Genomic DNA, 115,343 nt, shown 5'->3' on the forward strand with positions numbered 1-115,343 from the left:
ATGTAAGGATACGACAGAGTCGAATGGTATTTATCCCGTCAAGATCCCTCAGTAATGACAGTCAAGATCCCTCAGTAATGACATCTGGCAGTTGATCAATTGTCCAGTTTGCGATGCCCCAATCAATGATCTCACTCACACTACTTTGTTTAATTTCTTTATTTAATTCAAAACCTAAAAATTGCATGGCATCAATCAAAATCGGTTTAGGCTGGTTTATATCTATCGCTGGTGCGTGATTTTGTTTGGACAGTTTTTGACCTAATTTGTCTAAGGCTAATGGAAGATGCACGTAGTGAACGGGTGGATGATTGAGAATATGATACAAACTGATCTGTCTGCCTGTTGGCTCAATTAAATCAGCACCGCGAACTATTTCGGTCACACCCTGATCGATATCATCAACTACGACAGCCAAATTATAAGCAAATAGGCCATCTCTGCGTTTAACAATAAAGTCTTCTTTGGCAAGATCTGATGGTACTCGAAACTGGCCATGTTTTTTGTCGTTAAAACATTCTACGGGATGAGTCATGCGCAGCCTAATGGCACAATTGTCGCTCGTTTCTATCATCTTCTCTCGGCAAGTTCCGTTATAGTATCCGCCCATTGCCTTGACTTGTTTACGTGTACATTGGCAATAGTAAGCTTGCCCAGAGTTTAGCCAAAAGTCCAGTTGCGCTTGATACACAGAGTGACGTTGACTTTGATAAACAACTTCTCCATCCCAGTGAAGGTGATAGGCCTCCAGAGTTCGTAAAATGAGATCTGCCGCTCCCGCTACTTCTCTTGGGGGATCGAGGTCTTCAATGCGCACTAACCATTTCCCTTGCAAAGATTTTGCTTGAAAGTAGCTGCCTAGCGCTGCAATAAGAGACCCAAAGTGCAGCGGACCTGAGGGAGAGGGTGCAAAGCGGCCAATGTAAGTCATCTCAATTGTCTCGTCTCGCTAAATTAAAAAGGGAGCCATAGCTCCCTCTAGTGCCAGTGTTATTTTCACACTTAGCCTTGCATTTGCTTCTCTTTGATCTCCGCCAGCGTTTTACAGTCGATACACAAATCAGCTGTTGGGCGAGCCTCCAATCGGCGAATACCGATTTCTACACCGCAAGATTCGCAGAAACCAAAATCATCTTCCTCAATCTTATTCAGGGTTTTTTCAATTTTTTTAATCAGACGACGCTCGCGATCCCGGTTGCGGAGCTCCAAGCTAAATTCTTCTTCTTGAGATGCACGATCCACTGGATCTGGGAAATTTGCAGCTTCATCCTGCATGTGGTGAACGGTGCGATCAACTTCTTCCCTAAGTTGGTTACGCCACGCGGTCAAGATTTTAGTGAAATGAGCCATTTGCTCTGATGACATATATTCTTCACCAGCTTTCTCTGTATATGGCTCAACCCCTGCAATGGCTAGGATGCCTAGCGCTTTTTTCTTTGATTCTGGCATGCAGCATCTCCTACTAACACCTAATCTACTGCCCTCGCAGTTAGATTTTAAGGCGGCTATCTATAGCAAAAAGAACAATGTGAGGCAAACACTCTAGAGTAAACTTACTGTCAATGTGAAGATGACATCATTTTTTCTCTTAACCAATGAAACGAATAGGTTTTACTAGTTTCATTTCCGTATTTGATAGCTGTGCCAAGTAACACAGTATTTCAACGCCTTGTTCTTGCGCGTTCTTCAATAATTTTGAATATTGTGGGTCTATATGGTGTGCAGGAGAGACTTTTTCAATACCAGAATGCAAAACTGTGAATAAAAGTACTGCTCTGTATCCATTTTGGACCATTTTTGTGAGCTCTCTCAGGTGCTTCTGTCCACGAGTCGTTACAGCATCGGGAAAGTAGCCCTGACCTTGATGTACTTCATCAAGTAATGTCACGCTTTTCACCTCTATATAGCAGTTAGGTTGTTGAGATGATATGAGCAGTATATCAATTCGACTATTTTCTTCTCCATATCTCACTTCGGTCTTCAGTTGTTCATATCCAACCAACTCCGATATTATTCCGGCGTCGATTGCTTCTACCGCGAGTTGGTTTGCCCTTGCAGTATTAACACAGATGGTGTCGCCATGCTCAGTATGTGTTAGTTCCCAGCTATGGGGATATTTTCGTTTAGGGTTGTCTGATGTCGAATACCAAATAGTGTCTCCGACATTGGCGCAGCCAGTCATTGACCCAGTATTGGCGCAGTGAATAGTCATTTCTGATTCATTGGCTAAGCGGACATCGGCAAGAAAGCGTTTGTAGCGCTTAATCAAGGTTGCAGATTGTAGCTGAGGTTCAAACTTCATTTGAGAGCGAATTTATGTACAATATTTGCATTATTACATCATAAGGTTTCCCCATTGTCACAGCTACCTATAGAGAGCGTGATGCCAGAGTTGCTCTCTGCTGTCCAAGTTCATTCTCAAGTGATTCTCAAAGCGGCACCAGGTGCTGGTAAATCGACCCATTTTCCACTGCAATTATTGCTTCAGGCCGCAGTTGACGGAAAGATAATCATGCTAGAGCCAAGGCGTCTGGCAGCGCGAAATATTGCTCACTATTTAGCTCATCAGCTTGGGGAAAGCGTCGGGCAACGCGTTGGCTATCGAGTGAAAGGTGAAGTAAAAGTCAGCACCGATACTAAGTTAGAGATCGTGACTGAGGGGATCTTAACCCGAATGATCCAAACTGATCCGGAACTTTCCGATATATCACTACTGATTTTTGATGAATTTCACGAGCGGAGTATTCATGCTGATACTGCTTTGGCGCTGTCTCTTGAAGTTCAGGATGTGTTTCGACGTGATTTGAAGCTCGTGATAATGTCAGCAACATTAGATCAAGATGCGCTTGGTCAATTGATGCCAGACGCGGCATATATCGAATCACAAGGACGAAGCTTTCCTGTTGATTATCGATACCCCCCTATCAAACCCAACCAAGGGTTTGAACACGTTATGGTGGCACAGATCCATACCTTGTTGGAAAGAGAAACCGGCTCACTATTAGCGTTTTTGCCCGGTGTCACGGCCATAAAACGTGTGGCTGAGAATCTATCTGGTTTACCAGAGTCTATAGATATTTGTCCATTATACGGGCAGTTGAGTTTTCAGCAGCAACAGGCAGCCATTCAGGCTTCTACTGAAGGACGGCGAAAAGTTGTGCTGGCCACTAATATTGCCGAAACATCTTTAACGATAGAAGGCATACGTATTGTAATAGATTCAGGCTTACAGCGTATTGCTAAGTTTGATGTGAAAAATGGCGTCACTAAGCTTGAACAAACTCGTATTGCGCAATCATCGGCAGAGCAAAGGGCTGGTCGGGCTGGGCGATTAGAACCCGGTATTTGTGTCAGGTTATATTCAAAAAATCAGCTTGATCAACAACCAGAGGTTCCTCTAGCCGAGATTTTGTCGGCAGATTTGTCGGCTTTAGTGCTCGAATTAGCGCAGTGGGGAGCCGCTGAACCATCGGACTTAAAGTGGCTTGATCTTCCTCCCAAGAGTGCGATTGAACAATCAAAGCAGCTTCTTATGAGACTTGGCCTCATTGACAATACATATCAATTAACAGTGCGGGGAAAGCTCGCTGGTGAATTGGGGGTAGAGCCTAGAATTGCGGCGATGCTAACTTATTCAAATGCAGCTAGTTGGCAAGCTACTGGGCCTGTGGTTGCCGCATTACTCGAATCACCGGAGCGAAATTGCATCAATTTTTTACACTCCTTTGATCGTTTTAAACAAGGGAAACACGCTCAGCAGAAAGAGGTGTATCAACGAAGCTTAGCATTGGCACGCAAACTCAAAGCAGACTTTTCACTTCGACATCTTGATGAATCCATAGTGGCTGTTATGTTAGCAACGGCTTTTCCTGATCGAATCGCACAGTTACGTGACAGACAAATCGGAAAGTTTTTGCTCGCGAACGGCCATGGAGCGGAAATGGCGAGTGAGGAAAGGCTTTCTACTGCAGATTATTTAGTTGTTGCTGATCTTATACGTAGCCACTCAGGATCATCACGTATTTTTTTAGCTGCGGAACTGGAATTGTCTTCAATTGAGCAATGGTGTCCTGAGCTGGTTCAGAGTCATGACCATGTTGATTGGGATGATGCGAAAGGGCGCTTGTTAGCAGAAGCTCAAAAGCGTATCGGACGTTTGGTTATTGAACGAACAGCGTTACCTAGCCCTGAACCTGAAAAAATGACCCAAGCTTTACTCAGCTATGTAAGACGTAAAGGGTTAGTTGTATTAAACTGGTCTGAGAAAAGTAAGCAGCTACTTGAAAGAATTCGCTGTGCTAAGGATTGGCTACCTGAGCAACCATGGCCCAACTCGTCTGATCAAGCGTTGCTGGACAATCTCGAACTTTGGTTAGAGCCTTATTTAGTTGGGGTCAGTTCTCTTAAAACAATGCAGAAAATGGATATTGAACCCGCGTTAATGTCCTATCTTTCTTGGCCTCTAAACCAGAAAATAGACCAATGGCTACCGATAGATTACATGCTTCCAACAGGGACGAAAAAAAAGATTCGTTACCAACAAGGTCAAGAGCCTGTGCTGTCTGTGCGAATGCAGGAAATGTTTGGTGAACAAGTGTCGCCCAAAATAGCGCAAGGGCGTAAAACTTTAATAGTCGAATTGTTATCACCTGCTCAGCGTCCATTGCAAGTCACAGGAGATTTGGCAAGCTTTTGGGCAGGAGCCTACAAAGAAGTACAAAAAGAAATGAAGGGGCGTTATCCCAAGCACATTTGGCCTGATGACCCAGCGAATCATGTGGCGACAACAAAAACGAAGCGACAACTGAACTCATGAGCAAAAAAACAACCTCAAACAATAGCAAGGCGGCAAATAGCAAGAGGCCAGCACGAAAACCTTCATCACCGAAACGTAAAGGAACAACCAATCACCGCAGCTGGTTGCAAGTCGTGTGGAGTGTCTCGTGGAAGGTGTGTCTCGCTGGTTTAGTACTAATCCTCTTTGTTGGTGTTTATCTAGACAGTGTAGTGAGGCAACGTTTTGAAGGACAATTGTTTGATTTACCTACTGTAGTTTATGCTCGAATTTTAAATCTTGCGCCTGGAGATAGTATTTCAATACAAGAAGTGCGTAACGAGTTGGATGTCCTTAACTACCGTAAAGTTCGCCACCCTCGTTACCCCGGTGAATACTCTTCTTCTGCGACTAAAATTGAATTATTTCGTCGTCCATTTGAGTTTACGAACGGACCGGAGCCCGATCGTCATGTGATGCTATATTTTGACTCTTCAGGCTTGAAGCGGATTGAATCACGAGAGACTTCTGGCGATCTTGGCTACTTGCGTATTGAGCCGAAAATGCTGGGTATGTTAGAAAAAGATCATGATGAGCAACGTTTATTTCTCAGGCGAGATCAGTTTCCTGAAATCATGGTTGATGCGCTACTTGTGACCGAAGATAGGGATTTTTATCAGCATGATGGTGTCTCACCACTTGCGATTGCTCGTGCTATGGTTGCTAACTTGAAAGCAGGACGGACGGTTCAGGGGGGAAGTACCCTGACTCAGCAGTTAGCGAAGAATATTTTTCTTTCTAGCGACAGAACGCTGTGGCGCAAGCTTCGAGAAGCTTATATGGCGCTCATTATTGATTACAGATACAGCAAAGATCGTATTTTGGAAGGTTACCTTAATGAGGTTTATCTTGGCCAAAGTCGGGGCGAGGCCATTCATGGTTTTGGATTAGCCTCTCGCTTGTATTTTGGTCAACCTATTCAGGAGCTCAGAATTGATCAGTTGGCCTTACTTGTCGGAATGGTAAAAGGGCCCTCTTATTACAATCCAATCCGTTACCCCGATAGGGCTAAAGAACGTCGAGATCTCGTGTTGCGTTTGATGATGCAACAAGACGTCCTAACTGCCAGCCAATATGAAATGGCTGTTAATCGCCCTCTTGATATTCAAGCGAACCCAAGCATAGCTAGCCGCCAGCCAGCCTACTTTCAGCAACTAAACATTGAGTTAAAAGAAAAGCTCGGAGGTGCGTTCCAGTCTGACGTTGGCTTGAAGGTATTTACATCGCTTGACCCTGTGTCACAACATGAGCTTGAACAGGCAATTGCAAGGAAAATCCCACAATTGAGCCAAGTTGCAGGCAAGTCTTTGGAAGGCGCGGCAATTGCCGTTGATCGTCATACTGGTGAAATTCGCGCCATGGTTGGTGGAAAGCGTACCGGTTATGATGGCTTTAATCGAGCACTGAATGCTAGCCGTCAAATTGGTTCTTTGGTTAAACCAGCGGTCTATTTAACGGCCTTGGAGCAACCACAAAAATATAACCTTGCCACCACTTTGCATGATAAGCCGATTAGTTTAAAAGGCTCAAAAGGAAGCGTTTGGTCGCCGCGTAATTATGATAGAAAATTTCGCGGAGATGTTCCCTTATACTTGGCATTGGCCAAATCTCTCAATGTACCGACTGTCGAGCTGGGTATGAAGCTGGGGATTCCCAATGTGATCAATACACTGGAAAAATTGGGCGTGGATCCTAAAGAAATTCGGCCTGTCCCTTCAATGTTCCTCGGTTCTTTTACGTTGACCCCTTTTCAGGTCGCGCAGATGTACCAAACTTTAACCAATTCAGGTAAGCGTTCTCCCTTATCTGCCCTGCGTTCAGTGGTTGATAAAGAAGGGAATGTGCTATTTCAATCTTTGCCTCGAACATCTCAAGCCATTGATCAGCAAGCCGCTTGGCTCACCACCTACGCCATGAAACGAGGTGTGATGGAGGGGACGGGTCGTTATCTCAATAGTCAATTTGGTTGGGCTGCACTAGCGGGTAAAACGGGAACCAGTAATGACACTCGAGACAGTTGGTTTGTTGGTGTTGATGGCCGTGAAGTGACGACCATATGGCTTGGGCGCGATGACAATCAACCCACTAAACTGACAGGTTCTAGTGGTGCGCTAAGAGTTTATGCAGACTATTTAAATCATCGTATTCCAGAGACTCTATCCTTACCTTGGCCTCAAGGTATCAGCACTCTCGGTTTTGCTCATACGGGTAATGGAAGTCTTGAGTTAGATTGTGGCAATACTTTTAAACTTCCTATGTGGGATGTGGATAATCGATTGAAAGCCAAATGTGATAGCCAGCCTACTCAATGGCTTAAGAAGTTATTTAGTTGGTAGCTATCAATCTATCCATCAATTAAGCTTTACTGTGTGTTGCCAAAAAGGGAATGGAAGAGTGAATAAGGTATTCTTTTTTCTCATCAGTGCGTTTGCGCTGTCAAGTGTGTTTGCGAAAGAATCCCTGCAACCGGATGAATTGAAGCGGCCTAAAATTGCTGTCGTACTCGCTGGAGGAGGCGCAAAAGGAGCGGCGCATATTGGTGTACTTAAGGCTTTGGAAGAGCTCAAGATTCCAGTGGATTATATTACCGGAACCAGTATGGGAGCTTATGTGGGCGGCTTATACTCAACCGGTATGAGTGCAGATGAAATAGAGAGTTTTATAACAACGGTTGATTGGAATAGTGGCTACCGTGACAGGGTTGATCGCAGTGAACGTCGCGTGCGTGATAAAGAATATGAGGATAGATATCAACTGACAACCGATCTAGGACTACGCTGGGGAGAGATATATGCTGCTCGAGGCATTGTTCAGGGGCAGGGGATGTTGAAAATTCTGCGAGAGACTTCTGGTAATCTCCCCCCCTTTATATCGTTTGATGATCTGGCTATTCCTTATCGCTCTGTTGCCACTGACATTCTAGAACTCAAACCTGTGGTGATTGGTGATGGCTATTTAGTTGATGCCATGATGGCAAGTATGTCTGTGCCGGGCGCTTTGCCACCTTATGAACTTAATGATCAATTGTTAGTCGATGGCGGGGTGACTAACAACATGCCTGTTGATGTGGCAAGAGAACTTGGAGCGGACATTGTTATTGCCGTGGATATCAGCACGGACTATAAAGAAAAAGAGGAATTTACAACCTTATTCACAGTTGCTGATCAACTCTCCAATTACTTAGTTAAGAGCACCACTAGCCGCCAAGCTAGTACTCTGACAGATAAAGATGTTTTTCTTCAACCTAAGGTTGGGGATATGGATACTGCAGAATTCGACAAAATGCCGTTTGCCTACCAGCAAGGCTATCAAGCCGCTATTGCTAGCAAAACATTGCTTGAGCGATACAGTGTATCGTCATCTGAGTACCAAGATTATATCGATCGCAAGGAAGATGCTAGGCGAAAGCTAAGATATGGCGATCAGGTTGTTGTTGATGATATTGTTATTCATAACCACAGCCATTTCAGTGAAGAGGCGATAAAGAAGTATCTTAAATTAAAGCCTGGACAACGCTACACCACAACGGACATTGAAAATAGTGTTCAAAGTCTCTATGCGTTGGACCGATTTGAGCTTATTACTTACCGTTATGAAGAAATTGATAACCAAAATGCACTGGTTGTGAATGTTAGAGAGAAGTCGTGGGGGCCTAACTATGTTAACTTTCGCTTCTTTTTAGAAGATGATTTTCAAACAGATAGTCAGTACTCTATCGGGGTATCCACCAACTTTACCGACTTAAATTCACTGGGTGCTGAGTTTAGGCTCAATGTTGAAATGGGCTCGGATAAACTTATTTTGGGCGAGTTGTATAGCCCACTTCTGTTTCAAACAGACTTATTCACGACAGTGAGTGGCTCATACACCAGTGAGAAAGTGAATCTTCCCAGCGGAGGAATGACAGATACGTCATTAAGTGCGACTCGAGATTACATTCCTCTGGCATTCAATAAATGGGGCGCAGAATGGGCTGTCGGTTACCAAAATGCACTATGGAGTCGAGTTAAGCTGGGTGTTCGATATACAGATGGCACTGGAAAATTGGCCTCTTTCCCCTCTTTGGGAGATGTGGCATATAAAAGAGTCGGAGGGTTTGTCAATTTTAGTATCGATACCTTAGATAACTACAGCTTACCAAATAAAGGTTGGTATCTGGACCTGGATTATTTGGTATCACATGATGATAGTGTGGGAACCAGCGGCAGTGTGTTCGAGGGATATGATGAGGACACGGCTTTTGAGTATGGAGCTAAAGCTATCTATGCTCAGAGCTTTTCTCGTCACACTTTAGTAGCAAATCTAGATATCGGTGTGGTTGAGAGTAAAAACTCGGCATTGATCATAGATCCCAAAGAATTGGGCGGTTTTTTAAATTTATCTGGCATACCAAGAAATAGCCTTATTGGTCAGAATAAAATTTTTGGCAGTTTAGTGTATCGCTATCGATGGTTTGACAATGATTTTGGTCTATTTTCATCGCCTTTTTATCTCGGGGCATCCATAGAATATGGAGGAGTGTGGTCAGACCCTAGTATCAGCGCAGATAAAGCCCCCCTCTATGGCGCTGGCTCTATATTCGCAGGTGTTGACTCACCTATAGGGCCTATAATGTTAGCTTATGGTCGAACAGAGCAAAATTACGATTCTTTTTATCTTATTATTGGAACCAGTTTTAAATAATTACTCCATAATTAATAGTATGAATCATTGAGTAACAGGGTGTGTAAATGGGCGAACAAAGTAAAGAAAATCATGGGACTTTAGTTATAACTTGCTATGTTGGTCAAGGTGATGAGATTTTAATTTATCGTTAAATTTGCTATCCTGACGCCCAAAGTTTGGTCTCTTTAATGCAAGTTCTGCATAAGAGCATGATTACTGAGAACCAAGTTTCCAAGGATGTTTACTTCGTTAATTTTGAATAATAGTAATAATAACGAAGAAACCGCAATGAGAGGAAAAAGTCGTGCTTGAAGCCTACCGTAAACACGTCGCAGAGCGTGCTGCTGAAGGAGTCGTTCCAAAACCACTAGACGCTGAACAAGTCGCTGGTCTTGTTGAACTACTGAAAAATCCCCCTCAAGGTGAAGAAGCCGTACTTCTTGACTTACTTGAGAATCGCATCCCTCCGGGTGTCGATGAGGCCGCTTATGTAAAAGCGGGTTTTCTAACTGCAGTGACTAAAGGTGAGGTTCAATCTCCTCTAGTGAGCCGCGAAAAAGCAGCACAGTTGCTTGGAACAATGCAAGGTGGCTACAACATAGCTCCCCTTGTTGAACTTCTTGAAGACAAAGCGTTAGCTCCGATCTCGGCGAAAGCGTTGTCTCATACTTTGCTCATGTTTGATGCTTTCTACGATGTAGAAGAAAAAGCGAAAGCGGGAAATGCATACGCTCAACAAGTGATGCAGTCTTGGGCAGACGCTGAATGGTTTTTATCCAAGCCTGAACTTGAGAAAAAAATCACCTTAACTGTGTTTAAGGTGACCGGTGAAACTAACACAGATGATCTTTCCCCTGCTCCTGATGCTTGGTCTCGTCCTGATATCCCTGTTCATGCTCTTGCTATGTTGAAAAACGAACGTGATGGCATTAACCCAGATCAATCTGGCAGCATAGGCCCAATTACTCAGATAGAAGATCTTAAGAAAAAAGGTCATCAGTTGGTGTATGTGGGAGATGTTGTTGGTACGGGTTCATCAAGGAAATCAGCGACCAACTCTGTGCTTTGGTTTATGGGTGATGATATTCCTTACGTACCGAATAAGCGTGCTGGTGGTTATGTTCTTGGTGGAAAAATTGCCCCTATCTTTTTCAACACAATGGAAGATGCCGGTGCTCTACCCATTGAAGTCGATGTATCTAAGCTCAATATGGGTGATGTCATTGATGTCTATCCGTATGAAGGCAAAGTGTGTAACCATGCTACAGGTGAAACGCTGGCTGAATTTGGCTTGAAAACCGAGGTGTTGATTGATGAAGTTCGTGCTGGTGGGCGTATTCCGCTCATTATTGGTCGTGGTTTGACCGAAAAGGCGCGTCAGTCACTGGGTCTTGAAGCGTCAGATATTTTCCGCAAACCCGGCACAGTCGCCGATTCGGGCAAGGGTTATTCTCTAGCCCAAAAGATGGTTGGTAAAGCCTGTGGGGTAGAAGGTATTCGCCCAGGGACTTACTGTGAACCCAAAATGACGACGGTAGGGTCTCAAGATACCACAGGCCCAATGACGCGAGATGAATTAAAAGATCTTGCTTGCTTGGGCTTCTCTGCTGATTTGGTTATGCAGTCATTCTGTCATACTTCAGCATACCCTAAACCGGTTGATGTGAATACTCACCACACACTGCCTGATTTTATCATGAATCGTGGTGGTGTGTCTCTACGCCCCGGTGATGGTGTAATTCACTCTTGGCTGAACAGAATGCTTCTACCTGATACTGTGGGAACGGGGGGTGATTCTCATACCCGTTTTCCACTCGGTATTTCTTTCCCAGCAGGTTCGGGCTTAGTGGCCTTTGCTGCCGCGACAGGCGTGATGCCACTGGATATGCCTGAGTCTATCTTGGTTCGCTTCAAAGGTAAGATGCAGCCAGGTATTACCCTCAGAGATCTTGTTCACGCTATTCCTTACTATGGTATTAAGCAAGGCCTACTTACGGTTGAAAAAGCTGGTAAGATCAATGAGTTCTCTGGACGAGTACTTGAAATCGAAGGGGTTGAGCATCTTACAGTAGAACAAGCATTCGAATTGTCTGATGCGTCGGCAGAGCGTTCTGCTGCAGGCTGTACGGTTAAGCTTTCGCAAGCATCAATTGAAGAGTACCTCAACTCGAATATTGTCATGCTGAAGTGGATGATCTCTGAAGGTTATGGCGATCGCCGTACTATCGAACGCCGTATCACTGCGATGGAAGAGTGGCTTGCCAATCCAGAGTTAATGGAAGCGGATGCAGATGCAGAGTATGCGCATGTGATTGACATTGATTTAGCCGAAATTACAGAGCCGATTCTTTGTGCGCCAAATGATCCCGATGATGCTCGTCTTCTATCTGATGTTCAAGGTACACAGATCGATGAAGTCTTTATTGGCTCATGTATGACGAATATTGGTCACTTCCGAGCGGCAGGTAAGCTGCTAGAGCAGTATGGTGGTCAGCTCGATACTCGCCTTTGGGTGGCTCCTCCAACGAAAATGGATAGAGATCAACTCACTGCCGAGGGCTATTACGGAATATATGGTCGTGCTGGTGTGCGTATTGAAACTCCAGGGTGCTCTTTGTGTATGGGTAACCAAGCTAGGGTTGCAGATAAAGCGACGGTAATGTCAACGTCTACCCGTAATTTCCCTAACCGTCTTGGTAATGGAGCCAATGTCTATTTGTCCTCTGCTGAATTAGCGGCTGTAGGTGCGATTCTAGGTAGAATTCCAACCAAGGATGAATACCTAAAATATGCTAAGCAGATAGATGCAACAGCAGCCGATACGTATCGCTATTTGAATTTCCACAAAATGGAAGAGTATACCAAAAAAGCGGATACGGTTATTTTCCAAGAGCCAGCATAACGGTCTAAGGACAATATCATTAATTCGAGCGCCTGTTACTGACAGGCGCTTTTCTTTTTGAGCTTTGTAAATCGTCCTTATATACTCTGCATCCTTCTCAAATAAGGTAGATACGATGGAATTTGAATTTATTCGCAACACACTTATGGGCGAATACTATGTAAAGCCCAGTATGGGGCATGAAATTCTAGGTCGCTGGCTGGAAGAAGAAATTGGTAAAGATAGGCAGAAAATACAGCAAGTTGAAGCTTTGCTGGAGAGAGCTACGCAATCTCCATTGCTAGAGCACAAGCTACTAGGATGTGAAATATCCTTGGTTATTCAGGGCGATGAAGTGATAGTTCAAGAAAATGTGCTAGACCATGGTGAAATACTGCCAGAGGATAGTGAATTGAATTATTACGATAGTGAAAGTAAATCCTGCTGCGGGTTAGAGGACTTCTTATCTTTATTTGAACAATGGAAAGCATTTTTGCAATCTAGATAAAGGCGACAGTTTAGAAATTTGCCTCATTATTGTGAAAGGGCGCACCATGGTGGTGCGCCCTTTGCTTTTTATTCTGTTCCATAAAGGATAAATCATCTAAATATCAATCTCTTAATAAGTTGGCATGATGCTTGGATTGAAGGCTTTAAAGTCTATAAGCCTTGAGAGGGTAAGATGAAAATCATTAATGCGATTATTAAACCATTCAAATTGGATGATGTTAGAGAAGCTCTTGCAGATATTGGGGTGGAAGGTATGACTGTTTCAGAAGTCAAAGGATTTGGGCGCCAAAAGGGCCATACTGAACTTTATCGTGGGGCTGAATATCAAGTCGACTTTTTACCTAAGGTTAAGCTTGAAATTGCAACACATGCGGAAAATATCGATAGAGTTGTTGAGGCTATATCTCAGGCCGCTCATACCGGAAAAATAGGTGACGGGAAAATATTTGTCTATGACTTAACCCAAGCAGTGCGTATACGCACCGGTGAAATGGACGCGGAAGCATTATGAGAACCTTAGGACTGGAGAGAATATAATGGAACTTACCACAACAGTAACTGAACTGCGTTACGCACTGGACACGTTTTTCTTCCTAATCTCAGGCGCACTTGTCATGTGGATGGCTGCGGGTTTTGCCATGCTGGAAGCGGGTTTGGTGCGTTCAAAGAATACAACTGAAATATTAACCAAGAACGTATGCCTTTATGCCATTGCTTGTACCACTTATCTTGTTGTTGGCTACAACATTATGTATGTCGGCAATATAGAAGGAGATTGGTTGCCCTCAATAGGCGCTTTGATTGGAACGCAGAGTGAAGGAGCCGATCATTCTCTAGAGTCCGATTTTTTCTTTCAGGTTGTGTTTGTGGCTACCGCTATGTCTGTGGTTTCAGGTGCCGTCGCTGAACGAATGAAACTATGGTCATTTCTCATCTTCTCTGCTGTATTGACATCGTTGATCTACCCTATAGAAGGTTATTGGACATGGGGAGGTGGCTTCTTATCTCAGGCTGGGTTTAGTGATTTTGCTGGTTCAGGCATTGTCCATATGGCTGGGGCGGCGGCAGCGCTTGCGGGTGTGTTATTACTGGGAGCTCGTCGTGGCAAATATGGCAAAAATGGTGAAATCTATCCAATTCCAGGCTCAAATATGCCACTGGCAACATTAGGCACTTTTATTCTGTGGTTTGGCTGGTTTGGGTTTAATGGTGGTTCTCAGCTGATGTTATCAGACTTTTCCAATGCGACGGCGGTTGGAAAAATCTTTGTCAATACAAATGCAGCGGCAGCTGCGGGTGCTTTTGCCGCGCTACTCGTCTGTAAAACAACCTGGGGCAAGGCTGATCTCACCATGGTACTGAACGGTGCCTTGGCTGGCTTAGTTGCCATCACGGCAGATCCTTTATCACCATCTCCAATCTATTCGGTTGCAATTGGCTCAGTATCAGGTGTTTTAGTTGTGTTTAGCATTATAGCGTTGGATAAATTAAAGATAGACGATCCGGTCGGAGCCATCTCTGTACATGGGGTTTGTGGCTTTTTTGGTTTGATGGTTGTCCCCCTTAGTAATGCTGAAGCCAGTTTTTCAGCTCAGTTGCTTGGTGCGATGACTATTTTTGCTTGGGTATTTATCAGCAGTCTGATCGTGTGGTCTTTACTCAAGGCTACTCTTGGTATTCGCGTGGCTGAAGAGGAAGAACTCGAGGGAATGGATATGCATGATTGTGGTGTTGGAGCATACCCTGAGTTTGTCACCGTCAAATAAGTCACAATCACTTACAAATAAAAACATCAAAAACCTGCCGACCATGGCAGGTTTTCTCATTTCAACGATTGAGTTCTAAGTCGTGATACATATAATAACGCAACTGATAAACGTTATCATTACTAAAGGACTTGAACCAATGAAAAAAGTGCTGACTCTTTCGGCTTTGGCTTGTATCACTTTGGCACCGACGCTAATGGCAAGTGAAATTGAGGAAGTAAATGTCTACTCCTACCGTCAACCTTTTTTGGTTGAGCCTATGTTTAATGAGTTTACTAAGGAAACGGGTATCAAAGTTAACGTTAAGTTTGCAAAAACTGGCTTAGCAGAGAAACTCGCTCAGGAAGGAGAGTATAGTCCTGCCGATGTAATTTTAACGGTTGATATTAGCCGTTTATCTGAATTGACAGACAAAGGCTTGGTTCAGCCAGTCGCAAGTGATGTGCTTGAGATGAATATTCCGCCGCAATATCAGGATCAGAATAACGAGTGGTTTGCGTTAACGACGCGAACTCGCAGTGTGTATTCTTCTCGTGAGCGTGTAGGTAAACTTGGTGAAGACTTTACGTACCAAGATCTTGCTAAGCCAGAGTTTAAAGGAAAAATTTGTACTCGCAGTGGTAAACACCCTTATAACGTCTCGCTTGTCTCTTCCATGATTGCTCACCAAGGTGAAGCTGAGACGAAAAAGTGGTTAGAAGGCGTTAAATCAAATTTAGCTCGTAAGCCTCAAGGCAATGATCGCGCTCAGGTAAAAGCAATTAAAGAAGGTCTGTGTGATGTTTCTTTAGGTAACAGCTACTACCTAGGTAAAATGTACAACGACAAAGAGCAAAAAGCTTGGGCAGATGCTGTGTATATTAACTTCCCATCGCAAAAAACCACGGGGACTCATGTCAATGTCTCTGGTATGGCCATGGCTAAGTATTCACTCAATAAAGATAATGCACTCAAGCTGATGGAATTTTTGTCTGGCGACAAAGCGCAGAGCATGTATGCAGAAGTGAATTATGAATATCCAGTTAAAGATGGAGTTAAGCGTTCCGAGCTTGTTGCCTCTTGGGGAGATTTCAAAGCAGATACAATTTCTTTAGATGAAATTGCTGATCATCATGCCGCTGCGATAAAGTTGCTCGATGAAGTGAAATTCGATCTGTAATTGTTCAACACTGCGTTTGTAAAGCCTCGTGTCGTTCAGAATATCTGAGCAACTTGAGGTTACTAGGATATGAAGGTATAAACTATCCTTTAGCGTGTTAAAGGTGCATAGTGTGCATGCACCTATGATTATTAGACGATGAAAGAAAAACTACATATATGGAAAACCAGTAGTGGGATGCTAGCCTTACTGCTGGTTTTACCGATCTTGGCAATATTTTTGACGGCGATTGGTGAGACAGACGAGCTATTTTCTCATCTTCTGTCAACCGTCATGCCGACCTATACCTTAAATACCGTTCTTTTGGCTGTCGGAACCATGCTATTGTCTGCATTGTTTGGCATTCCTTCGGCTTGGATAATGGCGATGTGTCGAATCCCAACGGAAAGTATCCTCCAGTGGGCTCTGGTACTACCTTTGGCGATGCCGAGTTATATTGTGGGATATATTTTTACTGACTGGCTAGATTTTGCGGGGCCAGTGCAGATATTTCTTCGAGATATTATGGGGTGGGGGGCTGGTGATTATTGGTTTCCGGATATCCGAACCTTGTCTGGCGCTATTTTTGTGTTGTCGCTGGTTTTATATCCTTATGTGTATTTGCTTTGCCGAGCTTCTTTTATGGAGCAAAATGCCTCTTTATTGCAATCGGCACGCCTGTTGAAATGTTCACCATGGGAAAGTTTTCACCGCATCTCTTTACCACTAGCGAGGCCTTCTATTGCCGTTGGACTATCGCTTGTTGCGATGGAAACGATTGGTGATTTTGGTACTGTAAGTTACTTTGCGGTCAATACGTTAACTACCGCTGTGTATGATACTTGGTTAGGCTATTCAAGCCTTACTGCCGCCGCTAAAATTTCGGCGATCATGCTGATTTTTGTTGTCTTACTGCTTAGTACAGAGCGCTACAGTCGTCGCCGACAAAAGTTATTTCAGAATCAATTCAACAGCAGTGAAGATTTTCGCTATCAGTTACAAGGTTGGAGAAAATGGTTGGCCTTGATTTGGTGCTGGGGGTTGGTGATAGTCGCTTTTGCCTTTCCTCTTTGGCAATTGTTAACCTACGCGTATCAGTATTTTTATCAAAGCTGGACCCCAGAGTTTCGTCAATATGCTTTAAATAGCTTTTATGTTTCGCTCACAGCGGCATTAATTGGCGTTGTTGTTGCCCTTGTGGTGAATTTTTACCATCGAGTGGTAACTAATGGTCAGAGTCTAGCCTTTATGCGTTTATCGTCTTTAGGGTATGCGGTGCCCGGTACTGTATTGGCGATTGGGGTTATGGCACCTGTGTTATTTATGGATCACTTGGTGAATGATCTGGCAAAAATGATCAACATCAGCCAGCCCGGTCTGATCTTTTCTGGTTCTATGTTTGCTTTGATTTTTGCCTTAATAGTGAGGTTTTCTGCTGTGGCGATCGGTAGTGTTGAGAGCAGTTTAAATAAGATCTCTCCTTCACTTGATATGGCCTCTCGCACCATGGGCTGCAATTCCAATCAAATGCTGTGGCGTGTTCACTTTCCGCTCATTCGACGTGGAGCATTGATCGCGGGGTTACTGGTGTTTATCGAATCGATGAAAGAGCTCAATGCAGCCCTCTTGCTTCGACCTTTCAATTTTGAAACCTTGGCAACGTATGTGTATAACTTTGCCTCTGATGAACAACTAGAGTTGGCTGCTTTGCCGGCAGTATTGTTGGTATTAGTTGGATTGATCCCACTTGTTTTGGTTAACCGTTCGCTGGAGCATACCCACTGATGAAAAGTGCCTTATCTATCAAAAATTTGACATGCAAATATGATTTGCAGACCACGGTATTGGAATCCCTATCTTTGGATGTAAGCCAAGGAGAGATTGTGTGTTTGCTTGGTGCCAGTGGCTGTGGGAAAACGACTTTACTAAAAGCGATTGCGGGTTTGCTGCCACTGAGTTCTGGGACCATGAATCTCAACGGAAAATTGATAGATAATGGTTCTAGCTGGCTACCGCCTGAGCAACGCAATATTGGGATGATATTTCAAGATTATGCTTTATTTCCTCATTTGACGGTGGAGGAGAATGTGGCATTTGGTCTAAAAACTCTCAGCAAAAAAGAAAAGTCAGTAAAAGTCTCAGAGATGCTGGCACTGGTTCATCTTACTGGATATGAAAAACGCTATCCACACCAGTTATCTGGCGGGCAGCAGCAGCGCGTTGCTATTGCCCGTTCATTGGCTTACAACCCTGACTTGTTATTGTTGGATGAGCCATTTTCTAATATAGATACTCAAGTACGTCATGAACTGATCGGTGAAATACGTAAGATCTTTAAACAGCAAGGAGTGACGGCTATTTTTGTTACACATAGCCGTGAAGAGGCATTTGCTTTTGCCGATAAAATGGCAGTGATGAACCATGGCGTTATTGAACAATATGGAACAGCCAGTGAATTGTATTTTCAGCCATCAAGCAAGTTTGTTGCAGACTTTCTCGGTGGAGGCAGCTATCTGCTTGCAAAGCGTATTTCTGAGCGCGAATTTGAAACTGAGCTTGGTCTTGTGGAAGCTAAGGCGCAGCAAGATATTCTTATTGATGCCGAATGTGAATTATTATTGCGCCCACAGCATATCCAGATTAGTGCTATTGAACAGAGTAGTGTAACGGTTCTTGAGCAGCAGTTTATGGGTGATCATTGCCGTTATGTTATTGATGCCAGTGGCAGTAGATTAATCGCCAGTTCAGCAGAACCTTTAGCCATTGGGCAGCCAGTCTCGGTTAAAGTTGAAACTCAAGGAGTACTGGCATTCTGACTTCTTAGTGATGTTATTCACTATCGCTGTGCCATGGTTGACGGTATTGGATTTTTTGTTTGTCCATCAACAATAAGTGTTGTTTTAAACGTGCTAGATAATTTGGCCAATTACGCTGTTGCTCGGATGTCCAGCAGACTTCAGCCAATGCCGTCAATCTTGGGAACAACATGTAATCTATTTTAGCTTGATCGTCTATGTGTTCACACCAGAGTGCGCACTGGATGCCCCATATCCGTTGAAAAGTTGGACTATATTGAGGAATTTGCGCGATAGGTTGGTAATGGTAGGTTTTTTCCAAAGTAAGTATGCCTGCCCAATTTGAGCCGGGTTCATCGGGATTTGAGCTTTGTACGAGATCAAAATAGGTCGTTTGGGCTGGTTGGAGTACCACGTCAAAGCCTTGTTCTGCACTCGCGAGGGCCGCATTCTCATTGACCCACGAAAAAACTACCGTATCGTTACTGACTTTATTACCTTGTCGGACTTCTTCCCAGCCTAGCATACGCTTTCCAAGCATTTTAAGTTTGTTTTCAGCATAACTTAAGATATGACCTTGAAGCTCACTAATACTTTTATAATGGTTTTCTAGCATTAAATGCCGGCAAGCTTGGCTGTCTTTCCACACACCATTAGGCACTTCATCTCCCCCTATATGAATCCAAGGAGAAGGGAAAAGTAGTGCCACTTCTTCGAGCACTTTGTCGATAAATACATAGGTACCGTCGAGACTCGGAGATAGGGTGTTATCGCGGTAATTCTGGATACTGAGATAAGCAGATGAATCTTCGCTATCATGCAATAGATGAGGGAGAGATTTTATCGCAGCTCTACAATGACCGGGAATATCGATCTCTGGGATCACGGTAATGGAGCGCTCTGCTGCATAAGCAATAACGTCTCGCACTTCTTGCTTAGTGTAATAGCCTTCATGGATCGAAGTAAGGTGACTCAATTGAGGTTCAAGTTGGCTGTCTGGCCCACGTTTAGCGCCAATTTGAGTGAGCTGAGGAAATGCATCGATCTCCAGTCTCCATCCTTCATCATCGGTTAAATGCCAGTGAAAATAGTTAAATTTGTAATATGCTAGCTGATTAATCAACCTTTTGATGACGTTGATGCTATGGAAATGTCGTGCGCAGTCTAGCATCAAGCCACGATAGCTAAATCTCGGACAATCGAAGATTTTAACTCTAGGAACGGCGAAAATACCGTGCGAATCTTTAATGAGTTGTAACAAGGTTGCACTAGCATGAACAAAGCCACTTGGCGAATTAGCTTCTAATTGAATACCACCACTATCCACCACTAGTTTGTAGTGTTCATCTTCTAGGTTGGGGTTAAGAGTAAAGACAATGTCACTGTGCTCTTTGTTTTGAGATTGAATGCCAAAAACGGCATTTATTTCTTGTTCTAACCAAGTTAGTGCCTTTTCCGCCATGGGGGTGCACATTGATATATGGACTGGATTAGGTAGATGGATATCCCCTTCAAGGTGTTGGATAATATCAGGTTGTGGAATGAGACCCACACTCATTGCTTGGGGAGGCGTCAAATTTGCTTGCTTGGTATGGCAATTAAACAGAGTGATCGGAGCTAGAGTGATAGGCAGTGTTTGATTGGTATTTAGGTTTGTAATCAGCGCTTCTTTGATGCCATGATCGTAAAAACGAAGCGGAGGTGATAAAACAATAAATTCACAATAATAGGGGGTATTTTTATCTATTTCGTGGTTATTAGGCGTGATTGTGCAAAAACTACCAACTTGTTTTATCTGACCATGGGTCAGACTAGCCAGCTTAATTCTACGCTCAAAAAGAAATTGTAGTGACCAATTTGAAAGAGAATGCTCGCAGTCGCTGTAAAGTGTTAAGCGAAGTAGGCTTTGTTCAGGGTTTTCTGAGACGACCGTAAGCTCAAGATGATAATTCATAATTTCCCTTTATGTAAAATCTATGCTCTGGATTTAATCAAGATGATGGTCTGAATTGAGACAGTTATTCTTGCCTTCCATTCTTGTTATCAAGGCTCGCTATTAATGAATCAGAATGATTACCTTCTGGATGGTGAAAATGGCATGACTGAGTGATGATCGCCAATAAATACCATGCGCCATGAGGTAGCCATTGTTCTCGCCATCGCCAGTTGTTTAACATGTCATCTTTGTAAGTTTCAGGGTTAAATGCGATATCCGAAGGCGTGCCTACCCCTGCAGTAATGCCATTACATATGCCACCTTTGGCGTTGCAAAAACCAAGCTGTGGCAGATAGTCTGGATTGTTTCGTCCATGCCCATCAAGCATGCACATATCATAGGGATTTAGACCTAGAATCCAATCTAAAGCATTCTGAGCGTATTGTGTTAAGTGATTTTTTAACTCGATATCTGCAATAAATGGCTGGGCTAAATAGGCCATTACTGCCAGTGATGCCAAACGTGCATTTTCACCTTGCCACCAATAGCCTGTTTCATTATGTTGTGCGATGAAAAAGGCATCTCTTTTGTCTTTGTGTAGATCTTGGACGTATTGTCTTGGGTAACCAAAGGGATTGAATACTTTGTCAGTGATCGCAAGTTCGAATTGACAGGCCTGAATCAGTGTTGTGATGGTCGATTTAGTGAGTTGTTGGTCGTGCTCAATGCTCAAATATTCACAAAGTGCAATCGCGGGAAGGCCTGCTTCTGCTGCATGATAATACGGACGAGAACCATCGTTATTTGCTGACCAAAAGTGACGAATGTTGCTATCGGATTGCTGCCGTTTGGTGAGTTTAGCTCGCCAAGCTCGCGCTTCTTCTAAATAGCAAGGTTGATGAGTTGATTTGTATAATTCCACACTGGCTATGAGCGCACAATACTCATCAATAATATTTTCTTGCCCATCGTTGAGATAATCATGGTTATATTCTTTTAGATGTTGATAACCTAAAATGGCTGCGCTGAGATAGTGGTGGGTTTGACAGTCTCTTTCCCTTTTTATTCGTCCAACGGCGGCGAGAGCGGCAATGGCAATGCCTCCTCCTTGGCGAAAGCCTGCTTGATAATCATCGGACTTATGCCCCTGTTGGGTGGAATAGCTGCATATTTCTCGGTCGTGAACTTGTTTGGACCATGTGTCAAAAACATTGGTGTAAAAATATCCGCTGCTATGTTGCATCCTGACTAAGAAATCTGCACCAAACAAGGCTTCATCAAGCATTCTTTGCTGGATAAAATCGGGCAAACTTTGGGCTTTTTGGCTAAGCTCAAAACCTTTGATTAAATTCCACACAAGGATTGGTGTTTGCTGTGGATTGAGAAAGTTAGCGTAATTTAGGTGAGACAGATATTTGCTGACATCGCCCGATGCGTCATACCAGCCGCCATGTACGTCAACGTAGGTTTGGCTATTGAACACATGAATATGTTTGTCTTGCTCATCGTAAATACCAGTGCAGCGCTGAGATTTAAAGTAATGAAGAACATCTGAAAGAGTAGAGTTACACAATAGGTTGTTTGAGATTTGAAACGTCGAAGAGTTATGGTGATCTAGGCGTAAATAATATCGGCCCTCACCTTGGTATGAAGAAAAATCGAGATGACAAAAGCCCCCTTGATGCCAGCTTTCCACATGACCTTTTTCTCCGAGTGAGAAACAATAGACACAGTTTTCATCGTCTGCGTTGATGAGTTTAATCATACCGTCTGGAAGGTAAGAGAGATCACCAAGCATTAAAATAGCCTTTTTGGGTCCAAATCTTTCATAGCCAATCTGGTTTGTGAGTATTTGCATGAATCCCTCTGACTTTTCCTTTGTGATTATTCAAAAATCTGACATTTGACTCACTACTAACTCTGATATAAGTAACACCGTACATAGTGATTATCTGCCAGTTGTGTCACTTCAGGCAGTTTTTCTGTGCATCTGCTCGTTGCGTGTTGGCACCGAGTTGCAAAGGGGCAACCTGTAGATTCTGGGGTCCAAAGTGGGATTTCTCCTTTGCTGCTTTTTAACGCTTCGTGAAAAGATTTACTTGGGTCTGGTACCGCTGAAATCAGCAGTTGAGTATAGGGATGTTGAGGGTAGTGGATGATTTCTTCTGTATCACCCCATTCAACCATATGGCCAACGTACATAACGGCGATATCCTCGGCAATGTAGCGAGAGGTTGCTATGTCATGGGTGATGTAGAGTAGCGACATGTTTTTTTCAAACTTCATTTCTTCCATCAGGTTAAGCACGCCAGCGCGGATAGAAACATCGAGCATAGAAGTGGGTTCGTCGGCTAAAACAACCTCAGCATCAACGGCTATATTACGCGCTAAGTTGACTCTTTGGCGTTGCCCACCAGAAAGCTGATGAGGAAATTTTTGCGCGGTTTCTTTTACAGGGATTAAGCCAACTTGCTGCAAAATGGTATATACCCGAGCTTTGAGTTGCTCTTTGTCATTCTTGGCAACCTTGTTATGAATCAGCAGAGGACGAGCTAGGTGATGGAAAATATTATGAGTTGGGTTAAGTGAGCTAAATGGGTCTTGCCATACCATTTGAACGCCTTTTCGGTAGTTCAGAAGCTCTGAACGTGAGCGAATGGACTCAATATCTTTACCTCGATACTGGATCGAACCTGCAGTTGGCGTATACATCTTAGCGATCATTTTTGCGATGGTGGATTTACCAGACCCTGATTCCCCTACTATTGAAAGTCCACGACTTTTGTACATTTTAAAAGAGACATCTTGAACTGCTCGCATTACTGGTTGCTTTAAGGTGTTGCTATTAATCGGAAAATCTTTGATAAGACTTCTTCCTTCTATCAGTAATTGTCCATATTGGTCGCTCATCTAGCTCTCCATATTTTGTGTGAATAGTTACAAACTAGCATTTGATTTGGACTATTGGGTCACCATATAGGTGGCAGCTTGATAAATGATTGGGTTCAATTTGTCTGAGTTTCGGGTTCTTCTTGAAGCAAATGTCGTGAACTTGTTGACAACGTGCTTGAAAACGACAACCACAGGGGATGTCTAAAAGGTTAAGTGGATTGCCAGCTATTCCAGTCAGTTTTTTCTTTGGACCTGTCAATGAAGGAAATGACTGTCCTAGCCCTTGAGTGTATGGATGATAAGGGGCGTTTAGAATCTTATTTGATGGGGCAACTTCTACTAATTCTCCCGAATACATGATGCCAATTCGATGTGAAAACTCGACCATAAGAGAAAGGTCATGAGTAATAAATAAAATAGCAAAGCCGAATTCCTGTTTCAGAGCATAGATTTTTTGCAGTATTTCTCTTTGTACCACCACGTCCAATGCAGTGGTAGGTTCATCCATAATGATCATTTTGGGGTTGAGAGCGAGGGCGATAGCAATCACAAGGCGCTGGCGCATGCCTCCCGAAAATTGGTGAGGATAGTCATTGAGACGACTGGGATGGATGTCCACGATCTCCAGCAAGTCCTGAGCTCTTTTTCGAGCTTGGCTGCGTGTCATATTGGTATGGCACATGATGACATCACAAAATTGTTCTTCCATGGTCAGTACAGGATTTAAGGCATTCATTGCGCTTTGAAAGACCATTGATATTTCACGCCAGCGAAATTTCTGCATTCGTTCACTGGTGTAGTTGAGAATGTTTTCACCGTTAAAGAGTATTTCCCCTTCAGTGATAAAGGCAGGTGGTTTGTGCAACCGCATTAGAGAAAAGGCAAGGGTTGATTTTCCACAGCCAGATTCCCCAGCTAAGCCCAAAATTTCTCCAGCAGAAATATCAAAGCTAACCTTGCTTAAAGCACGTGCATCACCTGCATCAGTTAGATAGTCAACACAAAGGTTACGGACAGAAATCAGAGGGGTAGTCATAGTCATTTATCTCCGCTCCAAAGTACATTTTTGGGCTCTGTATCGGGGCTTTGCTGTGACTTTTGTTGAGATATCTTCCGCCAGCGCTTCAGCCCTTTGTACGCTCGCAATTGGGGGTTGGCCATTTCGTCAATAGCAAAATTCAGTAGAGCCAAACCAGTGACAAGAAGAATGAGTGCGGTACAAGGAACGAGAAGCTCCCACCAAGCACCAACAAGCATAGATGATGAGGTTTGTACGTTGTAGAGCATAATGCCCCAACTCACAGTGTTTGGGTCACCTAGACCCAGAAAGGAGATCGTGGCTTCCATCATAATCGCATACATAACAGAACCAATGAAACTTGCCCCAACAATTGGGACTAAATTAGGTAAGATTTCAACGAAGATAATTCGCCATGAAGACTCCCCCAAGACTTCAGCAGCTTTAACAAATTCTTTTTCACGCAGTGCGAGCGTTTGAGCGCGAATCACTCTTGCTCCCCATGCCCAAGCGGTAACCGCGATGATAAGAGCAATCGTCAGTGATCCCGCTTCTCCAATAAATGCCGCTAAGACAAACAAAAGAGGATATTGGGGGATCACCAGCATGATATTCATGGCTGCGGTAAGCAGATCATCGATACGACCGCCAAAATATCCAGCGGATATACCAATTACAGTGGCTAAGAAGCAGACGCTGATACCAGCTCCAAAGCCGACACCAAGGGAGACTCTAGCGCCGTGTACGAATTGAGACCATACATCTCGCCCCATACGCGTTGTACCTAGTATGTGCTCTGCTTTACGAGACATGAGCAAGGTTCGTTTGTCTGTAGCAAGATTTTTGGCTATCCACCCATCAGGAAAATATTGGGCTGATTTGACGATGATAGATGGATATTCGTGTGGATTGCCGGTGCGTTTGTGAGGGGCATGTTTACTCAGTAAAGGAGCGGTGAAAGCAATAATAACAAAGCCGGCGATAATTAAGCTGCCAACTAGTGCTAGGGGATTGCCCCAGATAAGTTTGAGTAAGCCTTTTACCATTATTGTTCTCCTTGACGTAGGCGCGGGTCAAGGGTGACATATAAGATGTCAGCCAAGAGATTAAAAAACAGCATAAACAGAGTCATGATGAGAAGCTGTCCTTGCAAAACTTGATAGTCACGAGCTTTTATCGCATTAAACAAAACTGACCCTAAACCAGGGTAGTTAAAGATGATTTCTATGATCAATTGTCCACCAATCGCCATGCCAAGAGACATAGATAAAGCCGTCACACTTGGCAGTAACGCATTACGTGCGGCATAGTTAAATACCACTCGTTGCTCATTTAGGCCTTTACCTTTGGCCATAGTGATATAGTCTTCGGCGAGTAAATTGATCATGTTATTGCGCATATTGACCAAGAAGCCTCCGATCTGAACTATCGAAGCGCAGACTAGGGGGAGTACAGCGTGATAGGCGACATCTTTTATAAATTCCCAGTTTGTCCATTCGGGAGCTTTGCCTGCAGTATAGGCATAGCCAGTAGGAAACCATTTCAAACCAATAGCAAATACAAACATGGCTATCATGGCAATGACAACTTGGGGCACGGCTTGAATTATCAGCATTCCAGGTGTAATGAAGGCATCGTATTTACTGCCTCGCTTCCACGCTGCATAAATGCCAAGGATTGACCCTATACAAAAAGAAATAATGACAGCACTACCAGATAGAAATAAAGACCAGCCGAATGCCCTACCAAGCAACTCACTGACTGACAATGGATAAAATTGAATAGATGTACCCAATTGCCAACTCAGGATGTTTTTCATATAAGTGAGGTATTGGATAAAGAGTCCACCGTCGACAAACCCTAGAAGCTCTTTCATCGCAGCAATTCGTTCTGGAGTGACTTGAACAGAAACATTAGCAAACATCATGGTCACAGGATCGCCCGGCATTGCTCGGGGGATGATAAAATTTAAAGTTGCTGCCACTAAAAGTGCCACGCAATAAAACCACAATCGTCTTAAAAAATATCCCATTACCCTTATTCCTTATTGGCTTGTGGTGGCTAATACTGCTCTCCTATTGACATACATCCAGACGAAGCTTGCCCTGATGACATGCACCATACACGGATAACAGAAGAATTGTGTGGAAACGAAAGCAGTGTCTAAAGGTAAGTCACTGCTTAGCTGTTTCTTTATTGGACTGGTTTTAAATCCAGTACGTGGAGAAGACGCTCAGGAATACCTGCCCAAATATTAGGGCGACCTTTAGGGTTGTCTTGGTGCCACCAGCCCGAAAAACGAGTGGTATTGTATTGATACATGTATGCGCCAGATAAAACAGGAATCGTTACTTGATCATTGGCTATGATCTCTTGTATTCCGTGGGCGATATCCAATTGCTCTTGTTTGCTTGCGGTTTTGTAAAAACTGTTAAGTAGTTGATCTAACTTTTTATTTTTGTAAAAGTGCATGGCGAATCGAGGCATGCCCTCACCAGATTGAAGTGCTGAATTGTATGCACTGTTCCAATAAGTATAAGGATCGGCACCATGAAAATAATTGGTATAGGCGACGTCATATGTCCCTTCTAGCATGGCTTGATTGTAGACAGAGAAATCAGGGGTTCGCGCTTTGGCTTTTATACCAACCTCTGCCAACTGCTCAACCGTCAACTGAACAGTATTGTTAAAATCTGTCCATCCATTAGGAGATTGAATCAGTAGCTCGAATGGCCTACCTGAGGGGGTTTCAACAAAACCATCTTTATTGATATCGATAAACCCGGCTTGCAAGAGGAGTTTTTTTGCTCCTTCAAGATTGTATGTGTTGTAGGCTTTGTACTTATTGTGGATATTTTCGTCAGACCAAGATTCGAAGGCATAACCCAGACCAGAGGCAAAATCATTGACCGTCCCCCCACCATAGAAGGCGATATCGATAATGGTTTGTCTGTCTATGGCCATAGAAAATGCTCGGCGAAAGTCAACATTGGTTAACGCCTCACGTTTGGCTGGATCGGTATGTTTGAAATTCATGACGAAAGCTTGAGTACCAGACGGCGGGTACCAATAGTGGTGATTGGGGTTTGACGCTGCATAAGTACGATCAATGTCGGGAATGAAAGAAGATGTCCAGTCCAATTCGCTGTTAATCACCTTACCCAAGAATTGATCGTTGTTGGCGATTTGTGGCACCCTCAGACAATCCACATCAAGATTTTTGGAGTCCCAATAATAAGGATTGCGGCACTGGATATAAAGTTGTGGCGTGAAAGTGTCTATTTCTGTAAACGGGCCTGTCCCTACCGGATTTTCATTGGTAAAGGTTGAGGGACTTTTGACATTTTTCCAGATGTGTTCTGGCACTATAGGCACCTTCACTATCTCATAAGGCGCGTTAGAGTTTGGCTCTGTTAGCTGGAATCTCACTCGGTAGTCGTTAATTTTCTTAGTACTAATAACCCGAGAGTTAATGCCACTTTGGTCTAGTTCAGGATTGTTTTTAACTAAATTGAACGAATACACGATATCATTGGCATCAAATACTTGCCCATCTGACCATTTGACGTCTTTGCGTATGTCAAAGGTAACATTGGTCAGATCTTTTGAAAGTGAGTAGTTGCTCGCTAAACGAAAAACGGGCGTGTTTTCATGCATTTCATTGAACACAACCAACGGCTCGTAAATAAAGTCCCATGTTGTATGTAGGTGGGTAGCACCCAAATATGGATTAAAGTTGCGCACGAAGGTGGTAAATTCTTTTGGGTGTATTGTGAGCTCACTACGCTCAGTTGCTACAGTCATGGGACAGAATCCCATGACTGTAGCAATCCCAGCGGTTACTAGCACCGTTTTAATGACATTGGCAAGCATAGCTGTTCCTTACTCTTTGATTCGACGTCATAAAAGTTCGCCGATGAAATCGAGTGTTATCAACGATTAGCATTCCCTAGAACTACCTCAGTATTTCTGACTTAAAAATGTCATTTGACTAACTAGAGTGGCCTGTAGACACTAGGTGAGTTAAGCAAACACCCTCTTGTCAAATAAGGCAATTGCGTTTCTCGTTAAAAGCGTTAAAACTTTTTTAGTTACCGTCATTAACGTCAAATATGATTGCCGTGATCTTTTTTCCAAATACTCAAAAGTAGCTTTAGTTAGCCGATCTTTAAGCGCTAGAGTAACTTTATGTCAGTGCCTACTTACACTATGGTCTAAGCTAAGTGCATGTTTTTGAATATACTCACATTTTGTGAGATCATTGTCACTAGCCTATTTCTAAGCTGTTGTTCACGGCTAAAGGGATTCTGCCGTCTTGTTGTGAGTGTGTTCGCAAAGTGACGACTTTATGTCAGAGCACTGCTGTGAGAGTACTAATTTAATCCAAATTCAGCGTTAGTGTTTTGCTCATATATCCAACCATTTCTTGCCTTCAGACGATGGAGCAACCTCGTTTTTTGTTATTGAAATTTAGTTTGTCAGTAAATGTTGAAGTTTGTCATGTAAGTTTTCAATATGGCTCCTTTCTGGAGTCATTTCTTTGCAGTGGTCGAGAATATATTCCAGTGAATTCAATACTGTTCGCCAGCGGGGAGTTTTAGGCAATGTTTCCACCCGCAAATATTTATCCAGCGTTCGGGTTTGCAATGTACTGCGATCTAAGTAGACTCGCCACAAGCCACTTTGCTCAGCAAAATCAAACTTACTCTGACCAGTAACATGTTCCCAGTATGCAAGACCGCTAGTCATGGAATCCACGAGTATTTCACGCATAATTTCTTGTTTTGACTTCTCTCTATGGGTCCCTTTTTCTACTATGTGGCTAAATTCTTCGCCGAGATCTTTTAGTTCGAGAAGCTTGGAAGTATCACCTTCAAACGCATAACTTGAAAGAGCCTCAACTGCCGTTTCTAAGTGGTTTAGACGGGTAGCGTTCACATTTCCTCCAACGTCGAAGATATACATGGACTTAAGTCCCGAGTCGGTAGGAAGGCAAACAATATCGGCAGAGAGAGATTGGCGAACTTCATTTACGTAGACATCAATAGGTCCACAATAGTGAGGTCGTTTTATCTCAAGGAATTTGCTAGATATCAGCTCATCGGCCCTTGAGCGTCTTAGTTGTTCCGAAGTACGTTTAAATAACCTTGAGGCAGCATCATTGGTGAAACGGATTTTGTTGTCCTCTCTGACACATATAATCGCTTCTGGCGCTGACTCGAGTTGTTCTAAAAGGCGTCCCTGGGTTTCAAGCAGACTCGCCTCGACTTTTGCTCTTTGCTTTATTTCCCCTTTAAGCTCTTGATTTTCAAGGTGGCGTTGTTCTGCCTTGCTTGCGGTTAAATGGGCTGTAATTCTAGCTGCAAGTTCATGTTTATTAAAAGGCTTGGACAAATAGTCATTTGCTCCAGCTTCAAAACCCCTCACTTTATCTTCTGGCTGATTTAAAGCTGTTAACATAATAATGGGCAGCTGTGAGTGATCATATTGCCTACGTATTGTTTCACAAACTTGGTAGCCACTCATTCCGGGCATCATGATATCTAGGAGAACAAGTGCTGGTTTTTCCTTCTGAATAGTTGTTATTGCATCGGCGCCATTTTGAGCGGTGCGTATCTGATAACCTTCGATGCGTAAAAAACTGTCTAAAATTCGTAAATTTACCGGTTCATCATCCACAACTAAAAGTAGGGGACCCTCTGAGTTTTCAGTGGTCTGTGAACTTTCAAAAGGTTCCATGTCGATAACGTCAGGAACTTTAAAGTGTGCGCTTTCTATATGGTGTGCTTGCTCTATCTGTTCTTTAGACGGAATCGGGAGAGTAAAACTAAAGGTTGTGCCTACCATAGGTTGGCTACTGACATACAAATGACCATTCATCAAATCGATCAACTGACGACAAATGGACAAACCAAGTCCGGCGCCTTGTTGATAGCGTCCATTGTCGCTATTTACTTGGGTGAGTGGTTCAAAAATATGTTCTAACTGATCTGAAGGAATCCCCTGACCCGTATCCACAATCTGGACTCGGATATTGTCGTCGATCTGGCAGGCTGAAATAACAATTTTACCTTCATTGGTATATTTAATCGCATTACCAATAAGATTATAAAGCACTTGCTCAAGCCTTTGTGGATCAGCACAAGCCCATAAAGGCTCCTCAGGAATTTGGTTGATGACTCGAATCGGCTTATTACCGACTAAGTGTGAGGAAAGTTCCATAACCAGACGTGCTGCACCAGAAATGTCAACTGCACTTATATCAATGTCCAGTTTCCCGTAGCGCATTTTGTGATAATCAAGTAAATCATCGACTAAATTTGCTAAACGCTGACCGCTATTGATGATTATGTCGAGTTGATATTTGTGATCGGCTGTTATGGGGCCATTTGCGCCTGAGATAAGTGCTTGAGCTATCCCTACCATTCCATGTAGTGGTGTTCTTAATTCATGGGATGTAGTTGCAAGAAATTCATCTTTGAGCCGGTTAGCAAGTTGCAGTTCATCATTTTGCTTTTGGATAAGATCGAGGCTTTTTTCTAATTTGTTGTTTTGATCCTCAATAAGCAGTATTTTGTCGCGTATTGAACGTTGCATGCGCTCGAAGCTAAGAGCAAGCCGGCCAATTTCGTCTTTTCTTTGCGTATTTACTATATCGGTATCGAGATTACCTGCGGATACTTTTTCTGCTGCCCAAGTGAGCTTTAATAACGGTGCTGTGATAAACAGAGAGAGATAGTGAGAAGCAAGAATCACCAACACGATGGCAAACAGCATGGCTGCAATAAAAATAGTTGTGAGTTGATGGACTCGTGCAAAGGCTACTTTTTCTGGTACTTCAACGACAATAGCCCAATTTACACCACTAAAAGAGACTGGCCCAAAGGCTGCAATCATCTCGTCATCTAATTTGTTTGTGTAGATGCCGACCGATGTTTTTCCACTTAATGCTTGTTCAACGACCTGATAGCTATTGTCTATATCTTGCTGCTGTATTGCGAGCGTTTTAGGCAAATTATCCTGTCCTACAAGCAAAGTTCGCATCTCATCTGCATCTTTTTGATCGGAGATAAGCTTTGTTATCCCATTGTTAGGCAGGCGGAACATGGCATAACTATGGAGGTATCCTTGCTGAATGATAGGCGCTCCTAACCAAGCGACTTGTTTGTTACCTTCGGTTTTGAAGTCGGATACAAGAATGGGCGTATATTCATCATTGGTCTGCCGCTCTCTAGTCACTTCATTCATCAGTCTAAGGAAAGTGTTACCAAGGTGCGTATTTTTATAGCGTCCTGTGAGTAGGTTTGTACCAAAATTATCATATTTATATGTGGAATAAGTTACATTACCTTCTAAATCCACCAGTAACACATCGTCAAAATCAGAACGCTTGAGAAGTTCAATGTATGCTCTGTGGTAGCGTTTATGAAGTAAGCGATACCTTTCGGTTCCGTTGTACAAACTTGATTGGGGAAGGATAGAGGTTTTTATTTTATCCCCAGAGCCCTTTATATAGCGCTGCTGTGCGTTATTTCGAGCCTGCTCTATATCTAGCCCTAAGCTTTGAAAGGCATTAACCAATCCGTAGAAACGCCCGCCACTGGCATAGGCTAATTCAGATCGTACAAAGCCCATAACCTCTGATTGTTTCGCAGCCATATAATCTATGATTTGCTGCTGCTTGTTGTCGCGTACCGAAACGAGATGTGAAGTACTTTGTTCTTGAAGATCCTTACTATGAGAGTTTAGGAAAAACAAGGCGATAGCAGTAAGAGGGGTAATGCTCAGCACCAAAAAGGCGAGCATTAGAGTATGCTTTAATCGTTTAAATTTTTGGTTTTTATATAACTTAAACATGAGCTTGGCTTAACTTTCCGTAGTATAGGCTGGCATTTAACTGCTCAAGCAAAAACGTAAATTGTCTAGAATGACAAAATTAACGAGTTTTTTTACTTTGACAAGTAAGTTTGTTGTAAAGCGTGGAATTCGGCGAAAATTTTTGCCTTGTACCCTACTTACGCTCAATAAATGATTGTTATTTAGCTCATTAGTTACTTTTTGGCATGGTAAATTGCGAATTTGTTAGTCTTATTTATCGTCTCACAATTTGCAAAAGCATTTTGAATAATCGGCTGATATTTAAGGAAACTGTTGGCAACTATGAACAATTGACCACGAGTGTTTAGATAGTCAGGCGCGTTGGCTAACAGAGTTTCTGTTGCCATGTAATGGGTATCTAAACCTGCGTGAAAAGGAGGGTTACTGATTATAAATTGATAGTCTTTACTGGTATTGGAATAAATATCTGAGGCAAATACTGCTCCTTTGAGGTTATTTGCAGCCAGTGTTGCCATACTTGACTCAACAGCCAGAGCATTAATATCACACATTTCTAACTCAATACTTGGATTGATACTGGCGAGCACACAGCCAATCACTCCTGCTCCACAGCCAAAGTCGAGCACTTTACCACTGAGAGAGGGTAAAGAATCAAGCAGTAAGTGGCTACCAACATCAAATTGACCATGGCTAAATACGCCAGGTAAGCTCTTTATTATGAGTTGTTGGTTTTTATAGTTGACCGTATATTCTTTGAACCAATCTTGAATGGAAAAGTTAAGAGGTGGTTCTGTGCATTTTCCCCAATAGAAAGAGCAACGTCTGGCTGAATCGAACTTGTTTATTGGGCCAAAAGGTTTAAACATTTTTTCAATGCTTTTAATCCCTGAGCGATTTTCTCCTACTGCTATGATTTCTGTGTTTATTCCTAGTTTGCACAGAAGCATGGTTAGCAAAAACTCAGCTTCAGCTTTGGCTTTGGGCCAGTAGAGAAGGATCATATCTGCTTGAACTGGTTGATTAAACTCAGCACCAAACACAGTAGTAATTTGGTCATATGACGCAAGCTGACGGTGGTAACCATAGTTGGTAGTAAACACAGTGACAGACTCACAGTGTTTCGCAAGTTCTACAGGAAATAAATCTTCAATTTCACCCGCGACGACAACATGTTTTCCTGAGAAATAATCAAGTTGTCTCTGGGCAATTTGGCTTGGTGCAATATAGGCAGACATAATAGGCTCAAGAAAAAAAGACGGGGGATTTTCTCACAATCCCCCACATTCTTGAAGCTTAGTCTTTGGCTAGATACTAATTTTGATCTTGTTCATCGAGGAAATCTTTGAATTCCTCCTCATAAATATTGAACAACACCATAGCGATTGCAAAGATGAGAGGGCCGTATATAAGTCCTATCAAACCAAATAAGTGGAGTCCGCCAAGCAAGGAGAAAAAAATCATCAAAGTGTTCATTCCAGCGCTGCCTTGCATTAAAAAAGGTCTGAGTAAGTTGTCAATTGAACCGACAATGGCAATACTCCACACGGTAAGAAAAATTCCCCATGCTGTATCGCCCGTCAAAAACAGATATATGGCTGCGGGTATCCAAATTAAAGCGGTGCCAACAACTGGAATAAAAGAAGCGAATCCCATCATGGTTCCCCAGAAAAGCCCCTGAAACCCAGCCAACCACATTCCAATACCACCTGCCAAGCCTTGTGCTATGGCGGTTAGAAACGATCCCATTACGGCAGACTTGGAGACCTTTTCTACTTCTTCAAGCAACTTATCTTCTTGACTTCTAGATAGTGGAAGGATGTGACGAAGAGCTGAAATAATCGGGTCGTGGTCACGCAGTAAGAAGAAGAGTACAAACAACATTAGAAAAAAATTAAGCAGGAAGCTCGTGGCATCGCCGAGGATTTTTGCGCTAATTCCAACTAGGTTGGAACCAAAGGAGGTCGCAAACTGCGCAACTTTTTGGCCAATTTCCTGTGGCTTGATTTCGTCAAAAGGAAGGTATGTATTGACTACCGCAAGTACCTTTACAATCCACGGGTGGTCAAATAGAGCTTGAATGCCTCCTTGCGTGACCCATTGATAAACGTTTTGCGAGAAGGTTGAGCCTTGTTGAACTATAGCCGCAAACACAAATAGAAGTGGTAGTACGATTATGACAGTAAGTAGTGTACAAGACAGTAATGAGGCCAGATTTCTATGATTGGTTAAACGAGTTTCGATCTTGTCATGAATAGGAAACATCAGAAGAGATATGATGAAGGCCATGACAATCGAGTTTATATAGGGCTCGACTAACAAGAAACAGGCAAAGCCAGCGGCTAGCAGAGCGATGATAAGAACCCAGTGACTTGACGTAATTTTAAGTTTTTCTGACACGTTACTGCCCATTTATTCACTATGATGTAGGTATAATGGCTATAAAGAGCTGAATCTTCAACGTAAAATCAAAATCTTATTATCGAATGAGGCCTTTTATGGGATGTTGTAGTGAGGAAAAGTCGTGTTGTAATAGTCACAGTAATAGCGCTAGGCGAAAAATACCTTGGTTTTGGTTAACGGTGTCTTTGTTGGCTATTTTGGTGGCGATTTACTGGAATTAACATGGTAAGAAACGACTAAGCTTAAAAGGTAAACTTAGCCGTTTCTGAATACGTCGAATATTAATTTGCTTCACTGGCTAAAATAGCAAAACATCGATCAGCCGCTTCTAAGGTAGCCTCAATTTCCCTGCTGCTATGAGCTAAAGACGTGAAACTAGCCTCGAATGCCGAAGGTGCTAGGTAAACGCCGTGTTCAAGCATTAAGTGAAAGAAACGTTTGAATCTTTCGATATCGCATTTTGCTACATCTTCATAGCGAGTTATTTGTGCTTGCTCTGTGAAGAAAAAGCCAAACATGCCGCCTACCTGATTAACAACTAGAGGAATGCCATGTTCCTCTGCTCTCGCTTTAAAGCCCATTGCTAGCTGTTTGGTTCTGCTCTCAAGTGCTTCTTCATTACCTTCTTCTCTGAGTACGTTGAGGCATGCGTAGCCAGCGGCCATTGCAATTGGATTACCAGAGAGAGTGCCAGCTTGGTAAACCGGACCCGTTGGAGCTATGTGTTGCATGATTTCTTTTTTGCCACCAAATGCACCGACAGGCATTCCACCACCAATAACTTTTCCTAGCGTTGTGATATCAGGCGTTATCTTGTAATAGCCTTGAGCACCACCTAGAGCCACACGAAACCCTGTCATCACTTCATCGAATATAAGTAGTGCGCCTTCTTGATCGCAAATTTCACGTAATCCTTCATGAAAGCCGTCGACAGGAGGAATACAATTCATATTCCCAGCAACGGGTTCGACAATAATACAGGCAATGCTGTCTTTATTAGCGGCAAAAAGTTCGCGCACCGAATCTAGATCGTTGAAGGTGGCCGTCAATGTATGTTTGGCAAAGTCGGCTGGGACACCAGGTGAGCTTGGTTGGCCAAGTGTTAAAGCCCCTGATCCTGCTTTGACTAGCAAGCTGTCAGCATGGCCATGGTAGCAGCCTTCAAATTTAATGATTTTGTCTCTGCCTGTGTATCCGCGAGCTAAGCGAATGGCACTCATGGTGGCTTCAGTCCCAGAGCTCACCATTCGAACTTGTTCCATTGATGGAACCAATTCAGAGACAAGTTCCGCCATTTGGATTTCCATTTCCGTTGGCGCTCCAAAACTAAGACCTTTTTGAGCGGCTTCAATGACCGCTTCACGTATAGCAGTATGGTTATGACCAAGAATCATAGGTCCCCAAGAGCCAACATAATCGATATAAGCCTTTCCGTCAGCATCGAAAATCAGTGGGCCGTCTGCTCGCTCAATAAAAATTGGTGCGCCGCCAACACCGTTAAAAGCCCGAACAGGAGAGTTGACGCCACCAGGAATGGCTTTTTGCGCTTTTTCGTAAAGTTCCGCTGATTTGGTCATGATATATCCTCATTTGATTTCTTCGGACCAAGTTGGATTGGCATTGTACATCCCCATTTTGATTCTTGAAACATTTTGCAAGCCTTAATATGAATGCTTTTTCATTATTAAAGCGGTGATTTAGAGAAAAAAGCAGACGTAGGTGATGAATACTTGAACGAATAACTCAGGTATTAGATAATAAAGAGACAATGAATAATGATGTATCCGACAGAGAGTGTAGTTGTTGGATCTAAGTGTGAGAGGTCATCGTGAGTGAAGTCAATATTCCACTAACTTTTTCAGATGCTGCTGCCAAAAGGGTTGGAGTATTAATTGCGGAAGAAGAGAACCCAAACTTAAAGCTGCGAGTCTATATTACAGGTGGCGGTTGTAGCGGTTTTCAGTACGGATTCACATTTGATGAGAACGTGAATGAAGGGGACACGACGATTGTTAATAGTGGTGTGACTCTGGTTGTTGACCCTATGAGTTTGCAGTATTTAATTGGTGGTGAAGTGGATTATACGGAAGGTTTAGAAGGCTCACGTTTTTTTGTTAGTAACCCGAATGCAACAACGACTTGTGGTTGTGGCGCCTCTTTTAGTGTCTAAACAACGAGTTCTGAATAAGCCGCGTTTCACCGCGGCTTTTTAGTTGTTTAAATTTGAACTTTTTGCTGTGTGGTTTTGGAAACTTTGGCAGTAGCACAATCTCTAGTTTACGTCGCAAATCTATTCAACTCTTGCCTATATGAATCAATAACTGGGATCTTGGCTAAATTACTGGTTATATGAGTTTTAATTTTAACTGATTCATTTATATCCTCAAATATCGAAAGTGAGTGCATATACTCAGCAAAGGACGGTTATGGGCAGAGTGTCATTTTTTCAATTTCTTTCAGCTAGACCTTATATTATTTCGTTAGTCACTATTTTCGTTTTATTTTTGTGGTTAGGGGTTGGCAGCATTATCGCTGAAGAGCAGTCAATATCTACGGATGTCAATGAAAAGCCGAAAGCCAAGGTTGTTTTTCAAACCTTTATTGCTCAGAAAACTCAAAAATCGATCGATCTGTACGGAAGAACCGCACCGGACAAGCAGGCTAAATTAGGTGCAGAGATCGCTGGTAAAATTATCGAGCTTGCGGTGAATAAAGGAGAAAAAGTCAATAAAGGTCAAGTTGTTGCGCGTATTGATAAAGGTGACTTAGATATTCAAGTCGAACGTGCTGGTGCTCTACTCAACGTTCGAGAGAAGGAATACAAAGCAGCACAGGCTCTGAAAAATAAGGGATTACAAGGTGAAGTTGCCTTTAGTAAGGCGCAGGCTGATCTGATAGAAGCAAAAGCTGGATTACGCAATGCAAAAATTGCGCTTGAAAACACATCAGTAAGAGCGCCATTTAGTGGTGTTGTGGAACGTTTATACATAGAACTTGGAGACTTTGTCGGTGTTGGCGATCCTGTTGCCACCTTAATTGATCTTCGCCAAATAGTGATCGAGGCTGATGTAAGTGAGCGGCACATTCAGGATTTGGTACTTCAGCAAGCTGCATCGATTACCTTTATTGATGGTCAGACTGTTGAAGGCAAAATCAGTTACATTTCAAGGGTGTCATCTCCTGCAACCAATACCTTCCCGATTGAAATCCTGATCCCCAACCCACAACAAAAAATCCCTGCAGGCGTTAGCGCTGAAGTCCAATTAAATTTACGCGAGCAATTGGCGATTAAGGTTACACCCGCAATGCTAGCGTTAGATGAGTCTGGCAACTTAGGGGTAAAAACTTTAAATGAAGACCAAGTTGATTTTGTTCCTATCCAGTTGGTGAAAGCAGAACAAGATGGTGTCTGGATAACTGGGCTTGGCGAGCAAGTTCGCATTATTACTACTGGGCAGGGTTTTGTCCGAGATGGCGATAAAGTGATTGCTATTGAGAATAACCAGTAAGGGCTCGCTATGTATTCCTTAATTGATGCTGCATTATCTCGAGTAAGGACAATGCTTGTCTTACTTGCTTTTGTTTTAATTGCCGGCATTGTCACTTATTTTACAGTACCCAAGGAATCTAGTCCTGATATTACCATTCCTATCATTTATGTCTCAGTAGGCCATCAAGGTATTTCCCCTGCCGATTCAGAGCGTTTACTCGTAAGGCCAGTCGAGCAGGAACTTCGCTCGATAGAGGGAGTAAAAGAAATGACTTCTACAGCATCAGAGGGACATGCGTCTGTGATGCTCGAATTTAGTGTCGGAATTGATCTGAATAAGGCTATGGCAGATGTTCGTGAAGCGGTGGATTTAGCCAAACCTAAACTACCAGAAGGTAGTGATGAGCCGACAGTGAATGAAGTCACTTTCGCTTCTAGAGAACCCGCTTTAACTGTGGTTTTGTATGGTAGTGTGCCAGAAAGAACGGTGGTGAAGATAGCTCGGCAGCTACGGGATAAGCTTGAAAGTTTTCGCCAAGTTCTTGAAGTAGATATTACAGGTGACAGGGACGATATTGTTGAGATCATCGTTGATCCTCTACTGATGGAAAGCTATGGGCTGGATCAGGCGGATATCTATAACTTAATTGCTTTAAACAATAGGGTGGTTGCTGCAGGTTTTGTTGATACCGGTTATGGGCGATTTTCGGTAAAAGTCCCTTCAGTGTTTGATTCAATCAAAGATGTACTTGAACTGCCTGTAAAAGTTGATGGGAAGCAAGTGATCACCTTTGGCGATGTGGCGACCGTTCGTCGCGCATTTCGAGATCCAGAAAGCTACGCTCGTTTGGATGGACAGTCAGCGATTGTTTTAGATGTGAAGAAACGAGCAGGAGAAAACATAATTGAAACGGTAGCGCTTATCAAACAGGTTCTGATAGAAGCGCAAAAATTACAAACTTGGCCAAATAACCTACAGGTGAAATATACTTGGGATCAGTCGAATGATGTCAAAATGATGCTCAATGATCTGCAGAATAATATCTTATCTGCCATTATTCTCGTTGTTGTGGTGATCATTGCAATTCTTGGGGTTCGGACTGCGCTTTTGGTTGGGATTTCTATTCCTGGTTCTTTTCTTACCGGTTTATTAGTACTTGCGGTATTTGGTTTGACTATCAATATTGTTGTCCTGTTTTCGCTGATCATGGCAGTCGGCATGCTGGTTGATGGCGCTATTGTGGTGACGGAATTTGCCGATCGACGTATGCAAGAAGGCATAGATAGAAAAGATGCATACCGAGAGGCGGCGAAACGTATGGCATGGCCTATTACCGCTTCGACTGCGACGACTTTAGCTGCTTTTGCTCCTTTGCTTTTTTGGCCTGATATAACAGGGGAGTTTATGCAATACCTTCCTTTGACCTTGATTGCTACTTTGTCCGCTTCGCTAGCAATGGCATTGCTGTTCGTACCCGTGATGGGGAGTTTATTTGGTAAGCCACAACAGATAACAGCAAAACAAGGCCAAATCCTACTCGCGCTCGAACATGGCGACTTTTCTAAAGCGACGGGTTTGACAAAACACTACTACCAGCTTCTTGATAAACTTCTCTATCATCCATTGAAAATTTTGTTTAGTGCTATTTTATTGGCAATGATTGTTGGTTGGGGATATTCGAAGTCGGGGCTGGGAGCTGAGTTTTTTCCTGAAGTCGATCCACCGTTTTTTACTGTTAAAGTACGCTCTCATGGCGATCTGTCTCTTGATGAAAAAGACACGATTATGCGTGATATTGAATCCACGATACTTGGACATGAAGAATTTGAAAGTGTCTATACCAAAACGGGAGGAGAGGATGAAATAGGGCAAATTCAAATCATCCCAGTTGATTGGCAGTATCGGCGCAAGATTAAATTGATTATTGAAGAATTGAAGCAATCAACGGATCAATATGCAGGGGTTGAGATTGAATATAGATTCCCAGAAGCTGGGCCTCCTGTAGAACATGATCTGGTTATCGAGCTTACTTCTCGAGATCTTGAAGAACTTGAGTCCGGAGCAAAAATGGTACGTGAGTGGGTTGATGGAGAGCCAGCTTTTAATAATGTGAGTGATACGTTGAGTAAAGGCGGAATTGATTGGCAAATAGATATACGTCGAGACGATGCATCTCGTTTTTTAGCCGATGCTACATTGGTAGGAAACACGGTTCAATTTGTCACTAATGGCCTTAAATTGGGGGATTATTTGCCTGATGATGCAACGGAAGAAGTCGATATTCTCGTCCGTTATCCTAAAGAAAAAAGAGATATTGGTCGCTTTGAACAGTTGAGAGTTAAAACAGCGGCTGGCATGGTGCCGATTACTAATTTTGCCAGCATTATTCCAAGCCCCAAGCAAAGTAGCATTCGTCGTGTTGATGGTAATAGGGTAATCAGTGTCTTCGCGGACATTGGAGAAGGTTATAACTTAACATTGGAGTTACCTAGGATAGAGCAGGCACTCACAGAGCTGTCGTTACCTGATGGAGTAGGATTTAAAATCCGTGGGAAGAATGAGAAGCAAGAGAACTCATCTAAATTTTTACAAAAGGCATTTTTGATTGCTCTAGTTTCAATGGCGTTAATTTTGCTGACTCAGTTTAACAGTTTTTATCAAGCTTTCTTAATACTGAGTGCAGTGCTCTTTTCAACGGTGGGGGTTCTGATTGGATTGCTAGTTTTTCAAAAGCCGTTTGGTGTGATTATGTCAGGAATTGGTGTAATTGCATTGGCAGGTATAGTGGTAAATAACAATATTGTATTGATTGATACGTATAATCAGTTAGTTAGACACGGAGTGGAAAAGCGCGATGCGATTTTACGTACGGGGGTTCAGCGCTTAAGACCGGTTTTGCTGACGACCATCACTACCATCCTTGGCTTACTTCCCATGGTAATGGAAATGAACATTGACTTAATTAATCAAAGAGTGGAATTTGGCGCACCTAGCACTCAGTGGTGGTCACAGTTAGCCACTGCGGTTGCTGGTGGTTTAACCTTTGCGACATTGCTGACGCTGATTTTGACTCCGTGTTTATTGATGCTAAGTCGTGAACCCAAAGTGGAAATTAACCCTAGTATGGACGCTGAAATTCCCCCCAAAAAAGTTAGACCATTGAGTCTACGCTCGGGGAAGGGGGGAGATTAAAACTATCGAGTAGCGAGTAGCTCACCATAACGGTTGAGTTTGGCTAATTTGATCTTTGCATTGGCAATAAAAGTAGTTTTTTCCTTTCCTTTTAATGAGTTGGCTTGAGGTAGTTGTACGGTTCTCGGGTTTTTATGAATGCCATTAACTAAAAACTCATAATGCAAATGTGGTCCAGTGACTCGACCTGTTCCTCCTAGAGTACCAATAGTCTGACCTTGCTTAACGCGCTGACCCGTTTTGACTTTACGTTTAGTCAAGTGAAGATATTTGGTGATATAGGTATTACTGTGTCTTATGAAAACATAGTTACCATTGAATTTGTTATAGCTAGACTGTTGCACAACACCGTCGCCGGCAGCCCAGATAGGTGTGCCTACCGGTGCAACATAATCTGTCCCTCTATGTGCCTTAATCCTCCCTGTTACTGGATGAAGGCGTCGAGGGTTAAAGTTGGAAGAAACGCGCCGAAAATCCACAGGTGAGCGCAAAAATGCTTTGCGCATTGCTCTACCATTTTCATCATAGTAGTTTCCGTCTTTGTCATTTAAGATAGCTTTAAAGGTATCGCCTTGGTTGGTAAAGATAGCCGCGATGATTTTTCCCTGGCCTACGACTTCACCTTCCACAATCTGATCTTGATAGAGAATTTCGAAGTGGTCACCTTTTCGTATGTCAAGGGCAAAGTCAATATCCCAACCAAAAATACCAGCAAGCTCCATGATCTGGTTTGCTGTGAGTCCCGCGCCAACCCCCGCATTCCAAAAATTTGATGTAATGTCAGCATCAGCATAATTGTATTGATAATTCACTTCCTTTTTTTCTAATCTGGAGCTAAAACCAGTGTCTGAACGTGTGATTAAAAAGGTTTCATAGGCACTTAACTTACGAGAGATCTGCACCAGTTGATTGTCTGTGTCAAAACCAAAGAAGAAAGTATCTCCTGGACGTATACGAGTCAGGTGCTGTTTAATGTCTTTATTGGTTGTGGTGAGATCATAAAGGAGTCGAGGGGAAAGCCCTGCTCTTTGGAACAGTAGAGCCATGCTATCACCAGAGCCAATGGTATGTTTTTCCCAGCGTAGTGTGGCGCTACTACTGGTGGAGGTCGACGTTGCTAATGAGTCTACATCTATATTGATAGGGTAGTATTGACCTACCTGATAAATTTTTTTCTCTGATCTTAAATCGCTGGGAGAAGGAAGCAGTAGTGCGATCACAATGAGTGCACTAAATAAGACAATAAAAGCTCTGTGTATCACGGGTAGCTGATTGAAAATAGGCAGCATATTTCTTTCGTTTTCAAAAATCAGTAAAATATAGTTACCTGTTTAGTCTAACTGGTTTCAAAAATCCTCGCTATTCAAGTAATATGGTAAATTACTAAATTTTTGCCAAATCTGTGGGAGTGAACAAGAATGGCGAGTATTGAAGCGGCTCTAGCCGAGATTAAGCGCGGCGTTGAAGAGCTTATCCCTGAAGAAGAGTTGATAGCAAAGCTAAAAGAAAAGCGCCCTTTGCGTATTAAATTGGGCGCGGACCCTACCGCTCCAGATATTCACCTTGGTCATACGGTTATTTTCAATAAACTCCGTTTGTTCCAAGAGCTTGGTCATGATGTCACTTTCCTTATCGGTGATTTTACCGCGATGGTGGGTGATCCAACCGGTAAAAATGCCACACGTCCTCCTTTAAGTCGTGAGGATGTTATTCGTAATGCAGAAACCTATAAAGAGCAGGTTTTTAAAATTCTTGATCCGGCGAAAACTAAGATTCAATTCAATTCAGAATGGCTTTCTGAGCTTGGCGCTGAGGGTATGATTCGTCTTGCAGCTAACCAGACGGTGGCAAGAATGCTTGAACGTGATGATTTTAAAAAACGTTACGCAGGCGGCCAACCGATCGCAATTCACGAATTTATGTACCCGTTGCTTCAGGGGTGGGATTCTGTTGCGATGGAAACGGATGTTGAACTTGGGGGAACCGATCAGAAGTTTAACTTGTTAATGGGACGTGAACTACAAAAAGCGAATGGACAGAAACCACAAGTTGTTTTGATGATGCCGCTGCTCGTTGGTCTTGATGGCGAGAAGAAGATGTCTAAATCTGCCAACAACTACATTGGTATTAGTGAAGCGCCAAGTGAAATGTTTGGTAAGATCATGTCTATATCGGATGAGTTGATGTGGAGTTACTATGATTTACTGTCTTTCCGTCCGTTAGAAGAAATTGCTCAGTTTAAGGCAAGTATTGCTGAAGGAGAAAACCCTCGCAATATTAAAGTCCTACTTGCTAAAGAAATTATTGCGCGTTTCCATAGTGAAGCTGATGCAGAAGCCGCAGAGCAAGAGTTTGTCAATCGATTTGCAAAGAATCAAGTTCCAGATGAAATGCCTGAATTTACTTTTGATGCAGGGCTACCAGTGAGTAATTTGCTAAAAGAAGCAGGCTTGTGTGCTTCGACTTCAGAGGCGATGCGAATGGTGAAACAAGGCGCGGCTAAGGTTGATAGTGAAAAAATATCAGATGCTAAGTTTACCCCTGCTGCTGGAACGTATGTTTTCCAAGTTGGTAAGCGCAAATTTGCTCGTATCACAATTAACTAGTTGTTAGATGGTATAAAAAAGCGTCGATAGGCGCTTTTTACTCAGTTAGCTCATCAATACTGTGATTATTTTCATAGATTTGACTGGAATAAATACCGTTCTTTGATATTATCCTGCTGCTGTCATCTTGGCAGTTCTTTTGGAGATTTTTATGAACAATACCGACCATCCTCCTAGTATGGAGGGAGAAAACTAAGCCTGCATCGGTGTTGACTGTTCATGTCTCTGCCATGTGGCGGAGTACTTCTTTTCTAAAGAAAAACTCACGTTTTTCTCCTTCCTCTCTAGAATTTTAGTTGCTACACGTCTGTGATTGCTACTTTCACGGTCGTCGTGACTTGATGGTCGTTACCTATGCCAATCGGGAGATTCGCCATGAAGGTAATGAACAATGCATATATTGAAAATACCCACTACTTTTCAGATCAAGAAATAGGGGCTGCTCGCAATGCTTTTTTGCAATATGAGCAAGATAAACAGGTTTACCTACTCACGGTCATGCAGCTTGAAGAGGCTGTTGCGATTTTGCAGCACTGTTCAGTTGGATACGTGCAGCAGCTCATTGCTATGCTGGAAAATGATGGATACGACAAACTGGCACGTCACTACGCACACAGATTGGGCTTTATCCATTCAGAAGTTGAAACGACAGGTGGTTATCTTAACACATCCGTTTTGGAGCACGTGAAGCAGCGTATTGGCTGGATTATTTCATTGGCCCTACTAGGCATTGTTTCTGGGCTGATCATCTCTCAGTATGAAGACACGCTTAGTCAGCTTGTTTTGTTAGCGGTTTATATGCCTGTTATAGCGGCAGCTGGTGGAAATACGGGCACCCAGGCAGCAACCTTAGTTATTCGGGCCTTGGCTACTGGTGAACTTAGAAAACGACAGTGGTTTGCTGTTTTTTGGAAAGAGAGTCGAGTAGCGGTCTGCTTAGCGCTGGCGATCGCAATAGTAATCGTTGCTCGAGTCATGTTGTTTAGCGATCCTACCTCAACCGGAGGGTTTAGTCTCAATGTCATTGCTAGCGCTATTGCTGTTGCACTGTTTATCCAAGTGACGTTGTCGACAACTTTGGGAGGACTATTGCCTATCTTAGCAAGGGGGTGCAAATTGGACCCAGCCGTTTTAGTGAGTCCAGTATTAGCATCGATAGTTGATATTTCAGGGATGTGGATCTTCTTTAATGTCGTCAATCATTTTTTGGGCATTAGCTGACTAAATTTGACGACATCTTTATAAAAAGTTTCTTCAAATAGAGTAATTGGAGCGACGGTTGGAGGACTGTCGCTGCTTTTCTTTTCAGGGTAATAATCAGCGACATATTGCACAAATAATGTTGAAGGTTCCCCTGAAAGATCCAATCCAAATCCGGTCATATTATGACTACCATAAAGCGATCCACTTTTGGCGATAATACGACTTTTTATCGGATCTTTTCTCATGCTACGCCGATATTTGAGCGTTCCTGATTCCCCTGATTTTGGCATTAAGTCGATTAGATTGAGCTGTTCATCGTTTAACCATATATGACGTAGAATCTGGGCCATGGTGTGACTTGAGAAACGGTTGTTACGAGAAAGTCCAGAACCATCAGCCATAGGTATATTACGTAGGTCTATTCCTGTGTGAGCAAAAATGATTTGTTTGATAGCTTTAGTACCATTGCTAAAACTGCCCGGTTGAATATAGAACTTGGCACCAAGCGTTTTGGTTAAATTATCAGCAATTAAGTTGTCGGACTCTTTGAGCATAGTTGTAAGCAAGCTGGTTAACGGTAATGAATAATGAGTCGCTAGGGTGGAAGTCATCACTGATGTATCGGTGGGATTACCTACATTGACTGAACCAGAGAAAGATACATTTATTTGATTCAATACGTTACTTAACATGCGCTGAGTATAAAGTTCAGGGTCTTGAACGGCGAATTTAAGCGGTAAAGGCTTGGTTCTTTCAATCAAGCAGCCTTGCAACTGGTAATGATTATTGGAAGCGGTAATTAGCTCGAGGTCACATTGTGTGCTTTCTTGATAATCTTTGCTAACACTTGTTGCTTTTGTGGTGACGTATACAGGAAAGTGTTCTGGTACATAAACCCTAGTGCGTCCGTTGTCCTCGGTATAAATTGAGGCTTGAACACAGTTTCCATCTAAAGTGACCGCGGTTGCTGGGGCACTGTAGCAGACGCCAAGAATATCCCATGGCCAACCTACCGCACGATCGTAACCAGTGAAGGCGCTATTGTTGAGCCAGATATCACCATGTATTTGCGTTAACCCGTTTTTTTTGGCAATTAAAAACAGTTGTATTAGATCCTCTGTGGTTAATGTTGGATCACCAGAGAAGTCGATAACAATGTCCTGACCTCTCTGTTCCAGTCGCGTTTCATAACGAAAATCGTTACCAAGCTCGAGCTTTGCAGCTAAAGCTGTCACCAGCTTTAAAGTGCTTGCGGGGGGGAAAAGAAGGTCACCATTTTGTGTATCAAGTAGGGTACTACGTTGGTTTAGCGACTCAACGATAAGGCTGGCTCGACTTCCTTGTGGTAATTGAGCCATAGGGGTATAGGCGAAAGTTGACAGGGAAAAGAGCAGAACTAAAAACGGCAAAAATAATCTGGACAGCTGCATAGAATAAAGTCACATAACCAAAGGCAAAAAACCAACCCAGTATAGCCAGTAAAAAAAACGCCCGCTATAAGCGGGCGTGATAACACGGTAATATTTACTCGTAAATTAGAAGTCGTAACGTAGACCCAGTGCTAGTTCGTCTTCTGCATCAGCTTTAGTGATGCCTTTCGTTGCATCTTCATCAAGCAGATTGAAGTTGTATGAGATGTAACCGCGGAAGTTTGGTTTGAAGTAGTAAGTCGCATCGATTGCTACGTTATCTGCTTCGTCTTTAGTAGTGCCGGATGTGTCACTTTCAAGATAGTTGTAAGTAGTGGTAAATACAGTTTGACCCATAGTGTAGGCAGCTGCAAATTCATAACCAGTTAGGTCTGTGGTATCTGTTTGACCTTTGATTTGGTCTTCGCCATCAACGAAAGTACCTGCGAAATAAAGGTCATTGATTGTGTAAGATGCCGCTAGCATATATTGGCTACGTTCATTCAACTGACCAGTAGCATTTCCGTTGTTATCCAGTTCAGCTTCATTACCATCTGCATAACCCGCACCTAGCTTAATGCCAGTCTCACCGATTGCGTAGATAGCTGATAGAGAGTAACCATCCGCATCATTATCAGTATAGCCATTGTTACCGTCGGCCTCAGCATCAGCAAAACGGTAGCTGCCTTTTAGGCCCAGATTTTGGAACTGACCTTTGTAAGAGACCATGTTGTCTGAACGGTCAGCTATTGCAATTTTGTATGCCGCAGAGTTACCGTGATAAGCCATGATATCGGTAAAGTCAGTGATAACACCTAAAGCGCCGTCATTTTTACCATAAGTTACTTCACCAAATGTACCACCGATACCACCATACAAGTAACGGTTGGTCAGATCTGATGAACTATTGTTGCCATCGGTCGCACCACCATTATCATTGGTTGTAAATTCACCTTCGTAGAAACCCACACCATATAGGCCGTCAGTGATTTGTGCTTTACCTAGGAAGTTTAGGCGCACGCGAGAGTTGTCTTCCGCTTTGCCATCTTTGAGTGCTAGACGTGCCTCAGCGCGGCCACCCAACTCGATGGAGTTGCCATCTTGGTTGTAGATTTCTGCTGCATTTACACCAGTAGCAACAGCGGCAGCCGAAACGGCTAGAGCGATCAGAGTTTTGTTCATCTTATTGGTCCTAATTTACTGTCCATACATCGTTTTTGGGAAAAGAGTCGCTATTTTGTCTTTTCCATTTTCTTCCGTTCTACAGCTCTACGTGCACAGTTTTAGTGACAACTTAAGCACGCAACTTGAGCCATAGAGGCCTTGCTGGCTTCTGTTGTACCGCCAAAGTTCCCCGATAGGTTAGTAAAAAGATATAAATGCAAATTTTGAACGATGTTTTATTTTTGGTAAAAAATGCTCAATATATTGTTTTTAAATGATAAATTTAAGTTTTTAGTATGCTTATTATGGGGGTTTTCCTTTAGTTTTTTTTATTTATCAGAGCGGATGTAAATAAATTTAAATTGATGATTTAGCTCACATAATTGCTTTGTTTACAATGCAGTAAGATCTGAAGATGAATTCAGGTGATTTAGTCGCTAACTTTGTTTACACTAGAGAAAATAGAGTTAACTAATGTGCTACCCAGTCGATTCGATTGGGTGGCTTCGTTTTGTCCAAAGATAGCTTTGGCAATGAGGTAAAACATGGAAAAAGTCCCAATGACAGTACGCGGTGAACAAATGCTGCGTGAAGAACTAGATCGTTTACTCAAGCTTCGTCCTCAAATTTCCGAAGCTATTGCAGAAGCCCGCGAACTTGGCGATCTAAAAGAAAACGCAGAATATCATGCAGCTAGAGAGGAGCAGGGTATTTGTGAGGCTCAGATTAGAGACATCGAATACAAATTGTCGGTAGCTCAAGTGATTGATGTGTCGAAGATGGAGAACTCTGGTAAAGTTATTTTTGGTTCGACAGTAACCCTCATCGATTGTGATACCGAAGATGAAAAAACGTATCAGATTGTTGGTGAAGATGAAGCTGATATTAAAGCTGGGCGTATTTCAGTGAGCTCGCCTATCGCCAGAGGTTTGATTGGTAAAATGGAAGGCGATGAAGTGGTGATTTCAACTCCTGGTGGTGATCGCGACTTTGAAATTGATAGTGTTGAGTATCGATAATCACTATCTGTGTGCGCTAAGTAGCTAGTGTGGTGCTTTGCAACTTATTTTCAGTCGATATAGTTTAAATCGAAAGGTCGCTCTAGGCGACCTTTGTGCTAAACCTGACGGTCATTTACTTACGTGGCAAGTCGATTTTTGCGTCATCGCTTTGCTTATACAGGACAAGAGTCTTACCTATTACCTGTACATTTTCAGCGCCAGTTTCACGAACAATCGCCTCTACGATTAGGTTTTTTGTCTCGCGATCTTCGCTGGCTATTTTAACTTTTATCAGTTCATGATGGTTAAGAGCGATCTCAATTTCCGCTAGAACAGCTTCAGTAAGTCCATTTGCGCCCATAAGCACGACAGGTTTTAAACTGTGCGCTAGGCCTTTGAGGTGCTGCTTTTGTTTGGTGCTTAAGTTCATCGTGCGGCCAATTTTATTTACTTTAAGGGTTGAAAAATACCATTTTAACGCCATCTATCCTTGAAGACTATAATTTATTGGGTGAAGACCCCTGCTAGTATATTAGGATTTGGATGAGCAAACAGAAACATTCAGCGAGTTCAGGCCGTTGGTTGAAAGAGCACTTCGACGATAAATTTGCCAACGAAGCTCGCAAGAAGGGCTATCGTTCTCGGGCTTATTTCAAGATAGAAGAGATTCAGAATAAAGATAAGCTTCTTAAATCTGGCATGGTCGTAGTGGATTTAGGTGCAGCACCAGGTGGATGGTCTCAATATGCTGCTAAGATAGTAGGTGAAGAGGGTAAAATCATTGCGTGTGATTTGCTTCCTATGGATCCTATTGCTGGGGTGAGCTTTCTGCAAGGTGATTTTAGAGAGGAAGCGGTGCTGGATGCTTTGTTGGACAAAATTCAGCCATCTCTGGTGAATGTAGTTATGTCTGATATGGCGCCTAATATTGCTGGAAATAATTCTGTAGACCAACCAAGAGCTATGTATTTGGTTGAGCTGGCTTTAGATATGTGTCGACAAGTTCTAGCACCCAATGGTAGCTTTGTTGTGAAAGTCTTTCAGGGTGAAGGTTTCGACCAATATGTTAAGGATGTTCGCGATATGTTTAAAGTCGTGAAAATCCGCAAACCTGATTCTTCGAGGGCTCGTTCCCGAGAAGTATTTATAGTAGCCACTGGTTACAAAGGTTAACGATTTGCTTAGTAGAGCATAAGTTAACACTGTAGCTACAGTTTACAAACTGTAGTACCCTACCTTTAATTACAACTATTTATCGCGAGGCTTACACCTTGAGTGATATGGCAAAAAATTTAATTTTATGGCTTGTAATCGCCGTCGTATTGATGTCGGTTTTCCAGAGTTTTGGCCCTGGAGACAGCAGTGGCAGAGCGGTTGATTACACCACATTTGTAAAAGAAGTTGGTCAAGGCCAAATTCAAGATGCAACGTTTAAAGGCGAGGAGATTACCTTTACTCGCCGTGGTGGTGGTTCGCGTTATGTGACTTATATGCCTGTGTACGATCAGAAGCTTTTGGACGACATGATCACCCAGAATGTGAAAGTACAAGGTACACCACCAGAAGAACAAAGTTTGCTGGGAACCATATTCATTTCTTGGTTCCCAATGATCTTGCTGATCGGAGTATGGATATTCTTCATGCGCCAAATGCAAGGTGGCGGGGGCAAAGGCGCCATGTCTTTCGGTAAGAGCAAAGCTCGGATGATGAGTGAAGAGCAAATCAAAACCACATTTGGTGATGTTGCGGGTTGTGATGAAGCGAAAGAAGACGTTAAAGAGCTGGTTGACTACCTACGGGATCCGAGCCGATTCCAGAAGTTAGGGGGTAAAATTCCTACTGGTGTCTTGATGGTTGGTCCCCCTGGAACAGGTAAAACGCTGCTTGCTAAAGCGATTGCTGGTGAAGCCAAAGTTCCTTTCTTTACGATTTCAGGTTCTGATTTTGTTGAGATGTTTGTTGGTGTTGGTGCATCGCGTGTTCGTGATATGTTTGAACAGGCCAAGAAAGCAGCGCCGTGTATCATTTTTATCGATGAAATTGATGCTGTTGGTCGTCAACGAGGCGCTGGAGTTGGTGGGGGTCACGATGAGCGTGAGCAAACATTAAACCAAATGTTGGTTGAGATGGATGGCTTTGAGGGCAACGAGGGCATCATCGTCATTGCTGCTACAAACCGACCAGATGTGCTTGATCCCGCATTGCTTCGTCCAGGGCGATTTGACCGCCAGGTTGTCGTGGGTTTACCGGATGTTCGTGGCCGTGAACAAATCCTCAATGTCCACATGCGTAAGGTCCCTTTAGCTGGAGATGTAGAGCCTTCTTTGATCGCCCGAGGTACGCCCGGTTTCTCTGGAGCCGATCTTGCCAACTTGGTCAACGAAGCGGCGCTGTTTGCTGCTCGTGGTAACAAGCGTAATGTGTCCATGGTTGAATTTGAGTTAGCCAAAGACAAAATTATGATGGGCGCTGAACGTCGCTCTATGGTGATGTCTGAAGAAACCAAAGAATCGACAGCTTATCATGAGGCTGGCCATGCTATTGTTGGTCGTTTGGTACCTGAGCATGATCCTGTGTATAAAGTTTCTATCATTCCCCGAGGGCGAGCTCTTGGGGTGACTATGTACCTTCCAGAACAAGATCGCGTTAGTATGTCGCGTCAGCATCTTGAGTCTATGGTTTCTAGTCTCTATGGTGGTAGGTTGGCTGAAGAGTTGATTTATGGTCCAGAAAAAGTTTCTACTGGTGCCTCGAATGACATTGAACGTGCAACGGATATTGCTCGTAAGATGGTGACTCAATGGGGATTCTCTGAGAAACTTGGTCCATTACTTTATGCCGAAGAAGAAGGAGAGGTCTTCCTTGGCCGAAGTGTGACACAGACCAAACACATGTCAGATGATACCGCAAAGCTCATCGACAACGAAGTCCGCAAAATTATTGATCGAAACTATGCCCGTGCAAAACAGATCCTTGAAGATAACATGGATATCATGCACGCGATGAAAGATGCATTGATGAAGTATGAAACAATTGATGCTGGTCAGATTGATGATTTAATGGAGCGTAAAACGGACATTAGAGAGCCTGCAGGTTGGGGAGATAATGCCAATAAACCAGCAGCCAAAGATGACGTTCAAGCTGAAGCTAAATCCGGCTCTAACCAAGAAGAAACGGTGCCTTCAGCTGAGATTGTTGAAGAGCAAGCACCTGAAAAAAAAGATACTGAATAAAATAACTCCATCAACTAAACCCCGATCAGCTCGGGGTTTTTGTATTTTTTATGATAATCAAAGCAAACAATAAATCTTTAGATTTGTCCTCACCTCAGGTGATGGGGATTTTAAATGTTACGCCTGATTCTTTTTCTGATGGCGGTCAATACGACTCGCTTGAACTCGCTCTGCGGCACGCTAAAAAAATGATAGCCGCGGGCGTGAGTATTATTGATATTGGAGGGGAGTCGACAAGACCTGGCGCTCCAGATGTCAAATTGGAAGAAGAATTGGCACGAGTTATACCGATTATTAAGGCAATTCGTTCTCAATTTGATGTATGGATCTCTATTGATACCAGTAAAGCGGAAGTGATGCGCCAAGCTGTAGCGGCTGGAGCTGACATGATAAATGATATTCGTGCTTTGCAAGAGCCTGGCGCAATCGAGGTTGCCGCTGCGTCTAATGTACCGATATGTCTTATGCACATGCAAGGGCAGCCGCGCACCATGCAAACCAATCCTCACTACCAAAACTTACTCGAAGAGATAAGTGAATTTCTTCAGGAAAGAATACAAGCTTGTGAGGCGTTGGGTATGAATAGAAATCAATTAATTCTCGATCCAGGTTTTGGTTTTGGCAAAACTCTAGAGCACAACTATCATATTTTGTCGCATCTTGAAGATTTTCATCGATTTGGGCTTCCGATATTGGCCGGAATGTCTCGAAAGTCTATGCTGTTTAAGTTGCTTGATAAGGCGCCTAGTGAGTGTGTAGCAGCCAGTGTAAGCTGCGCAACTTTAGCGGCAATGAAAGGAGCGCAAATCATTAGAGTCCATGACTTTGAGCAAACACTTGATGCGATGAAGATCGTTTCAATGGTGAAAAGCCAATATTGATAAAAATTTCTAAAGGAATAAATATGTCTGATAAAAGACGCTATTTTGGCACCGATGGCGTTCGTGGCCACGTAGGGCAGTACCCTATTACCCCTGATTTTGTGCTCAAGCTGGGCTGGGCTGCTGGTCGAGTTCTCGCTAAGCAAGGAACCAAAAAGGTTATCATAGGTAAAGATACTCGAATTTCAGGTTATATGCTTGAGTCAGCACTTGAAGCGGGTCTTGCTGCCGCAGGTTTGAATGCCACTTTAACCGGACCTATGCCAACTCCAGCCGTTGCTTATCTTACGCAAACGTTTCGAGCTGAGGCAGGAATCGTTATTTCGGCTTCACATAATCCATACTACGATAACGGGATTAAGTTTTTTTCTTCCGAAGGCACCAAACTACCGGATGATATTGAACTTGCGATAGAAGCTGAATTGGATAAAGAGATTGAGTGTGTAGAGTCAGCAGTGCTTGGTAAAGCGAGCCGACTTAATGATGCTGCAGGGCGCTACATAGAATTTTGTAAAAGTACTTTTCCATCGAAACTCAGTCTTGCAGGATTAAAAATAGTTATCGATTGTGCACATGGTGCAACCTACCATATTGCGCCATCAGTATTTCGTGAGTTGGGTGCCGAAATTGTGGCCATCGGTGTTGAGCCTAATGGCACCAATATTAATCATCAAGTTGGCGCGACAGATGTTAATACACTGCAAAGAAAGGTCGTCGAAGAGCAAGCTGATTTGGGATTGGCATTTGATGGTGACGGTGATCGCATTATTATGGTTGATCATTTAGGCAACAAGGTCGATGGTGATCAAATCGCTTACATTATTGCTCGGGATATGCTGCAACGCGGTGAGCTAAAAGGTGGTGTTGTGGGCACACTTATGACCAACCTAGGCATGGAAAATGGTCTTAAAGAGCTCGGTATTCCTTTCGTACGTGCTGCTGTAGGTGATCGATATGTTATGGAGCAGCTTTTAGAGAAAGGCTGGAAGATTGGTGCTGAAAACTCGGGTCATATTATCCTGTTGGATAAGGTAACAACAGGAGATGCTATTGTAGCTGCATTGCAAGTGTTGGCCGCGGTAGTCGGCAATACAATGTCTCTTAATCAATTGACTCAAGGAATGATGTTATATCCTCAAGTTTTAGAGAATGTTCGTTTTAGTGGTGATTCAAATCCACTTGAGTCTATTGACGTCAAAGCATCGGTCGATGCTGTGGAAGCAGAATTGGGTGATAAAGGAAGAGTGCTGCTGCGCAAATCAGGCACAGAACCTTTGATTCGCGTTATGGTTGAAGGACAAGATGCAGATATGGTAAAAAATTCAGCGCTTAGAATTGCCGAGGCGGTAAAAGCAAGCGTATAGATCATTTGACCCTTTAGCTGAAGGGGCAAAGTCTTTCTGTTGGTGATCGTTTGTTACGATAAAATGTGATCATCACGACTAGTTTTCATGACAAGTTTATGCTGAGCAAACAAGATTCTTATTTACACGAAATGGGTATTTCCTTGTACGATGTGCGAGATATAGAGAGATTTAAGGGCTATAGCCCTGACTCGATACAAGTACCGGAAACCTGTAAGTTGGTGTTTGTATCTTCAATTTATCCTGTTGGTGATGATGCGAAGTTATTTGAAAAAGTCTTAAGCAGCATGTCTCTTTCTTTAGAAGAGGCATTGCATATTTATCCACAGTATATAAGCCTTGTTTCTAATCAAAATCAAGATTGGGTGTGGTTTTCCGGATCTCCAGTTGATGCAAGAATGCAGGGGAGAGTTTTGCATTCTCCTGAATTGTCCAGTGTTAAAGGTAATGCCAAGAATAGGCGTGATTTATGGCAGCAAATTTGTGAAAATCGATAATTCTATGTCCCTGCACATTTTGCCTCTTGAACAGGCTCATGTTAAAGACGTTTTTTCTATTGAACTACAGGCGCATACTCACCCTTGGTCCTTGAGTCTGATTGAAAGTATTGATGGAAGGGGCGCTTGTCACCGAGTTTTGTTAGATAAAAATAATAAAGTCGTTGGGTACTTTTACGCGCAGAATATTCTTGGAGAAGTGACTTTACTCAACATCGCTGTCGATCCAAAATATCATGGTAGTGGTTATGGTAAAGTGCTGTTAAACGCTTTTCTTGATATGTGTTCAAACCATGATGCTGAAAGTGCATGGTTAGAGGTGAGAGAGAGTAACCACAGAGCTTATACCCTGTATGAGGCCGCTGGATTTAATGAGGTGGATAGAAGAAAAAGCTATTACCCCACAAGTAATGGCAAAGAAGATGCCATTATAATGAGTTACCTTTTCTTCTAGACATCATTTTTGTACAGCTTTGATAGGCGTTGAACCTTCAATAGCATAGAAGTTCTTTTCAAAACGAGAAGGTAGCTCTGATGCTGGTAGTGGTTTATCAAATAAATAACCTTGGAATTGATCGCAACCTAACTCTCTAAGAATGTTGAGTTCCGCAGCTTCTTCTACCCCTTCTGCAATAACTTCTAGTTTTAATCTTTGTGCTGTCATTATAATGGTGTCAACGATGGCTTGATCGCTTTCATCTAAGTGAACTTGAGTGACAAATGAACGGTCGATCTTGAGAACATCTGCAGCCAAATGTTTTAAGTACCTCAGTGATGAATAACCAGTACCAAAATCGTCAATGGAAATCTTAAGGTTGAATTCCTTCAACTTACTCATTTTCTCTATCGCATCTTCTACGTTTTCAAGCAGTAGGTTTTCGGTAATCTCTAATTCGATATGATCGCCTTTCACACCAGCCTGAGCCAATGCATCATGGATATATTCGACGAAACTATTTTGTGCAAATTGAAGTGGGCTGATATTGATAGCAAGCCGTTTAAAAGTATCAGGAAGAACGCCCTGTTTGAGCCAAGCGGAATATTGGTGTAAGGCTTGTTCAATGATCCAGTTACCTATTTGCAAAATTTGTCCGGTCTCTTCTGCAATAGGCATGAAAACTCCCGGAGGTAGCAAGCCTTTTTCCGGATGGTTCCAGCGAATTAAGGCCTCCACACCAACAATTTGCTGCTTTCCACTGACTTGAGGCTGATAATAGAGCTCGAGTTGACCTTTATTGATCGCTTCATGAAGGCCTTTTTCAATTTCTAAGAATGACTCGACCTGAGCTTGCATTTCAGGTTCATAGAACATGTACTTGTTGCGCCCAGCGACTTTGGCTCTATATAAAGCTGTGTCTGCTTGACGCAAAACGTCAATGTTGGTGCTGCTAACTGAGGGAAATACAGATATGCCCACACTAGTTGTGCAATAGAGCAAATGATCATCAATTGAGTAAGGGTTTGAGATGAGCGCAAGAAGTTGCTGAGCGGTCTCGTGAGCTTTATCAGGGTGTACTGAAGGCATAAGAATAGCAAACTCGTCTCCACCGATACGTGCGGCGGTATAATCATCAGCAAGCCAAGCTTCCATTCGTTTTGCAATTGCTTTAATCAGATGGTCACCTATCGTATGTCCTAACGAGTCGTTGATAGTCTTAAACCTGTCTAGATCTAAATAAAACAATACACCAGCCGTTTTATCTCTTTTGGCTTTTTCTATCACATCTTCCAAAGTCTTAAGTAGCAAGCTCCGGTTAGCGAGTCCTGTGAGTGAATCGTAGTAAGCCAGCTGATTAAGTTTTGCTTCTGCCGCTTCTCTGTCTTTCCACAAATTGTGAAATGTCGTTGCGAGTTGTCCCAATTCATCATCTCTGTTGAGGTTTGGCATAGAGACTTCTTTGTGGTTTTGGAGAGATTTTACCCATTCAATGAGTGTCACAAGTGGTTTTGATAGTTTTTGATAGAAAAACAACAGCAATATGGTTGTCAGCAGGATATTTCTAAACAGATCAAACAGAAGTATATGACTTGTTTTGGCGATAAAGTTTTTCGCAATATTCGCGCCATTCACAGAAAAACTTAGTTTACCCACAACGACGTGTGAATTAGGTTGATGAAGCTCGGTTTCATAGACTGGTATGTTAGGAGTGAGATACTCCGATAGTGCCTCGGTAAATGAGCTTTCCATCACAACTTTACGTTCTTCTTCTGTCAACACATCGCCAAAGTCATCAACAATAGCGACACGGTAAATTGCACTATCCATGAGTAAGCTTGAAGCGACTTGCTCTGCTAAAAGTTGATTTAAATGGTATGCGGCTTGACTCGCGTTACTGTAATTTTGCAGTAACTTGAACTGATAGTGTTCTTCAATCCGTTTGTGTTCCTGATGGAGATCCACCAAGATTTGATAAAGACTAAAGATAATCCCCAGTATCACAGACACTAGGAAAACGGTTTTTGCTTGTCGGAATGCTAATGAGTTTATTTTTTTGCTCGCAGGCATAATCGTAACTGGTTCCCTCTACTCCTTTAGTTATAGACTAAATTTATTGATATTTTAATTTGTAGTGCATTTGAAGCAGATTTATTTGTCTTTGTTGCTCCTAAAGCCAATATAAGCCAAAATACGGCGCAAAATAGAATCAATAAGCTAGTGTGCAAATCATGACTTGTTTCGACAGTTACTAGCTCGTTCAATTTAAGAAGAATCTTTGATGTCAAATTCAGTATTTAAGGGCGAAGTCTCCAAGCGCAGAACATTCGCTATCATCTCTCACCCTGATGCGGGTAAAACCACAATAACAGAAAAAGTATTACTTTTTGGTCGTGCAATTCAAACTGCAGGCACGGTTAAAGGAAGAGGCTCTGCACAACATGCCAAGTCAGATTGGATGGAAATGGAAAAGGAGCGTGGTATCTCTGTAACCACATCGGTAATGCAGTTTCCGTACAATGAGTGTCTTGTCAACCTTTTGGATACCCCAGGACACGAAGACTTTTCTGAAGATACATACCGTACCCTGACTGCCGTTGACTCATGTCTAATGGTGATCGATGCCGCTAAAGGTGTCGAAGATCGTACTCGTAAATTGATGGAAGTGACACGATTACGTGATACGCCCATTGTCACTTTTATGAATAAGCTCGACCGAGATATTCGCGATCCTATGGAATTGTTGGATGAAGTGGAAAGTGAATTGAGTATTGCATGCTCACCTATTACTTGGCCCATAGGTTGTGGGAAAGAGTTTAAAGGAGTCTACCATATACACCGTGATGAAACGGTTCTCTATACCACAGGTCATGGCCATACGATTCAAGAAACACGTATTGTCAAAGGTCTAGACAACCCTGAACTTGATGAGGCCGTGGGAGATGAGTTGGCGCAGCAATTGCGAGAAGAGCTAGAGCTAGTTATCGGTGCCTGCCCTGAGTTTGACAACGCGCTTTTCCTTGCTGGTGAACTGACCCCGGTTTATTTTGGGACCGCATTAGGCAACTTTGGTGTAGACCATATGCTAGACGGGTTGACTGAATGGGCTCCTGCTCCGATGCCGCGTCAGGCTAATGAGCGTGAAGTTGAAGCCTATGAAGACAAATTTTCTGGTTTTGTATTTAAGATTCAGGCCAATATGGATCCTAAGCATAGAGATCGTATTGCTTTCATGCGTATTGTTTCTGGTACCTACAAACAAGGCATGAAAATGAATCATGTTCGTCTTGGGAAACAAGTCAATATTTCCGATGCTGTGACTTTTATGGCAGGAGACCGATCAAGAGCAGAAGAAGCCTATGCCGGTGATATTATAGGTCTACACAATCATGGCACCATCCAGATTGGTGATACCTTTACTCAAGGTGAGCTTCTGAAGTTTTCGGGTATCCCCAATTTTGCCCCTGAACTATTTCGTCGTATTCGCCTTAAGGACCCACTAAAGCAAAAGCAATTATTAAAAGGCTTAGTTCAGCTTTCTGAGGAAGGTGCAGTGCAAGTGTTTCGTCCACTGCAAAACAATGACCTTATTGTAGGCGCGGTTGGTGTGCTTCAGTTTGACGTTGTGGTTGCGAGGTTAAAAGCAGAATACAACGTGGAAGCTATATATGAAAGTGTCAATGTGGCGACTGCGCGCTGGGTTGATTGTAGTGACGGTAAAAAGCTCGATGAATTCCAGCGTAAAAACCAAGCAAATTTGGCTCTCGATGGTGGAGACAACCTAACGTATATTGCGCCAACAATGGTTAATCTCAATTTGGCTAAAGAGCGTTTCCCAGATGTTGATTTTCGTGCAACTCGCGAGCATTAACACTCAGGTGCCTACAATAAAAGGGCTAGCGCTTTGTCGCTAGCCCTTTTGTGTATTTAAGACGGTTATTTTTTCTTTTTAGTGGTTTTCTTTTTGTTTTTGACGGGTGGTTTTTTCTTATCGTCTTTTTTCTTTTTCTTGAACACAGGCTTCTTATGCTTGGGTCGAAGCTCTTTAATAAATCTTTCTTTAATCTCTTCTTTAACGTAACGCGTCACGCGTTCCATCATAGGTTGATCATGGGCTTCGATCAGTGAAATCGCATTGCCCTTTTTTCCTGCACGAGCTGTACGGCCAATGCGATGTAGATATACGTCGGCACTACGGGGCATATCATAGTTGATGACATGACTTATATCGGGCAAATCAATTCCACGAGCCGCAACATCGGTTGCAATTAGTATATTGACGCTAGCATCTCTAAAACGTGAAATGGCATTATTACGTCTGTCTTGTGGCATTTCGCCTTGAATCCAAGCACATGGGATTTGATCTTTTTCAAGCTCAGAACGCAGCTCTGCTAAACGTTCACGAGTTTTGACGAAAATAATAGTACGTTCCGCTTGCTCGGTTAGAATATGTTTAAGCAGGGCTAACTTATGCGGTAGATCGTCGGCCCTATGATACCATTGCGCGATTTTCTTGCGTTCTCTTCGTGAAGGTTCGGCGTCTATATGGGCAGGATCTTTTAGTAAGTCAGCACTAAAACCCTCCACACCCTTACCTTCCAATGTCGCTGAAAAGAGTAAGGTTTGCTTACGCCAGCGGCACTCTGAGGACAAACGATCGACAGTTGGCCCAAAACCCATATCGAGCATGCGATCGGCTTCGTCTAAAATGAGCCATTCTATCGCTCGGCAATCAAAACGCTCCGCTTCAATGTACTCCATCAACCGGCCTGGTGTCGCAACAACGATATCTTGGGTTGTCGATAGAATCTCTGCATGTTCCTGGTATTGGACACCACCAGTAATCGTAAAAATATTTAAATTGGTGTGTTTGGCAAAATCACGGGCTTGATCTGCCACTTGCATTGCCAATTCACGAGTTGGAGTGAGAATTAAAATTCGTGCAGGTCCCGGTTTTCGACGAGGAAAGTCTAGTAAATATTGCAATGCTGGGAGTGCAAAAGCGGCGGTCTTACCTGTGCCTGTCGGGGCAGATGCAAGAATATCTTTGCCATCTAAAGCTTGTGGAATTGACTCTGCTTGAATCTGAGTTGGGCGACTAAAGCCCATTTCTTCTATTGCGATGAGCAGGTTTGGATCGAGCTCTAGTTCAGCAAAATTTTTGATCACTCTGGTATCTCCACACGCTGGTAAGTGAGAACTATAAAATTGAGGAAACGTATTATAGAGGCTTCGGTGATACGGGTCACACCTTAATTTTTACATCTTGAGATAAAAGTCTTGAGTAAGAGCGATAAAGTCTTCAGTGTAAGCATTATTTGTTTGAATAATGAGTTGCTGACTTTCAAGCCCAGTGTCTATTTGAGCGAGTTGTATCAAGAGTCGATGAGGCGGTTTTCTATCGGTTGATTGGACCTCACACAATTTGGTTAGATTCCATCCGATAGATAGTGCTAGTTCGATGAATTTTCGTCCTTCAGCTTCTGGTAGTACAAACCAAGCTTTCCCTTCTTCGGTGACCAGAGTGAGTACTTTTGTTAGTAGGGCCTGATGATTGAGGGTTAACGTATGTCTTGCTATGGCTCGCTGTTTTTTCGAAGAGGTTTCTCCTGTGTCAAAATAAGGCGGATTGCAGATGATAGCGTCATATTTGCTTTGAAATGGAAAAGTTAACACATCCCCCGACAACAGATTTATACGCGTGTGCCATGGTGAATTGTCAAAGTTAGTCTTAGCGGCCGAGCAAGCTTGATCATCAATTTCAATAGCATCAATAGTGCAATTTGGATTTCGCTGAGCACAGATCAAAGCGAGCAATCCAGTTCCTGTGCCTATATCAAGAACTTTTGTTGCCCTATGTAAGTCACACCAAGTGCCAAGTAACACGCTATCGGTACTGACTGGCATACCTGAATAGCCACCGGTCACTTTAAATTGTTTGAATGTAAAGTCTTTGGTTTTGGCGTTGTTGTTTTTCATTGTTGTTTACAGTTATGCTCGGAGTTGATTTGGTAGGTTTGTTTAAAACTTGTTGTTGTTGTGTTAAGTTTAAAGTTGCTTTTTGCCAATATTATCATCTTAATTTAATTCTCAATTTAGTCAATAATGCTGCATATTGGCCTTATTTATAAATTTATATGATGTTCTCAGGCTTAGGCTTGCAGATAAGAGAGTGTTTCGTCATTATTCGCGTCCAAATTTATAGACTGGGCAACCTATTGGATAGCTCAGCATACACAACATCAATCACATATAGTTAAAGGGTCTCTTGTGAATCAGACTTTAAAATTAACAGATATTATTGCGTTAGGCTTTATGCTTTTCGCGTTCTTTTTGGGTGCTGGCAATATTATTTTTCCACCGTTAGCGGGTCAGTTGGCTGGTGAAAATATGATACCAGCAATGATAGGTTTTCTTGGCACGGCTGTTGGTCTTCCCCTTGCTACGATTATTGCAATTGCAGTGGCTGGTGGCTCATGGGAGCACTTAACTCAAGATTTACCTAAGCGTGCAGCAATGCTGATGGCAGTGTTAATCTTTATCATCATCGGGCCTGCTTTTGCTGCGCCTCGAACTGGGTTAGTTGCCTATGAGATGGCGGTTAAGCCAATTTTTATCGAGGCTACTCAATCACATCTGACTTTATTTTCAGTACTATTTTTTGCCGTCGCAATCTTTTTCTCTTGGTCTCAGGGAAAGCTAATTGACGTGATAGGCAAAGTTCTCACGCCTGTTCTGTTTATCGGTTTAATTATTTTGGCTTTTGCAGTATTTGTGGATCCACAGGGATCTATGCAGTTTGCTCAAGGTGAATACTTGAAGCAACCTCTGCAAAAAGGTTTCCTTGAAGGGTATAACACTATGGACACCTTTGGAGCATTAATGTTTGGTGTCTTGATTGTTGACGCGTTGCGTCAGAGAGGGATCACAGAACAAAAAGCAACAGCTCGATACTTGATTAGTGCTGCATGTATTGCTGCTATTGGCCTTGCGTTTGTTTATATCTCTCTGTTCTACTTAGGAGCGACGAGCTCTGCAGTCGCATCGGGCGCCGATAATGGTGGTATCATCCTCAGTCTGTATGTCCAATCTTTATTTGGTCCATATGGACAAATTGTGTTGTCAGTCATTGTATTACTTGCTTGTTTGACAACCGCGATAGGCCTTATTTCTGCCTGTTCTGACTACTTTAGTTCTTTGACTCCTGTTTCATACAAACAATGGGTTATCATAAATGGTGTGGCTTGCGCTGTAGTGGCGAATGTTGGTCTATCTCAGCTAATTACTCTATCCATACCCGTGCTATTTGCTTTATATCCGGTTGCTATTGCCCTTGTGGTGTTGACGTTCATACGCAAGTTTCTCCCAAGTCCTAAACTTGCCTACCGAGTTGTACTTGCAGTATCACTTCTTTTTGCTCTTATTGATGCATTGAAAGTGGCGGGTTTTGACGTCTCTGCTTTCAGTGTGCTGCCTATGTTTGATTTTGGCATGGGTTGGTTGCTACCAACTTTCGCCACTATGATAGGTATGCTTTTTGTCGGCAAATCTGAGCAGCCATCTCTAAATAAAGAAGTCGCATAAATTAATCAAAGATTGATAGGCAAAATCCACCTAGCTGATGCAGTTCAGCAGGTGGATTTTTGTGTGCAAAATTCGCTGTCACTTCCAAAATAAATCTGTATCTTCATCACACTTTTCAGTACAATCCTTCGGTTAAATTCTACTCATAAATGTTGAGCGAGTATGTTTGAAATTAATCCAATTAAAAATCGCCTGAAGGACGTGTCTGAGCGCACCAATGTCCTGAGGGGGTACCTTTGACTATGACGCGAAGCAAGAGCGTCTAGAAGAAGTCAATGCAGAATTAGAGCAGCCAGATGTTTGGAACGAACCTGAGCGTGCACAGGCATTAGGAAAAGAACGAGCGTCTCTTGAGGCGGTTGTAGAAACTATCGATCAGCTTATTCAAGGTGTTGAAGATGTTGATGGCCTGCTTGAGTTAGCCGTAGAAGAAGAAGATCAAGAAACGTTTGATGAAATTGAGCCTGAATTGGCTGAGCTAGAAAGCAAGCTGGAAAAGCTTGAATTTCGTCGTATGTTCTCTGGCGATCATGATGGATCAGATTGTTATATTGATTTGCAATCTGGCTCAGGTGGCACTGAGGCTCAAGATTGGACATCTATGATGTTACGTATGTATCTACGCTGGGCTGAAGCGAAAGGTTTTAAAACTGAAGTTATTGAAGTATCTGAAGGAGAGGTGGCTGGTCTTAAAGGTGCGACAGTTAAGATTTCAGGTGAATACGCCTATGGGTGGTTGAGAACGGAAACCGGTGTTCATCGTTTGGTACGTAAATCTCCCTTTGATTCAAGTGGACGTCGCCATACTTCGTTTGCTTCTGCTTTTATCTACCCAGAAATTGACGACAATATTCAGATAGACATTAATCCAGCGGATCTTCGTATTGATGTGTACCGCGCTTCTGGTGCAGGTGGACAACACGTAAACACCACCGAATCTGCGGTACGTATTACGCACGTTCCGACAAATACCGTGGTTCAGTGTCAGAATGATCGCTCTCAGCACAAGAATAAAGATCAGGCAATGAAGCAGCTGCGTGCCAAATTATTTGAGCTAGAAATTCAAAAGCAGAATGCTGAAAAGCAAGCGAATGAAGATGCGAAATCTGACATCGGTTGGGGTAGTCAGATCCGTTCATACGTACTGGATGACTCACGCATAAAAGATTTGCGCACTGGCGTTGAAAATCGCAATACACAAGCGGTTCTTGACGGTGATTTAGACAAATTCATTGAAGCTAGCCTGAAATCAGGTCTGTAAGCTTTTATCGACATTCAAGCGAAACAGGATATATCGAACAATGACTGACGCTGTTCAAAACGAAAACCTACAAGAAGAAAACAAGCTGATTGCTGAGCGCCGTGCTAAATTGGATGAAATCCGCAAAAGCTGCAAGGCGAATGGTCACCCTAACGATTTTCGCCGTGACGTGTTGGCTGGTGATTTGCAAAAAGAGTTCGGTGAAAAGACTAAGGAAGAACTGGAAGAACTCAATCATATTGTGGCAATTGCTGGTCGAATCATGGCTAAGCGAGGACCTTTTCTCGTGATTCAAGAGACTTCTGGACGAATTCAAGCCTACGCCGCAAAAGAGGTTCAAACAGAACTAAAAACCAAATATCAAGGCCTAGATATTGGTGACATAATCGGCGTAAAAGGTGCCTTGCATAAATCAGGTAAAGGTGATTTGTACGTAAACATGGAAGAGTATGAGTTACTGACTAAGGCACTTCGACCACTACCTGAGAAATTTCATGGTCTAACGGATCAAGAAATGCGTTATCGCCAGCGTTATGTGGACTTGATTGTTAACGAAGATTCTCGCCAAGCATTTATCATCCGCTCTAAGCTTGTTTCGTCTATTCGTAACTTTATGAGTCAAAAAGGTTACCTAGAAGTTGAAACGCCGATGATGCATGTCATTCCTGGCGGTGCTACAGCACGTCCATTTGTTACCCACCACAATGCGTTGGATATTGATATGTATCTACGTGTTGCTCCTGAGCTGTATCTAAAGCGTTTAGTGGTAGGTGGCTTTGATCGAGTTTTCGAGATCAACAGAAACTTTCGCAATGAGGGGCTTTCGCCTCGCCACAACCCAGAGTTTACCATGATGGAATTCTATCAAGCGTACTCTGATTACAAAGATCTTATGGATCTAACGGAAGAAATGTTGAGTACTGTGGCCATGGATGTTTTGGGTTCAACCTCTATGCCATATGGAGATGAAATCGTTGAGTTTGGCGGTACATATGCTCGTATGAGTATGTTTGAAGCAATCAAGCATTATAATCCAGAGCACGTCGAGATTCAGGCCCTCACTGAAGATGATCTGCAATATCGCGACAAGATGGTTGCCATAGCGAAGTCAGTCCATGTTGAGGTCGAGCCTTTCTGGACCTGTGGTCAATTGTTGGAAGAAATCTTTGGTGAAACGGCTGAGCCACAGCTAATCCAACCAACATTTATTACTGGATATCCAGCAGATATCTCACCTTTGGCTCGTCGCAGTGATGATAATCCGTTCTTTACCGACCGTTTTGAATTCTTTATTGGTGGACGTGAAGTGGCCAATGGTTTCTCTGAGCTAAATGACGCTGAAGATCAAGACGCACGTTTTAAAGCACAAGTGAATGCGAAAGATGCGGGTGATGATGAAGCTATGTATTATGATGCTGATTATATTACTGCGCTAGAGCATGGTTTACCACCTACCGCTGGGCAAGGTATTGGTATTGATCGTCTAGCCATGTTGTTTACCAATACTCATACAATCCGCGATGTCATTTTGTTTCCAGCAATGCGTCCTCAATCCTAGTCGATATATTATGCTTTGCTCTAAGCAGAACTATTAGGCCGATCTTGTATCGGCCTTTTTACATTTTTGAGTGAGTTACCCGACATGGTCACTGCTGGCATAGCTTGATAGTGATTATTGAGTTAAGCAGTGGCTACTTTGAGAAAAAAGGAGCTCAACTTCATGTTTTGGGTGAGGGTGGAAAAAGTGAAAACCTTGAATAGAGTGACAATTAAGGCTTGAAAGTAGAGCGGCTTGTTGTTTGGTTTCAACTCCTTCTGCCACCACACTAAGGTTAAGTGAATTCCCAAGATTAATGATGTTTTCAATGACAGTAATTTGCTTGGGTAGGGTGTCTATGTCGGAAATAAATGTTCTATCTATTTTGAGTTCATCGACTGGAAAGCGCGCAAGATAAGACAATGAAGAATAGCCGGTGCCAAAGTCATCAATAGATAGACTAAAGCCTAAGCTTTTTATCGCATTAAGCATCTTGAGTGTGTGTTTACTATCACTCATTACCGCACTTTCAGTTAATTCAAAGGTAATACAGCTCGGATCGAGTTCTGTGCGCCGTAAAAGCTTCTCCACATAGGTGACAAGTGTAGGGTTGCCAAATTGCTCAGGAGACAGATTGATGGCAATTCGTCCGGGCAAAATACCTTGCCGTTCCCACTGCCTCACTGTGTTAAAAACTTCACGTATCACCACTCGGCCTAAACGCTCAATTAACCCTGCGCGTTCGGCGATAGGAATGAAGGAGCTTGGGCTAATATACCCTTTTATAGGATGTTTCCAGCGTATTAAGGCCTCTGCACCATTGATACTAAAGTTTTGTGCATTGACCTTGGGTTGATACCAGACCTCTAAGCCGTTCTGTTTTAAAGCTTTCTGCAATTCAATTTCTAGCCAAAGACGCGTGCGCGCCTCTTTGTTCATTTTTTTGTTGAATTTTATTAAACGGTTTCTGCCCCGATTTTTGGCTTCATACATGGCAGTGTCAGCGTTTTGCAGCAGGAGTCGTGCATTTGTGCCATTTTCTGGGTAGGAGACGCTACCAATAGAACAAGATAATCCTTTGCTGAAATGCTGTAAATCGAAGGGCTTATTGATCAGCGAAATAATTTGATCGGCCAAAATGTCAGCGGTGGTAGAATCGTTGGGTTTGGGGATGATGACGCCAAATTCATCGCCGCCTAAATGCCCGATAATGGTGTTTTTGGGCAAAAATTTTGCGAGGCGATGAGAAACTTCTACTAAGACTTTATCGCCAATATGATGTCCTAAAGAGTCATTGATGTTTTTAAAATTGTCAATGTCTAGGTAGAGGAGGAGCAATGGTACTTCATCTTCAACCAGCTGATTTAAATATTGAGTGAATCCGAGGCGAGTTAAAGTGTCGCTGTGGTGGCGATCTGAAATGGTAAGCTTAAGTAAATTATCTGACGCTAGCTTTTTCAGCCAATACTGTAATTGTTGCGACAACATCAAGGGTATTACCAACTCTCTCGAGACTAATGCAGATAACAGAAAGGATCGATAATGATAACGCCGTAACTGCTATGACAATTTGATTAAATAGAATAAAAATGGAAACTAATTCCCTGACAAGTGGTAGGGATTTTGCCGTTATCGTTAATAAAACACATTTTACTTTCTACAAACTAACGGATCGTCGATATGATTAACAAGATTTGACGCCTATGATGTGCCATGTTGTGTCAATTTTGAGATATTCAATCCAGTTATTTTTGTTCAATGTACGAAAATTCATCAAACACATTTTGTGTGTGGATTGATATATTTGCGATTTGGATTGCTTATGGGGTGAGCCATTGTAAGGAGATTCAAAGAAAACAGATCAAAACTTTTCAAGACGTTGCAAATTTTTTTGATTAGTATGGCGAATTGTATTTGTTGAGAGTTACAATTTCTTATCCGTATAGTGAGGTGGTTAATGCTTATTCGAACAGAAGCTCCGGCAGATATTTTGGCGGTTGATAAATTACTTAAAGCAACCTTTGACACAGAGTCTGAAGCGAATTTGGTCATGAAACTCAGAGAAAATGGCCGTAGAACGTTGGCTCTTGTTGCGAGTAATGATGACGGTGAGATTATAGGGTATGTGATGTTTAGCCCTGTGACGTTAAATGGTGACGATCTTAACTGGCAAGGACTTGCTCCACTGGCTATCCAAGATAACTATCGACGTCAAGGTTTAGCGGCCGAACTCGTTAATGAAGCGTTGGATACCCTTAAAGAATTTGGTTATCCCGCCTGTGTTGTTCTTGGCGAACCGAGCTATTATTCACGTTTTGGCTTTGAAGCTAGTGAGAGATATGGTTTTTCGTGTCAATGGGATGTGCCAGATGGCGTGTTTCAAGTGTTGGAACTTGATGAAAATGCATTGGCTAATCGTACAGGCATGATTGAGTACAGCTCCGAGTTTTCAGAACTTTAAGCCAAAATCTAGGATGAACAAATGATTAACGCTCAGTTTTGTCCTTTTTTTGAACGTTTGGCGTCGCTGAGGTCATTTTTTTTTAAATTCTGCTTGTCAGCGTAATCACCTTTCGTTAGTATTGCTCGGCCTTCGATAAGGGGGTCGCTAGCCTTGTTCAGAAAGTCATTTCGAGCGGCGCTGGCTCAACAATTTGGAACATAGGTGGAAACAATGTTTACAGTTCTACTTGTGATTTACCTGTTGGCAGCGATTGGTGTAATCGGACTAGTGTTGATTCAACAAGGTAAAGGCGCAGATATGGGAGCCTCATTCGGTGCTGGCGCATCAAACACAGTGTTTGGCGCAAGTGGCTCAGGAAATTTCCTAACCCGAATGACTGCAATTTTTGCAACAGTATTCTTTGCTCTCAGCTTAGTACTAGGTAACATGTCAACACACAAAACTGAATCTCAGTGGGTTGACCCGACTCAAGGTCAAGTTATCCAACAAGTTGATGAAGCAGCGAGTGAAGTTCCAGCACCTACAGGTGATGAAATTCCTCAATAGCTAAAGAATTTAGCTGCCGAGATGGTGAAATTGGTAGACACGCTAGCATGAGGTGCTAGTGCCTTAGGTGTGAGGGTTCGAGTCCCTCTCTCGGCACCATGTTTACGAACTTGTAAAACAACTTAGAGAGCGTATAATGCTCGACAAGTCGGACGCGGGGTGGAGCAGCTTGGTAGCTCGTCGGGCTCATAACCCGAAGGTCGTCGGTTCAAATCCGGCCCCCGCAACCAATCCTTACGGAGTGGGCAAGTTTACACAGTAGCTATATAAGCGCTGTGAGTTAGGTAAGTCTGATTACCTAACGTATAAGGGTCCAGCATAAAAAACCCCGACTAATCGGGGTTTTTTGTTATCTAAATATTTCGTTTTGGAATAGTTAGAATTTGCTTGGAATTTAAATTGGGCTATAAGCCCTTTTTTTGTTTCTGGAGTGGTTTAAATGACTGGTTTAGAAAGACAACTTACTGAAATGCTTGAAGCTCCGGTGGTTGCATTGGGCTATGAGTTAGTTGGATTAGAGTTTATTCGTGCAGGTGAGCATTCAACGTTACGTATCTTTATTGACCATGAGAATGGCATTACAGTGGACGATTGTGCCGAAGTGAGCCGTCAGGTCAGCGCGGTCATGGACGTTGAAGACCCGATCACAGTGGCTTACAACCTTGAAGTGTCTTCTCCCGGTTTAGAAAGACCACTTTTCAAAGCAGAACATTATGAACAATTTATTGGTCACGAGGTCAGCATTGTTTTGAAAATGGCTGTAGGCAACCGTCGCAAATGGAAAGGTATTATCCAATCTGTTGATGGTGAGACAGTTGCAGTTAATATTGACGGCAATGAAGAAGAGTTTGCTTTGAGCAATATTTCAAAAGCTAACCTGATCCCTAAATTTTAATTAAGGTCTTAGAGGCTATTTAAAATGAGTAAAGAAATTTTAGCGGTAGCAGAAGCGGTATCGAATGAAAAAGGGGTACCTCGTGAACGGATTTTTGAAGCATTAGAGATTGCTTTAGCAACATCGACGAAGAAAAAACACGATATTGAGATTGATGTGCGTGTTTCTATAGATCGTAAAACGGGCGAGTTTGATACGTATCGTCGTTGGTTAGTCGTTGAAAATGTAGAACATCCAACCAAAGAGATTTCTTTGGAAGCGGCTCAGTTTGACGACGATTCTATTGAGCTTGGTGATTTTGTAGAAGATGAAATTGAATCAGTCACATTTGACCGAATCACCACTCAGACTGCAAAGCAAGTCATTGTGCAGAAGGTACGTGAAGCTGAACGTGCACAAATTGTTGAACAGTTCATTGATAATGAAGGTGAACTTGTTACGGGTGTTGTTAAAAAAGTAAACCGAGACACGATTATTCTTGATTTGGGTAACAATGCAGAAGCTGTCATTTTACGCGATGACCAATTGCCCCGAGAAAACCATCGCCCGGGTGACCGTGTTCGCGGATTATTATACCGCGTTGCTCCAGATGCTCGTGGATTCCAGCTGTTTATTACTCGTTCTAAACCAGAGATGCTTGCTGAGCTTTTCCGTGTAGAAGTGCCAGAGATTGCTGAAGAAATCATCGAGCTTAAAGGTGCGGCTCGTGATCCTGGTTCACGCGCCAAAATTGCGGTTAAGACTAACGATAAACGTATTGATCCTGTTGGAGCGTGTGTGGGTATGCGTGGTGCTCGTGTTCAAGCTGTATCTGGTGAACTCGGTGGCGAGCGTATCGACATTGTGCTGTGGGATGATAACCCAGCGCAATTCGTTATCAATGCCATGGCACCTGCAGATGTTGCCTCTATCATCGTCGATGAAGATGCCCATGCTATGGACATTGCAGTAGAAGCCGATAATTTGGCCCAAGCCATTGGTCGCAATGGTCAGAACGTTCGTCTTGCTTCCCAACTGACGGGATGGGAGCTGAATGTAATGACGGTTGCAGATTTACATAAGAAACATACAGAAGAGTCACAAGCGGCAATTGAAAGCTTCATGAAATATCTTGATATTGAAGAAGATTTTGCCCAGCTTCTCGTAGAAGAAGGGTTCTCTTCTCTGGAAGAAGTTGCTTATGTTCCTGTCAATGAGTTATTGGAAGTTGACGGTTTGGATGAAGACTTGGTTGAAGAACTCCGTAATCGAGCTAAAGATGCGTTGACGACACTGGCACTTGCTCAAGAAGAGACGTTTGATGGCTTGGAGCCTGCGGAAGATTTGTTAGCTTTAGAAGGTTTGGAACGTGAATTGGCCTTTAAGCTAGCAGCAAAAGGCGTGGTAACACTTGAAGATCTTGCAGACCAAGGTATTGACGACTTAGAAGGTATTGAAGGCCTTACTGAAGAGCGTGCGGGTGAGCTTATTATGGCAGCGCGTAACATTTGTTGGTTCGGTGAAGAAGAATAATTTCAGCAAGGAGGAAGCGGCATGACACAAATTACTGTTAAGGCTCTAAGTGAAGAGATCGGCACTCCGGTCGATCGCTTATTGGAGCAACTTGCTGATGCTGGTATGGCAAAGGCAAGCGCAGACCGAGTGAGTGAAGAAGAGAAACAGAAACTTCTTACCCACTTAAAAAAAGAGCATGGTGATACTTCTGGTGAAGCTGAACCAACTCGTTTGACTCTACAGAGAAAAACTCGCAGCACTCTTAGTGTGAATGCTGGTGGAGGCAAGAGTAAAGATGTTCAAATCGAAGTTCGCAAGAAACGAACTTATGTGAAGCGCAGCATTATCGAAGACGAAGCAAATCGTGAAGCTGAGGAAGCAGCAAAGCGTGAAGCCGAAGAGCTTGCGAAGCGTGAGGCTGAAGAAGCAGCAAAACGTGAAGCTGCAGAGAAAGCACAACGCGAGGCTGAAGAAAAGGCAAAACGAGAAGCGGATGCAAAACGTGAAGCCGAAGAAAAAGCCAAACGCGTACAAGCTGATAAGGCTAAAAAAGACATGAATGCAAAAAGTGCCGAATTGACCGCGCAAGCGAAAAAAGAAGCAGACGATCTCAAACGTCGTCAAGAAGAAGAAGCTCAGCGTAAAGCTGAGCAAGAGGCGGCAAAGCTGGTTGAAGAAGCTCGTAAACTCGCTGAAGAAAATGAAGCTCGTTGGAGCGAAGAAGAGCAGAAGAAAAAAGAACTCGAGAACTCTGATTACCATGTCACAACATCATCTTATGCACGTGAAGCAGAAGATGCTGCTGATCGCAATGAAGAAGGTGGGCGTCGTAAGAAGAAAAGATCTAAGCCTTCAACTAAAGACGAAGAATCAGGACGTGGTAACGGGCGAGCGCCTCGCCTTGGAAAAGGTCGTAACAAAGGTAAGCTTGCCAAGCCTGCTTCTATGCAGCAAGGTTTTGATAAAACAGCCGTTGTAGCGAAAGCGGATGTGGTTATTGGTGAAACTATCGTTGTCTCTGAACTGGCTAGTAAAATGTCAGTGAAGGGTACTGAAGTCATCAAAGTGATGATGAAAATGGGTGCAATGGCAACGATTAACCAAGTGATCGATCAGGAAACGGCTCAGCTTGTGGCTGAAGAAATGGGTCACAAAGTGATTCTGCGTAAAGAAAACGAGCTTGAAGAAGCGGTATTATCAGATCGAGATAACGACGCGGAAGCAGTGCCTCGTGCTCCTGTTGTTACTATCATGGGCCACGTAGACCATGGTAAAACCTCAACGCTTGACTACATTCGTAAAGCACACGTTGCGTCAGGTGAAGCTGGGGGGATTACTCAGCATATTGGTGCATACCACGTTGAAACTGATAACGGTATGATTACTTTTCTTGATACACCGGGACACGCAGCGTTTACGGCGATGCGTGCACGTGGTGCTCAAGCGACAGATATTGTTGTACTGGTTGTTGCAGCTGATGATGGCGTAATGCCGCAAACAATCGAAGCTATCCAGCACGCGAAAGCAGCTGGCGTGCCACTTATTGTTGCGGTTAACAAAATCGATAAAGAAGATGCAAATCCAGACAATGTTAAGAACGAACTTGCTCAATATGACGTCATTCCAGAAGAGTGGGGCGGCGAGAATATGTTTGTACATATCTCAGCTAAGCAAGGTACAAATATTGAAGGACTACTAGAAACGATTCTTCTGCAATCTGAAGTTCTTGAACTTACAGCAGTAGAAGAAGGCATGGCATCTGGCGTTGTGGTTGAATCTCGTCTTGATAAAGGACGTGGTCCAGTTGCGACCGTTCTCGTTCAGTCTGGTACTCTGAATAAGGGTGACATCGTTCTATGTGGTCAAGAATATGGCCGCGTTCGTGCAATGCGCGATGAAAACGGTCAAGAAGTGACGAGCGCAGGCCCTTCTATTCCTGTTGAAATTCTTGGTCTTTCCGGTGTTCCAGCATCTGGTGATGAAGCAACGGTTGTACGTGATGAACGTAAAGCGCGTGAAGTCGCAAACTATCGTCAAGGTAAGTTCCGCGAAGTGAAGCTTGCACGTCAGCAGAAAGCGAAACTAGAGAATATGTTCTCGAACATGGCTGCTGGTGAGGTTGCTGAGCTGAACGTTGTTCTTAAAGCGGATGTTCAGGGCTCTGTTGAAGCCATTTCTGACTCGCTTGTGAAGCTTTCTACTGATGAAGTAAAAGTGAATATTGTCGGCTCAGGTGTGGGTGGTATTACTGAAACTGATGCTGTATTGGCAGCGGCTTCAAATGCTATCATTCTTGGCTTTAACGTGCGTGCGGACGCGACTGCTCGCCGTACCGTTGAGAATGAAAACCTAGATTTGCGTTACTACTCAATCATTTACCAACTAATTGATGAAGTGAAACAAGCGATGGGCGGAATGCTGGCTCCGGAATTCAAGCAAGAAATTATCGGTCTTGCTGAAGTTCGTGATGTATTTAAGTCGCCTAAGCTTGGTGCTATTGCAGGTTGTATGGTGACTGAAGGCTTGATTAAGCGTAACAATCCTATCCGCGTACTACGCGATAACGTTGTTATTTATGAAGGTGAACTGGAGTCACTTCGTCGCTTTAAAGATGATGTTCAAGAAGTTAAGAATGGCTACGAATGTGGTATCGGCGTGAAGAACTACAATGATGTTCGCGTGGGTGACCAAATTGAAGTATTTGAAGTCGTTGAAATACAACGTACTCTTGATTAATTGACTAAACCAGCTTTGAAAATTAAGCGGTAATTGGTTGTTGAATACGCCATGGGGGGCTGGTTATGACCATCCCCCCATTCTTTCTAATAAGAGAAAAGATATGTCAAAAGAATTTAGCCGTACGCAGCGCGTTTCACAGCAGCTGCAAAAAGAATTGGCCATGATCTTACAAAGAGAAGTTCGTGACTCACGTTTGGGCATGGTGACCATTTCTGATGTTGAAGTGTCACGAGACCTCGCTTATGCAAAAGTGTTTGTCACTTTTTTGTGTGTTGGTGAGCAAACACCAGAGTCGTGTCTTACTGCATTGCGTGAGCATGAAGTCCATATTCGTATGATGTTGGGTAAGCGAATTCGGTTGCGCCTAACGCCAGAGATTCGTTTCCATTATGATAATACTCTGGTTGAAGGGATGCGTATGTCGAATTTGGTGAGTGAAGTCATTAGTGAAGACAAACGCAAGCAAAAAGACGCCGGTCGTGAAGACGGTAATCCAGAAGAGGGTAAGGCTTGATGGCTCGTCGTCGTAAGGGTCGTCCAGTCAATGGTGTAGTCCTGTTGGATAAACCAACGGGCATTTCATCGAATGACGCTCTGCAAAAAGTAAAACGCCTATATTTTGCAGAGAAAGCAGGCCACACGGGGGCTTTAGATCCTCTTGCTACGGGCATGTTACCTATCTGTTTGGGCGAGGCGACTAAGTTTTCTCAATTTCTGTTGGATTCAGATAAGCGCTATCGAGTAATTGCGAAGCTTGGCCAGCGCACTGATACTTCTGATTCTGATGGTCAAGTTGTTGAGACGCGTCCAGTCAATGTTTCTCTCGAACACCTAGAAAACTGTATTGATAGATTTCGTGGTGAATCTGAGCAGATTCCTTCGATGTTTTCGGCGTTAAAATATCAAGGTAAGCCACTTTACGAGTATGCGCGTCAAGGGATAGAAGTACCTCGTGAAGCTCGCAAGATAAAGGTATATGAAATTTTACTTCATCGTTTTGAAGCCGATGAAGTTGAGATGGAAGTGCATTGCTCTAAAGGTACTTATATTCGTACCATAGTTGATGATCTTGGTGAAATGCTTGGTTGTGGGGCGCACGTTACTATGCTTCGTCGTACAGGTGTTGCTAACTACCCATACGAAAAAATGGTCACGCTAGAGCAGCTCAATGAGCTACTGGAACAAGCACACCGTGATGAAGTTGCTCCTAAAGAACTTCTCGACCCTTTACTTTTGCCTATGGATACGGCGGTTGAAGATTTGCCAGAAGTTAATTTAAACGCTGAGCTGACAGAGTTGGTGCAGCATGGTATGCCTGTTCAAGTTTTTGGGGTTCCGGATGCAGCTGTGCTGCGAATGACCTCCGGTGACCAACGTACTTTTATTGGTGTGGCTGAGTTAAATGACGATGGTAAAGTTGCACCGAAGCGGTTGGTTGTATTTCGTAGCGAAACCGATTAACCAAGGCTTTAAAGCCGAAGTGTGATGTTTCGGCTTTTGTATAATCCTATTTATTTATTGAATCAGATTATCTGCTTTGAGTAATTCTCGTAATTGGTCGGCTCGTTTTCTATTTACGCCGAAATCAGAATACCCGAGTCGAGACTCAGATCTTACGATCAAACTATTTCCCTCAATTCTCAGCTCAAGATCATCAACGAAACGCATGATTTTTGAGGTACATTCTATACGTAAGTAATGGTCTTGCTGTTCGGCGAGTTTTGCTCCTGGTAAACGGAGTGCAGCTTGTTCAACCAAATTCAAGTTAGCCCGTTCAGTCAATCTAAATGGCTCGATATTGTAGGCATCCCGGTTATCTTGCGTTGAGACACAATTTGGCTTGTTACCACAAGGCAACAAACTGCGATCTGTCATTTTCTGAACTCCTTGGCTACAAGCGGTTAAGATTGAGAGTGACAAACACGTTAAGATGGTTTTTATCATTTAAAATGTCCCTGTTGAGTAGAGCATTTAAGCCATCATTATAAAAAAGGGTCGACGCGAATACGTCAACCCTTTTTGTGTGTTTATGCTGGCTTACACCTGTAGATAATCAAGAATACCCTCTGCTGCCTTACGTCCTTCATCAATCGCTGTAACGACCAAATCTGAGCCTCGAACGGCATCACCGCCTGCAAAAATTTTTGCGTTGGTCGTTTGATATTGAAAGGGCTGATCTTGAGCTGCTTTAATGCGTCCCCATTGATCGAGTTCGACTTTGAACGGTGTTAGCCAGTCCATAGTGTGAGGCTGAAAACCAAAGGCCATGATAACGGCATCAGCCGGTAATATGTGTTCTGATCCTTCAACAGGTTCAGGTTTGCGCCTACCTGCATTATCCGGTGCGCCTAACTGTGTTTTGACTACTTTCACACCAGTCACTGCACCTAAAGCATCAACTTCGATTCCAAGTGGTTGAAGGTTAAACTGGAATTTGACACCTTCTTCCCTAGCGTTTTTTACTTCTCGTCTTGAGCCTGGCATGTTTTCTTCATCTCGACGGTAAGCACAAGTAACACTGGAAGCACCTTGGCGAATGGATGTACGTACGCAGTCCATCGCAGTGTCTCCACCTCCAAGCACCACAACCTTTTTACCAACCATGTCGATAAAAGGTTGGCTATTTTTTAGGTCCATCACTTTATAAGTATTGGAAATTAGGAAAGGCAGTGCGTCATAGACACCTTGGGCATCTTCATTGCCAAGCCCAGCTCTGATACTTTTGTATGTGCCAACACCTAGGAATACGGCATCAAAATCAGCCAGCAGTTGGTCCATTTGGATGTCTCGTCCAACTTCTGTGTTGAGGCGAAATTCAACTCCCATGTCAGAAAAAATTCGCCGACGGTTTTCCATCACACCTTTTTCCAATTTGAAAGAAGGAATACCAAAGGTGAGTAGACCACCAATTTCTGGGTAGCGGTCAAACACGACAGGTTTAACGCCGTTGCGCACAAGTATATCCGCTGCAGCTAGGCCTGCTGGACCTGCGCCTATGATCGCCACTTTCTTATCTGTCCATTCGACTTGTGACATATCAGGCTTCCAGCCCATTTCAAAAGCCTTGTCTGTAATGTATTTTTCGATATTTCCTATTGTGACTGCCCCAAAGTCATCATTTAACGTGCAAGAGCCCTCACACAGTCGATCTTGAGGACAGACACGGCCACACACTTCTGGCAGGCTATTGGTTTGGTGTGAAAGTTCCGCAGCTTCTACAATTCGTCCTTCATTGGCAAGTTTAAGCCATTGAGGAATATAATTGTGTACAGGGCATTTCCATTCACAATAGGGGTTTCCACAATCTAAACAACGATCAGCTTGAGCGGTTGCTTGTTGTTTAGTAAACGGCTCATAGATTTCAACAAATTCAATTTTACGCACTTTAAGTGGTTTTTTCGCAGGGTCTACGCGGTTTACGTCAATAAATTGATATACGTTCTGGCTCATGATTCAGATATCCTCCTTGATTACTGTGCTTGAACGCGCAGCTCGGCTGCACTGCGACTTTGATGACCCAGCAGAGTGCGAAGATCCGCTGCCTTAGGCTTTACAAGGTAGAATTTAGGAATCCATTCATCAAAGTTGGCGAGAATATCTTCAGCATGCACTGAAGCGGTTTCTTCTAAGTGTTCGGCAATCAATCCGCGTAGATGTTCTTGGTGGATATAAAGATCTGAAAGTGCCAATGCATCAACGGATTCGTCATTTACTCGCCCTTTAAAATCTTGGTTTTGATCCAACACATAGGCAAAACCACCAGTCATACCCGCGCCGAAGTTGACGCCTGTGGCACCAAGTATTGCGACTATTCCACCGGTCATGTATTCACAAGCGTTATCTCCCGCACCTTCAATGACGGCTATAGTGCCTGAGTTTCGAACCCCGAAACGCTCGCCAGCTTTACCTGCCGCAAAGAGTTTACCTCCAGTTGCACCATACAGACAGGTATTGCCTATGATGGTTGCTTGGTTAGATCGAAACGCGGTGCCAAGGTGTGGTTTGATGACAAGTTTACCGCCAGCCATTCCTTTACCCACATAGTCGTTAGCATCACCGGTGAGATACTGCTCAACACCACCAGCGTTCCATACACCAAAAGATTGTCCAGCGGTCCCATCTAGATACAGTTTAATAGGAGAGGCGGCCATGCCTTGATTGCCATAACGTTTGGCTATTTCACCTGAAATTCGAGCGCCAATTGAGCGGTCGGTATTGATGACGTTATAGAAAAAGTTTGCCGATTTACGTCCCTCAATCGCAGAGAGCGCATCATCGAGGATTTTTTGGTTAAGTTCACCCTTGTCAAATGGTGTATTTGGCTCTGTCCAAAACAATGGGTGTTGCTCTGGTGAGACTGGAGCCTCCAGTATGTGACTTAAATCTAGCTTGGCTTGTTTCGCCGTTATGCCCTCGATAACTTCTAACAGATCGGTACGGCCAATTAGGTCGGTTAGTTTTTCAACCCCCAGCTCAGAGAGTAGTGTGCGGACTTCATCAGCGAGACCGACAAAGTAGTTCATGACCTGCTCTGGCAAGCCTTTGAAATACTCCTTGCGTAAGGTTTCGTCTTGAGTCGCAACACCTGTTGCACAGTTATTTAGGTGACAGATACGCAAGAATTTACATCCCATGGCGACCATAGGCGCAGTGCCAAAGCCAAAGCTTTCTGCCCCTAATATCGCTGCCTTAACGACATCTAAACCGGTTTTCAGACCACCGTCGACTTGCAGACGAATTTTATGCCGCAATCCGTTTGTCACTAATGCTTGTTGAGTTTCCGCCAGTCCTAGTTCCCAAGGACATCCCGCATATTTCACTGAAGTAAGAGGGCTAGCCGCAGTACCACCATCATAGCCAGATATAGTGATAAGGTCGGCATAGGCTTTGGCGACACCGGTTGCAATCGTCCCTACGCCGGGTTCGCTAACCAGTTTGACGGAAACCAAAGCTTTGGGGTTAACCTGTTTTAAATCAAAGATCAATTGAGCAAGATCTTCGATGGAATAAATATCGTGATGTGGTGGAGGCGAGATAAGTGTTACGCCTTGCACAGAATAACGAAGCTTGGCGATTTCAGCGGTCACTTTGTGGCCAGGGAGTTGTCCGCCTTCTCCTGGCTTTGCACCTTGAGCCACTTTTATTTGCAGTACGTCTGCGTTTGTCAGGTAGTGAGGTGTTACTCCAAAGCGTCCTGAAGCAATCTGCTTAATACGAGAGTTACGCTCGGTCCCAAAACGGCGAGGATCTTCACCGCCTTCACCCGAATTCGAATACCCTCCCAAGCGATTCATTGCTGTGGCTAATGCTTCATGAGCTTCTGGGCTCAATGCACCAATTGACATGGCCGCTGAATCAAAGCGTTTGAAAAGCTCGGTATTTGGCTCAATTCGCTCGAGTGGCAGAGGGTTTTGGGATTTCTTTAGCTTCATTAAGTCGCGCAGTGTGGCAACGGGTCTTTGATTGACTTGTTGAGAAAAGCTTATGTAATCAGTTGCATCCCCAGATCTTACCGCTTGCTGTAAGGTACCGACGACATCTGGGTTATACGCATGGTATTCACCGCCATGAACGTATTTAAGCAAACCACCATGATCAATGGCTTTTCTTTTCGCCCAAGCTTTTTGAGATAAATTGAATAAATCCTGCTGGAAATCCTCAAAGCTTGCCCCTTGGATACGTGTCGATACACCATGAAAACATAGGTCAACGACCTCACAATTTAATCCTACCGCCTCGAATAATTGTGAACAGCGATAGGAAGCAATGGTCGAAATACCCATTTTCGACATGATTTTGTATAGGCCCTTATTGATACCATTTTGGTAGTTCTGCATCACGTCGCGATAATTTTTGTCTAACACCCCATCATCGATTAATTTTCCTAGGGATTCATAGGCTAAGTATGGATAGATGGCGGTTGCTCCAAAGCCCAACAGCACCGCGAATTGGTGTGGATCTCGAGCGGTTGCCGTTTCTACGATTATATTGGCGTCGCAGCGCAGATTTTCTTCTATCAATCGGCGTTGAACCGCTCCTACTGCCATAGCCGCTGGGATCGGGAGTTTTCCTTTGACCAAAGTTTTATCCGATAGAACAACCAATACGGTTCCATCTTTGACTCGCTTCACCGCTTGTTCGCACACGTCATGTATGGCTTGTTTTAGGTTTTTGGTATTCGGGTCGTAATTGATATCAATGATGGTGTTACGATAGTGAGCATCAGAGAGTTCAAGCAGCTGCTGCATGTCCGAATATAGCAACACAGGAGAATCAAATGTCACTCTGTGGGCATGACCATCAGTTTCACAGAATACATTCATTTCTTGACCAACACTGGTTGCCAGAGACATGACATGCTTTTCACGTAATGGGTCTATTGGCGGGTTAGTGACTTGGGCAAATTTCTGTCTGAAGTAATCGGTGAGCAAACATTCTTTTGAAGAGAGTACGGCCATTGGTGTGTCATCGCCCATCGACCCTACAGCCTCTTGGCCCATATCCCCCAGAACTCTTAGAACCTGGTCGATTTCTTCATTGCTCATCGCAAATTGCTTTTGATAAGTTTGAAGAAGGCTATTGTCAAAGTCGCGTGCGCCGACTTGGTTATCTGGTAATTGAGAAAATGGCGTAAGCTTATGAACATTATTATCCATCCACTCTTTATATGGATGGCGGTTCTTCAGATCATTGTCGATATCACTGGATTGCCATAGTTTACCGCGGCGAGTATCGACGACGAGTAACTCACCTGGACCGACTCGACCTTTTTGCGCCACTTCATCTGGCGCATAATCCCAGATACCCACCTCTGAGGCTAAAGTAATAAGCTGATCTTTGGTGATTACATAGCGGGCAGGGCGCAAACCATTGCGGTCAAGGTTACACGCTGCATAGCGACCATCAGATAGAACAATGCCTGCTGGACCATCCCAAGGTTCCATATGTTTTGAGTTAAAGTCGTAAAATGCGCGTAACTCTGGATCCATATCTGGGTGATTTTGCCAAGCGGGTGGAACGAGCATTCGCATGGCTCGAAACACATCCATACCACCAGCCAAAAATAGATCGAGCATATTGTCTAAACTGGATGAGTCTGAGCCTGTTTCATTGACAAAAGGTGCAGCGGTTTGTAAATCTGGAAGTAAGGGGGAAGCAAATTTATAAGCACGTGCTCTAGCCCATTGTCGGTTCCCTTCAATGGTATTGATTTCACCATTATGGGCAAGGTAACGAAAAGGTTGGGCGAGAGGCCATCGTGGTTGAGTATTGGTCGAAAACCGTTGGTGGAATAAGCAGATAGCAGACTCCATACGCAAATCAGCAAGATCGAGATAAAAGCGAGGTAAATCTGCTGGCATACAAAGGCCTTTGTACACCAGTACTTGAGTTGACAAGCTGCATATGTAGAAATCGTTATCGCTCACTATTTGTTTTTCTATGCGTCTTCGAGCAATGTAAAGACGACGTTCTATGTCTCGCTCACGCCAACCTGCAGGGGCTGAAATAAAAACCTGTTGGATATCGGGTAGTGAATCGTAAGCGATAGACCCGAGCACATCTGGATTTGTGGGCAGTTTTCGCCAGCCTGCTACCGTTAAGGTTTCTTGGGCTAATTCTTTGTTGATAATCTCTTTAGCTGATTGAGCTTTTATGGGATCTTGGCTGAAAAATACCATGCCAATAGCATACTGTTTGCCAAGTTTAAAACCGTGTTCTTCTGCGATGAGACGGAGGTAAGAGTCGGGCTTTTGCAATAGCAGGCCACAGCCGTCACCTGTTTTACCATCTGCAGCAATGCCACCACGATGCGTCATTCGATCAAGTGCTGAAATTGCAGTACGAACCAATTTGTGACTAGGTTGCCCCTCCATGTGTGCGATCAAACCAAATCCACAGTTGTCTTTTTCAAGGCTTGGATCATATAAAGCCATTGCAATTCTCCCTTTGCTTCTCTGTCTTCCAGACAGTGTTATCCACACAATGAAAGTTTATTTTGGTGGTTATTTATGCGCGGTTTTGAGTTTAATTCACATAAATATGTGAGAAAAACCTCTTATTATTTTTCTGTAACATGATGAAATCATTTTCATCAATGCAATCAACCTAAATCTTATGATGTAAAAGGTCAAGCTTTTGATTAAATATAGCGCAAAAGGTCTATTTAATGATTAAAGTATTTTAAATTGCAATATAAACAATGGGTTATGGTTTTTATTGTTACATTTTAATAACATTTTGCTAGGCGGTGAATTGGAAAAAATCAGCAGAATATGTGGGCGTTAAGATAAATTCCGGTAGAATTGAGTGGTTATTTACCTTGTTGTTAGAATCATTCAATATTATTTATAAAAATACAGAGAATCGAGAGAAAAAAACTGAGTCAAGCACAGAAAAATCGGCAGTTGAGTGATATTTTTTGTAGTCTTATATGAGTGGTAGCTGAAGGCAGAGAAGTACGAATGGATCAAGTATTATACTGGTTGTGGGATACGTCTCATGGGCATGGTTTTGACCTCGTAGTGATACTGCTGTTCACTTTTCTTTCAGTTACGCTTTATTATCGTGTGCAGCGGCATATTGAACTTCTTATCCAAGATGCACCATCAGCCCTAATTCTGGTAGAGGCTAAGTCAGGCAGATTGTTGCTTTCAAATAAGAACGCTATGCAGTTACTGGGCATCCGACGAGTCGGTAAATCATTTTTCTTCCCCGATTCGGTTTCCCGAGACTTTCTCATGTCAACGGTAGGACTTTTTGCTGGGGAAGGCTTCAAATGCTTTCCTATTGAATGGAAGGTATCGAAAAATAGCCGGATTAAGGTGGAGATCACTGGTCGGAGAACGATTTATCGTGGCCGTATTGCTTGGCTTTTATACCTATCATCGCATCAAGCATCACATGCAGAATTAGTGCGTGAAATTGAGTCGTTATCTATAGTGCGAAGTGCGCTCGACAACTTAACCGAGTTAGTGTTTATTAAAAACAACGAAGGTGAATTGATATCGACGAACAAAGCGTTTGAACGCTTTTGGGGAGATCGTCAACACGAAGGGTGTGCTGACATTAAAGGGGTTGTTAAAGGCAGAGCCAACAAGCGTCGCTGGACCACCGATGCTGAAGGACGAAGTTGTTTATTAGAAACATATCAAAATATTCTTATTGCTTCGTCTGGTGAGAGAATAGGTACTATAGGTATCAGCCATGATGTTACGGATTGGTATAACGTCCAAAAAAGCTTGCGTGATGAAATGGAACGGCGCCGAGATACTGAAGTTGCCTTGGCACAACGTGACACTATTTTGCAAAATATACTTGAGTCTAGTCCAGATGCTATTGGAATCTTCAATGAAAATATGGTGTATCAGGCTTGTAATAAACCTTTCATAAGAGCATTAGGGATTTCAGATGTTAACGAGTTAATTGGTCGGCGTCTTCAAGATCTGATACCCAATGATGTATACAGTCGTTTATCGGAAACGGATCAGAAAGTATTGTATGAAGGTAAATCGCTTCGTTACATCGATACATTGGTGGACAGTAAGGGCAATTCGACATGGTACGATGTCGTTAAGTCTCCATTTCGTGATCCTGGCTCAGGCACAAATGGTGTGTTAATTATGGCAAGGGATGTCTCAGAGCGTTATTTAGCCGCACAAAAACTCGAGCAAGCTAACCAAGAACTGGAGAGATTAAGTTTGGTCGATAGCTTGACCCAGATAGGTAATCGTCGCTATTTTGATGATCAATTGACTACTTTGTGGTCGTTGCACACTCGAGAGAAAAAACCTCTCACGGTAATGCTTTGTGATATTGATTACTTTAAGGGATTTAATGATCATTATGGACACCAAGCTGGTGATGAGGCTTTAGTTAAAGTGGCTCAGGCGTTTCGAGCTGTGTTGAATCGCAGTAGCGATTGTGTGTCTCGTTATGGTGGTGAGGAATTTGCGTTTATTTTGCCTAATTCGACAGCCGAAGGGGCATATCAAGTCGCCGAAGCTATTCACCTCAAAGTGAGGCAGTTGAAACTGGAGCATAATGCGTCAAAGGTTTGTCCGATCCTTACCGTCAGTATTGGTATTGCGAGTTTAATTCCAGAACCTTCGGATAAGAGTGAAGGTATAGTAGCACTTGCTGATAGTGCTTTGTATCAAGCCAAAGCAAATGGCCGCAATCAGACTTGTATTCATCACACATCCGAAGATTAGAGCGCAGTTGGAATTAGAATTCTTAGCCGTGTGAAGTCAAAAAAGGTAGAATTTCACTATCTTATCGCACGGAGCGCCTAATGAAACCTATAAAAAACCTCGCTCAATATTACGTCGATCTTTTGGTTAAGCTCGGTATTTTACGTTTTTCTATTCTTCTTGCTTTGGCCATTGTTGCTTTGGCTGTGGTTGTTCAAGTTGGTATTACCTTAGTTCTTAGCGGGCGTGTTGATGATATTGACATAGTTCGGTCGGTATTTTTTGGATTGTTAATTACTCCTTGGGCTGTCTACTTTCTCTCTGTTGTTGTCGATCAGCTTGAAGAATCAAGACAACGCCTATCAAAGTTAGTGTCAAAGCTCAGAGACATGCGCTCTCGCGATCAGGATTTGAACCACAAGTTACATCAAAATATTTCCAAGTTGAATTTGGAAATCGAAGAAAGAATTAAAGCCGAAGAAGCCAGAGAAGAAGCAATGAAAGATCTTGAAAATGAGGTCTATCAGCGAGAGCGTACTCAACTTGAATTGGCAGAAAGAACGGCACTTTTAAGATCGTTCATTGATGCTTCACCTGACCTTATCTATTACCGCAATGCCGATGGTGTGTTTTCAGGGTGTAACCGTGCAATGGAGGAACTAACAGGGAAGAAGGAGAACCAATTGGTGGGCCTAACTCCTTGGGATGTGTATCGTAAAGAAGTGGCGCAACAAATTGTAGATACCGACCAAAAAGTATTTTCTGATAATAAAGCGCTTACATACGAACAGTGGTTGGAGTATCCAGACGGACGCAAAAGTTTTTTTGAGTTACGTAAGGTGCCTTTTTACAGTAAAGATGGTCGCCATTTGGGGCTGGTTGGTTTTGGGCGTGATATCACGGAGCGAAAGAAACATGAAGAATCGCTAGAAAAAGCCAGCCGTGATAAGACAACATTTATTTCCACCATCAGTCATGAATTACGAACGCCACTAAATGGCATTGTTGGCTTGAGTCGAATGCTACTTGATACCCAACTCACTGATGAGCAGCGTCATCAAATGCAAACGATCAATGTCAGTGCGATTACTTTGGGCAATATATTTAATGACATTATTGATATGGATAAGTTTGATCGTCGCAAACTTGAATTATTTCCTGCCCCCTTGAATTTTGAGGAATTTGTTGCGGAAATGGAGAGTATTTCTGCATTGATGGCGTCGCAAAAAAACTTGCGTTTCGATTTGGAACGTCTTACTGACCTACCTGCGGCAATTGAGGTTGATGCTACTCGACTTCGACAGGTTTTGTGGAATTTGATCAGTAATGCCATGAAATTCACCAAAGAAGGTGGCGTCGTAATGACTGTCGAGGCTGAGACTCGAGATGCGTTGGCTTACATTACTATTGAAATTGAAGATAGTGGTGTGGGCATACCGGAAGCAGAATTAGATAAAATTTTTGCTATGTATTACCAAGTTAAGTCGAGCAAGGACAACCTTCATGCTGTTGGAACTGGTATTGGTTTAGCCGTCTCCAAGCAATTAATTAAGATGATGGGTGGGGACATTCAAGTAAACAGCGAAGAAGGGTTTGGTAGTACTTTTACTGTGACTCTTTGCGTGCCCTTGGTGACGGCAGACACGACTTTTGACCAAGTGGAGGAAAGGGACCAAAGAGAGCTCAATATTTTTATGGTTGAAGATATTGAACTCAATATTACAGTCGCCCGCTCCCTTTTCGAGAGTATGGGACATGAGGTTACGGTTGCAATGACAGGGCAAGATGCTATCGAAATGTTTGATCCAGAGCTCTATGACCTTGTCTTTTTAGATATTCAACTGCCTGATATGACAGGTTTTGATGTCGCGAGCTTCTATCGAAAAACGTATAAGGAATTGCCACCTTTAGTCGCTTTAACAGCAAACGTGCTCAAAAATAAAGATGAATATTTGGCTAAAGGAATGGATGAAGCAATAAGTAAACCTCTGTCAGTCAAAGCAGTACAAGACATTATCGCAAAATTTACATCCAGTGGTTGCCCAACACTTCCTGAGAGTATCAAATTAGAAGAACTAGGAGAGGTCAGTGAGCTTTATTATCGGGTACTCGATATTGAGATGCTGGAGTCTTATGTTTCCATTGTTGGCACTCAACCTGTGCTCGATAGTATAACCATGTTTGAAAATATGATGCCGGATTATATCAAGGTACTCGACTCGAATATGATAGCGAAAGACCAGCAAGGTATTGTTGAGGAAGCGCATAAAATAAAAGGTGCCGCGGGTTCTATAGGCCTAAAGCATATTCAAATGGTGGCCCAAAAAGCTCAGTCTCCAGAGCGCCCTGCTTGGTGGGAAAATATTGATGATTGGGTCGAAGAAATCAAAAATGAATATCAGAACGACATATTAACGCTAAAAGAGTGGCTTGGCAGAAAGAACAAATAATGGTCTGTGAGAGCCCATACGGTTTTAAAAATGAAGGATGAAATACTTTTCATCCTTCAGATCAATCATGATTTATTTTTGCTTTGCGACTTTTAATCCTGAATTAATGTCAAGAACGTCCTGTTCACTTAGAGTGCCTACCGCTTGACGTAGTTGAAGTACGCTCAATATATAGTCGTAGCGAGCGTTTGATAGGTTCTTATTGGCATCATAAAGATTTCTAGTTGAATCAAGAACATCAACAATAGTACGAGTACCTACATCAAAACCCGCTTCGGTGGCTTCTAGCGCAGATTTTGCAGAAACGACCGTTTGCTCATACGCACGCAGTGCGCCAATTGAGGCGTTAATGTTGTTGTTAAAGGCACGTACATCTTTAACAACACTTCGATAAGAGGCTTCAAGATCTTGGCTGGCGGCGACAAAATCAAATTCAGCTTGTTTGGTTAATGATGACGTTGCACCACCGCTGTATATGGGAACTGAGAGATTGAGGCCAATATTGAAATTATCAGAGTCGTAATCACTACCTGTAATGTCACTGTTCTTCTGCTCAGCAAGTGTATAGCCACCATCTAAAGTCAGTGATGGTAGATGCCCCGAGCTTTGTAATGAAATATTGTCTTTTGCAATATCTTTGGTAATTCGTGATGAAAGCAGAGTTAAGTTTTTCTGCTCAGCTTCTTTGAGTAGGCTGTCGACAGGCGCTTTGGTTTTGCTTGCAGAAAAGCGTTCAATATCAAGGATATTGAGGTCCGCATGCTCTAATCCTGTTATCTCCCGTAGACCTTCGTAGCTATTGACAAGGCTGTTTTCTGCTAACACTTCGTCGGCTAAAACGGAATCATATTGAGCTTGTGCATCATGAACATCAGTGATTGCAGATAAACCGACTTCAAAACGCTGTTTTGTCTGCTCTAATTGACGACCAACCGCGGCTTTTTCAGCTTGGACAAATTCCAAATTATCTTGTGCTCTTAATACATCGAAGTAGGCAGTTGAAACACGCAAAATAAGTGCTTGTTGAGCAGCGGCGTACGCGGCATCAGCTTTGCGAGCAGTCTTTTCTGCTGTGTCTAAAGTAAGCCAACTTGAACGCTTATACAGTTCTTGTGAAAAACCCAGAGTTGTATTCCAAACATCGAAATCATTGCTAGCATCTCTCAACTCTCCCTGATTGATGTCGTATGATGCCGTTAGATTGATTTGAGGGAGTAAGGTAGCACGACTTGAATTAATGGCTTCAAAAGCAGAGTCTCTTGATGCTTTAGCGCTTAAGAGTGTAGGGTCGTTTGTTTTTGCTTGATTATATATTTCCGTCAGTGTATCCGCGAAAACATTGGCACTTAAGCTGCCTAGTGTTGCACTGATAACAAGTGGAAGCAGTCTTCTCATCGGTTTTATTCCTGCCAAAATATGAAAAAGGTAACTCATCGAGAGTGTACCTCAAGTCTGATGCAAATTTACGCAAAATTTTGTAAATTTTTACACTGAGTTATCTAAAAAACGCATTAAAAGAGCGCGTTATTTAACTCAGAATATAAAAATTGTATAAAAAGTTGAACTACACCCTTGGAAGTTAAGCTTTTGTCTGAGTAAACTGTAAAATTAACTTATGAGGTAGCCAATGTCACATAATGATGACCAACAGCACGAATTTACTTCTCAAGATGTAGAGATACTCTCAAAAGAAACGCTATTTTCAGGCTTTTTTAACATGGTCAAGTATCGCTTTAGACACAAATTGTTCCAAGGCGGCTGGAGTGATGTGATTGAAAGAGAGATGTTCGAAAGAGGTAACGCTGCTGCCGTGCTTCCCTACGACCCAGTCAATGATAAAGTGGTTTTAGTCGAACAAATTCGAGTCGGAGCTTTGACAGATTCCAACCCTTGGCAGTTTGAAATTGTGGCCGGAATGATTGATTGTGGAGAATGTTCTGAAACGGTTGTCCGTCGTGAAGCCATAGAGGAAGCTAATGTTTCTATTAGTGATCTTTTAAAAGTCACCTCATATTATCCTTCTTCCGGTGGCTGCAGTGAAAGGTTGGATATCTATATTGGTAAGATTGATGCATCAAACGCAAATGGCATTCATGGTTTAGACTATGAAGGAGAGGACATCAAAGTTCATGTAGTAAGTCGAGAAACTGCTTACCAATGGGTGGTTGATGGGAAATTTGAAAATGGTGCTTCAATTATTGCATTGCAATGGTTGCAGCTGAATTACCAGTCCGTAAGAGAACAATGGCAAGACTAGCAGTAAAAAAGCCGTATCATGTAGACTTGGCAGATCTGATGCGAACTTATGAAACCAACTATGCCAAGTTAAATGCCCTGTTACCCAGCAAGGCTAAAGTGGGTGATGTGCGCTGTTACCAAGCGGCTAATATGACCTACCAAATTCAAGTGGCAGAAGTCACAAAGTACACAACTTTGGTCGATATCTGTCAAAGCGATGACGTTCCGGTGTTTCCTTTGCCCCAAATGTCTGTCAGGCTCTATCATGATGCTCGCGTAGCAGAGGTGTGTGAATGTGCACATCTGAAACGAGTTAGGGCTCGCTACGACTATCCTAATGATAAAATGGTTCAACAAGACGAAAAATTACAGCGCAACCGTTTTTTAGGAGATTGGTTATCTTTTTGTTTAAGGCATGGTATTAGCCGCACGCCACTCAATATTTAGGTTTATATTTTGAAAGTAACGTCTAATTCTGCAGATGGTAGTATCAGGCTGCTACAGATTACAGATACCCATCTATTCGAAGCTAAAGATGGCAGCCTTCTGAGTGTTAATACAAGTGATAGTTTTGATGCCGTTGTCAATGCGATTGTCGAGCAAAACACAAGTTACGAAGTGATTGTTGCTACGGGGGATATCTCACAAGACCATAGCGAGGTCTCGTATCAGCGTTTCGAAGCAGGCATCTCCAAGCTGAATAAGATGTGTTTTTGGCTACCGGGGAATCATGATTATAGGCCCAGTATGGACGCTGTACTGCCTTCGCCCCAGATTCAATATCTTGAACACCTCCTGCTTGGAGACCATTGGCAAATGATAGTGCTAGACTCTCAGGTTGTGGGGGTTCCTCATGGGCGCTTAAGTGAACAACAACTAGCCCTACTTGAAGATAAACTCAGTTTTTATTCAGATCGCCATACTCTGGTTTTATTGCACCATCACCCAGTATTAATTGGTAGTGCTTGGCTAGATCAGCATAGCCTTAAAGATGCTGAAAGCTTCTGGCATATCGTTGAACAACATCACAATGTCAAAGCGGTTCTGTGTGGTCATGTACATCAGGATATGGATAGATATCGCAACAATGTTAGAGTCATGGCGACACCATCTACATGTGTACAGTTTAAGCCTCTTAGTGATGATTTTGCCGTTGATGATCAGTCTCCCGGGTGGCGTGAACTTTTGTTAAGCCCAGATGGAAATCTAACAACCGAAGTGAAGCGCTTGCCTGCTGGGAGTTTTATGCCCGATTTTAGTTCATCAGGCTATTAAATGCTGAACTGCTGCCTTTGAGAATAACTATGAAGCCATCTTTACTCTTATATATTCATGGATTTAACAGCTCTCCTTTATCACAAAAAGCGACAATGATGAGCGAATATTGTGCTCAGCAAAGGCCTGACATTAAAGTTGTTGTGCCGCAACTTCCCTGTTTTCCGCAACAAGCTGCTGATGACTTATTAAACATAATTGAGCAGTACAAGGATGATTATCGTATTGGATTAATCGGCAGCTCTCTCGGAGGGTACATGTGTCTGTGGCTCAATGCTCAATTTGGTTTTAAGGCCGTGGTCATTAACCCAGCCGTTAGACCTTATGAGTTATTGGAAGATTACTTAGGGGAGCAAGAAAACCCGTATACAGGTCAGCGTTATGTGCTGGATAAAACTCATATCGAAGAATTGAAATCTTTAGATATCTCTAACATAACACATCCAGAAGATTTTTGGCTGTTGCAACAAACCCAAGATGAGGTGCTTGATTTTCGTCAAGCTGTTGAGCGGTTCGCATTGTCTAAACAGACAATAGAAGAGGGGGGGAATCACAGTTTTGTTGGTTTTGAACGTCATCTAAAGTCAATCATTGAATTCCTTCAGCTATAGTTTTCATTGAGGGAAAAGTCATAAATTTAGTTGTTAGTTAGTTATCCCACTTGACATAGTTCCCTCTCTTCCAGACTATGTTTCTCCTGTACTGAGCTGGATACAAAACGATGAGCGTTTGATCGTTTTTTTAGTCCATATGCAATCAAATGGGCTCTAAAGGCTGATTGGCTCAGTTAACCATTTTATTTTCTAAAAACGATATTCCGTATTATGACTGAACAATATAATGCTGGGGCCATTGAGGTTCTTAATGGCTTGGAGCCGGTACGACGCCGACCTGGGATGTATACGGATACTGCGCGCCCTAATCATTTAGGACAAGAAGTCATCGATAACAGTGTTGATGAGGCGCTAGCCGGACACGCGACCAAGGTTCAAGTAATTTTACATGCCGATCAATCGCTTGAAGTGATTGATGATGGACGAGGCATGCCTGTTGATATACATCCAGAAGAAAAAGTCTCTGGCGTTGAGCTGATTCTATGTAAGCTTCACGCTGGTGGTAAGTTTTCAAATAAAAACTATCAATTCTCCGGCGGTTTACATGGCGTTGGTATTTCCGTGGTCAATGCCTTATCAAAACGCGTCGAAGTGACGGTAAAACGTGATGGTCAAGTGTATGAAATTGCCTTTGAAAATGGGGACAAAGTTTCCGAATTAACCGTTACTGGAACATGTGGCCGACGCAATAAAGGAACCAGTGTTCACTTTTGGCCTGATGCCAAGTATTTTGATTCTGCCAATTTTTCTGTTGCTCGCTTAGTCAACAACCTTCGTGCCAAAGCGCTATTGTGCCCTGGCCTTGAAATCACTTTTTCAGACAAGGTAAATGGCAATGACTATCAGTGGATGTACGAAGATGGTTTGAAAGATTACCTTATTGAGGGAGTTAAAGGTTATACCGTATTGCCTGAATCGCCCTTTACTGGTGAGTTTTCAGCTGAAACTGAAGCGGCGACGTGGGCTGTGATTTGGCAGCCAGAAGGTGGTGAAATGATCACCGAAAGTTACGTGAACTTGATCCCTACTGCACAGGGTGGAACTCATGTAAATGGTTTGCGTCAGGGCTTGCTTGATGCCATGCGAGAGTTTTGTGAATTTCGCAATCTGCTTCCTCGTGGCGTCAAGTTAACTGGGGATGATGTGTTTGATCGGTGCAGCTATGTGCTGTCGGTTAAAATGCAGGACCCTCAGTTTGCAGGACAAACGAAAGAGCGCCTTTCGTCTCGACAAACGGCCGCTTTTGTCTCTGGAGTTGTCAAAGATGCATTCAGCTTGTGGTTAAATGAAAAGCCTCAATTAGCTGAGCAATTAGCCGAAGTCTGTATCGCCAATGCTCACCGTCGCATGCGTGCGAGTAAGAAAGTGGTGCGCAAGAAAGTCGCCTCTGGACCTGCGCTACCGGGAAAACTAACCGATTGCTCATTGCAAGATTTAAGTCGTACGGAAATCTTTTTTGTCGAAGGTGACTCGGCTGGTGGTTCGGCCAAACAAGCCAGAGATCGAGAATTTCAAGCCGTTATGCCACTTCGAGGAAAGATCCTTAATACTTGGGAAGTGTCTGCTGATCAGGTACTTGCTTCTCAGGAAGTGCATGATATTTCGGTCGCGTTAGGTATTGATCCTGATAGCGATAATTTGGAAGGTTTAAGATATGGAAAGGTTTGTATCTTAGCCGATGCTGATTCAGATGGTTTGCATATCGCGACGCTGTTGTGCGCTCTTTTTACACGTCATTTCCGGGCCTTGGTAGAAGCAGGGCATATCTATGTGGCTAAGCCGCCTCTCTATCGAATCGATTGCGGAAAAGAAGTATTTTATGCCTTAGATGATGATGAGAAAGAAGGGGTCTTGGAGCGATTATCGAAAAAGAAAGCCAAGATCAATGTGCAGCGATTTAAAGGACTTGGTGAAATGAATCCATTGCAACTGCGCGAAACAACCATGGATCCAAATACTCGTCGCCTCGTTCAATTAACCATTGATGATTCAGACGCGACGATGGAAATGATGGATATGCTGCTTGGCAAGAAACGCGCGGATGACCGCCGCTCTTGGCTGCAAAGTAATGGTGATTTGGCAGAGGTTTAACGAATGTCTACAGAAATTATATTTGATGGCGTTGAACAAATGCCAATGCGTAAATTCACCGAAGAAGCCTATTTAAATTATTCCATGTATGTCATCACGGATCGTGCTTTGCCGTATATTGGGGATGGTTTAAAGCCAGTCCAGAGACGTATCATTTATGCAATGTCAGAGCTGGGACTATCGGCTGCGGCGAAATATAAGAAGTCCGCTCGTACGGTTGGTGATGTCTTGGGTAAGTATCACCCCCATGGTGACTCTGCCTGTTATGAAGCCATGGTGTTAATGGCGCAGCCATTTTCGTATCGCTATCCTTTGGTTGATGGTCAAGGGAACTGGGGAGCTCCTGATGATCCTAAGTCATTTGCGGCCATGCGTTATACCGAGGCAAAACTGTCTAAATTTGCAGAAATCCTATTAGGTGAGCTAGGGCAAGGAACGGTTGAATGGCAGCCCAATTTTGATGGCACAATGAAAGAGCCACAAATGTTGCCTGCCCGTTTACCTCATATTTTGCTCAATGGTATAACCGGAATTGCCGTGGGTATGGCTACGGATATTCCGCCTCATAATGTGCGTGAAGTGGCCGAGGCAGCCATTCATCTGATTGACAACCCTAAGTCAGATTTGGCCGATGTAATGAATTTTGTACAAGGGCCCGATTATCCGACAGAAGCAGAAATCATTTCTCCTAAAGCTGACATAGAGAAGATCTATCGCACTGGACGTGGCAGCATAAAAATGCGTGCCGTTTGGCACAAAGATGGTGGTGAGATAGTCATTACGTCCTTACCTCATCAAGTTTCCGGAGCCAAGCTACTTGAGCAAATTGCTAACCAAATGAGGGCAAAGAAATTGCCAATGGTTGACGATTTGCGTGACGAATCTGATCATGAGAATCCTACACGTATTGTTATCGTTCCTCGCTCTAATCGCATTGATTGCGAGCAGCTTATGGACCATCTGTTTGCATCGACCGATCTTGAGAAAAGCTTCCGTGTTAATTTAAACATGATAGGCCTTGATAATCGTCCTCAAGTCAAGGGGTTGGTTCAGATTCTAGCGGAATGGATTGAATTTCGCCGCACCACAGTACGTCGCCGTTTACAGCATCGTCTTGATAAGGTTCTAGCGCGTTTACATATTCTAGAAGGCTTGTTGGTTGCCTATCTGAATTTGGATGAAGTGATAGAAATTATTCGTACAGAAGATGATCCGAAAGCGGTGCTGATGGCAAGATTCGGCATTACGGATATTCAAGCCGATGCGATATTGGACACCAAACTTCGTCATCTTGCCAAATTGGAAGAGATGAAGATCCGTGGTGAACAACAAGAACTTGAAAAAGAAAGAGAAAAACTAGAGCAGTTACTAGGATCAGAGCGTCGTCTAAATACTTTGATCAAAAAAGAAATCAAAGACGATGCGGAGAAGTATGGTGATGATAGGCGCTCACCACTGGTTGAGCGAGCAGAAGCCAAAGCATTGACTGAGCGCGATCTTGTGCCAAGTGAGCCTATTACGGTTGTCCTTTCAGACAAGGGGTGGATCCGCCATGCTAAAGGCCACGATGTCGATCCGGAAAGTTTGAGTTACAAGTCTGGTGATAAGTACCTAGCACATGCTCGAGGTAAGAGCAGTCAGCAATCGGTGTTTATTGGTAGCGATGGCCGGAGTTATTCCCTTGAGTCACATTCTCTTCCATCTGCACGAAGTCAAGGAGAGCCGATTACGGGAAGATTAAACGTAAATGCCGGGACTAATATTCGTCATGTCGTGATGGGAGAAGAAGAACAGCTTTGGTTGGTGGGTTCTGATGCAGGTTATGGTTTTGTCTGTAAAGGAAGTGATTTACTGTCTAAAAATCGCAGTGGAAAAGCGTTAGTTACTTTACCTCAAAATTCAGAGGTGATGACGCCTTATAGTATTAGTAATTTAGATCTAGACGAAATTGTTGCAATTACCAATCAAGGACGGATGTTACTATTCCCAATCAAAGACTTACCGCAATTAGGTAAAGGGAAGGGGAATAAAATTATCAATATCCCTGCCGCAAAAGCCAAAGAGCGAGAAGAGTTTGTTTCTCACTTGATGGCCTTACCTCAAGGTGCATCGTTAACCCTTTACGCGGGTAAGCGTAAACTTGGCTTGAAACCTTCGGATCTTGAGAATTTCCGTGGGGAACGAGGTCGCCGAGGAAGCCTATTACCGAGAGGCTTACAGAGAGTGACGCGGATAGAGGTTGAAACTTCAGAATCACAAGATAGCGAGTAAACTAAAAATCCCATCAAAGCATGGGATTTTTTATAAGCTAGATTTCTCTTGTGTCTTCTGCAATGGTCACTGTTAACGTTTTCTCTTCACCTTTTCGTATGATGAGAACATCCACAGTTGTACCGGGTCGTAACTCGGTGACGATATCCATGACACTTTGACGGCCATTGATTTTCTGGCCGTCGATTTTAAGAATGATATCTTGAGGTTCAAATCCAGCTTCTTCACCTGGTCCATTAGGGTCAACACCAAGCACCACGATGCCACCCATGTGCTCGTTACCCAATAGACGAGAAGTTACTGAGGTAATATCCTGTCCGTCAATCCCTATATAGCCTCTGATAACTCGGCCATCAGCGATAATCTTTTGCATGATTTTATTGGCAAGTGCATAGGGGATAGCAAAAGAGATGCCGTATGTTTCAAGCTCTGTAGCTTGTTGGAAAGAAGCGGTATTGATACCAACCAGTTCGCCGCGAGTATTGACGAGTGCGCCACCGGAGTTTCCATCATTAATTGCCGCATCCGTTTGGATAAATGAATGCCGTCCCCCTGCACTAATTGATGAGCGCCCTGTGGCAGAAATAATACCAAAAGTGGTGGTTTGTCCTAAGTTATATGGGTTACCTATAGCAAGCACAACATCGCCAACCGTTGCTGAGTAGTTAGGGTTAAGGGGAATGACGGGAAGATTATTTCCCTCAACACGTAGGATTGCGATATCTGTACGTCGGTCTGTGCCTACAAGTTGTGCAAAAGCAACTCTACCGTCTTGTAGTGCAACGACGACCTGATCGGCTTGGGCTATGACATGATAATTAGTAATAATATAACCTTTCTGGCTAACGATAACTCCTGAGCCTAGACTTTGTGTCTGTAACTTTGAACGGTCACCCTCAGTATATTTTCTACTGTATATGTTGACGACCGCTGGAGCTGCTTTTCGAACGGCACTATTAAAGGAGATCTCTTGCGCTGATGTAATATTGTATCCACCACCAAAATCATCAGAAAGAATATTGGTTCTGAGGGAAGGAATTGCTAACAGCAGTAATAATGCCGTTGCCAAGCCTAATCCAATTGAACGCAACAGAAATTGCAGCATAGCCTCGCAACCACCCTAAAATTGAGACAAGTGGCGAAAGAATAGCATTAGATGAGACAATAATAAAAGGATGGAAGGAAATCCTACCATCCTTTGACACAGAAAAAGGTGCTATTTATCGAACGACAAGATAAATAGTACGCTCTCCACGTTGAATATTTAGAGCCAACACATTGGTTTGACTTTCAAGTACTTTTCTAAAATCAGCTAAGTTTTTGACTCGTTTGCGATTGACGCCAATAATGATGTCACCTTTTTGTAACTGATAGGCTTCAGCTTGAGATCCTTTTTCTACTGAGGAGACCTTGACCCCTTGAACTGAGTCGTTGGACGTTGTATTGGTTAACTCTGCGCCAGATAATCCTTCATGAAGCTTATCTGCTGACGCTTTCATATTTTGCTGCTCACCCAATGTGACGTCATAATCTTCTTTTTTGCCATCACGAATGACACCAAGAGTGACCTTCTTACCCGCGCCTAATGTAGCCACTTTGGCTCTTAATTCACTAAACGAGGTAATGTCTTTACCGTTCACCGATACAATGACATCTCCAGCTTTTAAACCTGCTTTGTCAGCGGCGCTATCAGGAACCACTTGGCTAACAAATGCGCCTTTGCTTGACTCATAGCCTAAAGCATCAGCCAGTTCAGAGGTGATTTCTCCACCTTGAACTCCTAGCATGCCTCGTTTGACCTCACCAAATTCGAGAATTTGGTCGGTTAAGTTGGTCATCATATTCGACGGAATAGCGAAACCGATCCCCACATTGCCACCACTCGGTCCTAGGATGGCGGTATTAATACCAATCAGCTCACCTTTTAAGTTCACTAAGGCTCCGCCAGAGTTGCCGCTATTGATGGCCGCATCTGTCTGGATAAAGTTTTCGAAGTTTTCGATATTAAGTCCACTGCGGCCTAGAGCAGAAACAATGCCAGAGGTCACGGTTTGACCTAAACCAAATGGGTTCCCTATCGCCACGGCAAAATCGCCCACTCGTAAAGTATCCGAGTCTGCAATTTTTATTTGGGTTAAATTTTGCGCTTTTTCCAGCTTGAGTAGGGCGATATCAGACATCTTGTCGCCCCCGACAAGTTCTGCTCCGTACTCTCTTCCGTCATGGAGTTTGACACGAATTTTTTCTGCACCGTTTATAACGTGATAGTTGGTTACAACGTAGGCTTTGTCCGAGTCAATGATCACACCTGAACCTAGGCCACGAAAAGGGCGCTCCTGCAGTTGTTCGGTCGGAAAGTCAGGCCCAAAGAAGAAACGAAATTGCTCCGGAATGCGCTGTTTAGCAACTTGAGTCCCTTCCACTGAGATACTGACGACCGCTGGAGTAACTTCCTCCAGCATGGGAGCAAGGCTTGGTAGCTGCTGACCAGAAACAACCAGAGGAAGGGCTGCTGTTGCTGGTATTGGTGTGATGAGTGAACTTAAGCTTAAGGAAAGTACGGATAAAGCAAGCAAAGGTTTTTTCATCTGATAACTCCTAGTTTAGTTAAGGCTTATGACTTAATATTTGTGTAAAAAATAAGAAATCAAACAAAACCTACGGGAATTATGACTCAAAAACCTTTATAAAGTTCACCTCAAGACCGATTCAACTCACGAGGCCTTAGCATCGATGGCTTGCTCTGTGCTAAGTTGCTGTTTTTCTTCTGTCTTGAGTAATCCTGTTGACCCCGAAACATAATCTTTAGGGGCTTCAGTTGTGGCGGCCTTTTTATTGCTTGGTGTTTCAACCGATGTCTCAGTTTGGTCTGCCACTTTTTTGCTAAATGGGTTGTCCTGCTCAGGGAGACTCGGTAAGAGCTCAGCGGATGTTTTCGCCATATGCTGATACAGTTTAGTGTATTCTTTACCAAGAGAATCAAGCATATCAGCCGTCTGAGCAAAGTGATCGGCCAAATCTTGCTTGTGTTGCTCAATCTCAAATTTGGCACTTTCTAAATCTTTTTGGATAGTTTTTTGTTTTTTGTATCCCGGAGTGGTAATGCGCGAGATGATGATGCCTAAAACCGTACCAATAAGCAAACCTATGAGGGCGTAAATCCAAAGCATATTCGCTCCTTATTATTTGTTATTTAACATGTTTTTTAACGATCGGTTACACATGCTTAGTGACATGTTACTATGAGAGACCAAGACGATAAAGAAAAATGCGTGTGCACTGCATAGCAGTTTGTATTCTTTTAAAGCATTTGAGTGAAGCAATGACGCCACTAGATATTTATAACCGAGACATAAAAGAGCATGGTTTCCAGCACGATGAAGCGCAGCTTAAAGCCGTTGAAGCCTTGGATAACCTCTATCATGAATTCGTACAATATGTAAACTCTCCAACAGAAGCCGTCACCGGATGGAGGCGTTGGTTTAGTAAAAAAGCATCGCAAGCTACGGCACCCAAAGGGTTGTATTTTTGGGGAGGAGTTGGTCGAGGTAAAACCTACTTAATGGATACCTTTTTTGAAGCCTTGCCATGTGAAAAAAAGATGCGAGTTCATTTTCATCGCTTTATGTATCGTGTTCACAATGAGCTTAATTTGTTAGGTGATGTCAATGATCCTCTGGAGTTAGTCGCAGACAAATTTAAAGCTGACGCTGAGATCATCTGCTTCGACGAGTTTTTTGTGTCAGATATTACCGATGCTATGATACTTGGCACTCTATTTCAGGCATTGTTTCGTCGAGGAGTTGTACTGGTTGCTACGTCGAATATTCCCCCTAAGGATTTGTATCGAAATGGTTTACAAAGAGCTCGGTTTCTGCCAGCGATTGAGTTAATTCAAGCAAACTGCCAGATATTAAACGTCGATAGCGGAATTGACTATCGTCTCAGAACGCTCAAGCAAGCTGAGATTTATCACTTCCCTCTTGATGAGCAAGCGAACATCAATTTATGCCATTATTTTGAGCAGTTAGTTGGAGAAAGTAAGCAGGGAGAGGTGAGTATAGAAATTAACCACCGAAAGATAGAGATCATTAACTCTTACGAAGGGGTACTTCACGCAACTTTTGAGCAGCTTTGTCAATCCGCTAGAAGTCAAAACGATTATATTGAACTCTCACGTTTGTATAACACGGTGTTGTTAGCTGATGTAAAACAAATGGGGCGGCTAAGCGATGATGCAGCTCGTCGTTTTATTGCTTTGGTCGATGAATTTTACGAACGTAATGTCAAGTTGATTATCTCTGCACAAGTGGCACTGAAAGATCTGTATACCGAGGGGCTGTTAGAATTTGAGTTTCAACGTTGTCAGTCCCGTTTAATCGAAATGCAAAGCCATGAATATCTAGCGAAAGAGCATTTGGCATAAAGAATCTCGGTAATTATCTTGAACGGTAAAAAAAATCGACTTTTTTGCTAAAAAGAGGTGATTTTTTCAACTGACTTCTCTATAATCCTGCGACCCACCGTTACTGCAGACCAAGTCCATGCGGATTAGGGTCGAGAGTGCCAACCACTCGAAGGGGTGATGAATGGGCCTCTTAGTCAGTGGGAGCAATGCTCCTTAAGTGTAAATTTGAATTAACGGGTTATTATTAGCATGAAAACTTTCGTTGCTAAACCAGAAACTGTAAAACGCGACTGGTATGTTGTAGACGCTGAAGGTAAAACTCTTGGTCGTCTAGCAAGTGAAATTGCATCTCGCCTACGTGGCAAACATAAAGCTGAATACACTCCACACGTTGACACTGGTGATTACATCATCGTGGTAAACGCGGAGAAAGTTACTGTAACTGGTAACAAGGCTAAAGGTAAGATTTACCACCGTCACAGTGAATTCCCTGGCGGCCTAAAATCAATCAGCTTCGAGAAGCTGATTGTTCGTAAGCCAGAGATGGCGCTTGAGCTGGCAGTTAAAGGTATGCTACCACGTGGTCCTCTAGGCCGCGCTATGTACCGTAAGCTGAAAGTTTATGCTGGTGCTGAGCACAATCACGTTGCTCAACAACCACAAGTACTAGACATCTAATCGGGAATTTAGAAAATGGCAGAGAATCAATACTACGGCACTGGCCGTCGCAAAAGCTCAGCTGCACGTGTTTTCATTAAACCAGGCAGCGGCAACATTGTAATCAACAAGCGTGGTCTTGATGAGTACTTCGGTCGTCCAACTTCTCGTATGGTTGTTAAGCAGCCTCTAGAGCTAGTTGAACTAACTGAAAAGCTAGATCTATACGTTACTGTTAAAGGTGGCGGCATTTCTGGTCAAGCAGGTGCTATCCGTCACGGTATCACTCGCGCTCTAATGGAATACGATGAGTCTCTACGTCCTACACTTCGTGCAGCGGGTTATGTAACTCGTGATGCTCGTTGCGTTGAGCGTAAGAAAGTTGGTCTACGTAAAGCACGTCGTCGTCCACAGTTCTCCAAGCGTTAATCTTTGTTCAAAGGTTATACCCGGTGAATTCACCGGCTCTTGGTTGCAAAAGCCTGACTCTAAGTCGGGCTTTTTGTTTTCTGCTCGCAAATACCTTGTCCTATATTCCCCTCAATAACTTATTTTCTGCTAATCTTTCTTTTGTGAGTTAACGGGCTATTTACTTGACGCTTGTTGCAAAAAGGTACCTTTATCTTGTCAAAAAGTAGGGTTTTAATTATCATTTGCCGTCAAATACATACAACTAGATTCGTATTTTTTAGCCATGCTCTGTAATAGGAATAATAATAATCCAAAAGGAGCAAGTGGGAGAATGTTTGGATGAGCAATGCGCCTTTAAATAACGGCCGCAGACGTTTCTTGACAGCTACAACTGCCGTTGTAGGGGGTCTCGGAGCTGCTGCTGTCGCCGTTCCTTTTATTAAATCTTGGAACCCAAGTGAGAAAGCAAAAGCTGCGGGTGCCCCTGTCGAAGTCGAAATCGGTAAGCTTGAAGAAGGTCAAATGGTTCGCGTTGAGTGGCGCGGTAAACCAGTTTGGGTTGTTCGTCGGGCACAGTCTGTGGTTGATGGACTAAAAAATATTGATGGTCAACTCCGTGACCCTTCATCGGATGAAGAGCAGCAGCCTAGTTATGCGCAGAATGCTTATCGTTCGATCAAACCGGAATACTTTGTTGCGGTGGGAATCTGTACCCACTTGGGTTGTTCGCCAACTTATTTGCCTGACACTTTTAGTGAACAAGTCCAAGGAGTTAAGTCTGGGTTCTTTTGCCCTTGCCATGGGTCTAAATTTGATATGGCAGGGAGAGTGTTTCAGGGAGTACCCGCTCCGTTGAACCTTGTGATCCCTAAACACATGTACCTCACGGATACCAGAATCATTATCGGTGTTGATGAAGAAGGAGAGGCATAATGCAAGCTCTACTTGATTGGGTGGAAAAACGCATCCCTGCGATGAATGCGTACAAGAAGCACCTCTCTGAATACCCGATGCCTAAGAACTTTAACTTTTGGTATCTCTTTGGTTCATTGGCAATGCTGGTTTTGGTTAACCAACTATTAACGGGTATTTGGTTAACAATGAATTATGAACCATCTGGTGATGGTGCATTTGCTTCGGTAGAATACATCATGCGTGATGTAGACTATGGCTGGTTGCTTCGTTATATGCACTCCACAGGGGCTTCTGCGTTTTTTGTTGTTGTTTACCTACACATGTTTCGCGGCCTTATCTATGGCTCCTACCAAAAACCACGTGAGCTACTGTGGATCTTTGGAATGCTGATCTTCCTCGTATTGATGGCTGAAGCCTTTATGGGCTATCTATTGCCTTGGGGACAAATGTCATACTGGGGCGCACAGGTCATTATCTCTTTGTTTGGTGCTATCCCAGTCATCGGTGATGATTTGACGCTCTGGATTCGAGGGGACTATGTTATTTCAGGTGCAACGTTAAACCGTTTCTTTGCGCTACACGTGGTTGCACTACCTATAGTGCTGTTACTTCTTATTGTGTTGCACGTTCTGGCGTTACATGAAGTAGGGTCGAACAACCCAGATGGCATTGAAACAAAATTGCCTAAAGGGACTATGGGTGATGACTATAAAACGCAATTCAAATTCCATAATGACTATGTGAAAAAATACGACATTATAGACAGTATTCCTTTCCATCCATACGGTACGGTGAAAGACTTAGTGGGTGTGGCTGGGTTTTTATTTTTGTTCTGTTATGTGTTGTTCTTTAATCCAGAAATGGGAGGATACTTCCTCGAGCCGCCTAACTTTGAAGCAGCAAACCCGTTAAAGACACCAGAACATATTGCACCTGTTTGGTACTTTACACCTTTCTATGCCATCTTACGTGCTGTTCCAGATAAACTCATTGGCGTAATTGCTATGGGGGCATCTATTGCAGTGCTGTTTGTGTTACCTTGGTTGGATCGCTGTAAAGTGCGTTCTTACCGCTATCGTAGTAAGTTCCATTTATTCAATATCATCCAGTTTACGATCAGCTTTATTGCTTTGGGTATACTCGGTGCGCTTCCTGCGACACCCACATACACTTTGCTAGCTCAGATCTTCAGCTTAGCGTACTTTATGTTCTTCGTGCTGCTGTATTTCTACAGCAAGAATGAAGCGACTAAGCCTCTACCAGAAAGGGTGAACTTCAAATGAAAAAATGGATTGTAACTTTATTTGCAATACTGCCCACTCTCGTTATGGCTTCAGGGGCGGTGGTGTCACTAGATAAAGCAAATAACGATCTTAGCGATCAAGCGTCACTACAGAACGGCGCTAAACTTTTTATGAACTACTGCTTTGGTTGTCATTCATCTCAGTATCAGCGTTATGAGCGTGTTGCACGTGATATAGGTATTCCCGTAGAGCTGCTTAAAGACAATCTTATTTTTGACCCCAACGCCAAAGTTGGCGACTTAATGGAAAATGCGATTCCAGACAGTTCAGCTGCGAAATGGTTTGGTGCGACGCCTCCTGACTTAACTCTGGTTGCTCGTGTTAGGGGTGTGGATTGGTTGTACACCTATCTTCGTTCATTTTATGAAGATCCTTCTAGACCATTTGGTGTCAATAATATTGTTTTCCCAAGTGTCGGTATGCCACATGTCCTTGAAGAGCTGCAAGGTATACCAACCCCTGTCTACGAGACTAAGACAGTCAATGGTGAAGAGCATAAAGTGGTTGTTGGGACTGAAACGAATGGTACTGGTGAGTTAAATCAAGAAGAATATGATGATGCTGTACGAGATTTAGTTAACTTCCTTGAATACTCGGGAGACCCAGTTAAATTGGAGCGCAACGCATTGGGATGGTGGGTGATGGCATTTTTAGTTATTTTCACTATCGTCGTTGTCTTGCTTAAGAAAGAATATTGGCGTGATGTCCATTAATTGTGCTAATATGTGCTGCTAATTCCCAATTTTATTGTTGATAATGGAGGCTTAGCCTCCATTATTTTTATATCCGTATGTGTGCTGGAGGGCTCCATGGCTGTAGCTGCCAATAAACGTTCTGTGATGACTCTATTTTCAAGTGCATCTGATATGTATAGCCATCAGGTCCGTATTGTCCTGGCTGAAAAAGGCGTAAGCGTTGAAGTTGAATTAGTCGATGAAGCAAACCTTCCTGCTGAATTGATCGAACTAAACCCTTATAAATCAGTGCCTACTCTGGTTGATCGCGAGCTGGCTTTGTACGACTCGAAAATCATTATGGAATACCTAGATGAGCGTTTTCCTCATCCGCCATTAATGCCTGTTTATCCTGTTGCAAGAGGAAACAGTCGTCTGATGATTTATCGTATTGAGAAAAACTGGTACTCACTTGCAGAAAAGATTACTAAAGGTAATGCTGAAGAAGCGGAAGCTGCTCGTAATAAATTGCGTAATGATTTACTAACGCTAGGTCCAGTATTTGCTGAGTTTGAGTACTTCATGAGTGAAGAGTTTAGCTTAATTGACTGTTACTTAGCGCCGTTGTTATGGCGTTTGCCACAGTTAGGTATCGATTTAGTTGGCCCAGGTTCGAAAGAGCTGAAAGTTTACATGAATCGTGTATTTGAACGTGATTCTTTCTTGGCTTCTTTAACGGAAGCTGAGCGTGAAATGCGCCTAAGTCGCTAGTTAGGAAGCGAGATGGACATACCAAACATGACACCACGTCGACCATATATGCTTCGAGCATTTTATGATTGGTTGGTTGATAATGATCTGACGCCTCACTTGGTTGTCGCTGCAACTTTACCAGGGGTTCGTGTGCCAGTTGAGTTTGTTCAAGATGGGCAAATCATTTTGAATATCGCTCCTCGTGCTGTGGGAAATTTGGAGTTGGGTAATGAGGCTATTACCTTTAATGCTCGTTTCTCTGGTCGTCCTCATAGTGTCATTGTTCCTTTGTATGCGGTTCAGGCTATCTATGCGCGTGAAAATGGTGCGGGTACTATGTTTGAGCCAGAAGATGCTTATGACGAAGAAGCTGTTGGGCTTGCTGAGGAGTCGTCAATGGAAGATCACGATGGTGAAAGTGCTGGACTATCATTGGCCACTGAAATGATTGATGATGGCCCGACTCCAGATGATGAACCACCAAGGCCTAAAGGGCGTCCTAGTCTCCGAGTTGTGAAGTGATGTAAAAAGCAGCATACGCTGCTTTTTTTATTGGTTGCTGGTTTTAAAGGCTTTGATAACCTGCTTTACACCAGAAACATTTCTAGCGACATCAACAGCGACATCAGCTTGTTCTGGGGTAAGGTAACCAAGTAAGAAGACTTCTTTATCTTCGGTAATGACTTTGACTTTAACACCATTAAGTGTTTTGTTGGTCAGTAAGGCTGATTTGACCTTAGTGGTTATCCAACTATCATGGCTAATTTCGCCAATGGAAAGAGGTGCTTTGATCCTAACTTGATTGTGTATGGTCTTTACGCCTTTTATCTCTTTGGTTTTAGTAACGAAACTATTTAGAAGTTCAGCGGTGCTCGCTTGCCCTATCAAAATAACTGTACCATCATAGGAACTGGCTGAGATTCTTACGTCATGCTGAAATGGGGCTTTATTGGCGATACCCGCAACTTCAAACTCAATATTGTTGTCATCCCAAATTTCTTGCGTGGTACGAGTGTCTGTCACTATATTCGCGGTAGTTGCTGCCCCTGCAACAAAAAGACCTGCGCAGCCAGTAGTACTAAGTAGCAAACAGCTGATAAGTAATGTTTTTAAGTGTTTCATGGGGTTATTCATCGTGAGCAGGAAAGAGAACTTGATCAATAAGATCGCACAGACAATGCAGAGTCACCATATGCACTTCGTGAATTCTTGCTGTTCTGTGAGATGGAATCCTAATTTCAACATCGTTATCACCGAGTAACCCTGCCATTTCACCACCGTCTTTACCTGTAAATGCGATGATAGTCATGTCTCGAGTCACGGCGGCTTCCATTGCTTTGATAATGTTTTTGCTATTACCGCTGGTTGATATGGCCAGTAGAATATCACCGGCTTGACCGAATGCGCGAACCTGCTTTGAGAAAATCTCTTCGTAATGGTAGTCATTTGCTACCGCTGTCAGAGTGGTATTATCGGCAGTTAGAGCCATTGCTGGTAGGCTAGGGCGTTCAGTTTCAAAGCGATTGAGTAGGCAAGAAACGAATTGTTGTGCGTTGGAAGAAGATCCTCCGTTGCCACAACATAAAATCTTGTTGCCATTTAGCAGGCTAGCAACCATCGCTTGTGCTGCATGAGTAATGGCATCAGGAAGCGCTTCTGCAGCAGCGATTTGAATCTGAATACTTTCTGTAAAGCTATCTTTAATGCTGTCTAGCATCGATTATCCTTGAGTTATTGCGTTTTTTATCCATTCGATTTGCTGGCCTTGTTGGTGGATGGCAATCAGATCAAATCGAAAGTCAGTAGTATGAACGGATTTACCTTGTTTCATCAACCATACATTCGCGGCTTTGACGAGTTTAAGCATTTTTGTTTGAGTTACCGTCTCCGCTGCATGCCCATAATGCTGGTTTGAGCGATAGCGGACCTCGATAAATACTATGCTGGAACTGTCTTGCATTATAAGATCGAGTTCACCTCCTTTTACATGGAAGTTTTTCTCGATAGTGACAAGGCCTTGGCGAACTAAATACTGTTCCGCCAAAGCTTCATAATGTTCACCACTTTGCCGTTTAGTCAGCGTGACCATATTCAGCCCAACTGACTTCGCGTTGTATTACACAATCAGAGCTTAGGCTGAGTAACCCTGTATTGCCTTGTAGGGTGTAACCTTCGACGACTTTCATTTGTGGAAGCTGCTCCATCAATAAATATGCATCCATGCCAAGAGCCTGCAGGCGTTTCTCTGCATTTGAGTCTTTTGGCCATAGCTGTTTCATTTGCGCTTCAAGTGATTCATTAGGTTGAACGAGCAGTGGAATATCGCTATACATGACACCCGTTAAATCTTCATACTGTTGTTGTCCGCTGTTGCTCCGAGAGTTGGAAAATAGCTTCGGTGGCACGGTATCAGGGTTAACTGCAACCTCAATGAATGGCTTTAACAGCGTTAATTCTGCATTACCAGCAACAATATAGACAGCATCTATATCACGTCTACTGCGTGGTTGGGTTTTTAGGGGAATGTTCAGTAATGATTCCATTTGTGCGATGTGTTGCTGACTTTCTTGCAAACCAAAGACCTTATTGATGTCTTTTTGTAGTTGGCGTTTATCACCAAACAGATTAACTGCGACTTGATTACGGCTGTATTTTTTCCATTCTTGTTCAAAGGCTTCGACAACACGAGTGCCCAAAGTACCTTGCGGAGCCAAGACTAATGGGTAGCGATAGCCCTGAGAGTATAAATGCTTTGCAGCTTGTGCAACTTCTTGTTCTGGTGAAAGGGCAAGATAACAAATGTTGTTTCCAGATTCTAGATTATCTGGAATATTGAGAGCAAGTGTTGGAAGAGGTTGTGAAAAACTCGCTTGGGCTTGCGTCAACTTATCAATATTACTTTTTACTAATGGGCCGACTATAAAGTCGATGCGTTTTTCTATCAATGTTTGTTCCAGTTGCTCGACGGTGGTGTTGTTGGTATCAATAATGGTTAAGCTTGCATTCTCATCGCGTTGGTTATCATTCATCATTGCCAAAATGAACCCATCGCGAATCAATTGTGCTTGCTTGGAAAATTTACCAGAGAGAGGCAGCAATAGCGCCGTATTTACTGGTTTTGTGACTTCAAGGTTTAAAATGTCGATAATGCCTTGTGGGGTATCTATAGCTGCAGGGTGATTTGGGTTTTCCTCGAGCCATTTTTCAAGAGTATTCTTGAGCTGAGTAATATTAGCCGACAAGGTTTTGGTATAAATCGCTAATTGTAGCCAACCGTCCAATATTTCTTCATCACGCTTCGCTGTGTGCTCTGTGATGTCATATTGGTTGTATTGGTTTAAGTTATCCCAAATATTTTGAGAAATATCTTTTTGTTGGGAAGGTTGCGCATAGTTGGCTGACTCAACAAGTTCTCTTGCCGCTTCAAAGTAATTTCCCTTTTGATTGAATAAGTTAGCTCTCATCTTATGATAGGTTTGCCATTGCGTATCGGCTAATTTCCATGATGAAGAGAAATTTAGCGTATTTAGCGCTTTGTCATATTGGCTTTGTTTAATCAGCAGCTCGGCATGCGAGAGTTGCCATTCCGCCTGCTGCATATGAGAAAGGTCTTGCCTAGCGAGACGGCGTATGAGTAGATCACTCTGGGTGTAGTCGTTAGATTTTATCGCAGCTTTTAACGCCATGATTAGCCAATCATTTTGAATATTCCCCTGACTGCTGTCTGCCCGCATTAGGTAAGTGCGAGTTGACTGATTAGGTGAGAGGGTAATATCTACGTTTGTTTGTTTAGTCGGACCTGTAGAACACGCTGACAAAATGACAGCGAGGGCTACAGGAGTCAGTATGCGTGTTACACTGAGTCTCTTGTGGTTGTTCATGGCCATGAGTTATTAACTATTTCCGTACAAAATTTTGTCTATATTAATCGTTGAAGTGATGGTAAACAAATGACAGATCAAAAAACCTTACCAACTGAGGTCCCAACCCTCTATATTGTCCCGACGCCAATTGGCAATTTAGGTGATATCACTCAACGGGCACTTGAAATATTAACCAATGTTGATCTTATTGCTGCTGAAGATACTCGTCACACAGGCAAACTGCTTTCACACTTTGGCATTTCGACGAAAACCTTTGCTCTTCATGATCATAATGAGCAGCAAAAAGCGCAAGTTTTGGTTGAGAAACTGTTAGCTGGGTACTCTATTGCACTTGTTTCTGATGCGGGTACCCCATTAATCAGTGATCCAGGATATCATTTAGTGACGAAGTGTCGTCAGGCCGGGGTTAAAGTTGTGCCCTTGCCAGGTGCATGCGCTTTAGTGACAGCTCTGAGCGCATCAGGTTTACCTTCAGATCGATTTAGCTTTGAAGGTTTTTTGCCCGCGAAAAGTAAAGGAAGAAAAGACAAATTTCTTGAAATTGCTAAAGTTGAACGTACCTGTATTTTTTACGAATCGCCACATCGAATTCTCGATTCTCTGACTGATATGCTCGATATTCTGGGTCCTGAACGTGAAGTCGTTTTAGCTCGTGAACTGACGAAGACATTTGAAACGATTCATGGTTTACCCTTGGGGCAGTTAGTAGATTGGGTTAAATCCGATCACAATCAGCAACGAGGCGAAATGGCGCTGCTTATTCATGGATATCGAGCTGTCAGTGAGGATTCTTTGCCAGAAGACGCAACGCGAGCACTGACTATTTTAAGTAAAGAGCTACCGCTAAAAAAAGCAGCGGCTTTGGCCGCTGAAATATATAACTTAAAGAAAAATGCGCTTTACAAATGGGGTCTAGAGTCTCTTGATTGATTTGACTTAGTCAGATGTTCTGAGAGGAATAATGCTGAAATTTGCATCAGTTGGCTGCTTGATTTCATCATATTTGTGATCTCGCTAGACACTGGATGTTAATGTCTATACAATCCGCCTCGGAGTTGACTGGGTAGTCGCTGCTTTATTGATGTCCTTCATCCACGTGGTGAGGGAGACTGATAGAGGGGAGGAAAGTCCGGGCTCCATAGAGCAGGGTGCCAGGTAACGCCTGGGGGGCGCAAGCCTACGACAAGTGCAGCAGAGAGAAGACCGCCGATGGCTCGTAGAGCACAGGTAAGGGTGAAAGGGTGCGGTAAGAGCGCACCGGACAGCTGGTAACAGTTCGTTGCAAGGTAAACTCCACCCGGAGCAAGACCAAATAGGCTTCCACATTGCGTTGCTCGCGTAAGGAAGCGGGTAGGTTGCTTGAGCCAGTGAGCGATTGCTGGCCTAGACGAATGGCTACCGCCGCGTAAGCGGAACAGAACCCGGCTTATATGTCGGCTCCACCTATTCGAAACCCATCATAGCACTCGTGTTATGATGGGTTTTTTGCTTTTTATTGACGAACTTACTGCGATAAGCACTAAACTTAGCGCCATATCACGTGTACGATTTAGCATAGGTAGCTATCCCGTGCTAAAAGAGTAAACTGGGTAGTTTTTTAGCGCATCGGTGCGAGAGCGAGATATAGATACGATGACCGAAGAATTTAAGCATATTTCTGTTTTACTGCATGAATCTATCGATGGTTTAGCAATTAAGCCTGATGGTATTTACATTGATGGAACCTTTGGTCGTGGTGGACATAGCCGCCAGATATTGAGCAAACTAGGAACCGAAGGCCGTTTGTTCAGTATTGATCGTGATCCTCAGGCAATTGCAGAGGCCAAGACGATTGATGATGTTAGGTTTAATATTATTCATGGCCCCTTCTCAGGTATGGCGGAATATGCAAAGCAGCGCGACTTAGTGGGTAAAATCGATGGCGTATTGCTTGATTTAGGCGTTTCGTCTCCCCAATTGGATGATGCAGAACGTGGTTTTAGCTTTATGAAAGATGGTCCATTGGATATGAGAATGGATCCGACTTCAGGTATACCTGTGTCTCAGTGGCTTGTCGAAGCGGATCTTGATGATATTACTTGGGTTATCCGTGAATTTGGTGAAGATAAACATGCTCGCCGTATTGCAAAAGCCATCGTGGCTTATCGAGAAAATGAAGACAATGAGCCTCTAACACGAACCAGTCAATTGGCTAAATTGATTTCAGATGCGGCCCCAAAAAGTTTCAAAGAGAAGAAACATCCGGCAACGCGTACCTTCCAAGCATTTCGAATCTATATTAATAGTGAACTGGAAGAGATTGACACGGCATTAAAAGCAGCCGCAAGTATTTTAGCTCCCAAAGGTCGTTTGTCGGTCATAAGTTTTCACTCACTCGAAGACAGAATGGTAAAGCGATTCATTCGTAAAGAGAGCAAAGGGCCAGACGTGCCGCACGGTATTCCTCTGACCGAGGAACAAATCAGTGCTCTCGGTAGCGCCAATTTAATGCCTGTGGGTAAAGCGATTAAACCGTCTAAACAAGAAGTCGAAGTGAATACACGCTCTCGCAGCTCGGTACTTAGAATCGCAGAGAAGCTTTAGATAGCTATGAACAACCCCGTACCTAATCTGGCCAAACTCATCGCATTGGACCTTGTCACTGTCGGACGTATACCTCTGCTGATCCTGACGTTGATTTTTGCGTCTGCGATGGCCGTTGTATTTACTACACATCATACACGTCAAGCAATCACAGAAAAGGACTTGGCTCTTCAAGAGCGGGAGCGACTCGACAATGAGTGGCGCAATCTATTGCTTGAAGAGACCGCCTTGGCAGAGCACAGCCGAGTGCAGGAAATCGCGAAAGACGAATTGCAGATGAAACGCCCTGATGCGGATAAAGAGGTGGTGATTGATTTACCATGAGCAAAAGTAAACTATCTCCCACAGCTAAAAAAACAGCTAAAAAAACAGCTAAAAATGTGCCGAAGAAAAAACCTGCTGATAGAGAAGCACCCAGTTTCATTCGATGGCGCTTCTATTTGGTTTTAGTGGTTATGTTTGGCGCTTTTATGTCTCTAATCACAAGAATTGCCTATATCCAAATTATTGAGCCTGATAACCTTATCCAGCAAGGTGATTTACGTTCAGTTCGAGCGAAAACCATTCATTCTGCTCGCGGTATTATCTCGGATCGTAATGGCGAGCCGCTTGCTGTTAGCGTTCCTGTCGAAGCGGTATGGGCCGATCCAGTCACTATCTTTAAACGTGATGGTTTGGCGAATATGGACTCTTGGTATGCATTGGCTGATGTTTTGGGTCTTGACCGCCAGAAAATGGTGGACAAGATTAGAAGCAATAAATCTCGGCGTTTTATTTATCTTCAGCGCCAAGTGAGCCCAGCGATGGCTAACTATATCAGAGAGTTAAAATTAGCGGGTGTCGGACTCAAGGCTGAGTCTCGTCGTTACTACCCAACAGGTGAAGTGAGTGCCCATTTGGTGGGGGTGACCGGTATTGATGGACATGGTTTAGAAGGTACTGAACGCAGCTACGATAAGTGGCTAACGGGAGAAGCAGGAAAACGCATTATACGTAAAGACAGATATGGACGAGTGGTTGAAAATATTTCGCTTGAGGAAAGAGAACAAGGCAAACCGTTAGAACTCACTATTGACCAGAGAATTCAAGCGATTGCGTACCGTTCCATCAAGCAGGCAGTGGCTGACTATAGAGCCACATCAGCCACTGCGGTGATTTTGGACGTAAAAACAGGGGCAGTCTTAGCTATGGTGAATGCTCCTTCATACAATCCCAATAATCGCGCTGATCTCCAGTCTGCAAAGATGCGAAATCGTGCTATAACCGATGCCTTTGAGCCAGGTTCCACAGTGAAGCCTTTTGTCGTATTGGCAGCGCTAGAAAACGGAGTGGCTAATAAAGAGACCATTATTGACACGGGTAATGGCATTATGCCAATTGGCGGCCAAAAGGTGCGTGATACGTCGAAGGTAGGCAAAGCAGACTTGGCCACGATTTTGAAAAAGTCGAGTAATGTTGGTGTTGCTAAACTTGCGTTGGATATGCCGCTTGAAGCGTTATTAGGCATGTATAGCTCGGTAGGCTTCGGTGAGCTGTCTGGGTTAAACCTTGTTGGAGAAACACAAGGTATTTTTCCTAACCGTCGTCGCTGGTCAAAGTTTGAAATAGCCACTTTAGCGTTTGGATATGGTTTGACGATCACGCCTCTGCAGTTGGCACACGCATACGCAACCTTGGGTAATTACGGAAAATACCAACCGATTCATATTATAGAAAGTAATCAACAAGATTTGTCGCGTCAGGTGATTAATAAAGACAACGCTCGCATTGTTCTTGAGATGCTTGAAACGGTAACCCAGCCTGGTGGAACAGCCACAAAAGCAGCGGTTCCTGGTTATCGTGTTGCGGCAAAAACGGGCACATCACGCAAAGCAATTGCTGGTGGCTATGGAGACGAATATTTTGCCTATACCGCAGGAATTGCTCCAGTGAGTAACCCTAAAATTGCGGTGGTTGTGGTTGTTAATGAGCCTCAAGGTGATAACTACTACGGTGGTTCGGTCGCAGGGCCAGTATTTGCTGAAATCACCAAAGGTACGTTACAAATTCTTAATGTTGCCCCCGACGAGAACCGATTTAAAAAAGATAAATAGAGAAACACTATGCCCAAATCATTAATGCTTGTTGAACTGCTTGCCCCCTGGCTAACGATTCCTGCCAAGGAAAAGCTGGATATTCGGGTTGAAAGGCTGGAGCTGGACAGTCGTCGGGTGAGCTCAGGGTGCACTTTTGTCGCCGTGAACGGGCATTCTGTTGATGGAAGGGATTTTATCGATTCGGCGGTTTTTAAAGGCGCAAATGCCGTTATTGCGCAAGCGAATGAAATTAACCCTCATGGCATCATTGACTGGCGAGACAAGGTTCCAGTGATTTATATCGAGGGGCTTCATCAGCACCTTTCGCAGATGGCAAATAGGTTAATACCACTGGAACACAATCGTTTGATTGCAGTGACAGGGACTAATGGTAAAACGACGATTACTCAATTAATCGCTCAGTGGCTATGCCTTTTGGGTGAAAAAACGGCCGTGCTTGGTACTACGGGCAATGGTTTTCTTGAACAGCTGCAACCTGCTACGAATACGACTGGTCACGCATTTGAAATTCAACATACTTTGTCTGATTTAGAGCGCCAAGGTGCTCGTTACACTGCAATGGAAGTTTCCTCTCATGGCTTAGTGCAAGGCCGAGTGAAGGCTCTTAAATTTGCTGTCGGGGTATTTTCTAATTTAAGCCGCGATCACCTCGATTATCATGGAACTATGGAGCACTACGCGCTCGCTAAGCGCTCACTTTTTAGTGAACATCATTGCAGTCGATCAGTGATCAATATTGATGATCCCATCGGCGCTTCTTGGGCGGCGGAACTACATCCTTGTATTCCAGTATCTTTGTCACCGATAAAATCTGGTCAGGGGGTGTATGCCACCCACATAGATTACTCGGATTCGGGGATTGAGATAACTTTTTCGGGCCAGTTTGGTGATGGTTGCTTCTTTGTGCCTTTGATTGGTGAATTCAATGCCAGCAATGTGCTGTTGGCTTTTGCTACCATATTGTCACTTGGCTATGAAAAAAACGCTCTGATTGATACGGCCAATCAATTGAAGTCTGTTTTGGGACGCATGGAATTATTTCAGGCTGTCGGTAAGGCAAAAATAGTGGTGGATTATGCTCATACGCCAGATGCATTGGAGAAAGCTCTTTTGGCGCTTAAGAAGCATTGTCGTGGCAGGTTGTGGGCAATTTTTGGCTGTGGTGGGGACCGAGATAAAGGCAAACGACCATTAATGGCCGCTATTGGTGAATCACTTGCAGATACAGTCATTTTGACCGATGACAATCCTCGAAGCGAACAGCCAACTGAGATAGTAAAAGATATGTTGAATGGAATGATGTCTCCCACAAAAGTCATCGTGGAACACGATCGCTATCAAGCTTTAGCCTACGCTCTGCAGCACAGCAACGCTGATGATATTATCTTTTTAGCAGGTAAAGGTCATGAAGACTACCAGATCATAGGTGATGAAAGGCGACACTATTCTGATCGAGAATCAGCAGCACAACTTTTGGAGCTAACATTATGATTCCTTTGATGCTATCACAGTTGCTTGAGGTGCTTGACGCTGAGCTTATCGGCAATGATGTCGTAGTTAAAAACGTGTCTACCGATACACGAACAATAGAACCCGATTCCCTTTTTGTGGCTTTAATCGGTGAGAAGTTTGACGCCCATGATTTTGTGGGAGAGGCTGAGCTATCTGGCGCTATCGCGTTACTTGTTAGTCGATGTGTTGATACTCAAGTGCCTCAGCTATTGGTTAAGGACACTAAAGTGGCCCTAGGAAAACTGGCTCAGTTTGTCCATCAAATATGTCACACGCCAACGGTGGCAATTACGGGGAGCTGCGGTAAAACGACAGTGAAAGAAATGGTGGCGAGCATTATGGCTCAAAAAGGGCGAGTGCTTTATACCTCTGGTAATTTCAATAATGATATTGGTGTGCCTCTGACATTACTGCGTTCTCAACCAGAAGATGACTTTGCCGTGATTGAACTAGGCGCTAATCATATTGGTGAAATTGCTTATACGACCCAGCTGGTGAGACCGGATGTTGCACTGGTTAACAATGTGGCTGCAGCGCATTTAGAAGGTTTTGGCTCTTTAGAAGGGGTCAAAAAAGCAAAGGGTGAAATCTACCAAGGGCTTAAGTCTGGTTCAGTCGCCATCGTGAATTTGGATAGCCATGGAGATGAGCTTTGGCAGGATGTGTTATCTGACAAAACAGTGAAAACATTCTCACTCTCTGATAACAGAGCTCAATATAAAGCACGTAATCTAAACATGAAGGCAAATGGGATGGCTTCTTTTACGATTGATACGCCGGATACCAGCTTTGATGTTTCGTTAGGGATTATGGGGCAACACAATGTCGCTAACGCACTTGCTGCAACCGCACTTTCTATTGAATTGGGAGCGTCACCAGCGATGATTACTTCGGGTTTGGAAGCTTTATCCAAAGTGAAAGGGCGAGTTGAAAGTATCGAGCTTACGGACAATATCAAATTGATCGATGATAGCTACAATGCGAGCGTCCCGGCTATGAAAGCGGCTGCCGATCTATTGGCTAGCTTCGATGGTGTGCGGTGGCTTATTTTAGGCAATATGGCTGAATTGGGTGCGGAAAGTCTTGCACTTCATCGCCAAGTCGGTGAACATGCGGCGCCGTTTAAATTTGAATATGTGCTTACTTATGGGGCTGATGGCATAGCGATTAGCGATGTTTGCCAAGGTAAGCATTTTGACACTCATGAAAATATGATTGAGTTTATTAAGCAGCACATTACTGAGCATACTGGCTCTCAAACATTACTTGTTAAAGGCGCAAATAGTGCTGGAATGAGCCATATTGTTGCTGCTTTGAAGGAGATGTATATATGATTATTTGGCTTG

88 protein-coding genes, 2 tRNA genes, 1 other RNA gene and 1 pseudogene (1 of these 92 running past the window's edge) are annotated in these 115,343 nt (G+C 43.2%); 59 read left to right on the forward strand and 33 right to left on the reverse strand.

Features of this window, described 5'->3' with window-relative positions; translation table 11 throughout:
* Window positions 1-61: 61 nt before the first annotated feature.
* From gluQRS to sfsA, 3 genes are all read right to left on the reverse strand, one after another.
* Complete coding sequence (gene gluQRS, locus QQK21_RS11455) at window positions 62-931, reverse strand: tRNA glutamyl-Q(34) synthetase GluQRS (RefSeq protein ID WP_284192328.1); 870 nt, start codon at window positions 929-931, stop codon at window positions 62-64.
* Window positions 932-1,002: 71 nt separating this feature from the next.
* Window positions 1,003-1,449 (reverse strand): RNA polymerase-binding protein DksA, encoded by a 447-nt coding sequence (gene dksA / locus QQK21_RS11460; protein ID WP_284192329.1) that lies wholly within the window; start codon window positions 1,447-1,449, stop codon window positions 1,003-1,005.
* 139 nt (window positions 1,450-1,588) lie between these two features.
* Window positions 1,589-2,302, reverse strand: coding sequence for a DNA/RNA nuclease SfsA (gene sfsA, locus QQK21_RS11465; protein ID WP_284192330.1), 714 nt, complete (start codon window positions 2,300-2,302; stop codon window positions 1,589-1,591).
* 54 nt (window positions 2,303-2,356) lie between these two features.
* Between sfsA and hrpB the strand changes: the two genes are divergently transcribed.
* The 10 genes from hrpB (at window position 2,357) to QQK21_RS11515 (ending at window position 18,610) form a co-directional block, all read left to right on the forward strand.
* The gene (gene hrpB / locus QQK21_RS11470; RefSeq protein WP_284192331.1) at window positions 2,357-4,816 is read left to right on the forward strand and encodes an ATP-dependent helicase HrpB; all 2,460 of its coding nucleotides are present in this window, start codon (window positions 2,357-2,359) and stop codon (window positions 4,814-4,816) included.
* Window positions 4,813-7,170, forward strand: a complete 2,358-nt coding sequence (gene mrcB / locus QQK21_RS11475) for a penicillin-binding protein 1B (RefSeq protein ID WP_284192332.1) — start codon at window positions 4,813-4,815, stop codon at window positions 7,168-7,170. The genes hrpB and mrcB overlap by 4 nt, the downstream gene beginning before the upstream one ends.
* 58 nt (window positions 7,171-7,228) lie before the next feature.
* Complete coding sequence (locus tag QQK21_RS11480; protein WP_431313113.1) at window positions 7,229-9,517, forward strand: patatin-like phospholipase family protein; 2,289 nt, start codon at window positions 7,229-7,231, stop codon at window positions 9,515-9,517.
* A 286-nt stretch (window positions 9,518-9,803) separates the two neighbouring features.
* Window positions 9,804-12,401: a bifunctional aconitate hydratase 2/2-methylisocitrate dehydratase gene (gene acnB, locus QQK21_RS11485; protein WP_284192333.1), complete on the forward strand. Its 2,598-nt coding sequence runs from the start codon at window positions 9,804-9,806 to the stop codon at window positions 12,399-12,401.
* 115 nt (window positions 12,402-12,516) lie between these two features.
* Window positions 12,517-12,888, forward strand: a complete 372-nt coding sequence (locus QQK21_RS11490) for a YacL family protein (RefSeq protein WP_284192334.1) — start codon at window positions 12,517-12,519, stop codon at window positions 12,886-12,888.
* Between the two features lie 174 nt (window positions 12,889-13,062).
* A complete protein-coding gene (locus QQK21_RS11495) occupies window positions 13,063-13,401 on the forward strand; it encodes a P-II family nitrogen regulator (RefSeq protein WP_284192335.1) in 339 nt (112 codons plus the stop codon).
* Window positions 13,402-13,426: 25 nt separating this feature from the next.
* Window positions 13,427-14,656, forward strand: a complete 1,230-nt coding sequence (locus tag QQK21_RS11500; RefSeq protein WP_284192336.1) for an ammonium transporter — start codon at window positions 13,427-13,429, stop codon at window positions 14,654-14,656.
* 139 nt (window positions 14,657-14,795) lie between these two features.
* The gene (locus tag QQK21_RS11505) at window positions 14,796-15,815 is read left to right on the forward strand and encodes a Fe(3+) ABC transporter substrate-binding protein (RefSeq protein WP_284192337.1); all 1,020 of its coding nucleotides are present in this window, start codon (window positions 14,796-14,798) and stop codon (window positions 15,813-15,815) included.
* Between the two features lie 138 nt (window positions 15,816-15,953).
* The gene (locus tag QQK21_RS11510; RefSeq protein WP_284192338.1) at window positions 15,954-17,579 is read left to right on the forward strand and encodes an ABC transporter permease; all 1,626 of its coding nucleotides are present in this window, start codon (window positions 15,954-15,956) and stop codon (window positions 17,577-17,579) included.
* Window positions 17,579-18,610: an ABC transporter ATP-binding protein gene (locus QQK21_RS11515; protein WP_284192339.1), complete on the forward strand. Its 1,032-nt coding sequence runs from the start codon at window positions 17,579-17,581 to the stop codon at window positions 18,608-18,610. Before QQK21_RS11510 ends, QQK21_RS11515 begins: the two co-directional genes overlap by 1 nt.
* Before the next feature lie 13 nt (window positions 18,611-18,623).
* Here the strand turns inward: QQK21_RS11515 and QQK21_RS11520 are convergent, their stop codons facing one another.
* The 11 genes from QQK21_RS11520 to hemL all read right to left on the reverse strand — a co-directional run bounded on the left by QQK21_RS11520 (window position 18,624) and on the right by hemL (window position 36,251).
* Window positions 18,624-20,543, reverse strand: coding sequence for a beta-N-acetylhexosaminidase (locus QQK21_RS11520; protein WP_284192340.1), 1,920 nt, complete (start codon window positions 20,541-20,543; stop codon window positions 18,624-18,626).
* Between the two features lie 64 nt (window positions 20,544-20,607).
* Entirely contained in the window at window positions 20,608-22,383 is a 1,776-nt protein-coding gene (locus QQK21_RS11525; RefSeq protein WP_284192341.1) for a glycoside hydrolase family 9 protein, read from the reverse strand.
* A gap of 56 nt (window positions 22,384-22,439) precedes the next feature.
* A complete protein-coding gene (locus QQK21_RS11530) occupies window positions 22,440-23,435 on the reverse strand; it encodes an ABC transporter ATP-binding protein (RefSeq protein WP_284192342.1) in 996 nt (331 codons plus the stop codon).
* Window positions 23,436-23,469: 34 nt separating this feature from the next.
* Complete coding sequence (locus QQK21_RS11535) at window positions 23,470-24,453, reverse strand: ABC transporter ATP-binding protein (protein ID WP_284192424.1); 984 nt, start codon at window positions 24,451-24,453, stop codon at window positions 23,470-23,472.
* 2 nt (window positions 24,454-24,455) lie between these two features.
* A complete protein-coding gene (locus tag QQK21_RS11540) occupies window positions 24,456-25,481 on the reverse strand; it encodes an ABC transporter permease (protein WP_284192343.1) in 1,026 nt (341 codons plus the stop codon).
* Window positions 25,481-26,467 carry an ABC transporter permease gene (locus tag QQK21_RS11545; protein WP_284192344.1) on the reverse strand — a complete coding sequence of 329 codons (987 nt, stop codon included), beginning with the start codon at window positions 26,465-26,467 and terminating at the stop codon, window positions 25,481-25,483. Before QQK21_RS11545 ends, QQK21_RS11540 begins: the two co-directional genes overlap by 1 nt.
* Window positions 26,468-26,628: 161 nt before the next feature.
* A complete protein-coding gene (locus tag QQK21_RS11550; protein ID WP_284192345.1) occupies window positions 26,629-28,308 on the reverse strand; it encodes an ABC transporter substrate-binding protein in 1,680 nt (559 codons plus the stop codon).
* Between the two features lie 597 nt (window positions 28,309-28,905).
* Window positions 28,906-32,292, reverse strand: coding sequence for a hybrid sensor histidine kinase/response regulator (locus QQK21_RS11555; RefSeq protein WP_284192346.1), 3,387 nt, complete (start codon window positions 32,290-32,292; stop codon window positions 28,906-28,908).
* A 194-nt stretch (window positions 32,293-32,486) separates the two neighbouring features.
* Entirely contained in the window at window positions 32,487-33,509 is a 1,023-nt protein-coding gene (gene rsmC / locus QQK21_RS11560; RefSeq protein WP_284192347.1) for a 16S rRNA (guanine(1207)-N(2))-methyltransferase RsmC, read from the reverse strand.
* 76 nt (window positions 33,510-33,585) lie between these two features.
* On the reverse strand, window positions 33,586-34,671 hold the full coding sequence (locus tag QQK21_RS11565; protein WP_284192425.1) for an AI-2E family transporter: 1,086 nt from the start codon (window positions 34,669-34,671) through the stop codon (window positions 33,586-33,588).
* Between the two features lie 284 nt (window positions 34,672-34,955).
* Window positions 34,956-36,251 (reverse strand): glutamate-1-semialdehyde 2,1-aminomutase, encoded by a 1,296-nt coding sequence (hemL, locus tag QQK21_RS11570; protein ID WP_284192348.1) that lies wholly within the window; start codon window positions 36,249-36,251, stop codon window positions 34,956-34,958.
* A 251-nt stretch (window positions 36,252-36,502) separates the two neighbouring features.
* On the opposite strand from hemL, the gene erpA reads away from it, so the two are divergent.
* From erpA to QQK21_RS11585, 3 genes are all read left to right on the forward strand, one after another.
* A complete protein-coding gene (erpA, locus tag QQK21_RS11575; RefSeq protein WP_348541485.1) occupies window positions 36,503-36,844 on the forward strand; it encodes an iron-sulfur cluster insertion protein ErpA in 342 nt (113 codons plus the stop codon).
* A gap of 256 nt (window positions 36,845-37,100) precedes the next feature.
* A complete protein-coding gene (locus QQK21_RS11580) occupies window positions 37,101-38,183 on the forward strand; it encodes an efflux RND transporter periplasmic adaptor subunit (protein ID WP_284192349.1) in 1,083 nt (360 codons plus the stop codon).
* 9 nt (window positions 38,184-38,192) lie between these two features.
* Window positions 38,193-41,357, forward strand: coding sequence for an efflux RND transporter permease subunit (locus QQK21_RS11585; protein ID WP_284192350.1), 3,165 nt, complete (start codon window positions 38,193-38,195; stop codon window positions 41,355-41,357).
* A gap of 2 nt (window positions 41,358-41,359) precedes the next feature.
* Here QQK21_RS11585 and shyC read toward each other — a convergent pair whose 3' ends face one another.
* Window positions 41,360-42,646 carry a peptidoglycan DD-endopeptidase ShyC gene (shyC, locus tag QQK21_RS11590; protein WP_284192351.1) on the reverse strand — a complete coding sequence of 429 codons (1,287 nt, stop codon included), beginning with the start codon at window positions 42,644-42,646 and terminating at the stop codon, window positions 41,360-41,362.
* A gap of 129 nt (window positions 42,647-42,775) precedes the next feature.
* Between shyC and tyrS the strand changes: the two genes are divergently transcribed.
* Window positions 42,776-43,963: a tyrosine--tRNA ligase gene (gene tyrS, locus QQK21_RS11595; protein WP_284192352.1), complete on the forward strand. Its 1,188-nt coding sequence runs from the start codon at window positions 42,776-42,778 to the stop codon at window positions 43,961-43,963.
* Window positions 43,964-44,338: 375 nt separating this feature from the next.
* On the forward strand, window positions 44,339-45,184 hold the full coding sequence (locus QQK21_RS11600) for a magnesium transporter (protein WP_284192353.1): 846 nt from the start codon (window positions 44,339-44,341) through the stop codon (window positions 45,182-45,184).
* On the opposite strand, the gene dacB is transcribed toward QQK21_RS11600, so the two are convergent.
* Complete coding sequence (gene dacB / locus QQK21_RS11605; RefSeq protein ID WP_284192354.1) at window positions 45,163-46,596, reverse strand: serine-type D-Ala-D-Ala carboxypeptidase; 1,434 nt, start codon at window positions 46,594-46,596, stop codon at window positions 45,163-45,165. The two genes, QQK21_RS11600 and dacB, sit on opposite strands and share 22 nt — an antisense overlap.
* A 105-nt stretch (window positions 46,597-46,701) precedes the next feature.
* Complete coding sequence (locus QQK21_RS11610; RefSeq protein ID WP_284192355.1) at window positions 46,702-47,757, reverse strand: porin; 1,056 nt, start codon at window positions 47,755-47,757, stop codon at window positions 46,702-46,704.
* Between the two features lie 527 nt (window positions 47,758-48,284).
* On the opposite strand from QQK21_RS11610, the gene greA reads away from it, so the two are divergent.
* On the forward strand, window positions 48,285-48,758 hold the full coding sequence (gene greA, locus QQK21_RS11615) for a transcription elongation factor GreA (RefSeq protein ID WP_284192356.1): 474 nt from the start codon (window positions 48,285-48,287) through the stop codon (window positions 48,756-48,758).
* Between the two features lie 115 nt (window positions 48,759-48,873).
* Here greA and yhbY read toward each other — a convergent pair whose 3' ends face one another.
* The gene (gene yhbY, locus QQK21_RS11620; protein WP_284192427.1) at window positions 48,874-49,170 is read right to left on the reverse strand and encodes a ribosome assembly RNA-binding protein YhbY; all 297 of its coding nucleotides are present in this window, start codon (window positions 49,168-49,170) and stop codon (window positions 48,874-48,876) included.
* A gap of 113 nt (window positions 49,171-49,283) precedes the next feature.
* Between yhbY and rlmE the strand changes: the two genes are divergently transcribed.
* The 6 genes from rlmE to rimI all read left to right on the forward strand — a co-directional run bounded on the left by rlmE (window position 49,284) and on the right by rimI (window position 55,169).
* Window positions 49,284-49,913 carry a 23S rRNA (uridine(2552)-2'-O)-methyltransferase RlmE gene (rlmE, locus tag QQK21_RS11625; RefSeq protein ID WP_284192357.1) on the forward strand — a complete coding sequence of 210 codons (630 nt, stop codon included), beginning with the start codon at window positions 49,284-49,286 and terminating at the stop codon, window positions 49,911-49,913.
* Window positions 49,914-50,020: 107 nt separating this feature from the next.
* Window positions 50,021-51,973: an ATP-dependent zinc metalloprotease FtsH gene (gene ftsH, locus QQK21_RS11630; protein ID WP_284192358.1), complete on the forward strand. Its 1,953-nt coding sequence runs from the start codon at window positions 50,021-50,023 to the stop codon at window positions 51,971-51,973.
* A gap of 50 nt (window positions 51,974-52,023) precedes the next feature.
* Window positions 52,024-52,854: a dihydropteroate synthase gene (gene folP / locus QQK21_RS11635; protein WP_284192359.1), complete on the forward strand. Its 831-nt coding sequence runs from the start codon at window positions 52,024-52,026 to the stop codon at window positions 52,852-52,854.
* A 23-nt stretch (window positions 52,855-52,877) separates the two neighbouring features.
* Window positions 52,878-54,218, forward strand: a complete 1,341-nt coding sequence (gene glmM / locus QQK21_RS11640; protein ID WP_284192360.1) for a phosphoglucosamine mutase — start codon at window positions 52,878-52,880, stop codon at window positions 54,216-54,218.
* A gap of 98 nt (window positions 54,219-54,316) precedes the next feature.
* Window positions 54,317-54,715: a DNA polymerase III subunit psi gene (locus tag QQK21_RS11645; protein ID WP_284192361.1), complete on the forward strand. Its 399-nt coding sequence runs from the start codon at window positions 54,317-54,319 to the stop codon at window positions 54,713-54,715.
* Window positions 54,716-54,719: 4 nt separating this feature from the next.
* Window positions 54,720-55,169 carry a ribosomal protein S18-alanine N-acetyltransferase gene (gene rimI / locus QQK21_RS11650; RefSeq protein ID WP_284192428.1) on the forward strand — a complete coding sequence of 150 codons (450 nt, stop codon included), beginning with the start codon at window positions 54,720-54,722 and terminating at the stop codon, window positions 55,167-55,169.
* Between the two features lie 3 nt (window positions 55,170-55,172).
* On the opposite strand, the gene QQK21_RS11655 is transcribed toward rimI, so the two are convergent.
* Complete coding sequence (locus tag QQK21_RS11655; RefSeq protein ID WP_284192362.1) at window positions 55,173-57,221, reverse strand: putative bifunctional diguanylate cyclase/phosphodiesterase; 2,049 nt, start codon at window positions 57,219-57,221, stop codon at window positions 55,173-55,175.
* Window positions 57,222-57,432: 211 nt separating this feature from the next.
* Here QQK21_RS11655 and prfC point away from each other — a divergent pair, with 211 nt between their 5' ends.
* Entirely contained in the window at window positions 57,433-59,022 is a 1,590-nt protein-coding gene (gene prfC, locus QQK21_RS11660) for a peptide chain release factor 3 (protein ID WP_284192363.1), read from the forward strand.
* A gap of 65 nt (window positions 59,023-59,087) precedes the next feature.
* On the opposite strand, the gene srmB is transcribed toward prfC, so the two are convergent.
* Window positions 59,088-60,320: an ATP-dependent RNA helicase SrmB gene (gene srmB / locus QQK21_RS11665; protein ID WP_284192364.1), complete on the reverse strand. Its 1,233-nt coding sequence runs from the start codon at window positions 60,318-60,320 to the stop codon at window positions 59,088-59,090.
* Between the two features lie 90 nt (window positions 60,321-60,410).
* Window positions 60,411-61,130, reverse strand: coding sequence for a tRNA1(Val) (adenine(37)-N6)-methyltransferase (locus QQK21_RS11670; protein ID WP_284192365.1), 720 nt, complete (start codon window positions 61,128-61,130; stop codon window positions 60,411-60,413).
* Between the two features lie 291 nt (window positions 61,131-61,421).
* Between QQK21_RS11670 and brnQ the strand changes: the two genes are divergently transcribed.
* The 3 genes from brnQ (at window position 61,422) to lysS (ending at window position 65,554) form a co-directional block, all read left to right on the forward strand.
* Entirely contained in the window at window positions 61,422-62,735 is a 1,314-nt protein-coding gene (brnQ, locus tag QQK21_RS11675; RefSeq protein WP_284192366.1) for a branched-chain amino acid transport system II carrier protein, read from the forward strand.
* Between the two features lie 162 nt (window positions 62,736-62,897).
* Window positions 62,898-63,996 (forward strand): peptide chain release factor 2 gene (gene prfB, locus QQK21_RS11680; RefSeq protein WP_284192367.1). Its coding sequence is split into 2 segments (ribosomal slippage): window positions 62,898-62,972 and window positions 62,974-63,996, totalling 1,098 coding nucleotides; the frame shifts between segments, so codons are not numbered across the junction.
* 40 nt (window positions 63,997-64,036) lie between these two features.
* Entirely contained in the window at window positions 64,037-65,554 is a 1,518-nt protein-coding gene (gene lysS, locus QQK21_RS11685) for a lysine--tRNA ligase (RefSeq protein ID WP_284192368.1), read from the forward strand.
* A gap of 114 nt (window positions 65,555-65,668) precedes the next feature.
* On the opposite strand, the pseudogene QQK21_RS11690 reads toward lysS, so the two are convergent.
* Window positions 65,669-67,024 (reverse strand): annotated as a pseudogene (locus tag QQK21_RS11690) (putative bifunctional diguanylate cyclase/phosphodiesterase); the annotation flags it as partial.
* A 466-nt stretch (window positions 67,025-67,490) separates the two neighbouring features.
* Here QQK21_RS11690 and QQK21_RS11695 point away from each other — a divergent pair.
* The 9 genes from QQK21_RS11695 to truB all read left to right on the forward strand — a co-directional run bounded on the left by QQK21_RS11695 (window position 67,491) and on the right by truB (window position 75,132).
* Window positions 67,491-67,994: a GNAT family N-acetyltransferase gene (locus QQK21_RS11695; protein WP_284192369.1), complete on the forward strand. Its 504-nt coding sequence runs from the start codon at window positions 67,491-67,493 to the stop codon at window positions 67,992-67,994.
* Between the two features lie 213 nt (window positions 67,995-68,207).
* Window positions 68,208-68,543 carry a preprotein translocase subunit SecG gene (gene secG, locus QQK21_RS11700; protein ID WP_284192370.1) on the forward strand — a complete coding sequence of 112 codons (336 nt, stop codon included), beginning with the start codon at window positions 68,208-68,210 and terminating at the stop codon, window positions 68,541-68,543.
* Between the two features lie 15 nt (window positions 68,544-68,558).
* A tRNA-Leu gene (locus QQK21_RS11705) sits at window positions 68,559-68,642 on the forward strand.
* A gap of 54 nt (window positions 68,643-68,696) precedes the next feature.
* Window positions 68,697-68,773, forward strand: a tRNA-Met gene (locus QQK21_RS11710).
* 209 nt (window positions 68,774-68,982) lie between these two features.
* Window positions 68,983-69,438 (forward strand): ribosome maturation factor RimP, encoded by a 456-nt coding sequence (gene rimP, locus QQK21_RS11715; RefSeq protein ID WP_284192371.1) that lies wholly within the window; start codon window positions 68,983-68,985, stop codon window positions 69,436-69,438.
* 24 nt (window positions 69,439-69,462) lie between these two features.
* Entirely contained in the window at window positions 69,463-70,950 is a 1,488-nt protein-coding gene (gene nusA / locus QQK21_RS11720; RefSeq protein WP_284192372.1) for a transcription termination factor NusA, read from the forward strand.
* 21 nt (window positions 70,951-70,971) lie between these two features.
* Entirely contained in the window at window positions 70,972-73,668 is a 2,697-nt protein-coding gene (infB, locus tag QQK21_RS11725) for a translation initiation factor IF-2 (protein WP_284192373.1), read from the forward strand.
* A 103-nt stretch (window positions 73,669-73,771) separates the two neighbouring features.
* Window positions 73,772-74,185, forward strand: coding sequence for a 30S ribosome-binding factor RbfA (gene rbfA / locus QQK21_RS11730; protein ID WP_284192374.1), 414 nt, complete (start codon window positions 73,772-73,774; stop codon window positions 74,183-74,185).
* On the forward strand, window positions 74,185-75,132 hold the full coding sequence (truB, locus tag QQK21_RS11735; protein WP_284192375.1) for a tRNA pseudouridine(55) synthase TruB: 948 nt from the start codon (window positions 74,185-74,187) through the stop codon (window positions 75,130-75,132). The genes rbfA and truB overlap by 1 nt, the downstream gene beginning before the upstream one ends.
* 54 nt (window positions 75,133-75,186) lie before the next feature.
* On the opposite strand, the gene QQK21_RS11740 is transcribed toward truB, so the two are convergent.
* The 3 genes from QQK21_RS11740 to gltB all read right to left on the reverse strand — a co-directional run bounded on the left by QQK21_RS11740 (window position 75,187) and on the right by gltB (window position 81,605).
* Complete coding sequence (locus QQK21_RS11740) at window positions 75,187-75,615, reverse strand: DUF1499 domain-containing protein (RefSeq protein ID WP_284192376.1); 429 nt, start codon at window positions 75,613-75,615, stop codon at window positions 75,187-75,189.
* 93 nt (window positions 75,616-75,708) lie between these two features.
* Window positions 75,709-77,121, reverse strand: coding sequence for an FAD-dependent oxidoreductase (locus QQK21_RS11745; RefSeq protein WP_284192377.1), 1,413 nt, complete (start codon window positions 77,119-77,121; stop codon window positions 75,709-75,711).
* 20 nt (window positions 77,122-77,141) lie between these two features.
* Window positions 77,142-81,605 (reverse strand): glutamate synthase large subunit, encoded by a 4,464-nt coding sequence (gltB, locus tag QQK21_RS11750; RefSeq protein WP_284192378.1) that lies wholly within the window; start codon window positions 81,603-81,605, stop codon window positions 77,142-77,144.
* Window positions 81,606-82,133: 528 nt separating this feature from the next.
* Here gltB and QQK21_RS11755 point away from each other — a divergent pair.
* Window positions 82,134-83,882 (forward strand): diguanylate cyclase domain-containing protein, encoded by a 1,749-nt coding sequence (locus QQK21_RS11755; RefSeq protein ID WP_284192379.1) that lies wholly within the window; start codon window positions 82,134-82,136, stop codon window positions 83,880-83,882.
* A gap of 80 nt (window positions 83,883-83,962) precedes the next feature.
* Entirely contained in the window at window positions 83,963-86,311 is a 2,349-nt protein-coding gene (gene arcB / locus QQK21_RS11760; RefSeq protein WP_284192380.1) for an aerobic respiration two-component sensor histidine kinase ArcB, read from the forward strand.
* Window positions 86,312-86,383: 72 nt separating this feature from the next.
* On the opposite strand, the gene tolC is transcribed toward arcB, so the two are convergent.
* Window positions 86,384-87,706, reverse strand: a complete 1,323-nt coding sequence (gene tolC, locus QQK21_RS11765) for an outer membrane channel protein TolC (protein ID WP_284192381.1) — start codon at window positions 87,704-87,706, stop codon at window positions 86,384-86,386.
* Window positions 87,707-87,938: 232 nt separating this feature from the next.
* Between tolC and nudF the strand changes: the two genes are divergently transcribed.
* The 6 genes from nudF to parC all read left to right on the forward strand — a co-directional run bounded on the left by nudF (window position 87,939) and on the right by parC (window position 94,800).
* Window positions 87,939-88,568, forward strand: coding sequence for an ADP-ribose diphosphatase (nudF, locus tag QQK21_RS11770; protein WP_284192382.1), 630 nt, complete (start codon window positions 87,939-87,941; stop codon window positions 88,566-88,568).
* The gene (locus QQK21_RS11775) at window positions 88,556-88,996 is read left to right on the forward strand and encodes a DUF1249 family protein (RefSeq protein WP_284192383.1); all 441 of its coding nucleotides are present in this window, start codon (window positions 88,556-88,558) and stop codon (window positions 88,994-88,996) included. Before nudF ends, QQK21_RS11775 begins: the two co-directional genes overlap by 13 nt.
* A gap of 9 nt (window positions 88,997-89,005) precedes the next feature.
* A complete protein-coding gene (gene cpdA, locus QQK21_RS11780; RefSeq protein ID WP_284192384.1) occupies window positions 89,006-89,824 on the forward strand; it encodes a 3',5'-cyclic-AMP phosphodiesterase in 819 nt (272 codons plus the stop codon).
* Between the two features lie 29 nt (window positions 89,825-89,853).
* Window positions 89,854-90,435, forward strand: a complete 582-nt coding sequence (yqiA, locus tag QQK21_RS11785) for an esterase YqiA (protein WP_284192385.1) — start codon at window positions 89,854-89,856, stop codon at window positions 90,433-90,435.
* Window positions 90,436-90,648: 213 nt separating this feature from the next.
* On the forward strand, window positions 90,649-92,529 hold the full coding sequence (gene parE / locus QQK21_RS11790) for a DNA topoisomerase IV subunit B (RefSeq protein WP_284192386.1): 1,881 nt from the start codon (window positions 90,649-90,651) through the stop codon (window positions 92,527-92,529).
* A 3-nt stretch (window positions 92,530-92,532) separates the two neighbouring features.
* On the forward strand, window positions 92,533-94,800 hold the full coding sequence (gene parC, locus QQK21_RS11795; protein ID WP_284192387.1) for a DNA topoisomerase IV subunit A: 2,268 nt from the start codon (window positions 92,533-92,535) through the stop codon (window positions 94,798-94,800).
* A gap of 37 nt (window positions 94,801-94,837) precedes the next feature.
* Here the strand turns inward: parC and degS are convergent, their stop codons facing one another.
* The 3 genes from degS to zapG form a co-directional block, all read right to left on the reverse strand.
* Complete coding sequence (gene degS / locus QQK21_RS11800; RefSeq protein WP_284192388.1) at window positions 94,838-95,905, reverse strand: outer membrane-stress sensor serine endopeptidase DegS; 1,068 nt, start codon at window positions 95,903-95,905, stop codon at window positions 94,838-94,840.
* Between the two features lie 115 nt (window positions 95,906-96,020).
* On the reverse strand, window positions 96,021-97,388 hold the full coding sequence (locus QQK21_RS11805; RefSeq protein ID WP_284192389.1) for a DegQ family serine endoprotease: 1,368 nt from the start codon (window positions 97,386-97,388) through the stop codon (window positions 96,021-96,023).
* A gap of 126 nt (window positions 97,389-97,514) precedes the next feature.
* Window positions 97,515-97,970 (reverse strand): Z-ring associated protein ZapG, encoded by a 456-nt coding sequence (gene zapG / locus QQK21_RS11810; RefSeq protein WP_284192390.1) that lies wholly within the window; start codon window positions 97,968-97,970, stop codon window positions 97,515-97,517.
* Between the two features lie 152 nt (window positions 97,971-98,122).
* Between zapG and zapE the strand changes: the two genes are divergently transcribed.
* From zapE to sspB, 8 genes are all read left to right on the forward strand, one after another.
* Window positions 98,123-99,226, forward strand: a complete 1,104-nt coding sequence (gene zapE, locus QQK21_RS11815) for a cell division protein ZapE (RefSeq protein ID WP_284192391.1) — start codon at window positions 98,123-98,125, stop codon at window positions 99,224-99,226.
* A 231-nt stretch (window positions 99,227-99,457) separates the two neighbouring features.
* Window positions 99,458-99,886, forward strand: coding sequence for a 50S ribosomal protein L13 (rplM, locus tag QQK21_RS11820; protein ID WP_284192392.1), 429 nt, complete (start codon window positions 99,458-99,460; stop codon window positions 99,884-99,886).
* 15 nt (window positions 99,887-99,901) lie between these two features.
* On the forward strand, window positions 99,902-100,294 hold the full coding sequence (gene rpsI, locus QQK21_RS11825; RefSeq protein WP_114785086.1) for a 30S ribosomal protein S9: 393 nt from the start codon (window positions 99,902-99,904) through the stop codon (window positions 100,292-100,294).
* Between the two features lie 321 nt (window positions 100,295-100,615).
* On the forward strand, window positions 100,616-101,209 hold the full coding sequence (gene petA, locus QQK21_RS11830) for a ubiquinol-cytochrome c reductase iron-sulfur subunit (RefSeq protein WP_284192393.1): 594 nt from the start codon (window positions 100,616-100,618) through the stop codon (window positions 101,207-101,209).
* On the forward strand, window positions 101,209-102,474 hold the full coding sequence (locus QQK21_RS11835) for a cytochrome b (protein WP_284192394.1): 1,266 nt from the start codon (window positions 101,209-101,211) through the stop codon (window positions 102,472-102,474). The genes petA and QQK21_RS11835 overlap by 1 nt, the downstream gene beginning before the upstream one ends.
* Window positions 102,471-103,208, forward strand: a complete 738-nt coding sequence (locus tag QQK21_RS11840; protein WP_284192395.1) for a cytochrome c1 — start codon at window positions 102,471-102,473, stop codon at window positions 103,206-103,208. Before QQK21_RS11835 ends, QQK21_RS11840 begins: the two co-directional genes overlap by 4 nt.
* 96 nt (window positions 103,209-103,304) lie before the next feature.
* Window positions 103,305-103,940 carry a stringent starvation protein SspA gene (gene sspA, locus QQK21_RS11845; protein WP_284192396.1) on the forward strand — a complete coding sequence of 212 codons (636 nt, stop codon included), beginning with the start codon at window positions 103,305-103,307 and terminating at the stop codon, window positions 103,938-103,940.
* Between the two features lie 12 nt (window positions 103,941-103,952).
* Window positions 103,953-104,444 carry a ClpXP protease specificity-enhancing factor gene (gene sspB, locus QQK21_RS11850; protein WP_284192397.1) on the forward strand — a complete coding sequence of 164 codons (492 nt, stop codon included), beginning with the start codon at window positions 103,953-103,955 and terminating at the stop codon, window positions 104,442-104,444.
* 27 nt (window positions 104,445-104,471) lie between these two features.
* On the opposite strand, the gene QQK21_RS11855 is transcribed toward sspB, so the two are convergent.
* From QQK21_RS11855 to QQK21_RS11870, 4 genes are read right to left on the reverse strand one after another with little or no spacing between them, the layout of a single operon-like run.
* Window positions 104,472-105,044 carry a BON domain-containing protein gene (locus tag QQK21_RS11855; RefSeq protein ID WP_284192398.1) on the reverse strand — a complete coding sequence of 191 codons (573 nt, stop codon included), beginning with the start codon at window positions 105,042-105,044 and terminating at the stop codon, window positions 104,472-104,474.
* 4 nt (window positions 105,045-105,048) lie between these two features.
* Entirely contained in the window at window positions 105,049-105,639 is a 591-nt protein-coding gene (locus tag QQK21_RS11860) for a phosphoheptose isomerase (protein WP_284192399.1), read from the reverse strand.
* Window positions 105,640-105,642: 3 nt separating this feature from the next.
* On the reverse strand, window positions 105,643-106,011 hold the full coding sequence (locus QQK21_RS11865; protein ID WP_284192400.1) for a YraN family protein: 369 nt from the start codon (window positions 106,009-106,011) through the stop codon (window positions 105,643-105,645).
* Window positions 105,995-107,809: a penicillin-binding protein activator gene (locus QQK21_RS11870; protein WP_284192401.1), complete on the reverse strand. Its 1,815-nt coding sequence runs from the start codon at window positions 107,807-107,809 to the stop codon at window positions 105,995-105,997. The genes QQK21_RS11865 and QQK21_RS11870 overlap by 17 nt, the downstream gene beginning before the upstream one ends.
* Before the next feature lie 63 nt (window positions 107,810-107,872).
* Between QQK21_RS11870 and rsmI the strand changes: the two genes are divergently transcribed.
* The 8 genes from rsmI to mraY all read left to right on the forward strand — a co-directional run.
* On the forward strand, window positions 107,873-108,736 hold the full coding sequence (gene rsmI / locus QQK21_RS11875) for a 16S rRNA (cytidine(1402)-2'-O)-methyltransferase (RefSeq protein WP_284192402.1): 864 nt from the start codon (window positions 107,873-107,875) through the stop codon (window positions 108,734-108,736).
* 121 nt (window positions 108,737-108,857) lie between these two features.
* Window positions 108,858-109,251: RNase P RNA component class A (gene rnpB, locus QQK21_RS11880), an RNA gene on the forward strand.
* Between the two features lie 187 nt (window positions 109,252-109,438).
* Window positions 109,439-110,389, forward strand: a complete 951-nt coding sequence (gene rsmH / locus QQK21_RS11885) for a 16S rRNA (cytosine(1402)-N(4))-methyltransferase RsmH (RefSeq protein ID WP_284192403.1) — start codon at window positions 109,439-109,441, stop codon at window positions 110,387-110,389.
* Between the two features lie 6 nt (window positions 110,390-110,395).
* A complete protein-coding gene (gene ftsL, locus QQK21_RS11890; protein WP_431313114.1) occupies window positions 110,396-110,713 on the forward strand; it encodes a cell division protein FtsL in 318 nt (105 codons plus the stop codon).
* Window positions 110,710-112,482 carry a penicillin-binding transpeptidase domain-containing protein gene (locus QQK21_RS11895; protein WP_284192404.1) on the forward strand — a complete coding sequence of 591 codons (1,773 nt, stop codon included), beginning with the start codon at window positions 110,710-110,712 and terminating at the stop codon, window positions 112,480-112,482. The genes ftsL and QQK21_RS11895 overlap by 4 nt, the downstream gene beginning before the upstream one ends.
* Before the next feature lie 9 nt (window positions 112,483-112,491).
* Window positions 112,492-113,976, forward strand: coding sequence for a UDP-N-acetylmuramoyl-L-alanyl-D-glutamate--2,6-diaminopimelate ligase (gene murE, locus QQK21_RS11900; protein WP_284192405.1), 1,485 nt, complete (start codon window positions 112,492-112,494; stop codon window positions 113,974-113,976).
* Complete coding sequence (locus tag QQK21_RS11905; RefSeq protein ID WP_284192406.1) at window positions 113,973-115,331, forward strand: UDP-N-acetylmuramoyl-tripeptide--D-alanyl-D-alanine ligase; 1,359 nt, start codon at window positions 113,973-113,975, stop codon at window positions 115,329-115,331. Before murE ends, QQK21_RS11905 begins: the two co-directional genes overlap by 4 nt.
* Window positions 115,328-115,343, forward strand: the 5' portion of a protein-coding gene (gene mraY, locus QQK21_RS11910) for a phospho-N-acetylmuramoyl-pentapeptide-transferase (protein WP_284192407.1). It continues 1,067 nt past the right edge of the window; 16 of the gene's 1,083 nt are visible here — the first part of the coding sequence; it begins with the start codon at window positions 115,328-115,330; its stop codon lies off the right edge, out of view. Before QQK21_RS11905 ends, mraY begins: the two co-directional genes overlap by 4 nt.

This window comes from Vibrio zhanjiangensis (assembly GCF_030161235.1).
Taxonomy (GTDB): domain Bacteria; phylum Pseudomonadota; class Gammaproteobacteria; order Enterobacterales; family Vibrionaceae; genus Vibrio; species Vibrio zhanjiangensis.

What these genes read in the sequence shown, in the direction of transcription:
- gluQRS (WP_284192328.1), bottom strand. Translation starts at nt 931, where the DNA reads ATGACTTACATTGGCCGCTTTGCACCCTCTCCCTCAGGTCCGCTGCAC.
- dksA (WP_284192329.1), bottom strand. Translation starts at nt 1,449, where the DNA reads ATGCCAGAATCAAAGAAAAAAGCGCTAGGCATCCTAGCCATTGCAGGG.
- sfsA (WP_284192330.1), bottom strand. Translation starts at nt 2,302, where the DNA reads ATGAAGTTTGAACCTCAGCTACAATCTGCAACCTTGATTAAGCGCTAC.
- mrcB (WP_284192332.1), top strand. Translation starts at nt 4,813, where the DNA reads ATGAGCAAAAAAACAACCTCAAACAATAGCAAGGCGGCAAATAGCAAG.
- QQK21_RS11490 (WP_284192334.1), top strand. Translation starts at nt 12,517, where the DNA reads ATGGAATTTGAATTTATTCGCAACACACTTATGGGCGAATACTATGTA.
- QQK21_RS11495 (WP_284192335.1), top strand. Translation starts at nt 13,063, where the DNA reads ATGAAAATCATTAATGCGATTATTAAACCATTCAAATTGGATGATGTT.
- QQK21_RS11500 (WP_284192336.1), top strand. Translation starts at nt 13,427, where the DNA reads ATGGAACTTACCACAACAGTAACTGAACTGCGTTACGCACTGGACACG.
- QQK21_RS11505 (WP_284192337.1), top strand. Translation starts at nt 14,796, where the DNA reads ATGAAAAAAGTGCTGACTCTTTCGGCTTTGGCTTGTATCACTTTGGCA.
- QQK21_RS11510 (WP_284192338.1), top strand. Translation starts at nt 15,954, where the DNA reads ATGAAAGAAAAACTACATATATGGAAAACCAGTAGTGGGATGCTAGCC.
- QQK21_RS11515 (WP_284192339.1), top strand. Translation starts at nt 17,579, where the DNA reads ATGAAAAGTGCCTTATCTATCAAAAATTTGACATGCAAATATGATTTG.
- QQK21_RS11520 (WP_284192340.1), bottom strand. Translation starts at nt 20,543, where the DNA reads ATGAATTATCATCTTGAGCTTACGGTCGTCTCAGAAAACCCTGAACAA.
- QQK21_RS11525 (WP_284192341.1), bottom strand. Translation starts at nt 22,383, where the DNA reads ATGCAAATACTCACAAACCAGATTGGCTATGAAAGATTTGGACCCAAA.
- QQK21_RS11530 (WP_284192342.1), bottom strand. Translation starts at nt 23,435, where the DNA reads ATGAGCGACCAATATGGACAATTACTGATAGAAGGAAGAAGTCTTATC.
- QQK21_RS11535 (WP_284192424.1), bottom strand. Translation starts at nt 24,453, where the DNA reads ATGACTACCCCTCTGATTTCTGTCCGTAACCTTTGTGTTGACTATCTA.
- QQK21_RS11540 (WP_284192343.1), bottom strand. Translation starts at nt 25,481, where the DNA reads ATGGTAAAAGGCTTACTCAAACTTATCTGGGGCAATCCCCTAGCACTA.
- QQK21_RS11545 (WP_284192344.1), bottom strand. Translation starts at nt 26,467, where the DNA reads ATGGGATATTTTTTAAGACGATTGTGGTTTTATTGCGTGGCACTTTTA.
- QQK21_RS11550 (WP_284192345.1), bottom strand. Translation starts at nt 28,308, where the DNA reads ATGCTTGCCAATGTCATTAAAACGGTGCTAGTAACCGCTGGGATTGCT.
- QQK21_RS11555 (WP_284192346.1), bottom strand. Translation starts at nt 32,292, where the DNA reads ATGTTTAAGTTATATAAAAACCAAAAATTTAAACGATTAAAGCATACT.
- rsmC (WP_284192347.1), bottom strand. Translation starts at nt 33,509, where the DNA reads ATGTCTGCCTATATTGCACCAAGCCAAATTGCCCAGAGACAACTTGAT.
- hemL (WP_284192348.1), bottom strand. Translation starts at nt 36,251, where the DNA reads ATGACCAAATCAGCGGAACTTTACGAAAAAGCGCAAAAAGCCATTCCT.
- QQK21_RS11580 (WP_284192349.1), top strand. Translation starts at nt 37,101, where the DNA reads ATGGGCAGAGTGTCATTTTTTCAATTTCTTTCAGCTAGACCTTATATT.
- QQK21_RS11585 (WP_284192350.1), top strand. Translation starts at nt 38,193, where the DNA reads ATGTATTCCTTAATTGATGCTGCATTATCTCGAGTAAGGACAATGCTT.
- shyC (WP_284192351.1), bottom strand. Translation starts at nt 42,646, where the DNA reads ATGCTGCCTATTTTCAATCAGCTACCCGTGATACACAGAGCTTTTATT.
- tyrS (WP_284192352.1), top strand. Translation starts at nt 42,776, where the DNA reads ATGGCGAGTATTGAAGCGGCTCTAGCCGAGATTAAGCGCGGCGTTGAA.
- QQK21_RS11600 (WP_284192353.1), top strand. Translation starts at nt 44,339, where the DNA reads ATGAAGGTAATGAACAATGCATATATTGAAAATACCCACTACTTTTCA.
- dacB (WP_284192354.1), bottom strand. Translation starts at nt 46,596, where the DNA reads ATGCAGCTGTCCAGATTATTTTTGCCGTTTTTAGTTCTGCTCTTTTCC.
- QQK21_RS11610 (WP_284192355.1), bottom strand. Translation starts at nt 47,757, where the DNA reads ATGAACAAAACTCTGATCGCTCTAGCCGTTTCGGCTGCCGCTGTTGCT.
- greA (WP_284192356.1), top strand. Translation starts at nt 48,285, where the DNA reads ATGGAAAAAGTCCCAATGACAGTACGCGGTGAACAAATGCTGCGTGAA.
- yhbY (WP_284192427.1), bottom strand. Translation starts at nt 49,170, where the DNA reads ATGAACTTAAGCACCAAACAAAAGCAGCACCTCAAAGGCCTAGCGCAC.
- rlmE (WP_284192357.1), top strand. Translation starts at nt 49,284, where the DNA reads ATGAGCAAACAGAAACATTCAGCGAGTTCAGGCCGTTGGTTGAAAGAG.
- ftsH (WP_284192358.1), top strand. Translation starts at nt 50,021, where the DNA reads ATGGCAAAAAATTTAATTTTATGGCTTGTAATCGCCGTCGTATTGATG.
- folP (WP_284192359.1), top strand. Translation starts at nt 52,024, where the DNA reads ATGATAATCAAAGCAAACAATAAATCTTTAGATTTGTCCTCACCTCAG.
- glmM (WP_284192360.1), top strand. Translation starts at nt 52,878, where the DNA reads ATGTCTGATAAAAGACGCTATTTTGGCACCGATGGCGTTCGTGGCCAC.
- QQK21_RS11645 (WP_284192361.1), top strand. Translation starts at nt 54,317, where the DNA reads ATGCTGAGCAAACAAGATTCTTATTTACACGAAATGGGTATTTCCTTG.
- rimI (WP_284192428.1), top strand. Translation starts at nt 54,720, where the DNA reads ATGTCCCTGCACATTTTGCCTCTTGAACAGGCTCATGTTAAAGACGTT.
- QQK21_RS11655 (WP_284192362.1), bottom strand. Translation starts at nt 57,221, where the DNA reads ATGCCTGCGAGCAAAAAAATAAACTCATTAGCATTCCGACAAGCAAAA.
- prfC (WP_284192363.1), top strand. Translation starts at nt 57,433, where the DNA reads ATGTCAAATTCAGTATTTAAGGGCGAAGTCTCCAAGCGCAGAACATTC.
- QQK21_RS11670 (WP_284192365.1), bottom strand. Translation starts at nt 61,130, where the DNA reads ATGAAAAACAACAACGCCAAAACCAAAGACTTTACATTCAAACAATTT.
- lysS (WP_284192368.1), top strand. Translation starts at nt 64,037, where the DNA reads ATGACTGACGCTGTTCAAAACGAAAACCTACAAGAAGAAAACAAGCTG.
- QQK21_RS11695 (WP_284192369.1), top strand. Translation starts at nt 67,491, where the DNA reads ATGCTTATTCGAACAGAAGCTCCGGCAGATATTTTGGCGGTTGATAAA.
- secG (WP_284192370.1), top strand. Translation starts at nt 68,208, where the DNA reads ATGTTTACAGTTCTACTTGTGATTTACCTGTTGGCAGCGATTGGTGTA.
- rimP (WP_284192371.1), top strand. Translation starts at nt 68,983, where the DNA reads ATGACTGGTTTAGAAAGACAACTTACTGAAATGCTTGAAGCTCCGGTG.
- nusA (WP_284192372.1), top strand. Translation starts at nt 69,463, where the DNA reads ATGAGTAAAGAAATTTTAGCGGTAGCAGAAGCGGTATCGAATGAAAAA.
- infB (WP_284192373.1), top strand. Translation starts at nt 70,972, where the DNA reads ATGACACAAATTACTGTTAAGGCTCTAAGTGAAGAGATCGGCACTCCG.
- rbfA (WP_284192374.1), top strand. Translation starts at nt 73,772, where the DNA reads ATGTCAAAAGAATTTAGCCGTACGCAGCGCGTTTCACAGCAGCTGCAA.
- truB (WP_284192375.1), top strand. Translation starts at nt 74,185, where the DNA reads ATGGCTCGTCGTCGTAAGGGTCGTCCAGTCAATGGTGTAGTCCTGTTG.
- QQK21_RS11740 (WP_284192376.1), bottom strand. Translation starts at nt 75,615, where the DNA reads ATGATAAAAACCATCTTAACGTGTTTGTCACTCTCAATCTTAACCGCT.
- QQK21_RS11745 (WP_284192377.1), bottom strand. Translation starts at nt 77,121, where the DNA reads ATGAGCCAGAACGTATATCAATTTATTGACGTAAACCGCGTAGACCCT.
- gltB (WP_284192378.1), bottom strand. Translation starts at nt 81,605, where the DNA reads ATGGCTTTATATGATCCAAGCCTTGAAAAAGACAACTGTGGATTTGGT.
- QQK21_RS11755 (WP_284192379.1), top strand. Translation starts at nt 82,134, where the DNA reads ATGGATCAAGTATTATACTGGTTGTGGGATACGTCTCATGGGCATGGT.
- arcB (WP_284192380.1), top strand. Translation starts at nt 83,963, where the DNA reads ATGAAACCTATAAAAAACCTCGCTCAATATTACGTCGATCTTTTGGTT.
- tolC (WP_284192381.1), bottom strand. Translation starts at nt 87,706, where the DNA reads ATGAGAAGACTGCTTCCACTTGTTATCAGTGCAACACTAGGCAGCTTA.
- nudF (WP_284192382.1), top strand. Translation starts at nt 87,939, where the DNA reads ATGTCACATAATGATGACCAACAGCACGAATTTACTTCTCAAGATGTA.
- QQK21_RS11775 (WP_284192383.1), top strand. Translation starts at nt 88,556, where the DNA reads ATGGCAAGACTAGCAGTAAAAAAGCCGTATCATGTAGACTTGGCAGAT.
- yqiA (WP_284192385.1), top strand. Translation starts at nt 89,854, where the DNA reads ATGAAGCCATCTTTACTCTTATATATTCATGGATTTAACAGCTCTCCT.
- parE (WP_284192386.1), top strand. Translation starts at nt 90,649, where the DNA reads ATGACTGAACAATATAATGCTGGGGCCATTGAGGTTCTTAATGGCTTG.
- parC (WP_284192387.1), top strand. Translation starts at nt 92,533, where the DNA reads ATGTCTACAGAAATTATATTTGATGGCGTTGAACAAATGCCAATGCGT.
- degS (WP_284192388.1), bottom strand. Translation starts at nt 95,905, where the DNA reads ATGCTGCAATTTCTGTTGCGTTCAATTGGATTAGGCTTGGCAACGGCA.
- QQK21_RS11805 (WP_284192389.1), bottom strand. Translation starts at nt 97,388, where the DNA reads ATGAAAAAACCTTTGCTTGCTTTATCCGTACTTTCCTTAAGCTTAAGT.
- zapG (WP_284192390.1), bottom strand. Translation starts at nt 97,970, where the DNA reads ATGCTTTGGATTTACGCCCTCATAGGTTTGCTTATTGGTACGGTTTTA.
- zapE (WP_284192391.1), top strand. Translation starts at nt 98,123, where the DNA reads ATGACGCCACTAGATATTTATAACCGAGACATAAAAGAGCATGGTTTC.
- rplM (WP_284192392.1), top strand. Translation starts at nt 99,458, where the DNA reads ATGAAAACTTTCGTTGCTAAACCAGAAACTGTAAAACGCGACTGGTAT.
- rpsI (WP_114785086.1), top strand. Translation starts at nt 99,902, where the DNA reads ATGGCAGAGAATCAATACTACGGCACTGGCCGTCGCAAAAGCTCAGCT.
- petA (WP_284192393.1), top strand. Translation starts at nt 100,616, where the DNA reads ATGAGCAATGCGCCTTTAAATAACGGCCGCAGACGTTTCTTGACAGCT.
- QQK21_RS11835 (WP_284192394.1), top strand. Translation starts at nt 101,209, where the DNA reads ATGCAAGCTCTACTTGATTGGGTGGAAAAACGCATCCCTGCGATGAAT.
- QQK21_RS11840 (WP_284192395.1), top strand. Translation starts at nt 102,471, where the DNA reads ATGAAAAAATGGATTGTAACTTTATTTGCAATACTGCCCACTCTCGTT.
- sspA (WP_284192396.1), top strand. Translation starts at nt 103,305, where the DNA reads ATGGCTGTAGCTGCCAATAAACGTTCTGTGATGACTCTATTTTCAAGT.
- sspB (WP_284192397.1), top strand. Translation starts at nt 103,953, where the DNA reads ATGGACATACCAAACATGACACCACGTCGACCATATATGCTTCGAGCA.
- QQK21_RS11855 (WP_284192398.1), bottom strand. Translation starts at nt 105,044, where the DNA reads ATGAAACACTTAAAAACATTACTTATCAGCTGTTTGCTACTTAGTACT.
- QQK21_RS11860 (WP_284192399.1), bottom strand. Translation starts at nt 105,639, where the DNA reads ATGCTAGACAGCATTAAAGATAGCTTTACAGAAAGTATTCAGATTCAA.
- QQK21_RS11865 (WP_284192400.1), bottom strand. Translation starts at nt 106,011, where the DNA reads ATGGTCACGCTGACTAAACGGCAAAGTGGTGAACATTATGAAGCTTTG.
- QQK21_RS11870 (WP_284192401.1), bottom strand. Translation starts at nt 107,809, where the DNA reads ATGGCCATGAACAACCACAAGAGACTCAGTGTAACACGCATACTGACT.
- rsmI (WP_284192402.1), top strand. Translation starts at nt 107,873, where the DNA reads ATGACAGATCAAAAAACCTTACCAACTGAGGTCCCAACCCTCTATATT.
- rsmH (WP_284192403.1), top strand. Translation starts at nt 109,439, where the DNA reads ATGACCGAAGAATTTAAGCATATTTCTGTTTTACTGCATGAATCTATC.
- ftsL (WP_431313114.1), top strand. Translation starts at nt 110,396, where the DNA reads ATGAACAACCCCGTACCTAATCTGGCCAAACTCATCGCATTGGACCTT.
- QQK21_RS11895 (WP_284192404.1), top strand. Translation starts at nt 110,710, where the DNA reads ATGAGCAAAAGTAAACTATCTCCCACAGCTAAAAAAACAGCTAAAAAA.
- murE (WP_284192405.1), top strand. Translation starts at nt 112,492, where the DNA reads ATGCCCAAATCATTAATGCTTGTTGAACTGCTTGCCCCCTGGCTAACG.
- QQK21_RS11905 (WP_284192406.1), top strand. Translation starts at nt 113,973, where the DNA reads ATGATTCCTTTGATGCTATCACAGTTGCTTGAGGTGCTTGACGCTGAG.